At 64.9% G+C, this 109,460-nt stretch carries 102 protein-coding genes (1 of these 102 running past the window's edge); 48 read left to right on the top strand and 54 right to left on the bottom strand.

The genetic code is table 11. The features are described from left to right. Both DBR47_RS01510 and DBR47_RS01515 read right to left on the bottom strand, forming a co-directional pair. On the bottom strand, window positions 1-499 hold the 5' portion of the coding sequence (locus tag DBR47_RS01510) for a 2-dehydropantoate 2-reductase (RefSeq protein ID WP_370454851.1). 566 nt of this gene lie to the left of the window's left edge; only the first 499 of its 1,065 coding nucleotides appear in the window; its start codon is at window positions 497-499; its stop codon lies off the left edge, out of view. Beyond that, on the bottom strand, window positions 496-1,044 hold the full coding sequence (locus DBR47_RS01515) for a DUF962 domain-containing protein (protein ID WP_124446221.1): 549 nt from the start codon (window positions 1,042-1,044) through the stop codon (window positions 496-498). Before DBR47_RS01515 ends, DBR47_RS01510 begins: the two co-directional genes overlap by 4 nt. Window positions 1,045-1,191: 147 nt before the next feature. On the opposite strand from DBR47_RS01515, the gene DBR47_RS01520 reads away from it, so the two are divergent. From DBR47_RS01520 to DBR47_RS01555, 8 genes are all read left to right on the top strand, one after another. Then, entirely contained in the window at window positions 1,192-2,016 is an 825-nt protein-coding gene (locus DBR47_RS01520; RefSeq protein ID WP_124446222.1) for a hypothetical protein, read from the top strand. A gap of 229 nt (window positions 2,017-2,245) precedes the next feature. Continuing rightward, window positions 2,246-3,517, top strand: a complete 1,272-nt coding sequence (locus tag DBR47_RS01525) for an efflux RND transporter periplasmic adaptor subunit (protein ID WP_124446223.1) — start codon at window positions 2,246-2,248, stop codon at window positions 3,515-3,517. A 26-nt stretch (window positions 3,518-3,543) separates the two neighbouring features. Further along, window positions 3,544-4,245: an ABC transporter ATP-binding protein gene (locus tag DBR47_RS01530; RefSeq protein ID WP_124446224.1), complete on the top strand. Its 702-nt coding sequence runs from the start codon at window positions 3,544-3,546 to the stop codon at window positions 4,243-4,245. Next, on the top strand, window positions 4,245-5,609 hold the full coding sequence (locus DBR47_RS01535) for a TolC family outer membrane protein (RefSeq protein WP_124446225.1): 1,365 nt from the start codon (window positions 4,245-4,247) through the stop codon (window positions 5,607-5,609). The genes DBR47_RS01530 and DBR47_RS01535 overlap by 1 nt, the downstream gene beginning before the upstream one ends. After that, a complete protein-coding gene (locus tag DBR47_RS01540; RefSeq protein ID WP_197046806.1) occupies window positions 5,609-6,928 on the top strand; it encodes an ABC transporter permease in 1,320 nt (439 codons plus the stop codon). The genes DBR47_RS01535 and DBR47_RS01540 overlap by 1 nt, the downstream gene beginning before the upstream one ends. A gap of 22 nt (window positions 6,929-6,950) precedes the next feature. Beyond that, entirely contained in the window at window positions 6,951-8,171 is a 1,221-nt protein-coding gene (locus DBR47_RS01545) for an ABC transporter permease (RefSeq protein ID WP_124446226.1), read from the top strand. Window positions 8,172-8,226: 55 nt separating this feature from the next. Then, the gene (locus tag DBR47_RS01550; protein ID WP_124446227.1) at window positions 8,227-9,594 is read left to right on the top strand and encodes a sigma-54 dependent transcriptional regulator; all 1,368 of its coding nucleotides are present in this window, start codon (window positions 8,227-8,229) and stop codon (window positions 9,592-9,594) included. Further along, window positions 9,587-11,023, top strand: a complete 1,437-nt coding sequence (locus DBR47_RS01555; RefSeq protein WP_124446228.1) for a PAS domain-containing sensor histidine kinase — start codon at window positions 9,587-9,589, stop codon at window positions 11,021-11,023. Before DBR47_RS01550 ends, DBR47_RS01555 begins: the two co-directional genes overlap by 8 nt. On the opposite strand, the gene DBR47_RS01560 is transcribed toward DBR47_RS01555, so the two are convergent. Next, a complete protein-coding gene (locus DBR47_RS01560; protein WP_124446229.1) occupies window positions 10,995-11,564 on the bottom strand; it encodes a DUF1697 domain-containing protein in 570 nt (189 codons plus the stop codon). The genes DBR47_RS01555 and DBR47_RS01560 overlap by 29 nt on opposite strands. A gap of 139 nt (window positions 11,565-11,703) precedes the next feature. Here DBR47_RS01560 and DBR47_RS01565 point away from each other — a divergent pair, with 139 nt between their 5' ends. The 3 genes from DBR47_RS01565 to DBR47_RS01575 all read left to right on the top strand — a co-directional run bounded on the left by DBR47_RS01565 (window position 11,704) and on the right by DBR47_RS01575 (window position 13,206). Then, a complete protein-coding gene (locus DBR47_RS01565; protein WP_124446230.1) occupies window positions 11,704-12,171 on the top strand; it encodes a hypothetical protein in 468 nt (155 codons plus the stop codon). A gap of 21 nt (window positions 12,172-12,192) precedes the next feature. After that, the gene (locus DBR47_RS01570) at window positions 12,193-12,489 is read left to right on the top strand and encodes a hypothetical protein (RefSeq protein ID WP_124446231.1); all 297 of its coding nucleotides are present in this window, start codon (window positions 12,193-12,195) and stop codon (window positions 12,487-12,489) included. Between the two features lie 228 nt (window positions 12,490-12,717). After that, complete coding sequence (locus tag DBR47_RS01575) at window positions 12,718-13,206, top strand: hypothetical protein (RefSeq protein WP_197046807.1); 489 nt, start codon at window positions 12,718-12,720, stop codon at window positions 13,204-13,206. 146 nt (window positions 13,207-13,352) lie between these two features. On the opposite strand, the gene glp (DBR47_RS01580) is transcribed toward DBR47_RS01575, so the two are convergent. The 6 genes from glp (DBR47_RS01580) to DBR47_RS01605 form a co-directional block, all read right to left on the bottom strand. After that, entirely contained in the window at window positions 13,353-14,657 is a 1,305-nt protein-coding gene (gene glp / locus DBR47_RS01580; protein ID WP_124446232.1) for a gephyrin-like molybdotransferase Glp, read from the bottom strand. A gap of 14 nt (window positions 14,658-14,671) precedes the next feature. Continuing rightward, complete coding sequence (locus DBR47_RS01585; RefSeq protein ID WP_197046808.1) at window positions 14,672-15,232, bottom strand: GNAT family N-acetyltransferase; 561 nt, start codon at window positions 15,230-15,232, stop codon at window positions 14,672-14,674. Between the two features lie 7 nt (window positions 15,233-15,239). Further along, window positions 15,240-15,902: a molybdenum cofactor guanylyltransferase MobA gene (gene mobA, locus DBR47_RS01590; protein ID WP_124446233.1), complete on the bottom strand. Its 663-nt coding sequence runs from the start codon at window positions 15,900-15,902 to the stop codon at window positions 15,240-15,242. A 4-nt stretch (window positions 15,903-15,906) separates the two neighbouring features. Continuing rightward, window positions 15,907-17,022 (bottom strand): GTP 3',8-cyclase MoaA, encoded by a 1,116-nt coding sequence (gene moaA / locus DBR47_RS01595; RefSeq protein ID WP_124446234.1) that lies wholly within the window; start codon window positions 17,020-17,022, stop codon window positions 15,907-15,909. A gap of 126 nt (window positions 17,023-17,148) precedes the next feature. Further along, window positions 17,149-18,957: a hybrid sensor histidine kinase/response regulator gene (locus DBR47_RS01600; protein ID WP_124446235.1), complete on the bottom strand. Its 1,809-nt coding sequence runs from the start codon at window positions 18,955-18,957 to the stop codon at window positions 17,149-17,151. A 179-nt stretch (window positions 18,958-19,136) separates the two neighbouring features. After that, window positions 19,137-19,739: a phenylacetic acid degradation protein PaaY gene (locus DBR47_RS01605; protein ID WP_124446236.1), complete on the bottom strand. Its 603-nt coding sequence runs from the start codon at window positions 19,737-19,739 to the stop codon at window positions 19,137-19,139. A 210-nt stretch (window positions 19,740-19,949) separates the two neighbouring features. Here DBR47_RS01605 and DBR47_RS01610 point away from each other — a divergent pair, with 210 nt between their 5' ends. The 12 genes from DBR47_RS01610 (at window position 19,950) to DBR47_RS01665 (ending at window position 31,103) form a co-directional block, all read left to right on the top strand. Further along, on the top strand, window positions 19,950-20,759 hold the full coding sequence (locus DBR47_RS01610) for an enoyl-CoA hydratase-related protein (protein ID WP_124446237.1): 810 nt from the start codon (window positions 19,950-19,952) through the stop codon (window positions 20,757-20,759). 17 nt (window positions 20,760-20,776) lie between these two features. Further along, on the top strand, window positions 20,777-21,244 hold the full coding sequence (gene paaI, locus DBR47_RS01615) for a hydroxyphenylacetyl-CoA thioesterase PaaI (RefSeq protein WP_124446238.1): 468 nt from the start codon (window positions 20,777-20,779) through the stop codon (window positions 21,242-21,244). A gap of 2 nt (window positions 21,245-21,246) precedes the next feature. Then, window positions 21,247-22,557 (top strand): phenylacetate--CoA ligase PaaK, encoded by a 1,311-nt coding sequence (paaK, locus tag DBR47_RS01620; protein WP_124446239.1) that lies wholly within the window; start codon window positions 21,247-21,249, stop codon window positions 22,555-22,557. A gap of 23 nt (window positions 22,558-22,580) precedes the next feature. Beyond that, complete coding sequence (gene paaA / locus DBR47_RS01625) at window positions 22,581-23,582, top strand: 1,2-phenylacetyl-CoA epoxidase subunit PaaA (RefSeq protein ID WP_124446240.1); 1,002 nt, start codon at window positions 22,581-22,583, stop codon at window positions 23,580-23,582. Between the two features lie 36 nt (window positions 23,583-23,618). Beyond that, window positions 23,619-23,933 carry a 1,2-phenylacetyl-CoA epoxidase subunit PaaB gene (gene paaB / locus DBR47_RS01630; protein WP_124446241.1) on the top strand — a complete coding sequence of 105 codons (315 nt, stop codon included), beginning with the start codon at window positions 23,619-23,621 and terminating at the stop codon, window positions 23,931-23,933. A 14-nt stretch (window positions 23,934-23,947) separates the two neighbouring features. Further along, window positions 23,948-24,748 (top strand): 1,2-phenylacetyl-CoA epoxidase subunit PaaC, encoded by an 801-nt coding sequence (paaC, locus tag DBR47_RS01635; protein ID WP_124446242.1) that lies wholly within the window; start codon window positions 23,948-23,950, stop codon window positions 24,746-24,748. Between the two features lie 2 nt (window positions 24,749-24,750). Beyond that, entirely contained in the window at window positions 24,751-25,269 is a 519-nt protein-coding gene (gene paaD / locus DBR47_RS01640; protein ID WP_124446243.1) for a 1,2-phenylacetyl-CoA epoxidase subunit PaaD, read from the top strand. 5 nt (window positions 25,270-25,274) lie between these two features. Next, entirely contained in the window at window positions 25,275-26,357 is a 1,083-nt protein-coding gene (paaE, locus tag DBR47_RS01645) for a 1,2-phenylacetyl-CoA epoxidase subunit PaaE (RefSeq protein WP_124446244.1), read from the top strand. Window positions 26,358-26,406: 49 nt separating this feature from the next. Beyond that, window positions 26,407-27,063: a TetR/AcrR family transcriptional regulator gene (locus DBR47_RS01650; RefSeq protein WP_124446245.1), complete on the top strand. Its 657-nt coding sequence runs from the start codon at window positions 26,407-26,409 to the stop codon at window positions 27,061-27,063. Between the two features lie 85 nt (window positions 27,064-27,148). Next, window positions 27,149-28,309 (top strand): ABC transporter substrate-binding protein, encoded by a 1,161-nt coding sequence (locus DBR47_RS01655; protein WP_124446246.1) that lies wholly within the window; start codon window positions 27,149-27,151, stop codon window positions 28,307-28,309. A 183-nt stretch (window positions 28,310-28,492) separates the two neighbouring features. Then, on the top strand, window positions 28,493-30,547 hold the full coding sequence (gene paaZ / locus DBR47_RS01660; RefSeq protein ID WP_124446247.1) for a phenylacetic acid degradation bifunctional protein PaaZ: 2,055 nt from the start codon (window positions 28,493-28,495) through the stop codon (window positions 30,545-30,547). 40 nt (window positions 30,548-30,587) lie between these two features. Next, window positions 30,588-31,103: a hypothetical protein gene (locus tag DBR47_RS01665; protein ID WP_124446248.1), complete on the top strand. Its 516-nt coding sequence runs from the start codon at window positions 30,588-30,590 to the stop codon at window positions 31,101-31,103. 50 nt (window positions 31,104-31,153) lie between these two features. Here DBR47_RS01665 and DBR47_RS01670 read toward each other — a convergent pair whose 3' ends face one another. Beyond that, a complete protein-coding gene (locus DBR47_RS01670; protein WP_124446249.1) occupies window positions 31,154-32,761 on the bottom strand; it encodes a hybrid sensor histidine kinase/response regulator in 1,608 nt (535 codons plus the stop codon). 616 nt (window positions 32,762-33,377) lie between these two features. Beyond that, entirely contained in the window at window positions 33,378-34,196 is an 819-nt protein-coding gene (locus DBR47_RS01675; RefSeq protein ID WP_370454853.1) for a C40 family peptidase, read from the bottom strand. Window positions 34,197-34,655: 459 nt separating this feature from the next. Between DBR47_RS01675 and DBR47_RS01680 the strand changes: the two genes are divergently transcribed. Both DBR47_RS01680 and DBR47_RS01685 read left to right on the top strand, forming a co-directional pair. Next, complete coding sequence (locus DBR47_RS01680; RefSeq protein WP_124446250.1) at window positions 34,656-35,096, top strand: YidB family protein; 441 nt, start codon at window positions 34,656-34,658, stop codon at window positions 35,094-35,096. A gap of 315 nt (window positions 35,097-35,411) precedes the next feature. Beyond that, complete coding sequence (locus tag DBR47_RS01685) at window positions 35,412-35,618, top strand: hypothetical protein (RefSeq protein ID WP_124446251.1); 207 nt, start codon at window positions 35,412-35,414, stop codon at window positions 35,616-35,618. Between the two features lie 198 nt (window positions 35,619-35,816). Here the strand turns inward: DBR47_RS01685 and DBR47_RS01690 are convergent, their stop codons facing one another. From DBR47_RS01690 to DBR47_RS01705, 4 genes are all read right to left on the bottom strand, one after another. Continuing rightward, window positions 35,817-36,665: an HAD family hydrolase gene (locus DBR47_RS01690; RefSeq protein ID WP_197046809.1), complete on the bottom strand. Its 849-nt coding sequence runs from the start codon at window positions 36,663-36,665 to the stop codon at window positions 35,817-35,819. Between the two features lie 100 nt (window positions 36,666-36,765). Further along, window positions 36,766-38,490 carry a PhoH family protein gene (locus DBR47_RS01695; RefSeq protein ID WP_124446253.1) on the bottom strand — a complete coding sequence of 575 codons (1,725 nt, stop codon included), beginning with the start codon at window positions 38,488-38,490 and terminating at the stop codon, window positions 36,766-36,768. 300 nt (window positions 38,491-38,790) lie between these two features. After that, window positions 38,791-39,273 carry a peroxiredoxin gene (locus DBR47_RS01700; protein ID WP_124446254.1) on the bottom strand — a complete coding sequence of 161 codons (483 nt, stop codon included), beginning with the start codon at window positions 39,271-39,273 and terminating at the stop codon, window positions 38,791-38,793. Window positions 39,274-39,436: 163 nt separating this feature from the next. Further along, window positions 39,437-39,823 carry an Mth938-like domain-containing protein gene (locus DBR47_RS01705; RefSeq protein ID WP_124446255.1) on the bottom strand — a complete coding sequence of 129 codons (387 nt, stop codon included), beginning with the start codon at window positions 39,821-39,823 and terminating at the stop codon, window positions 39,437-39,439. Between the two features lie 228 nt (window positions 39,824-40,051). On the opposite strand from DBR47_RS01705, the gene DBR47_RS01710 reads away from it, so the two are divergent. The 6 genes from DBR47_RS01710 to speD are packed head-to-tail and all read left to right on the top strand — an operon-like array spanning window position 40,052 to window position 45,952. After that, window positions 40,052-41,278 (top strand): pyridoxal phosphate-dependent aminotransferase, encoded by a 1,227-nt coding sequence (locus DBR47_RS01710; RefSeq protein WP_124446256.1) that lies wholly within the window; start codon window positions 40,052-40,054, stop codon window positions 41,276-41,278. A gap of 52 nt (window positions 41,279-41,330) precedes the next feature. Continuing rightward, entirely contained in the window at window positions 41,331-42,641 is a 1,311-nt protein-coding gene (locus tag DBR47_RS01715; protein WP_124446257.1) for a homoserine dehydrogenase, read from the top strand. Further along, window positions 42,638-44,044 carry a threonine synthase gene (thrC, locus tag DBR47_RS01720; protein WP_124446258.1) on the top strand — a complete coding sequence of 469 codons (1,407 nt, stop codon included), beginning with the start codon at window positions 42,638-42,640 and terminating at the stop codon, window positions 44,042-44,044. Before DBR47_RS01715 ends, thrC begins: the two co-directional genes overlap by 4 nt. Beyond that, the gene (gene glp, locus DBR47_RS01725) at window positions 44,037-45,287 is read left to right on the top strand and encodes a gephyrin-like molybdotransferase Glp (RefSeq protein WP_124446259.1); all 1,251 of its coding nucleotides are present in this window, start codon (window positions 44,037-44,039) and stop codon (window positions 45,285-45,287) included. Before thrC ends, glp (DBR47_RS01725) begins: the two co-directional genes overlap by 8 nt. A 5-nt stretch (window positions 45,288-45,292) precedes the next feature. After that, window positions 45,293-45,544 carry a MoaD/ThiS family protein gene (locus DBR47_RS01730; protein ID WP_124446961.1) on the top strand — a complete coding sequence of 84 codons (252 nt, stop codon included), beginning with the start codon at window positions 45,293-45,295 and terminating at the stop codon, window positions 45,542-45,544. A gap of 18 nt (window positions 45,545-45,562) precedes the next feature. Beyond that, entirely contained in the window at window positions 45,563-45,952 is a 390-nt protein-coding gene (gene speD / locus DBR47_RS01735; RefSeq protein ID WP_124446260.1) for an adenosylmethionine decarboxylase, read from the top strand. Here the strand turns inward: speD and soxR are convergent. Further along, entirely contained in the window at window positions 45,924-46,448 is a 525-nt protein-coding gene (gene soxR / locus DBR47_RS01740) for a redox-sensitive transcriptional activator SoxR (protein WP_124446261.1), read from the bottom strand. The genes speD and soxR overlap by 29 nt on opposite strands. Window positions 46,449-46,544: 96 nt before the next feature. On the opposite strand from soxR, the gene DBR47_RS01745 reads away from it, so the two are divergent. After that, the gene (locus DBR47_RS01745; protein WP_124446262.1) at window positions 46,545-47,648 is read left to right on the top strand and encodes a questin oxidase family protein; all 1,104 of its coding nucleotides are present in this window, start codon (window positions 46,545-46,547) and stop codon (window positions 47,646-47,648) included. Between the two features lie 107 nt (window positions 47,649-47,755). On the opposite strand, the gene DBR47_RS01750 is transcribed toward DBR47_RS01745, so the two are convergent. From DBR47_RS01750 to DBR47_RS01795, 10 genes are all read right to left on the bottom strand, one after another. Beyond that, window positions 47,756-48,286: a porin family protein gene (locus DBR47_RS01750; protein WP_197046810.1), complete on the bottom strand. Its 531-nt coding sequence runs from the start codon at window positions 48,284-48,286 to the stop codon at window positions 47,756-47,758. Window positions 48,287-48,439: 153 nt separating this feature from the next. Then, window positions 48,440-50,029 (bottom strand): FAD-dependent oxidoreductase, encoded by a 1,590-nt coding sequence (locus DBR47_RS01755; RefSeq protein WP_124446264.1) that lies wholly within the window; start codon window positions 50,027-50,029, stop codon window positions 48,440-48,442. 1 nt (window position 50,030) lies between these two features. Beyond that, window positions 50,031-51,641, bottom strand: a complete 1,611-nt coding sequence (locus DBR47_RS01760; RefSeq protein ID WP_124446265.1) for a polyamine aminopropyltransferase — start codon at window positions 51,639-51,641, stop codon at window positions 50,031-50,033. A 37-nt stretch (window positions 51,642-51,678) separates the two neighbouring features. Further along, the gene (locus DBR47_RS01765) at window positions 51,679-52,002 is read right to left on the bottom strand and encodes a YkgJ family cysteine cluster protein (RefSeq protein ID WP_124446266.1); all 324 of its coding nucleotides are present in this window, start codon (window positions 52,000-52,002) and stop codon (window positions 51,679-51,681) included. 63 nt (window positions 52,003-52,065) lie between these two features. After that, window positions 52,066-53,001, bottom strand: a complete 936-nt coding sequence (locus DBR47_RS01770) for a PA2778 family cysteine peptidase (RefSeq protein ID WP_197046811.1) — start codon at window positions 52,999-53,001, stop codon at window positions 52,066-52,068. Between the two features lie 27 nt (window positions 53,002-53,028). Next, window positions 53,029-53,436: a PA2779 family protein gene (locus DBR47_RS01775; protein WP_124446268.1), complete on the bottom strand. Its 408-nt coding sequence runs from the start codon at window positions 53,434-53,436 to the stop codon at window positions 53,029-53,031. A gap of 124 nt (window positions 53,437-53,560) precedes the next feature. Further along, on the bottom strand, window positions 53,561-53,785 hold the full coding sequence (locus DBR47_RS01780; RefSeq protein ID WP_124446269.1) for a DUF350 domain-containing protein: 225 nt from the start codon (window positions 53,783-53,785) through the stop codon (window positions 53,561-53,563). Window positions 53,786-53,789: 4 nt separating this feature from the next. After that, window positions 53,790-54,110: a hypothetical protein gene (locus tag DBR47_RS01785; RefSeq protein ID WP_124446270.1), complete on the bottom strand. Its 321-nt coding sequence runs from the start codon at window positions 54,108-54,110 to the stop codon at window positions 53,790-53,792. A gap of 35 nt (window positions 54,111-54,145) precedes the next feature. Further along, window positions 54,146-55,825: a DUF4178 domain-containing protein gene (locus DBR47_RS01790; RefSeq protein WP_231512074.1), complete on the bottom strand. Its 1,680-nt coding sequence runs from the start codon at window positions 55,823-55,825 to the stop codon at window positions 54,146-54,148. Then, entirely contained in the window at window positions 55,826-56,884 is a 1,059-nt protein-coding gene (locus DBR47_RS01795; protein WP_124446271.1) for an SPFH domain-containing protein, read from the bottom strand. It lies immediately after the preceding gene. Between the two features lie 200 nt (window positions 56,885-57,084). Here DBR47_RS01795 and DBR47_RS01800 point away from each other — a divergent pair, with 200 nt between their 5' ends. Next, the gene (locus tag DBR47_RS01800; RefSeq protein WP_124446272.1) at window positions 57,085-57,588 is read left to right on the top strand and encodes a molybdenum cofactor biosynthesis protein MoaE; all 504 of its coding nucleotides are present in this window, start codon (window positions 57,085-57,087) and stop codon (window positions 57,586-57,588) included. Further along, window positions 57,585-57,971 carry a fluoride efflux transporter CrcB gene (gene crcB, locus DBR47_RS01805; RefSeq protein ID WP_124446273.1) on the top strand — a complete coding sequence of 129 codons (387 nt, stop codon included), beginning with the start codon at window positions 57,585-57,587 and terminating at the stop codon, window positions 57,969-57,971. The genes DBR47_RS01800 and crcB overlap by 4 nt, the downstream gene beginning before the upstream one ends. Window positions 57,972-57,994: 23 nt before the next feature. On the opposite strand, the gene DBR47_RS01810 is transcribed toward crcB, so the two are convergent. Genes DBR47_RS01810 through DBR47_RS01820 form a run of 3 tightly spaced genes read right to left on the bottom strand, consistent with a single transcriptional unit; the run spans window position 57,995 to window position 61,521 of the window. Further along, entirely contained in the window at window positions 57,995-59,725 is a 1,731-nt protein-coding gene (locus DBR47_RS01810) for a sensor domain-containing diguanylate cyclase (protein WP_124446274.1), read from the bottom strand. Further along, complete coding sequence (locus tag DBR47_RS01815; RefSeq protein WP_231512075.1) at window positions 59,726-60,175, bottom strand: hypothetical protein; 450 nt, start codon at window positions 60,173-60,175, stop codon at window positions 59,726-59,728. Between the two features lie 2 nt (window positions 60,176-60,177). Continuing rightward, on the bottom strand, window positions 60,178-61,521 hold the full coding sequence (locus DBR47_RS01820; RefSeq protein WP_124446275.1) for a hypothetical protein: 1,344 nt from the start codon (window positions 61,519-61,521) through the stop codon (window positions 60,178-60,180). Between the two features lie 232 nt (window positions 61,522-61,753). On the opposite strand from DBR47_RS01820, the gene clpB reads away from it, so the two are divergent. Then, on the top strand, window positions 61,754-64,348 hold the full coding sequence (clpB, locus tag DBR47_RS01825; protein WP_124446276.1) for an ATP-dependent chaperone ClpB: 2,595 nt from the start codon (window positions 61,754-61,756) through the stop codon (window positions 64,346-64,348). 46 nt (window positions 64,349-64,394) lie between these two features. Here clpB and DBR47_RS01830 read toward each other — a convergent pair whose 3' ends face one another. Both DBR47_RS01830 and DBR47_RS01835 read right to left on the bottom strand, forming a co-directional pair. Further along, complete coding sequence (locus tag DBR47_RS01830; RefSeq protein ID WP_197046812.1) at window positions 64,395-65,702, bottom strand: murein L,D-transpeptidase family protein; 1,308 nt, start codon at window positions 65,700-65,702, stop codon at window positions 64,395-64,397. Window positions 65,703-65,828: 126 nt separating this feature from the next. Beyond that, on the bottom strand, window positions 65,829-67,001 hold the full coding sequence (locus DBR47_RS01835; protein WP_231512076.1) for a tetratricopeptide repeat protein: 1,173 nt from the start codon (window positions 66,999-67,001) through the stop codon (window positions 65,829-65,831). 290 nt (window positions 67,002-67,291) lie between these two features. Between DBR47_RS01835 and DBR47_RS01840 the strand changes: the two genes are divergently transcribed. Together DBR47_RS01840 and nadB are read left to right on the top strand one after the other, a co-directional pair. Beyond that, window positions 67,292-68,254, top strand: coding sequence for a hypothetical protein (locus tag DBR47_RS01840; RefSeq protein WP_124446279.1), 963 nt, complete (start codon window positions 67,292-67,294; stop codon window positions 68,252-68,254). A 102-nt stretch (window positions 68,255-68,356) separates the two neighbouring features. Next, window positions 68,357-70,033, top strand: coding sequence for an L-aspartate oxidase (nadB, locus tag DBR47_RS01845; RefSeq protein WP_124446280.1), 1,677 nt, complete (start codon window positions 68,357-68,359; stop codon window positions 70,031-70,033). A 9-nt stretch (window positions 70,034-70,042) separates the two neighbouring features. On the opposite strand, the gene DBR47_RS01850 is transcribed toward nadB, so the two are convergent. The 3 genes from DBR47_RS01850 to DBR47_RS01860 form a co-directional block, all read right to left on the bottom strand. Continuing rightward, window positions 70,043-70,333 carry a late competence development ComFB family protein gene (locus tag DBR47_RS01850; RefSeq protein ID WP_124446281.1) on the bottom strand — a complete coding sequence of 97 codons (291 nt, stop codon included), beginning with the start codon at window positions 70,331-70,333 and terminating at the stop codon, window positions 70,043-70,045. Window positions 70,334-70,451: 118 nt separating this feature from the next. Next, window positions 70,452-71,552, bottom strand: coding sequence for a quinolinate synthase NadA (gene nadA / locus DBR47_RS01855; RefSeq protein WP_124446282.1), 1,101 nt, complete (start codon window positions 71,550-71,552; stop codon window positions 70,452-70,454). A 57-nt stretch (window positions 71,553-71,609) separates the two neighbouring features. Further along, window positions 71,610-72,452, bottom strand: a complete 843-nt coding sequence (locus DBR47_RS01860) for a helix-turn-helix domain-containing protein (protein ID WP_124446283.1) — start codon at window positions 72,450-72,452, stop codon at window positions 71,610-71,612. A 152-nt stretch (window positions 72,453-72,604) separates the two neighbouring features. Between DBR47_RS01860 and DBR47_RS01865 the strand changes: the two genes are divergently transcribed. Both DBR47_RS01865 and DBR47_RS01870 read left to right on the top strand, forming a co-directional pair. Then, window positions 72,605-73,843, top strand: coding sequence for an MFS transporter (locus DBR47_RS01865; protein WP_124446284.1), 1,239 nt, complete (start codon window positions 72,605-72,607; stop codon window positions 73,841-73,843). Between the two features lie 47 nt (window positions 73,844-73,890). After that, window positions 73,891-75,636 carry a thiamine pyrophosphate-binding protein gene (locus DBR47_RS01870; protein ID WP_124446285.1) on the top strand — a complete coding sequence of 582 codons (1,746 nt, stop codon included), beginning with the start codon at window positions 73,891-73,893 and terminating at the stop codon, window positions 75,634-75,636. On the opposite strand, the gene rraA is transcribed toward DBR47_RS01870, so the two are convergent. From rraA to DBR47_RS01915, 9 genes are all read right to left on the bottom strand, one after another. Next, the gene (rraA, locus tag DBR47_RS01875) at window positions 75,624-76,124 is read right to left on the bottom strand and encodes a ribonuclease E activity regulator RraA (protein ID WP_124446286.1); all 501 of its coding nucleotides are present in this window, start codon (window positions 76,122-76,124) and stop codon (window positions 75,624-75,626) included. The two genes, DBR47_RS01870 and rraA, sit on opposite strands and share 13 nt — an antisense overlap. Before the next feature lie 42 nt (window positions 76,125-76,166). Beyond that, entirely contained in the window at window positions 76,167-76,397 is a 231-nt protein-coding gene (locus DBR47_RS01880) for an RNA-binding S4 domain-containing protein (protein WP_124446287.1), read from the bottom strand. Window positions 76,398-76,455: 58 nt separating this feature from the next. Then, on the bottom strand, window positions 76,456-78,006 hold the full coding sequence (locus tag DBR47_RS01885) for a PAS domain-containing methyl-accepting chemotaxis protein (protein ID WP_124446288.1): 1,551 nt from the start codon (window positions 78,004-78,006) through the stop codon (window positions 76,456-76,458). Between the two features lie 451 nt (window positions 78,007-78,457). Continuing rightward, a complete protein-coding gene (gene serB / locus DBR47_RS01890; protein ID WP_124446289.1) occupies window positions 78,458-79,150 on the bottom strand; it encodes a phosphoserine phosphatase SerB in 693 nt (230 codons plus the stop codon). A 9-nt stretch (window positions 79,151-79,159) separates the two neighbouring features. Next, complete coding sequence (gene mfd, locus DBR47_RS01895) at window positions 79,160-82,624, bottom strand: transcription-repair coupling factor (protein ID WP_124446290.1); 3,465 nt, start codon at window positions 82,622-82,624, stop codon at window positions 79,160-79,162. A 192-nt stretch (window positions 82,625-82,816) separates the two neighbouring features. Further along, the gene (locus DBR47_RS01900) at window positions 82,817-83,479 is read right to left on the bottom strand and encodes a PEP-CTERM sorting domain-containing protein (RefSeq protein ID WP_197046813.1); all 663 of its coding nucleotides are present in this window, start codon (window positions 83,477-83,479) and stop codon (window positions 82,817-82,819) included. 241 nt (window positions 83,480-83,720) lie between these two features. Further along, window positions 83,721-83,972: a GlsB/YeaQ/YmgE family stress response membrane protein gene (locus DBR47_RS01905; protein WP_197046814.1), complete on the bottom strand. Its 252-nt coding sequence runs from the start codon at window positions 83,970-83,972 to the stop codon at window positions 83,721-83,723. A 228-nt stretch (window positions 83,973-84,200) separates the two neighbouring features. Beyond that, a complete protein-coding gene (locus DBR47_RS01910) occupies window positions 84,201-84,854 on the bottom strand; it encodes a CCXG family PEP-CTERM protein (RefSeq protein WP_124446294.1) in 654 nt (217 codons plus the stop codon). Between the two features lie 195 nt (window positions 84,855-85,049). Then, window positions 85,050-86,090: an RNA methyltransferase gene (locus tag DBR47_RS01915; RefSeq protein WP_124446296.1), complete on the bottom strand. Its 1,041-nt coding sequence runs from the start codon at window positions 86,088-86,090 to the stop codon at window positions 85,050-85,052. Window positions 86,091-86,268: 178 nt separating this feature from the next. On the opposite strand from DBR47_RS01915, the gene DBR47_RS01920 reads away from it, so the two are divergent. The 3 genes from DBR47_RS01920 to ispD are packed head-to-tail and all read left to right on the top strand — an operon-like array spanning window position 86,269 to window position 89,522. Beyond that, window positions 86,269-87,786, top strand: coding sequence for an acetyl-CoA hydrolase/transferase family protein (locus DBR47_RS01920; protein WP_124446298.1), 1,518 nt, complete (start codon window positions 86,269-86,271; stop codon window positions 87,784-87,786). Window positions 87,787-87,816: 30 nt separating this feature from the next. Next, entirely contained in the window at window positions 87,817-88,761 is a 945-nt protein-coding gene (locus tag DBR47_RS01925) for a bestrophin family protein (protein WP_124446300.1), read from the top strand. Between the two features lie 41 nt (window positions 88,762-88,802). Continuing rightward, a complete protein-coding gene (ispD, locus tag DBR47_RS01930; protein WP_231512077.1) occupies window positions 88,803-89,522 on the top strand; it encodes a 2-C-methyl-D-erythritol 4-phosphate cytidylyltransferase in 720 nt (239 codons plus the stop codon). Here the strand turns inward: ispD and DBR47_RS01935 are convergent. From DBR47_RS01935 to DBR47_RS01960, 6 genes are all read right to left on the bottom strand, one after another. After that, complete coding sequence (locus DBR47_RS01935) at window positions 89,506-90,270, bottom strand: PEP-CTERM sorting domain-containing protein (RefSeq protein WP_124446302.1); 765 nt, start codon at window positions 90,268-90,270, stop codon at window positions 89,506-89,508. The genes ispD and DBR47_RS01935 overlap by 17 nt on opposite strands. A gap of 63 nt (window positions 90,271-90,333) precedes the next feature. Continuing rightward, window positions 90,334-91,410, bottom strand: a complete 1,077-nt coding sequence (locus DBR47_RS01940) for a PEP-CTERM sorting domain-containing protein (protein WP_124446304.1) — start codon at window positions 91,408-91,410, stop codon at window positions 90,334-90,336. Window positions 91,411-91,557: 147 nt separating this feature from the next. After that, on the bottom strand, window positions 91,558-94,479 hold the full coding sequence (locus DBR47_RS01945; RefSeq protein ID WP_124446306.1) for a protein kinase: 2,922 nt from the start codon (window positions 94,477-94,479) through the stop codon (window positions 91,558-91,560). 146 nt (window positions 94,480-94,625) lie between these two features. Then, on the bottom strand, window positions 94,626-95,375 hold the full coding sequence (locus tag DBR47_RS01950) for a PEP-CTERM sorting domain-containing protein (protein WP_124446308.1): 750 nt from the start codon (window positions 95,373-95,375) through the stop codon (window positions 94,626-94,628). Between the two features lie 81 nt (window positions 95,376-95,456). Beyond that, window positions 95,457-96,014 (bottom strand): ECF-type sigma factor, encoded by a 558-nt coding sequence (locus DBR47_RS01955; protein WP_124446310.1) that lies wholly within the window; start codon window positions 96,012-96,014, stop codon window positions 95,457-95,459. A gap of 99 nt (window positions 96,015-96,113) precedes the next feature. Further along, window positions 96,114-96,740, bottom strand: a complete 627-nt coding sequence (locus DBR47_RS01960) for a porin family protein (protein ID WP_197046815.1) — start codon at window positions 96,738-96,740, stop codon at window positions 96,114-96,116. Window positions 96,741-96,954: 214 nt separating this feature from the next. Between DBR47_RS01960 and DBR47_RS01965 the strand changes: the two genes are divergently transcribed. Both DBR47_RS01965 and DBR47_RS01970 read left to right on the top strand, forming a co-directional pair. Further along, on the top strand, window positions 96,955-97,692 hold the full coding sequence (locus DBR47_RS01965) for a helix-turn-helix domain-containing protein (RefSeq protein WP_124446314.1): 738 nt from the start codon (window positions 96,955-96,957) through the stop codon (window positions 97,690-97,692). A gap of 120 nt (window positions 97,693-97,812) precedes the next feature. After that, complete coding sequence (locus tag DBR47_RS01970; RefSeq protein ID WP_124446316.1) at window positions 97,813-98,538, top strand: hypothetical protein; 726 nt, start codon at window positions 97,813-97,815, stop codon at window positions 98,536-98,538. A gap of 53 nt (window positions 98,539-98,591) precedes the next feature. Here the strand turns inward: DBR47_RS01970 and DBR47_RS01975 are convergent, their stop codons facing one another. Both DBR47_RS01975 and DBR47_RS01980 read right to left on the bottom strand, forming a co-directional pair. Beyond that, on the bottom strand, window positions 98,592-99,062 hold the full coding sequence (locus DBR47_RS01975; protein ID WP_124446318.1) for a GNAT family N-acetyltransferase: 471 nt from the start codon (window positions 99,060-99,062) through the stop codon (window positions 98,592-98,594). 17 nt (window positions 99,063-99,079) lie between these two features. Beyond that, window positions 99,080-101,302, bottom strand: coding sequence for a patatin-like phospholipase family protein (locus DBR47_RS01980; RefSeq protein ID WP_124446320.1), 2,223 nt, complete (start codon window positions 101,300-101,302; stop codon window positions 99,080-99,082). Between the two features lie 132 nt (window positions 101,303-101,434). On the opposite strand from DBR47_RS01980, the gene ispF reads away from it, so the two are divergent. Next, window positions 101,435-101,983 carry a 2-C-methyl-D-erythritol 2,4-cyclodiphosphate synthase gene (gene ispF, locus DBR47_RS01985; protein WP_124446322.1) on the top strand — a complete coding sequence of 183 codons (549 nt, stop codon included), beginning with the start codon at window positions 101,435-101,437 and terminating at the stop codon, window positions 101,981-101,983. Between the two features lie 20 nt (window positions 101,984-102,003). Here ispF and DBR47_RS01990 read toward each other — a convergent pair whose 3' ends face one another. Both DBR47_RS01990 and ompR read right to left on the bottom strand, forming a co-directional pair. Continuing rightward, window positions 102,004-103,338, bottom strand: a complete 1,335-nt coding sequence (locus DBR47_RS01990; RefSeq protein WP_124446325.1) for an ATP-binding protein — start codon at window positions 103,336-103,338, stop codon at window positions 102,004-102,006. Window positions 103,339-103,358: 20 nt separating this feature from the next. After that, a complete protein-coding gene (gene ompR, locus DBR47_RS01995) occupies window positions 103,359-104,099 on the bottom strand; it encodes a two-component system response regulator OmpR (protein WP_124446327.1) in 741 nt (246 codons plus the stop codon). Window positions 104,100-104,356: 257 nt separating this feature from the next. On the opposite strand from ompR, the gene DBR47_RS02000 reads away from it, so the two are divergent. Further along, window positions 104,357-105,115 carry an SIMPL domain-containing protein gene (locus tag DBR47_RS02000; protein ID WP_231512078.1) on the top strand — a complete coding sequence of 253 codons (759 nt, stop codon included), beginning with the start codon at window positions 104,357-104,359 and terminating at the stop codon, window positions 105,113-105,115. Window positions 105,116-105,228: 113 nt separating this feature from the next. On the opposite strand, the gene DBR47_RS02005 is transcribed toward DBR47_RS02000, so the two are convergent. After that, entirely contained in the window at window positions 105,229-106,011 is a 783-nt protein-coding gene (locus tag DBR47_RS02005) for a 3-hydroxybutyrate dehydrogenase (protein ID WP_124446329.1), read from the bottom strand. A gap of 100 nt (window positions 106,012-106,111) precedes the next feature. Between DBR47_RS02005 and DBR47_RS02010 the strand changes: the two genes are divergently transcribed. Both DBR47_RS02010 and DBR47_RS02015 read left to right on the top strand, forming a co-directional pair. Further along, on the top strand, window positions 106,112-106,999 hold the full coding sequence (locus tag DBR47_RS02010) for an alpha/beta fold hydrolase (RefSeq protein WP_124446973.1): 888 nt from the start codon (window positions 106,112-106,114) through the stop codon (window positions 106,997-106,999). Between the two features lie 42 nt (window positions 107,000-107,041). Then, complete coding sequence (locus DBR47_RS02015; RefSeq protein ID WP_124446331.1) at window positions 107,042-109,393, top strand: bifunctional (p)ppGpp synthetase/guanosine-3',5'-bis(diphosphate) 3'-pyrophosphohydrolase; 2,352 nt, start codon at window positions 107,042-107,044, stop codon at window positions 109,391-109,393. Window positions 109,394-109,460: the final 67 nt, after the last annotated feature.

The raw sequence follows: 109,460 nt of genomic DNA on the forward strand, positions 1-109,460 counted from the left end.
CTTGCACGCGCAAATCACCGCCCGTGCCGCGGTGAAAGTGCCCAGGCGAAAGCTCGGCCACATTGAAGGGCACCATGCCGGCGCGCCAGTCCAGCGCGGGTGCGGCCGCTTGCGCCAGGGCCGCGTTGCCCACGCCGTTTTGCATGGACAAGACCAAGCTGCCCGCGGGCAGGGCGCTCTGCAAAAGGGCGGCCGCCTCGGCGGTGGCGCCGCTCTTCACGCACAGCAGGGTGAGATCGGGGCGCAAACCGGCGGGAGGGTGTTCGTGCAGTCGCTCAGCCAGGGCGGCGGCCGCCAAGCGCTGGCTGGCTTGCCCCAGGCCGCTCAGGGCCAGGCCTCTTTCGCGCAAGGCCTGCAAAACGCGTGGCCGCCCGACAAAGTCCACCTGCCAGCCGGCGGCGGCCAGCAGGCCGCCCAGATAACAGCCTATGCTGCCGGCGCCCATGATCAGGGCGCTGGGTCTGGGGCTGTGCGGTGCTGACTTGGCTTCGGCGTTCAAGCGATGGGCCTGGCCAGGTCGCGCAGATGGGTGGGCCCGGCGCGGCGCTCGATCTCGCCCAGCATCTCGCGCCCCCAGCCCAGGGCAAACAAGGCCTCGCCGACGATGAACATGGGGCCCACCAACAGGCCGACCAGATCATCGACAAAAGCCGGCTTCTTGCCCTCGTAGTAATGACCGATGAACTGGATGATCCAGCCCAGCACAAAGCAGCCCAGGCCCCAGGCCAACCAAGCGCCCTGGCTGCCGGCGGCCAGGGGTTCGGCCAGGGCGAAGAGCAGGCCGTTGACCAAGCTGGTGCTCAGGCCCAGCACCCAGTTGCCACGGGTCAAATACCACAGCGTGCTGGCGATCCACAGCAGGGCGGCCGGGGTAAAGGTCAAGCCTCCCGGCAGGCCCAAGCTCAGGCGCGAGAGCAGCACGCCGATGGCGAAGACGATCAGCGGAATGCCGACGAAATGGGTGGCGATATTGCGCTGGTCGCGGTGGTAGCTGGCGTATTGAGCCATCAGGTCCAGAGCCGGTCGGAATGCGGTGGTGGCCATAGCGATGTCCCTTTCTTGCGCGCTGCTTGCGCTCACTTCAGGCGCTTTGTTCTCTTTGCAAGCGCTGCCTCCATGCTATGCCATGCCGGCCCTTTTGCACTGTCAGCACTGTCAGAATCGAGACACTTTGTCAGCAAGCAGGCCTTCATGAAGCAAGATTTCCACAAACAGCGTCGATTCCTCGCAGCACCGGGCCGGCGCCTGGGCTCGGGCTTGCTGCTGGCTCTGCTGCTAGGCCTGGCGGCTTGCAGCAGCCCTGGCCCCGGCCCGGCGACGGCCGCCCTCGCTGCGCTGCCGGTGGACCAAGCCCTGTCTGCCCTGGGCCCGCGTTATGCCCAGCTCAAGGCGAGTCAGGCGGGCAGTCATTTGTATCGCCTGGACGCGGCGGCCTCACGCCTGCACATCCATGTGTTTCGCGCCGGCCGGGTGGCGGGCCTGGGGCATAACCATGTTTTGAGTGCGCCGCGCTTGCAGGGCTTTGTCTGGCTGCCTGCGGCGGCCTTGCCGGGCGGGGCCCAGGCTCTGGCGCCTAGCCAGGCCGACTTCTTCTTGCGCCTGGACGAGCTGCAGCTGGACGATCCGGCCCTGCGCGCCAGTCTGGGCCCGGGCTGGGCCAGCACGCTCTCGGCCGAGGCGGTGGCGGCCACCCGGGCCAATATGCTGGGCCAGGCAGGCTTGCAAGCCCAGGCCTTTCCCTGGGTGCGCTTGCGTGCCCTGCGCGTGGTGGGCGAGGCGCCCAAGCTGGCGCTGGAGCTGGAGATCCAGCTGCATGGACAAAGCCGCAGCCAGTGGCTGGCCGTGAATGCGCAAGTAGACGCGGCGCAACTGCGCTTGCGCGGCGCCCTGGTCTTGCGGCAGAGCGACTTTGGCCTGCAGCCCTTCTCGGTCGGCGCCGGCCTGCTGGCGGTGGCGGACGAGCTGCTGCTGGACTTTGATCTGCTGGCCAGGGCCTCATCCGAAGGATCCGACTGATCCCGAGCCGGTCTGCCGCGGGGCAGGGCAATGTCCGGCCCCTGTCCGGCTCCTGTCCGGCCCATGTCCGTTCTGTCCGCGGACACTTTGGCCGCCACGGTCGCCGGTGTTAAGTGCTTGATAGGCCTAGGGAAATGCCGCCGGCCAGGCCTGGCACGCGGTTTGCAATGAAGAGAGCAGCCCCGCTCGACCTTGGGTCTTGCGGGTGATCAGCAAACTCTTCATCGCCATGATTCGAGACACTTCCGCACAAGACCAAGTCCTTCAGCCTGCCGCCAAGCCGCTGAAGAAATGGGCCGGCTGGGCGGCCGCCCTGGCGGCCCTGGCCATGCTGGCCTGGGCCGCGCCCTCGCTGCGCCAGCAACTCGGCGCGACGGATAGCTTCAAGCGCGAGCGCCTGACCCTGGCCACGGTGGAGCAGGGCACGCTGATCCGCGATGTGGCGGGCGAGGGCAAGGTGGTGGCGGCCGTCAGCCCCACGCTGTATGCGGCCAATGCCGGCACGGTGAGTCTGGCCGTGCAAGCCGGAGATTCGGTCAAAAAGGGTCAGGTCTTGCTGACCCTGGCCAGCCCCGACCTGCAGGCCAAGCTGGCCCAGGAGCGCTCCAACGCCGATGGCCTGCAGAGCGAGTCCCTGCGCGCCGAGGCCGCCGTGCGGCAAAGCCAGGCCCAGGCGCAAAGCGCGCTGGACACGGCCGCCATCGCCTACAAATCGGCCCAGAACGATCTGGCCCGTCAGGCCCAGGCCTTTGCCGCCGGGGCCACGGCCAAGTCGCAGGTGGACCAGGCGAGTGATGCGCTCGCCCGTGCCGAGGTGGCTTTGAAGCAAGCCCAATCCTTGCAAGGCCTGCAACTGGATGCCACCCGCTTTGAGCTGCAGGCCAAGCGCCAGGCCTTTGAGCGCCAGCAGCTGGTGGTCAAGGACCTGGAGCGCCAGCTCGATGAGCTGCAGCTGCGCTCGCCGGTGGACGGCCAGGTCGGCCAGCTCTTTGTGAGCGAGCGCATGAGCGTGGCCAAGGACGGCAAGCTGCTCTCCGTCATCGATCTTTCCGCCCTGGAGGTGCAGATGCAGGTGGCCGAGAGTTTTGCGCGTGAGCTGCAGGCCGGCATGCCCGGTGAGATCACCGGCAATGGCAAGCAATGGGCCGGCAAGGTCAGCTCCATCTCGCCCGAGGTGGTGAACAACGAGGTGGCGGCCCGTCTGCGCTTTGATGGCGCGCTGCCGGAGCAGCTGCGCCAGAACCAGCGCTTGTCGGTGCGGGTGCTGCTGGATCGCCGCGAGGGCGTGCTGACCGTGGCGCGCGGCAGCTTTATCGAGGAGGGCGGCGGCCACAGCGCCTATGTGCTGCAAGACGGCCAGGCGGTCAAACGCGCCATTCGCCTGGGCGCACAAAGCCTGAGCAAGGTCGAGGTGCTGGAAGGGCTCAAGCCCGGCGAGCAGGTGGTGGTGTCGGGGGCAGATGCCTTCCGTGGCGCCGAGCGCGTGACGATTACGAACTAACTAAACATTTGGACGGAGCAAAGAACATGCTGAAGATGACATCCCTGGCCAAGGTCTACCGCACCGAGATGGTGGAAACCTATGCCTTGCGCGACTTCAACCTCACGGTCAAGGCCGGCGAGTTCGTCGCCGTCACCGGCCCCTCGGGCTCGGGCAAGACCACTTTTCTGACGATTGCCGGCCTGCTGGAAGCCTTCAGCGGCGGCAGCTATTGGCTGGACGGGGTGGACGTCAGCCAGATGGACGACGACCGCCGATCGCGCATCCGCAACGAGAAGATTGGCTTCATCTTCCAGGCCTTCAATCTGATCCCGGATCTGAACGTGCTGGACAATATCGAGGTGCCGCTGAGGTATCGCGGCATGGCCGCGGCGGAGCGCAAAAAGCGCGCCGCCGAGGCCCTGGCCCGGGTCGGCCTGTCGGCTCGTGCCAAGCATTACCCGGCCGAGTTGTCGGGCGGCCAGCAGCAGCGCGTGGCCATTGCCCGCGCCCTGGCTGGCAGCCCGAAGCTGCTGCTGGCGGACGAGCCCACCGGCAATCTGGACAGCCAGATGGCCCGCAGCGTGATGGACCTGCTGGAGGAGTTGCACCGCGAGGGCGCCACCATCGTGATGGTGACCCACGACCCCCAGCTGGCCGCCCGCGCCCAGCGCAATGTGCATGTGATCGACGGCCAGGTGGTGGACATGGCCGCCGAGCTGCCCGGTTTCAAGCTGGAGGCCGCTTGATGCGAAAGCTAGGCTTTGTCTTGGCGCTGAGCCTGGCCTGGCCCCAGCTCGGCGCTGCAGAAGACTTGCTGCAGGTCTATGCCCGCGCCCGCCTCAGCGACCCCGTGCTGGGCCAGGTCATGGCCGCGCGCGGTGTGCAGCAAGAGCAGGCCCTGCAAGCCAGAGCCGGCCTCTTGCCGCAGTGGAAGGCTGAGGCCACGCAAAGCCGCTTGGGCAGCGACGGCAGCCGCCGCAGCGATCTGGCCAGTCGTCTGAGCCAGGTCTTGCTGGACCTGGGCCAGCTGCGCAGCTGGGACGCGGCGCAGACGCTTTTGTCGGCCCAGGAGGCGCGTCTGCGTGCGGCCGAACAGGCTTTGTGCGCCCGTGTGGCCACGGCCTACTTCGGCGTGCTGACGGCGCAAGCCAGCTTGAATACCGCCCAAGCCAATGAGGCCGCTTTCGCCGAGCAGGTCAGGCAGGCGCAGAGCCGGTTCGAGGCCGGCTTGTCGGCCCAGGTGGATGTGGACCAGGCACGCACTTATCACGCCCTGGCCCAGGGCAGCAGCCTGGAATCGCGCGAAGCCCTGGCCGATGCGCGGCAGGCTTTGCGCCAAGTCAGCGGTGAAAGTACTGAGGGCGGCGCTGCAGCCGAGCTGGCGCCGCTGGCCGCCGAGCTCAAGCTGGCCGCAGAGCAAGCCGGCGATGAAGGCGCCCAGGCATGGGTCGAGCAAGCCTTGCAGAACAACCCCGGCTTGCAGGCCTTCAGCCTTGGGCTGAGAGCAGGCGAGCAAAGAGTGGCGGCGGCCCGCGCCGCTCACCTGCCCACGCTGAGCTTGGGCCTGGACAGCGAGCGCTACAGCAACAAGCCCAGCCAGATCGGCGATATCAACGAAGGGCGCTGGGTCAACACCTTGGCCCTGCGTCTGAGCATCCCGCTGTTTGCCGGCGGGGCGACCGAGTCGATCAAGCGGCAGGCGCTTTACCAGCGCGATGCCGCCCGCGAGGAGCTGGAAGCCGCCCGCCGCGCCCTGGTGCGCGAGACCCAGGCTCAGTACCAGGCGCGGCAAACCAGCCGGGCCCAGCTGCAGAGCTCTGCCCGGGCCGTGGCTGCCGCCGTCCAAGGCCTGGCGGCCACCCGTGCCGGCCAGGCTCTGGGCACCCGCACGATGACCGATCTCTTGCTGGCCATTCAAAGCCAGTCGGCCGCGCAAATGGCGTACCAGCAAGCCCGTCATCGCTATGTGTTGTCCACCTTGCTGCTGCAGCAGGCGGCCGGCCATTTGGGCGAGGCGGAGCTAGCCTCCGTCAATCAATTGCTCAGCCCCGCGGATGCCACGGTGGCCGTGAACGAGAGCAGAAACAAGAACGAGAAGGGAGCCTTCTGATGTTGTCCTCGATGTTGCCTTACTACCTCGATCTGGCCCGCCGCAGCTTTCGGCGCAGCCCCGGTCTGAGCGTGTTGATGGTCCTGGCCCTGGGCCTGGGCATCGGCGCTTGCATGACCACGCTGAGCGTCTACCACGGGCTCGCGGCCGACCCCATTCCCAGCAAAAGCGCGCGCCTGCTCAATGTGCAGCTGGATGCCGAACGGCGCGACGGCGACTACCGCCCCGGTGCCGAGCCAACCCTGCAGTTGACCCGTTATGACGCCGAGGCCTTGCTGCGTGAGAAACGCGGCGCGCGCCAGGTGATGATGACGGCAGGCTATGTGCCCTTGCAGCCGGATGACGCCAAGATCAAGCCCTTCTTCAGCTCGGCCCGCTATGCCTCGGCGGACTTCTTCCCCATGTTTGAAGCGCCCTTCGCCTTCGGTGGCGCCTGGGACGCGCAGACCGATGCCGAGGCGGCCCGGGTGGTGGTGATCTCGCACAGCCTGAATGAACGCCTGTTCGGCGGCGGCGACAGCCGTGGCCGCATGGTCACGGCCAAGGGCGCGCCCCTGCGGGTGATCGGTGTGTTGAAGCCCTGGCGGCCCACGCCCCATTACTTTGACCTGACCCAGGGCAAGTACAACAAGGCGGCCGATCTCTACCTGCCGTTTCAAACCGCCATGCAACTCAAGCTCGGCAGTTCCGGCAATATGAATTGCTGGTCTGACGGCAATGTGCCCGATCGGCGTGGCGTCAACGCGCCTTGCGCCTGGCTGCAGTACTGGGTGGAGCTGGCCAGCCCGGCCGAAGTGCCGGCCTATCGCGACTATCTGCGCGACTACTCCAAGGCTCAGCTGGAGGCTGGCCGCTTCCAGCGCCCGCCCAATGCCCGCGCCCGCCCGGTGATGGACTGGTTGAGCCAGCAAGAAGTCTTGCCCGAGGACGTCAAGCTGCAGGTCTGGCTGGCCTTCGGTTTCCTGCTGGTCTGCCTGACCAATACCGTGGGCCTGCTCCTGGCCACGGCCTTGCGGCGCTCGGGGGAGATCGGTGTACGCCGCGCCCTGGGGGCGACCCGCAAGGACATCTTTGTGCAGTTCCTGGTGGAGGCCGGTGCGCTGGGCGTGGCTGGTGGCGTTCTGGGTTTGTTGCTGGCTTGGGGCGGCCTGTGGCTGGTGCGACTGAGCCCCAACAACTATGCCGAGGTGGTGCAGATGGACTGGCCCATGCTGGGCCTGAGCCTGGCCCTGTCTTTGGCCGCCAGCTTGGCCGCTGGGCTGTTGCCGGCTTGGCGTGCTGCGGGTGTCACGCCGGCCCTGCAGCTGAAAACTCAATAAGTAAAAGACCAGGAAACAGATCATGGACTTGATGCCTATTCTCTCCACCCTGCGCCGCCACAAGACGGCCGCAGCCCTGATCGTGCTGGAGATCGCGCTGAGCTGCGCCATCGTCAGCAATGCCTTGCACCTGATTTCGCAGCGGGTGGATTCCATGTCCAGGCAAAGCGGCCTGGCGGAGTCCGAGCTGCTGGTGCTGGACGTTGCTGGCATCAGCCGCAGCGAGGACCAGGACGCCGTCAGTGCGCGCGATCTGCAAGCCCTGCGGGCGCTGCCCGGCGTGCGCGGGGCGATGCTCTTGAATCAGGTGCCTTATGGCAATAACAGCAGCAATAGCGGGGTGGCGCTGGAGCCCGGCGATGGGGTGAACAAGGAGAGCGTCTCCACCTATATCGTGGGCGAGTCGGCCTTGGAGGTGATGGGCCTGCGTCTGCTGGCGGGGCGGGACTTCACGCCGCAGGAATTTCAGCTGCAGTCCAAGGCCGAGTTCGACCCGGAGGTGGCCATCCCCAGCGTCATCCTGAACCGTGCGGCAGCGGAGAAACTTTTTCCCGGCCAGTCGGCCCTGGGCAAACTGGTTTACATCTTTGGTGAAAAGCCCCAGACCGTGGTCGGCGTGGTGGAGAAGTTGCAGCCCCCGCACCCCAAGGGCGGCAGCTTTCTGATCGAGGATGCCGCCTTGCTGCTGCCGGTGCGGCCCAGCTTTGGCACGGGCAGCTATCTGCTGCGGGTGGACCCGGCTCGGCGGGCGGACTTGCTCAAGCAGGCCGTCAGCGCCATCGAGAAAGTGGACAGCCGCCGCATCATCAATCGCCAACAGACGCTGAGCGAAATGCGCGATGAGTACTTTGCGCCCGACCGTGCCATGGTGGGCTTGCTGAGCGGTGTCTGCCTTGCCTTGCTGGTGGTGACGGCTTTTGGCATCGTGGGTCTGGCCAGCTTCTGGGTGCAGCAGCGCAGTCGCATGATTGGTACGCGCCGCGCCCTGGGTGCGACCCGTGGGCAGATCCTGCGTTACTTCCAGCTTGAGAACCTGCTGCTGTCCGGGCTGGGCATCGTCATCGGCATGGTGGGGGCTTATGCCTTGAGCCTGCTCCTGATGCAGAACTACGAGATGCCTCGCCTGCCCTGGAGCTATCTGCCCATAGGCGCCGCGCTACTCGTCCTTCTGGGGCAGCTGGCGGTGCTGGCGCCAGCGCGGCGCGCCGCGGCCCTGCCCCCGGTGGCGGCCCTGCGCATGTGAGGAGGCTTGGGGCCATGAAAAATATCGTTATGCTCGCCCCCACTTTTGAGGTTCTATGCGCAGCGTTCTGATCATCGATGACAACCCCGGCGTGGGCGAGGCCTTGAGCCTGCTGCTGTCCTTGCAAGACATCAGCACCCTCTACGCCGCCAGCCCGGAGGCCGGTTTGGCCCTGCTGGCCCGCGAGCCGGTGGATCTGGTGATTCAGGACATGAACTTCACGGCGGACACCACCTCGGGCGAAGAAGGCGTGGCCCTGTTCCGTGCCTTGCGCGCGCGCTGCCCCGATCTGCCGGTGATTCTGCTGACCGCCTGGACGCGGCTGGAGAGCGCGGTCGAGCTGGTCAAGGCCGGGGCGGCCGACTATCTGGCCAAGCCCTGGGATGACCGCAAGCTGCTGGCCACGGTGGAGAACCTGTTGGAGTTGGCGCAGAGCAATCGCGATTTGCAAAATCAGCGCCAGGAGCGCCAGGCGCGGCGTGAGGCCCTGGCCGCCCGCATCGATCTGGACGGCCTGGTGTTTGCATCCGACGCCATGCTGGCCACCCTGGAACTGGCGGCCCAGGTGGCGCGCACCGAGTTGCCGGTCTTGGTCAGCGGGCCCAATGGCAGCGGCAAGGAAAAGGTAGCGGCCATCGTGCATGCCAACTCGGCGCGGCGCGGCGGCCCTTTTGTTGCGCTGAACTGCGGGGCCTTGCCGGCCGATCTGATCGAGGCCGAACTCTTTGGCGCCGAGAGCGGCGCCTTCACCGGCGCGCACAAGGCTCGCGAAGGGCGCTTCGAGGCGGCCAACGGCGGCACCTTGTTTCTGGACGAGATCGGTACCTTGCCCCTGGCCGGTCAGGTCAAGCTCTTGCGGGTGCTGGAAACGGGGCGCTTTGAGCGCCTCGGCTCCAGCCGCACCCGCGAATCGAATCTGCGCATCATTAGCGCCACCAATGCCGACCTCAAAGCCATGGTGGCGCAAGGATCCTTCCGCGAGGACCTGTACTACCGCCTGAATGTGTTTGAGTTGCGCCTACCGGCCTTGGCCCAGCGCCGCGACGACATCCTGGCCCTGGCCCGGCATTTCCTGGCGGGCGCCAAGGCGCAGCTGAGCGACGCCGCCACCGACGCCTTGCTGGCCCACGCCTGGCCGGGCAATGTGCGTGAACTCAAGAACGTGATGGCCCGCGCCGCCTTGCTGGTGGGCGAGGGCCCCTGGATCACGCCCGCGCATCTGGGCCTGCAAGCGCCCAGCGCAGATGCGGCGGCCCCGCCCCGCAGTCTGGATGAGCCCAGCCGCGAGGCCGTGCTCGCGGCACTCAGCCAGCAGGGCGGCGTGGTCAGCCGCGCGGCCCAGCAGCTGGGCTTGTCGCGCCAGGCCTTGTACCGGCGCATGGAGCGTTATGGGCTGAGCGATGGGCTGGGAAAGGATGCCTGATCTGTTCAGCCTCAGCCTGCGGCAGCGGCTGTTTTTGCTGCTGATGCTGACGGCCGCCCTGACTCTGGCCACGCATGCGGCCATCGCCGTGTGGCCCTTGCCGCCGGCGCTGCGCTGGGCGCAAGCGCACTGGGGCTGGGCCTGGGCTGCGCCCGCGCCCTGGAGCCTGGCCTCGCTGGCCTTGAGCCTTGTGTTTGTTCTGCCCTTGCTGCTGATTTTGGCCGCCCGGGTGATGGCGCCGCTCTTGCGCTTGCTGCGGGCTCTGGAGGGCGCGGTGCTGAGTTACCGGGACGGTGATTTCAGCCTCTCCATCAACGCCACCGGCCCCGAGGCCCGCGGCGAGCTGGGTGATTTGCTGCGCTTGCATAACGAGTTAGGCATTGCCTTGCGCGAGCAACGCCAGCAGCTGGCCCAGCGCGAGCTGCTGCTGGACACGGTGGTGCAGAACACACCGCTGGCCCTGCTGCTCTGCGACGAGCAAGGCCGCGTCGCCTATGCCAATATCGCCGCTCGCGCCCTGCTGGCCGGGGGGCGCAGCCTGGGTGGGCTGGCTTTGCAGGAGCTGCTGGCCGATGCGCCCGAGGCCATGCGCAGCGCCTTGAGCGGGCGACAGGATCAGCTCTTCTCGGTGGAGGAGGAAGGCGGCTTGGAAGAGCGCTTTCATCTCTCGCAGCGCGAGATCGCCCTGCAGGGCCGGCCGCACCGCCTGCTCTTGCTGCGCCGCATGACGCATGAGCTGTCGCGCCAGGAGGTGGCCAGCTGGAAGCGGGTGATACGCGTCATCAGCCATGAGCTCAATAACTCGCTGGCGCCGATTTCCTCGCTGGCCCACAGCGGGGCGGAGCTGCTGCGACGCGGCCAAGCTGAGCGAGTGCCCCAAGTCTTGCAAAGCATTGGGGCGCGGGCCGCCCATCTGCACCAGTTCTTGTCCGGCTACGCCCAGTTTGCCAAGCTGCCTTTGCCGCAACTGGAGGCGGTGGATTGGCCGGTGTTTCTGGAGGCGCTGGCGGCGCACCAGCGCTTTGTTCTGGAGGGTGAGCCCCCCACACGCGGTGCGCGCTTCGACGCGGGCCAGATCGAGCAGGCCTTGATCAATCTGATCAAGAACGCTCATGAGGCCGGAGGCCCGGCCGAAGCGGTGAGTTTGCGGGTGGAATGCCCCAGCCCACAGCACCCTCAGCAGCTGCGCCTGGTCGTCTCCGACCGCGGGCCCGGCATGAGCGAGACGGTGTTGGCCCAGGCCTTGCTGCCGTTCTATTCCACCAAGCGCAGCGGCGTCGGCAAGGAGGGCCAAGGCAGTACGGGCGGCAGCGGCCTGGGCCTGGCCCTGAGCCGCGAAATCGTCGAAGCCCACGGCGGCCGCATCGCCCTGGCCAAGCGGGAGGGCGGCGGCATGCAGGTCAGCCTGGTGTTGCCGCTGCTGGATTGACCAGCTCGAGCAGCTTGCTCAGCGTGGCCCAGTTGCGGGTGGTGCAAGTCCCCTGGCGCAAGAGCTCCTTGGCCAGGCGGCTTTCCAGAATTCCGTCGCTGCAGCAGAGGTAGGCGGCCTGCTCGCCCAGGGCGAATTGATCGGGTGACCAGTCCTGGGCCTGCAAGGGGGCCAGGGCCGAGAGACTGGCCGCGTCCGGCGCGAAGGCGAGCAAGAACTGCGAGGCCTGCTCCGTCGCCGCCGGAAAAGGGTTGGCCTGCAGCGCCGCGCGCAAGGCCTCGCCGCTGATGACGATGACCTCGGCATGAAAGCCGGCGTGGGCTTGCACGGCCGCGGCGATTTCATCGGCGATGCGGCGCAACTCGCTGGCTTCGCTCCTGCCTTTTCTGAACCCGGCTTCAAACACGATATTGCCGCTGTTCAGCAAGGTCTTGACCCGGCTGTGGCCCAGGCCCTCTAGCAAGGCGCGCAGATCGGCCATGGCGATGCGCTTGGCTTTGCCAACATTGATTCCGCGTAGCAGGGCGATGCAGATAGGCATTTTCTTGATGGCTTTGATTGACTTTGCAGTGCCTGCCTTGTCGCCTCAAACATCGGCGCCGCCGAAGCGGGCGAGACAGGATTTGCCGCTATTCTGCGGCCCAGAACCATTCTCAAAGCCCAACAGGCTTTTCATCACCATGCAAGTCCACCACAGCTTCAAGTCCTTGGCCCTGGCCGCAGCATTGGCACTTCCCTTGTTCAGCGCGCCGGCCTCGGCCCCCAGCCTGGTCGAGAATGCCAGCACCTGCTTGGCCGACAACACCAATGGCAAGGACCGCAAGGATCTGGCCCGCTGGATCTTTCTGGCCATGGCCTCGCATCCCGATATCAAGAGCCTTTCCGCGGCCACGCCCGAAGCGGCGGACCAGGCCTCGCGTACTGCTGGCGCCTTGTTCACCCGCTTGCTGGCCGAAAACTGTGCCAACGAGCTGCGCGCCCTGGCCAAGGCCGAAGGCCCGGGTGCGATGAAGAAGGCCTTTGAGTTTCTGGGCCAGCTCGCCATGCAAGAACTGATGAGCAACCGCGAGGTCGCGGGCAATCTGACTGCCTTCGAGCGCTATGTGGACGTCAACCGTATCACTCAGGCGCTGACGCCGGAGAAGTGAGGCGGGGAGGGTTGGACCGCAATGCCGTTCACTCAAAAGCTCGTCCTGCATTGTCCGAACGGAATGCCGGCGGGGATGCCCGAGCTGGCGGCGCAGTTCGTCGCAGACGGCGTCGTGTTTGTCGCCGTGCTCGGTCCTGCATGTCGCGAGATCGAGGAATTGGTGGACGCTGCCTCGATCGCTGCGGGTTCGCCGCAGCGAAACTTCATCTTGACCTCGTCTCACCCGGACGAGTCGGTTGAGGACGTCCTTGAGTTCGCGGAAAGTCTCAGTGGCGAGTACGCCGGGCCGGTCCAAGTCTTGGAAATCAAGCAGTGAGGACTCTGCTTGGGTTCAAGCCCTGGGCGCGTCCGCTCTTCTCTAGGCGCATCGCTTCACGATGTCAGCCCTCCCTCGGTAGGGCTGTGTGAATGCGCCCAAGCCGGGGCAGCTTGTCAATAATCGAGAGACGCCCGATTGGCTCGGCAAGGCTGAAGGCATTGCTTGTCTTGCCACTCACTTTGCTTGGCTAGCTCGTTCGCTTCGCCCAAGGAAAGGAATCTCCTGATGAAGACCATCGCTATCGCTCTCAGCCTTTTGCTCTCTTGTTCCGGCCCGGTTCTGGCGGGGACGGACGCGGCGGCGAGCAAGCCGCCCTTGATCGGAGTTTGGGCGGTGGATACGGCAAGGCTGCCCATGCCACCGGCGGCTCGGCCCAAGAGCGTCACCATCAGTTTTTCTGAGGCGGAGGGTGGTCGATTGAAGGCCTTGGTGGAGGTCATCGACCCCTCGGGCGCTCCACTGCGGGCCGAAGGCGTCACGCCGCTCGACGGCTCGGCCACCGCGGTCAGCTCGAACTTCGAGGCCGATATGTCGGCAACGACGATGCCGCGCCCCGAGGTGCTGATCATGCAATTGGCCAAGGGTGGGGTTCCGGCCTCCACGCGGATCTACACCGTTCTGGAGGATGGCAATTCGATGCTGGAGACGGTGGCCTTCTTCAGCGCCGATGGCAAGCCGGTCTTTCGTAAAAACTATTTCTCACGCCTTCGCTGAGAGCCGGGTAGGTCGGGTTAGCAAAGCGTAACCCGACATTGTTGGACCGGTGCGAGTGAGCAAATTTGCTGCGTTACAAGGGCTTGATACGTCGGGTTACGCTGCGCTAACCCGACCTACACCTACGCCTACGCCTACGCCTACGCCTACGCCAGCCCCTCAAACGGCCACACCTCCACCAGCTCCCCCGCCGCCAAGTCGCCTTGTTCATGGCCCAGCACCACCAGGCCATTGGCTTGACTCATGCTGGACAAAATGCCCGAGCCCTGGTTGCCGGTGATGTCGACCTGCCAGCGGCCATCCGAGCGCCGGCTGACGATGCCGCGCTGGTACTCCGTGCGGCCGGGCTTCTTGCGCAGGGCCTGGCTGCTGATGGCTTGTAGCGTTAGCAGGGGTTCGGGTGTGGCGCCGCTCATGGCCAGCAAGGCCTCGCGCACAAAAGCGTAAAACGTGACCATCACCGCCACCGGGTTGCCGGGCAGGCCGAACATCAGGCAGCTGCGGCCCTCTGTGTTGCTGATGCGGCCAATGGCCAGCGGGCGGCCGGGCCGCATGGCCACGCGCCAGAACAAGACATCGCCCAGTTCGGCCATCACGGCCTTGGTGTGATCGGCCTCGCCCACGCTGACGCCGCCGGAGCTGATCACCGCGTCGGCCTCCGCCGCGGCGTGGGCAAAGGCGGCGCGCAGGGCCGCGGGTTCATCGCGCACCAGGCCCAGGTCCAGCACCTCCACGCCCAGTTGCTCCAGCAAGGCGCACAAGGTGTAGCGATTGCTGTCGTAAAGGCCGCCGGCCCGTGGCGATTGACCCAGCTCGCAAAGCTCGTTGCCAGTGGACAAGACCGCTACCTTGAGGCGGCGCCAGACCTGCACCTGGGCCAGGCCCAGGGAGGCCAGCAGGCCGATGTCGGCGGGCTTCAAACGTCGGCCCGCGCTCAGGGCCACCTCGCCCTGGCGCAGGTCTTCACCGGCGCAGCGGCGGTTGTCGCCGGCCTGCAGCAGACCGGGTGGAATTTCGATCTGGCCATCAATCAGCGCGCGGGTGAATTCTTGCGGCACGACGGTGTCCAGGCCCGCGGGCATGAGGGCCCCGGTCATGATGCGCTGGCAGCTGCCTGGCGCCAACTCAGGCGCGGCGGCCTGGCCGGCCAGGCTGGTGCCCGCAACATGCAGCTGGGTGGGGCCATCGCTGCGCAGATCGCTGGCGCGCAGGGCGTAGCCGTCCATGGCGGAGTTGTCATGGGCCGGCACATTCAGCGGCGAAATGACATCGGCCGCCAGCACCCGGCCGCGCGCTTGCCGCAGGCCCACGGTCTCCATGGTCTGGGGTCGCTGGAGCAGGGACTGAATGAATTGCTGGGCGAGTTCCACCCGCAAGGCCTTGGGGTCATAAGCCGCCAGACGAGCGGCAATATCGGCGAAGGATTCTTGGGCGTGTGCGGGGCTGGGCATGAGGGCGGGGGCGGTCAAGAGTGCAGACGCAGACTCATCAAGTCTTTGTCGAGGATGCGGCCGTCGGCCAGGCGGATGGCGCCGGGCAGGCGGCCATGACGCTGGAAGCCACAGCGCTCGTAAAGCCTGACGGCGGCGGTGTTGCTGGCGGTCACGCTCAGCGTGACCAGCTCCAGCACCGGTTCGCCGCGCAGCAGGGTGAGGGTGCGGCTGAGCAACTGCCGGCCCAGGCCCTGGCCGTGTAAATCGTCGCGCACCATCATGCCGACGATATGGGCGACATGCCTGACCTTGAGCCTGGCCTCGTGTTCGCAGCTGATGGCGCCCACCAACTCGGGCCCCACCCAGGCCAGCAGGGTGAACAGGCAGTGGCCGCCATTGCCCCCGCTCAGACGGCCTCTGTAGCTGTCGGCGTCGCGTTGCAACTCGGTCTCGTAGTCGGAGGTGAAGGCCTCCGGGTGGCGCGCCAACATGGCGTCGCGCAGGCCCTTGTAGGCGGGCAGGTCGGCCGTGTGCATGGGCCGAATTTGAGCGTCGGGTTTGGGTGACCAGGCGGGGGTGACAGGGCTGCTCATGCGGGGCTCAGCTGGGGTGGTCTGAGGCGGGCAAGAGGCTTTGCAAGGCCTGCAACTCGCTCAGATGGTTGGCGTTGAAAAAGGCTTGCTCATCACCCGCTGCGTCAAAGGGCAGGAGCACATGGTTCTGGGCACGCAGCCAGGTTTCGATCTTGCGGCCGCCGCCTTGCAGATAGGCGGCCAAGCTGCTCTTGAGCGAGGCGCGCAGCAGGCAAAAAACCGGCTGGATCTGCGGCCGTGGCGGCTCGCCCGGCACTGCATCCTGGGCATTGATGCTGATGGGCACGGCCAGATCGGCGTTGGCCGCCACTGCCGCGGCGGCCAGGCGTTCGGCCAAGTCCGTGGGCAGCAAGGGCGTGTCGCAGGGCGCGCTGAGCAGCCATTCGGTCTCGCAGGCTTGCAGGCCGGCGAGCAGGCCCGCGAGCGGGCCGGCAAAGCTGTCATCGGCATCGCTGACGACCCGCAGGCCCTGGGCGGCATAGGTCTTGAGATTGCGGTTGGCATTGATCAGCAGCGGGCCGACCTGGGGCTGCAGGCGCGCCAGCACCCATTCAAAAAGAGGCCGGCCCTGCAGCGGCTGCAGGCCTTTGTCCACGCCACCCATGCGGCTGCCGCGGCCACCGGCCAGCAGCAGGCCGGTGATGTCCTCAGGGGCGATGGTTCTGGGCATGGGTTCAGCCGCCGATGTAATGCATCTCGACCCGTCGCTGGGCCGGCGTGCCTTCGGTCTGGCCACTTGAGCGCAGCTGGGAGTAGCGGTCGGTGCGCTGGCTCCACAGCCCGCGCAAGGCCTGGCCCAGGGCACTGTCGTCGGCGCTGCCGCGTAGCAAACCGCGCAGATCAGCGCCCTGGTGTGCGAACAAGCACATAAAGAGCCGGCCTTCGGTAGACAGGCGGGCGCGGTTGCAGTCGCCGCAAAAAGCCTTGCTGACGCTGGAGATCAGGCCGATCTCGCCGCCCCCGTCGGCATAGGTCCAGCGCTCGGCCGTTTCGCCGGGGGCGCTGGCCTCCAGGGCCTGCATGGGGAACTCGCTTTGCAGCAAGGCCAAGACCTCGCGTGAGGGCAGAACCTCGGCCATCTGCCAGCCATTGCTGGCGCCCACATCCATGTACTCGATGAAGCGCAGGATGATGCCGGTGCCGCGGAAGTGGCGGGCCATGGGCAGGATCTGGTCCTCATTCGTGCCGCGCTTGACCACCATATTCACTTTGATGGGGCCTAAGCCCACGGCCTGGGCGGCGGCAATGCCGTCCAGCACCTCGCCTACGGGGAAGCCCACATCGTTCATGCGCTGAAACTGGGCGTCATCCAGACCGTCCAGGCTGACGGTGATGCGCTGCAGGCCGGCGTCCTTCAGGGCCTGCGCCTTTTTCTTCAGCAAGGAGCCATTGGTGGTCAACGTCAGGTCCAGGGGCAGGCCCTCGGGCGTGCGGAGCTGGGCCAGCATCTCAATCAGCGTTTCGATATGCCGGCGCAAAAGCGGTTCGCCCCCGGTCAGGCGCAGCTTTTGCACGCCTTGGGCCGCGAAGACACGGGCCAGGCGGGTGATCTCCTCAAAGCTCAGCAGATCGGCATGGGGCAGGAATTCGTAGTGCTTGTCGAACACCTCTTTGGGCATGCAGTAGCTGCAGCGGAAGTTGCAGCGGTCGGTGACCGAGATGCGCAGATCGCGCAGCGGCCGCCCCAGGGCGTCCAGCAAGGGGCCGTGCTCCGGCGTCGGGCCCGCAGCGGAGGGAATGGCCAGCAAACCGCGCTGGTCGGCGATGGGGATGACTTTGGCGTCGGACATGGGCTTGATTGTGCCTTGGCGCAAGCCGCAGCTCAGGCAAAGCGGGCGGGGGAGGTGGGGGCTTTGAGTTCGGCAGGCGCGGCGCCAAGGCAACTGGGTGGGCGGCTCGTGGAAAGGCCGACGGGATCAGTGCAGGGAGGGGCCTAGCCATTGCTTGAGCAGGAGCAAAAGCTGCGACGCATCCAGAGGCTTGCGCAGCACCAGGAATCCGTCGCGTTCGGCCTGCTGCAATTCGGGCGAGGAAAACTCGCCGCTGATTATGGCGCCGCTGGCGTCGGGGCAGCGCGCGAACAGGGCTTTCAAGACCTCGACACCGCTATCGCCAGAGCGTAGGCGTTGGTCACACAAAATGGCTTGAGGTGCAAAGCCTTGCTCCAGCAAGGCGAAAGCCTCCTGCGCCGAACTGGCGCAGCGAGCTTCTATGCCCCAAGCCTGCATCAGACTCAGCCAGGCGGATGAGACCTGGGGGTCGTCCTCGACGATCAGGCAGTGCCCCTGCAGTGTCGGCGGTGTCAGCGCCTCGCCGATGGCCGGGGACAGGGTTTGGAGCGGCGCTGGTCGGCTCGCTGCTGGCAGTTGTATCCAGAAGCAGGAGCCACGCTTCTCTCGGGACTCCAGCCCATAGCTCGCGCCCATCAGCTTGGCACAACGCGCCACCACCGCCAGCCCCAGGCCATGGCCGGCACTGTCGAAATGCCAAGCCTGTTCGTGCCTGTAAAAAGGTGAGTAGACCTTGCTTTTGTCGTCGTCGGAGACGCCCATGCCGGTGTCCCAAACCTCCAACCGCCATTGATCGCCCCGACGCCGCGGCCCAAGCAGCACCCCGCCCTTGGTGGTGTAGCGCAAGGCGTTGTGGACCAGATTCACCAGGGATTGTTTGAGCAAAAGAGGATCAGCGGCCACTAGGCAGGGGGCTTTTGGAATGGCGGCGCGCAGGACCAGATGGCGGCTTTTTGCTTCTTCCCCGAAAAGGGTGGTCACTTCCTGCAGCAGGGGTTTGATGTTGACCGTTTGCAGTTGGACGTTGAGGGCGCCGCCTTCGATTCTGGACAAATCGAGCAGGGCGCTGAACATGCGGGTGATGGAGCGCACGCTGTAGCGCAGGTCCTTGAGTGGGGGCACCAGGCTGGGGTCTTGATTGCGGTGCGCGATGGATTCGATCAAAAAGCCCATGGCATGCACGGGTTGGCGGAGGTCGTGGCTGGCCGTGGAGAGGAATTGGTTCTTGGACTGCAGGGCCGACTCTGCCTCCTCCTTGGCCATGCGGTAGCGCTCGGCCAGCTGCTTGCTGTCTTCCTCAAGCTGCATGTACTTTACGAAGAACTGATGCGAGCTGATGGTGTGACGGTGGATGGTGACGACGTAGATCAGGCTGAGAAATAGCGTGGCCGGCCACTCCGAGCCGAAGACCCAAGGCGTGGCCAAAAGGCAAACGCCCCATGACATCAGAAAGAATCGATTGAAGGTGCCAATCTCGGGCGATTGATGGGTCGCATTGCCTGCAATCATGGCGGCTTGCGTGGTCAGCAACAGGTAGGCAAAGGCGCTTGGCACGCGTCCAGCGGTGAGGATGGACAGCAGGCTGACGCCAAGCCCGTGCAATAGCGCCAGGCGGTGAATAATCGGCAGCCATTTTTCCAGCGCCTGGCTGGCGGGCATTTGAATACCGTCTCTTTGAAAGGCTTGGGTCAGCGCAAGAACCCAGGCATTGCCGAGGGCGTAGGCCAGCAGCCAGACCCACATGGTCCTGAGATCGAGTTTGAGGACTCCCATCCAGATCAGGAAGGGGGCGCCCACAAAAGGCATGGCATGAACGCTGAAGGCCAGGCGCTTGAAGGCCATGCCCAGCAGCTGTAGGCGCGCTTGCTCGGGCAGCGTGTGCCGGGGCGCATTCCACAGCCTCTGTACGTGGCCGCGCCAGCGATCAAAATTCATGGGCCGGGCTTTGATTCAGCTTGCGGGTTGGGTCATGTCATTGAGTTGGGCTGTTCTCGCGCCGCGAAGTTAACAGGGCAGCGCCGCCCCCTCTGATCGGAGGCTAGCACTTTGTTTGCGGCGCTTGGAACCCTCCCGAAGTAGGGTTGGCCATGAAGGGGTTTAGCCTGTCAGCAAACTCAGGATCTCTTGCTCGCCACCAGGGTCTTGGGGCCTTGCACCTGCAGGCGCGGGCGATTGGCCTCTTCTTCCGTCAGCGGCTGAACTTCAACCAAGCTGGCTTGGCAGCGCAGGGTCAGGTCTTGATAGGTCTGCGTGCCCTGCAGCTTCCAACGGATTTCGTTTTCGGTGAGCTCGCGCATCACCTTGGCGGGCAGGCCGGCGATCAGGGACTTTTCGGGCAGCTTGAGCCCGGCGCGCACAAAGGCGCAGGCGGCCACGATGCTGTAGGCCCCCACCTCGGCCTCGTCCATCACCACCGCATTCATGCCGACCAAGGCGTCGTGGCGGATCACGCAGCCATGCAGCACGGCGCCGTGGCCGATATGGCCATTCGTTTCCACCAGCGTTTCCGAGTCCGGAAATCCGTGGATCACGCATGTGTCTTGAACATTGACACCTTCTTGCAGCACGATGCGTCCGAAGTCCGCACGCAAGGAGGCGCAGGGCCCGATATAGCAGCCGGGGCCGACGATCACATCGCCGATCAACACGGCTGTAGGGTGCACATAGCTACTTGGGTGAACCACGGGGGTGACGCCGTCGATGGCATAGCTGGGCATGGCAAAACTCGCTAATTTAGGGTTATCACTGAGGCGCCTGACTTGCGCTAAATCAAACACAAGCCTACGATCTACCGACCGGTCGGTCAAGAGTGTTGACATTTGCCGGTCCCCTGGATTGAAAACGGCATCACCGCTTGCAGCCAAGCGGCAGTGCATGAATTTGATCCCAAACCCCTCAGATTCCTAGCCAGAAGCAAGCCCCTAGCCATGCAAGAAACGCATATCCTGTCCAGCCAAGAAGGCGCGGTGCTGACCCTGACGCTGAACCGCCCGCAGGCCTTGAATGCCTTCACTTCCAGCATGCTGAGCGAATTGCGCCAGGCCCTGGATGCGGCGGCTGGTGATGCGGCGGTGCGCTGTGTGGTCATCACCGGCGCGGGGCGAGGCTTTTGCGCCGGCCAGGATTTGTCTGACCCCATGGTCAAGCCGCCCGAGGCCGCTGACGCGGATCAGTCGGCCAAGGACATCGGCCTCTTGCTGGACGGCTTCTACATTCCTCTGGCCCAGCGCGTGCGCAGCATGCCGGTGCCGGTGATCGCGGCGGTGAATGGTGTGGCAGCCGGTGCCGGTGCCAATTTCGCCCTGGGCTGCGATCTGGTGCTGGCCGGCAAGTCGGCCAGTTTCATCCAGGCTTTTTCCAAGATTGGCCTGGTGCCTGACTGCGGCGGCACCTGGTTGCTGCCCCGCCTAGTGGGCCGTGCCCGTGCCCTGCAACTGGCCTTGCTGGGTGAAAAGCTGTCGGCCGAGGCCGCGCAGTCCATGGGTCTGATCTACCAGTGCCTGCCCGATGAAGAATTGGCGAGCGCCGCTCAGGCCCTGGCTCAGCGCATGAGCCAGATGCCGGTGCGCGCCCTGGCCGAGACCCGCCGCGCCATCGACGCAGCTGGCTTGCTGGACTTTGACGATGCCTTGAAGCTGGAGGCCAAGTTGCAGAGCCAACAAGGCTTCAGCGCCGACTACAAGGAAGGCGTGCAGGCCTTTATGCAAAAGCGCGCACCCAAGTTCACCGACCGCTGAACGAGGCAAAAAAAGCCATGAATGCACAACAAATCGCTGAAGCGGTCAGGGATGGCATGTTTGCCAACGACCGCGCGTCCAAGGGTCTGGGCATGGAGATTCTGGCGATCGCGCCGGGCTCGGCCACCCTGGCCATGACGGTGACAGAGTCCATGCTCAATGGCTTTGACATCTGCCACGGCGGCTTCATCACCACATTGGCCGACTCGGCCTTTGCCTTCGCCTGCAACTCCTACAACGAGTTGACGGTGGCCTCGGGCTTTGCCATCGACATCGTGGCACCGTCCCGTCTGGGAGATCGGCTCAAAGCCGTTGCCCACGAGGTGTCGCTGGCCGGTCGTACCGGCGTTTACGACATCACCATCACCAATCAAATGGACGAACTGGTGGCCGTGTTCCGAGGCAAGTCCTATCGCATCAAGGGCAAGCCCGTGGTGCTCTTGCCCGTGCCACCCGTGCCCCCCGCGTCCGAGGAGACTGCTTGACCATGAGCGCGAAGATTCCTGCCCCCGGTGAGCTTGAGGCCATCGAGACCGCCAGCCGTGATGAATTGCAAGCCCTGCAGCTGCAGCGCCTGCGCTGGACCCTGAGCCATGCCTACGAAAACGTGCCGCATTACAAGGCAGCGTTCGACGCCAAAGGCGTGCACCCCAGTGATTTGAAGACCTTGGCTGATCTTGCCAAGTTCCCCTTCACCGGCAAGAAAGACCTGCGCGACAACTACCCCTTCGGCCTCTTCGCCGTGCCGCAAAACCAGGTCTCGCGCATCCATGCGTCCTCGGGCACCACCGGCAAGCCGACCGTGGTGGGCTATACCGCAAGGGACATCGACACCTGGGCGAATCTGGTCGCGCGCTCCATCCGCGCCGCCGGTGGCCGCGCGGGCGACATCATCCACATCGCCTATGGCTACGGCCTCTTTACCGGCGGTCTGGGCGCGCATTACGGCGCCGAGCGCCTGGGTTGCACCGTCATCCCCATGTCGGGCGGCCAGACCGAGAAGCAGGTTCAGCTGATCCAGGACTTCAAGCCCAAGATCATCATGGTCACGCCCAGCTATATGCAGGTGATCATCGAGGAGTTTGCTCGCCAAGGCCTGGATGCGAAAGAGTCCAGCTTGGAAGTAGGCATCTTCGGCGCCGAGCCCTGGACCGAGGCCATGCGCCGTGAGATCGAGGGCAAGGCCGGCATCGACGCGGTGGACATCTACGGCCTCTCCGAGGTGATGGGGCCAGGTGTTGCCAGCGAATGCGTGGAGAGCAAGGACGGCCCGGTGATCTGGGAAGACCATTTCTACCCCGAGATCATCGACCCCGAGACCGGCGAGGTGCTGCCCGACGGCGAGGAGGGCGAGCTGGTCTTCACCTCGCTGAGCAAGGAAGCCCTGCCCATCATCCGCTATCGCACCCGCGACCTGACCCGTTTGCTGCCGCCCACTTCACGCAGCATGCGCCGCATGGGCAAGATCGTCGGCCGCAGCGACGACATGCTGATCATCCGCGGCGTCAATATGTTCCCCACCCAGATCGAGGAGTTGGTGCTGCAAGAGCCCCAGCTCTCGGGCCAGTACCAGATCGTGGTCTCGCGCGAAGGCCCGCTGGACGCGGTGATCGTGCGCTGCGAGCTGCAACAAGCGGCCGTGGGTCAGGCTGATGTGTCGGCCATTGCCAAGTCTTTGCAACACCGCATCAAGACCTTGGTGGGCGTGTCCACCCGGGTCGAGATCGGCGCGCCCGACTCCATCGAGCGCACCCTGGTGGGCAAGGCCCGCCGTGTCGTGGATCAGCGTCCACGCTAAGAAAGAGATTTCAGGAGTAAGTCATGTACACCCAAGCCATGAGCGTCGGCCCTCAAGATGTGGCCGCCAAGGTCAAGAGCGCCGAGGAAGCCCAAAAGGAAGCCGCGTTCGAAGCCCGCATTGATGCGGGAGACTTCATCGAAGCCAAAGACTGGATGCCCGAGCATTACCGCAAGACCTTGGTGCGCCAGATCAGCCAGCACGCGCACTCCGAGATCGTCGGCATGCTGCCCGAGGGCAACTGGATCACCCGCGCGCCCACGCTCAAGCGCAAGGCGATTCTCTTGGCCAAGGTGCAAGACGAGGGCGGCCACGGCCTCTATCTTTACTCCGCCGCCGAGACCTTAGGGACAAGCCGCGACCAGATGCTGGACGCTTTGCATTCCGGCAAGGCCAAGTACAGCTCCATCTTCAACTACCCCACGCTGAGCTGGGCTGATATCGGCGTGATCGGCTGGCTGGTGGATGGCGCGGCCATCATGAACCAGGTGCCGCTGTGCCGCTGCTCTTTCGCGCCTTACGCTCGCGCCATGATTCGCGTTTGCCGCGAAGAAAGCTTCCACCAACGCCAGGGTTATGAGTCCCTGCTGGTGATGATGCGCGATGGCACGCCCGAGCAAAAAGCCATGGTGCAGGATGCGGTGAACCGCTGGTGGTGGCCTTCGCTGATGATGTTCGGCCCGGCCGACAAAGACTCGCCCAACTCCGAGCAATCCATGCGCTGGGGCATCAAGCGCATCTCCAACGACGATCTGCGCCAGAAGTTTGTGGACGCCACCATCCCTCAGGCCGAGGTGCTAGGCGTGACCGTGCCCGACGCCGATCTGAAGTGGAATGCCGAGACGGAGCACTACGACTTTGGCGCCATCGATTGGGCGGAGTTCTGGCGTGTGGTGGGCGGCGACGGCCCCTGCAACCGTGAGCGCCTGGCCGCCCGCGTCAAGGCCTGGGACGAAGGCGCTTGGGTGCGTGAAGCAGCCCTGGCCCATGCGAAGAAACAGTCACTCAAAGCCAAGGCCGCCTGAGCCTGCGCCCAGCAACAAGATCAAGGATTTAGCATCATGAGCGAAGCCCCTAAAACCCAGCCCAGCAGCCAGAACGAATGGCCTTTGTGGGAAGTCTTTGTCCGCAGCAAGGCCGGCCTGGACCACAAGCATTGCGGCAGCCTGCACGCCCCGGACGCCAAGATGGCGGTGCAGATGGCGCGTGAGGTCTACACCCGCCGCCAGGAAGGCACCAGCATCTGGGTGGTGCTGTCCAGCCAGATCGTGGCCTCGGACCCGGGCGAGAAGGGCATGTACTTCGACCCCATGGAAGACAAGGTTTACCGCCACCCCACGTTCTACGAACTCCCCGAGTCCGTGAACCATATGTGATCGAAAGTCCGTTTATGTCTACCGCTTCGATCCAAGTCGGCAACAAGGCCGATGTTCACTACCTGCTGCGCCTGGCCGATGCCTGCCTGATCCTCTCCCAGCGTCTGGGCGAGTGGTGCGGTCATGCGCCTATTCTTGAAGAAGACCTGGCCCTGTCCAATATGGCCCTGGACCTGGTGGGCCAGGCCCGCGGCCTGCTGACCCGTGCGGGCCAGCTCGACGGCCAAGGCCATGACGAAGACCAGCTCGCCTTTTTGCGCGACGAGCGCCAGTACTTCAACCCGGTCTTGATGGAGTTGCCCAATAGCGCCAGCGGCAATCAACAGCCGGGCGACTTCGCCTTTACCCAGCTGCGCAACTTCGCCGTGGCGACCTGGTTGCAGCTGCTGTGGCATGAACTGCAAAGCTCCAGCGACGCCGAGGTGGCTGCGATTGCCGCCAAGGCCGTCAAGGAAGCGCGTTACCAGCAGCAGCATGCGGCCGATTGGGTCGTTCGCCTGGGCGACGGCACCGACGAGTCCGCCGCCAAGATGCGTGCGGCCCTGGCCGTGCTCTGGCCTTACTTCAACGAGCTGTTTGCCGACGACGCCATCAGCGCGGCCGCCGCGGCCCAAGGCCTGGGCCCGCAATGGTCCAGCTTGCAGCCCCAGTGGCAGGCGCAGATGAACGAGATCCTGGCCGAGGCCGGTTTGGCCCACCCCAAACCCAGCGCCTACGTCCCCTCGGGCATTCTCGGCATCCATAGCGAGCATATGGGCCATCTGCTGGCCGAGATGCAGTATCTGCAGCGCGCCTACCCCGGCGGCAAGTGGTAATCATGCAAGAAGTGCAATCCTCCTCCTGTGGCCGCCTGGAAGCGGCCTGGGAGGTCTTGCGCCAGATCCCCGACCCCGAGGTGCCGGTGATCTCGCTGTGGGAGCTGGGCATTGTGCGGGACCTGCGCGAAACCGCTGGCGGCCTGGAGGTGGTGCTGACGCCCACTTACAGCGGCTGCCCGGCCACCGAATTGATTCAGGACGATGTGCGCGCCGCCCTGGCGCGCTTTGGTACGGTCGAGATCATTTTGCAAAGAGCCCCGGCCTGGACGACGGACTGGATCAGCGAGGCCGGGCGCGAGAAGCTGCGCGCCTATGGCATCGCGCCTCCCGGCCGTGTGCTGGACGCTGGCGAGCAGCCGATACGCCTGGTACATCGCGCCTCGCTGACGCAACTGGCCTGCCCGCGCTGTGGCAGCGCGAACACCGAGAAGCTCTCGGCCTTTGGCTCCACGGCCTGCAAGGCGCTGTACCGCTGCCTGGCCTGCCGCGAGCCCTTTGAATACTTCAAACCCATTTAAAAACCATGAGCTTGCATTTTCATCCCCTGAAAGTTCGTGCGGTAACGGCTGACACGGACGAGAGCGTCGTCGTCAGCTTCGAGGTCCCGGCCGATCAGCGCGAGACCTTTCGCTTCACCCAGGGGCAATACCTGACCCTGCGCCATGACGTGAACGGCCAGGACCTGCGCCGCTCCTACTCCATCTGCGCGGGCGTGGATGACGACGAGCTGCGCGTGGGTGTGCGCAAGGTCGAAGGCGGCGCCTTCTCGACCTGGGTGCATGACTCGCTCAAGGCCGGCGATGTGCTGGAGAGCTACCCACCCCAAGGCCGTTTCTGCCCGGTGGCCTTGGAGCCCACGAGCGAGCGTCACTATGTGGGCATCGCCGCGGGTTCGGGCATCACGCCGATTCTGTCCATCATGAAGTCGGTGCTGGCGCGTGAGCCCAAGAGCCGCTTTACCCTGATCTACGGCAATCGCCGTCCGGCCTCGACCATGTTCAAGGAAGAGATCGAGGACTTGAAGAACCAGTACATGACGCGGTTGTCCCTGCATCATGTGTTCTCGCGCGAGCTGGTGGATTCGCCCCTCTTGGCCGGCCGCCTGGACCAGGCCAAGATTGGCGAGTTTTTGCAAAGCGTTTTGCCTGTGGCCAGCATCGACCATGTCTTCGTCTGCGGCCCCTTCGAGATGAATGAGGCGGTGGAGCAGGCCTTGCGCACTGCCGGCCTGGCCGAGGAGCGCATCCATATCGAACGCTTTGGCACGCCCGAGACGCAGGCCGGCAAGCCTGCACCTCATGCGGTCTTGGCCGGAGACGCCGATGCGGCCAAGGTGCTGGTGATTCGCGACGGCATCAGCCGCGAGATCGAGTTCGCCAAGACCGACGCCAGCCTGCTGGACGCCGCAGCCCGCGCCGGCATGGACGTGCCTTTTTCCTGCAAGAGCGGGGTCTGCTCGACCTGCCGCTGCAAGCTGCTGGAAGGCGAGGTGCGCATGGACAAGAACTTCGCCCTGGACAAGCATGAGGTGGCAGCCGGCTTCATCCTCAGCTGCCAAGCTCATGCGCTGACCCCGCGTGTCGTCATCTCTTTCGACGAACGCTGAGCCTGGGGCACACTGGCGGCCCATCAGCAAACGACGAGAAAAAAACAGCATGGCCAGAGGACGCGCCCCGGGTTTTGAGAATCAGCGAGAAGAAATTCTGGCCGCCGCGGCGCGCCTGTTTGCCCACCATGGCTATGCCGGTACCTCGATGAATGCGGTGGCCGAGGCCTGCGAGGTCTCCAAGCCGACGCTGTACCACTATGTGAAGGACAAGCAGGAGTTGTTGGGCCAGATCTGCGAGACCCATGTGCAAGGCCTGGCCCGCCTGGTGGACGAGGTGAAGGCGCAGCAGTTGGCGCCCGAGGCCCATCTGCGCGCCCTGATCGCACGTTTTGTGCAAAGCTATGGCGAGGCACAAAACCAGCACCGGGTCTTGACCGAGGATGTGAAGTTCCTGGGCGAGGCCGATCAAGAGCGCCTGCTGCTGATCGAGCGCCAGGTGGTGGGCGCTTTTGCCGATGCGGTGGCGGCCCTGCGGCCCGAGCTGCAGGCGGCGAAGCTGCACAAGCCCCTGACCATGCTTTTGTTCGGCATGATCAACTGGACCTTCACCTGGCTCAAGCCCGATGGCGATTTGAGTTACGAGGATATGGCCCCCATGGTGGCCGATCTGTTCTTTGGTGGCCTGGGCGCGGTGCAGGCGCAGCCCGCCGCGGCGCCAAGCAAGGTGGTGCGCAAGCCTCGCAAGAGTTTGCAAGCCTCCTGAAGGCTTGGCCCCTCAGTATTCGTTTTGGTCTTTATTCGTTCATTCGGTCCGTTAGTCAATCAAACCTAGACAGGAGACAAGCACAATGAAACTCAAGAACTTGACGAAGAAGTCTTTGCTGGCCTTGAGCCTCGGCGCCGGCTTGGTCAGCGCCGCCCTGGCCGACATCAATGTGGGCGTGACCGTCTCGGCCACCGGCCCGGCCGCCTCGCTGGGCATCCCAGAGAAGAACACCATCAGCCTGATGCCCACCACCATCGGCGGGCAGAAGATCAACTACATCGTGCTGGACGACGCCTCGGACACCACGGCCGCCGTGTCCAACACCCGCAAGCTGATCAGCGAGCACAAAGTCGATGTGGTGATCGGCTCCACCGTGACGCCCAATTCACTCGCCATGATCGACGCGGTGGTGGAGGGCAGCACGCCCATGATCTCCATGGCCGCCTCGGCCCGCATCGTCGAGCCGGTCGACAATAAAAAGCGCTGGGTTTTCAAGACCCCGCAGAACGACATCATGATGGCCCTGGCCATCGTCCAGCACATGGCCGCGGCCGGTGTGAAGACGGCCGGCTATATCGGTTTTGCCGATGCCTACGGCGAAGGCTGGTTCAATGAGTTCAGCAAGATTGCCGCCATCAAGGGTGTGCAGATCGTGGCCTCCGAGCGCTACAACCGCACCGACACCTCGGTCACCGGCCAGGTGCTCAAGGTCTTGGCCGCCAAGCCCGATGCGGTGCTGATCGGTGGCTCCGGCACGCCGGCCGTGCTGCCGCAAAAGACGCTGAAGGAACGCGGCTACACCGGCAAGTTTTATCAAACCCACGGTGTGGCCAATAACGACTTCCTGCGGGTAGGTGGCAAGGATGTGGAAGGCACCTTCCTGCCCTCCGGCCCGGTGCTGGTGGCGGCGCAGCTGCCGGCCGATCATCCGGTCAAGAAGAGCGCGCTGGACTACATCGCCAAGTACGAGGGCGCGTTTGGCAAGGGCAATGTGTCGACCTTTGGTGGCCATGCCTGGGATGCCGGCCTGCTGCTGCAAGCCGCCGTGCCTGCGGCCTTGAAGAAAGCCCAGCCCGGCACGCCCGCCTTCCGCGCCGCCCTGCGTGATGCGCTGGAAAGCGTCAAGGAAATGCCCGGTGCCCACGGCGTGTTCACCATGTCGCCCACCGACCATCTGGGTCTGGACCAGCGCGCGCGCGTGATGGTCAAGATTGAGAAGGGCACCTGGAAATACCAACCCTAATCGCGCCGCCGCTGGGCTAAGCTCAAGCCGATCTTGGGCCTTGCAGTGCTCGCCGTACAGGAAGTACGGCTGCGCGCTTCAGACCCAATCTCGGCTCGCTCGCGACGCCCCTCGGCGGCCCGATCCGTTTGTCAATGACGGCCTCTGCGATTCGTAGAGCCAATACTTAGTTTGAGATCCGCCATGAGCGTCACCCCTCCCATTCTTCAAAGCCTGATTGCCAATCGTTGGGTTGGCAGCCAAGCGGCGCGTGCGCTGCACAGCGCCATCAACGGTCATGCGGTGGCGCTCACCCATGCGGACGAAATCGACTTTGGCGAGAGCCTGGCATTCGCCCGTGGCCAGGCCTTGCCCGCGCTGCTGAAGCTGGACTTTCAGCAGCGCGCTGCTTTGCTCAAAGCCCTGGCCACTTATCTGCTGGAGCGCAAAGAGGGGCTGTACGCCATCTCGGCCCATACCGGCGGCACTCGCAGCGATAACTGGATCGATATCGAGGGCGGCATCGGCACCTTGTTCGCCTACGCCAGCATGGGCCGCCGCGAGCTGCCCTCCAGCAATGTGTTTCACGAAGGCCCGGCCATCCCGCTGAGCAAGGAAGGCCAGTTCATCGGCTCCCACATCCTCGCGCCTAAGCGCGGCGTGGCGGTGCACATCAATGCCTTCAACTTCCCCATGTGGGGCATGTTGGAAAAGTTCGCGCCCAGCTTCCTGGCCGGCATGCCTTGCATCGTCAAGCCCGCCACCGCCACCTCTTTTGTGGCCGAGGCCTGCGTGCGCCTGATTCATGAGAGCGGCCTCCTGCCGGCGGGCAGCTTGCAGCTGATCGTGGGCGGCTCCGGCGATCTGCTGGACCGTTTGGAAGAGACCGATGTGGTCACTTTCACCGGCTCGGCCGACACCGCCGCCATGCTGCGGGTCAACAAGAATTTGATTGCCCGCTCCATCCCCTTCAACGGCGAAGCGGACAGCCTGAACTGCGCCATCCTGGCCCCCGATGTGGAGGCCGGTGACCCCGAGTTCGAGCTCTTCATCAAGGAAGTGGCGCGCGAGATGACGGCCAAGACCGGCCAGAAGTGCACGGCCATCCGCCGCGCCTTTGTGCCCGCTCGCCATATCGACGCCGTCGCCGACGCCCTGCGCGCGCGCCTGGCCAAGATCAAGGTCGGCGACCCGTCCGTGGAAGGCGTGCGCATGGGCGCCCTGGCTTCCCTGGCCCAGCAGGCCGACGTCGTCGAGCGCGTGGCCCTGCTGAGCGCTGGCAATGAAGTGGTTTTTGGTGCCAAGGACGGCTTCGCCCCGGTGGGTGAGGGCGTGAGTGGCGGTGCCTTCTTCTCGCCCACCTTGCTGCTGTGCCGCGATCCTTTCGCCAACCAGCAGGTGCACAACTTGGAAGCCTTCGGCCCCGTCTCAACTTTGATGCCTTATCAAGAGCTGGACGAAGCCTTGAGCCTGGCGGCCAAGGGACGTGGCAGCCTGGTCGGTTCGGTGGTTACCAAGACCCCGGCCATCGCGGCGCAGGCGGTCTATCACGCGGCGGCTTTCCATGGCCGCATCCTGGTGCTGGACCGCGATGCCGCCAAGGAATCGACCGGTCACGGCTCACCCCTGCCTCAGCTCAAGCATGGCGGCCCAGGCCGCGCGGGTGGTGGCGAGGAGTTGGGCGGCATCCGTTCGGTCAAGCACTATCTGCAGCGCTGCGCGGTGCAGGGCAGCCCCACCATGATCAGCGCCATCACCGGCGAGTACCAGCGCGGCGCCAAGGTGCAGGAAGACGCCGTCCATCCCTTCCGTAAGTACTTTGAAGAGATCCAGATTGGTGACTCGCTGCTGACGCATCGCCGCACGGTCAGCGAGGCCGATATCGTCAACTTCGGTGGCGTCTCGGGCGACTACTTCTATATGCACTTCGACGAAGTGGCGGCCAAGGACACGCAGTTCGGCCAGCGCATCGCGCACGGCTACTTTGTGCTGTCGGCCGCCGCCGGCTTGTTCGTCTCACCCGCGCCCGGCCCAGTCTTGGCCAACTACGGCTTGGACACCTTGCGCTTTGTGAACCCGGTGGCGATTGGCGACACCATCCAGGCCCGTCTGACCTGCAAGCGGCGCATTGACCGAGGCAATCGCCCCGATCAACCCCCGCAAGGCGTGGTGGCCTGGGACGTGCAGGTGATGAACCAGCGCGGCGAGTTGGTGGCCAGCTATGACATCCTGACTCTGGTGGCCAAGAAGCCCGCCTGACTGGTCTGGGAGGGCAGATGTTCGTGATACCTTCAGGCGCATGAGTACCGAACAAATCACCGACATCTGCCTCAACGACGAAGACACCTGGGTGCAGGAACCCCGCCTCTGGCGCGACGAGCGCTGGACCGCCCAGATCATCAAGAACGAAGACGACGAGGGCTGGGCCGTGGCCATGACTCTGGCCGGCGAGCAAGAGCCCGCCTTGGTCGGCCCCTGGACCATGGGGCGCGACAAAAAGAACCCCAAGCCCCTGGATGTGAACGCCTTTCACACCCTGGTCAAAACCGCCTCCGAGGTCCTGCGCCGCCACGAGCAGCAGCTGCATGCGCGCCTGCACAAGAGCTTGAAGCTGGATGTGGAGCAGGGGCGGGTGCAGGTCTTGTTCGACATCGTGCCCGATGAAGACAACCCCTATGCCACGCTGAGCGCCAAGAATGAGGCGGGCGAATTGCTGGCCCAGCTGCGCGTGGGCGCGGGCTTCAAGTTCACCGAAAGCTCGGCCCGTCAGTGGGTGGAGAGCGATTTTTCCCGGCCCGACTCGGGCGGAGACTGAGGCCGGCCCATCCGCCCGTCGGCTTCGTCCCGCCTCCTTCGTCTTCTCTACTAGGTAGCGCCTCTGCGCTGCGCGCCCTGTTGTGCCGCACGCAGCAGGGCTTGCATCAGCAGTTCCGACGACATGGGTTTGCGCAAGGTCGGCACGCCGGCCAGCGCGTCGAGCAAGGACAGATCGGCCGTCTCCCCGGAGAACACCACCATGGCCGAATCCAGGCCATGGTCTATCAAAGCCTGGCGCACATCGACGGCGGTGCGGCCGTTGGGCAGGCGGTAGTCGCTCAGCACCACCTCGGGCACACGTTCCAAGGCGTCCAGCGCCGCTTCAAAGCACTCATAACTGGCGAAGGCCTCGCAGCAGATGTGCAAGGACTGCAGCAGACGCAAGGTGGTCATGCGCACCAGCTCATCGTCTTCGACCAGCAGGGTGTAGAGGCCGCTGGGCCCGAGCTCGGGGCTCAGGCTGGCGCTGGGGTGGGCCTCATCGCCGGTCGGCAATGCGAGTTGCTCACTCGTCGCTGAGCAGGGCAAAAGCAGGGAGAAGCAGCTGCCTTGATCTGGTTCCGACTGCACTTGCAGGCGGTGACCGGGCAGCAAGGCCGTCAGCGCCCGCACAATGGTCAAACCCAGGCCCACGCCTTTGTCGCCCTGGGCCAGGTGGTTGTTGGCCTGGAAGAAGGGCTGGAAGATGCTGCCTTGCTCCAGCAGCTTGGGCGTGATGCCCAGGCCATTGTCCTGCACCGAGATGCGGTAGTCCTCACCCTCACGCGCCACGCTCAGTCGCACAAAGGCCGCCACCTCGTCCGAGCCGCGCCGGTATTTGGCGCCGTTGCTGATCAGATTGACCAGGATGCGGCGCAGGAACAAGGGGTCGCTGCGCACCCAGAGTTCGCGCTGCTCTGACCCATCGGCCAAGGGCAGGCGGAGTTGGAAGTCGACCTTGAATTGCTCGGCCAGGCCTTGGACCTCGGCGGCGATTTGGCTCAATTCTTGGCGCAAGTCCACTTGTTTCAGGACAGGCTGCACCCGACCGGACTCCAGCTGCGAGATGTCGAGAATGGCCGACAGCTGCTCCTGCATGGACAAAATGGCGCGGCGTGAGAGGTCCAGCAGCTCCAGCGCGTCGGCACGCTCATTGTTCTTGATGGCGATGGTGACCGGCACCAGGGCGTTGACGATGGCCTGCACCGGCTGGCGCAAATCATGCACCGCGTTGGCGATGAATTGCGATTTCTCGCTGCTGCGCTGTTCGGCATCGTGGCGCAAGCGTTCCTTCAACTCGATCACCGCTTCCAGCCGCGCCTGGGCTTCGCGGCTGGAGGCGGCCAGGGCCTCGTTGAGCACTTGCAGATCGGCCCCATGTTTGGCCGCCGCCTGGTTGCGCAACTCCAGCATATGGTGGGTGGCGAAGGTGCGGCGGGCCATGATTTCAATCAGTTGGCAGACCGCGCAGCCAATCAACATACTGGCCACGATATAGACCGAAAAACCGATGGGGTAGGGCAGCAAGGCCTTGGTGTCGATCGGGCCTTGGCTGGGGTGGCGGTACAGCCAGACCATGGTGGCAAAACACATCAAGGTCTGCACCGCTGTCATCAAGATGGCGGCCTTGACCCGAATGCAGTACAGCCCCGAGCAGGCGGCCACGATCACCAGCATGCCGGCAACGAAATAGTCCTGCCCATGGGGNNNNGGGGCCGGGCGCCATCAGGGTTAAGAGGCATTGGCCGCCAAAAGTCAGGCAGCCACCCAACACCACAAAGTGGTCGGAGTATTTGGAGCCCTGCATGGGGCTGGAAGCGGAGAAGTGCAGCCAGTGCAAAAAACACTGCAGGCCGAAGATGGCGATGCGCAAGGCATTCATCGGGCCGGCCACCTCGGCATAGCCGGGGCTGTTGTGCAGCAGCAGATAGTCCCAGAGCAGAAAAGACAGCCACAGCAAGAAGCCGGTCCAGCTGATGGTCCGCCGCAAAGGCATCACCCGGGCATCGAACTCGGCGTGAAATGCTTGCTCAAGAACAGGGGGAAAAGGCTTTTGGAACCTCAGCGCCGCCAATGCGGGGTAGTCCACATTGCTTGCGGCTGCCGCCATCGTCTGCGTGTCAGAGGCTTCAGACATGGGGCTTGGAGCGGCGTTTGGGCGAGTGCGCGCGAGCGCAGGGCAGGAATGGGCTTGGCCCAGTAAAGCACGGGGCTGGACGCGGAGTCCAGGGTGGCATTTGAGGCTCCCCCTAGCTTGCGGGGGGGGGGGGGGGGGGGGAGGGTAGGCGTGGGCCTACTCGGCCGCGGCCTTGGCCGCCGCGTTCTTCAGATCGGCCCGGCGGGCGCCGGTGAAGCGCTTGGACCAGTAGGCCTCGCGCATATCTTCCACCCGCACGGCACCGCCGACGCGGGGTGAGTGGATGAACTTGCCTTCGCCCACATAGATGCCCACGTGCGAGAAGGTCCGGCGCATGGTGTTGAAGAACACCAAGTCGCCCGGCTTGAGCTCTTCTTTCTTGACCTGCAAGAGGCTGGGCAGCTTGGCTTGCTCGTCGGCGCGGCGGGGCAGGATCAGGCCCACGCTGTTCTCAAAGATGTGGCGGGTGAAGCCGCTGCAATCGAAGCCGGTTTCGGCGCTATTGCCGCCACGGGTGTAGCGCACGCCCAGAAAGTTCATGGCCGACAGCACCATGTCCGAAGCGCCGTCCCGCACCTGGTTCAGGAGCTTGCTGGATTCACCCTGGGCTTGCGCCAGCAGGCCACGTTCTTGCAGAAAGCGGCTGACCGGGTCGTTGGCATTGGCCGCGGTCGGCCCGCCGTCCAGGCTGGCGAGGGGCGGCAGGTTGGCGTCCATCGCCTTGGCCTGGGCCGAGGGTGCCGGGCTGTCTGGCAAGGTCTGGGTGTTGGCCGTGCTTGGGTTGCTTGAATTCTTGGGCTTGTTGCCAGCAGTGGCGGCCACTCCTCCTTGCAAAAGGCTTTGCCCCCAGGCCCCGGTCATGGTGCCGGGCGGCGGGGTTTTGCTGGCGCTATTGCTTTGTTGGGCCAGCGCCGCCGTGCTCAGCAATCCCAGTGCACAAGCCAGCAAGACGGGCCGGGCGAAAGCTTTCCCCACGCGGCCCGTGGGCTTGCATGAAGAAGGGTTTGATTGAGGGAGCAGGTTGCGGGCGTCGAGCATAGGTTCGGCGCGCAGCTTAGGGGGCGGCTGTCGAGAGTGTCAAGCAATGTGGCGATGACCGAGGGAAAGTCCGAGAGGGATGCCAGGCCCCCGGTCGAGATCGCATCAAAAGTACAAGGATTGGCCCCGATTTGAACACAGGCCTTGCGCTGGGCCGCCGAGCGCCAGGCCCGAATTGCTGTGCTTTGTGTAATCCTTGGCCTGTTCTTGCCGCAGATCAAGCGCGAGTTCCGGTGTTTTGCCCGAATTTCCCGGGACTTGCCAGCAGCGAACCCTTGGGCCCCTGGGGGAGGGCGGATTTTGCTTGTCCCACCTTTTGTCACCGATGGGAACCATTGCTGACCCACAATGGCGGGCGGTGAATCGCACCGAATTTTGCTTTCAAGGGGTTTGATCATGGGTTTGATGGATTCTTTGCTGGGTGCTGCCGCGCAGGCGATGGCTGGTGGCCAGGGCGCTTCGGGGCAGGCGGGCGGCGTGGATTGGATCAGCCTGGCCTCAAGCCTGCTGGCCAACGGCTCGCAGCATGGGGGCTTGGCCGGTCTTTTGCAGCATTTGCAGGGTTCGGGTCTGGCCGAGCAGGTGAAAAGCTGGATCTCGACCGGCGCCAATCTGCCGGTGTCGGGCGATCAGCTCAGCTCTGCCCTGGGCTCCGATGTCATTGGCAAGCTGGCGGCGCAGGCCGGTGTGTCTCAAGGTGAGGTGGGAGCGCAGCTGGCTCAATGGCTGCCGCAAATCATCGACCATCTGACCCCCAACGGTCAGCTGCCACAGGCCGGTGCGGGCAATCTGGGTGATTTGGCCGGCATGCTGGGCGGTTTGCTCAAGCAAGTTTGAGGCGCTTTGGGGGCTCAAGGCCTTGTGTGGGGAGGCTGTTGCTGTCCCCGGATTCCGTGACGGGATGACCCTTGCTGGCGAGTTGCAGCAAGCCCGTTCTTGAAAGCCCTGGGGCGCGAGTCCGCAGGGCTTTTCTATTGGCTTTTCATAGGGGAAGCGCTGGTACTAGGCCCGCTTTTGTCGGACTCCTGGGCTGCTTGGCTGACGGGCATTTGGCGGCCGCCGCGTGGCGCGCGGCCCGGCATTCGCGGGGTTGCCGTCGCTTGCCAAGCGCCGAAGATGGGCGCCATAGCCTTCACGCATTTGGAGTGATCCATGAATTCCCAAAGCCCTGATGCCCAGCCCAAAGTGCAGTACGCCAGCGTCGTCGAGGGCTTGCATGCCTTGCGCGACAAACTGATGGAGATGTCGCTGCTTTTGCGTGACTACCAGTTCGAGATCGACGCCGCGGCCTGCAAGGCGGCGGTGGCGGAAAGCGATCAGCTCTTTGACCGAGTCAAGGCGCGCGGGCGGGACAATTAGCGCCTGCTCGGCCTAGGAGTCTGCGCGGCAGAAGAATCGTCGGCTACGAAGCGACCGCAGCGGTCCACTTTTGGCTTTGCCTCACTTCGTGTTCACCGGCTTTTTGCCCCATAGCCCCGCTATGGGGCTGCAAATCCGGCAAAAACTGGCCTCGCTGGGGCCACTTCTCGCTATCGACGCCTTCTGCCGCGCAGACTCCTAGCGCCGGCCGCGGGCCTGCCAGTCCTCGGTGATGAAGCGCAGCACGCTGTCCTCGTGGTGGTGGCCGATGACTTGATGGGCCTCGCGTTTGACCGCGGGAATGGCGTTCTCCACCGCAATGCCCCGGTGAGCGGCGCGCAGCATCTTGATATCGTTGACGTGGTCGCCGAAGACAACCACTTCCTTGTCCTCCAGCCCATAGCGTTGGGCCAGGGTCTTGATGCCCTGGTCCTTGGTGGCACGGCGGTCATGCACCGTCAGCCAAGGCCAGCCGGGTTTGTAGAGGTCTTCGGCCAGATGGGTTTCTACCTGCTCGCCGCACATCGCGTCGATCGCTGCTTGTAGCTCGGCCAAGGGGCCTTCCCGGTCCACCACCACCAGGGTCACCGCCGGGTCGCTCAGCACATCTTGCATGCGTGGACTGTGGCGCAGGCGCGGGTCTGAGTTGCGCAGGCGCTCGTCCACAAAACTCTGCTGCGCTTCGTTGTGCACCGATTGGTAAAAAAGCTGATCGCCTTGCGCGCCATGGGTGGAAACGAATGGCATCAGGCCGTGTTGGCGGATCAGGGCGAAGACGGCCTGGGCCAGGTCGGGCTCAATCGCATGGACGATCTCGTGCCGGGCGCTGGCCATATCGCTGATATAGGCGCCATTGGAGCCGATGACGGGCAGGCGCAGGGGCAGGTCGCCCAGAATCTGACGGATGGATGTCACATGACGGGCGCTGGCCACGGTGAACAGCAGACCCTCGTCCAGCAACCGGGTCAGGCCCAGGCGGGTGCTGTCCGCGAGGCGGCCTTGGGCGTCCAGCAAGGTGCCGTCGAGATCGGAGACGTAAAGCGTCATAGGCCTTGAGTGAATTGAAACTGGAATAGAAAAGGGCGGCTCGAAGCCGCCCTTGGCATTGTGCCCCGTGAGGCACGGGGCCAGGTGCTGGCTTAAGGCTTCAAAGGACTTCCGAGGCGAAGTCTGCCAAGCGCGAGCGCTCGCCGCGCGCCAGGGTGATGTGGCCGCTATGGGCCCAGCCCTTGAAACGGTCCACCGCATAAGTCAGGCCCGAGCTGCCTTCGGTCAGATAGGGCGTGTCGATCTGGGCCAGATTGCCCAGGCAGACGATCTTGGTGCCGGGGCCGGCGCGGGTGATCAAGGTCTTCATCTGCTTGGGCGTCAGGTTTTGCGCCTCGTCGATGATGACGTATTTGTTCAAGAAGGTGCGGCCGCGCATGAAGTTCAGGCTCTTGATCTTGATCTTGCTGCGCACCAGGTCGTTGGTGGCGGCACGGCCCCATTCACCGGCGGCATTGTCGCCACGCGCCAGCACCTCCAGGTTGTCGTCCAGCGCACCCATCCAGGGGCCCATCTTCTCTTCCTCGGTGCCGGGCAGGAAGCCGATGTCCTCGCCCACCGGCACGGTGACCCGGGTGACGATGATCTCGGAGTAGCGGCGTTCATCCAGCACCTGGCTGAGGCCCGCAGCCAAGGTCATCAAGGTCTTGCCGGTGCCGGCCGTGCCGGTCAGGGTGACGAAGTCGCAATCCGGGTCCAGCAGCAGATTGAGGGCAAAGTTCTGCTCGCGGTTGCGGGCGGTGACGCCCCAGACCGCATGCTTCTGATTGCCGTAGTCCTTCAGGGTGCGCAGCACGGCGGTTTTGCCGGTGATCTCCATCACCTTGGCGTAAAGCGGTGCGGCGCCGGGGGCTTCCAGATAAAGCAGCTCATTCACCAGCAGCGAGGGCACCAAGGGGCCGCTGATGCGGTAGAAGGTCAGGCCGCCTTGCTGCCAGCTTTCCATGGTCTTGCCATGGCGCTCCCAGAAGTCGGCGGGCAGGGCTTGCACGCCGGTGTAGAGCAGGTCGGAGTCTTCCAGGGTCTTGTCATTGCGGTAGTCTTCCGCCGCCAGACCCAGGGCGCGCGCCTTGATGCGCATATTGATGTCTTTGGACACCAGCACCACTTCGCGCTCGGGTTGCTGTAGCTTCAGGGCCTGGACCACGCCCAGAATCTGGTTGTCCGCCTTGCCCTGGGGCAAGCCGGCGGGCAGCGGGGTGTCGATCAGCTGGGTCTGGAAGAAGAGCTTTCCACCCGCCTCGCGGTGACCGGTGTGGTCCAGTGGCATGCCTTTGGCCATCTCGGCGATGCTGCTGCCTTGCAGACCGCCGGCCAAAGCGTCCAGCTCGCGACTGACCTGGCGCACATTGCGTGCGACCTCGGTCATGCCCTTTTTATGCCCGTCCAGCTCTTCCAGCGTGATCATGGGCAGGTAGATGTCGTGCTCCTCGAAGCGGAACAAGCTCATCGGATCGTGCATCAGCACATTGGTGTCCAGCACAAAGAGCTTGGGCTTGTCACCGGCGTGCGCATTCTTCTTGCGGGCCTTGGGCTTTTGCGCCGTGGCCGAAACCTCGGCTGGCTTGCGGGACACGAGTGCGGGCGCTGGCGCCGGAGCAAAAGTGGTTTGCACGGCGGGGCTGCTGTCTACGGCGGCACGCGCTGCGGCGCTGGCCTTGGTCGGGGTGGCCGAGGCGCTTGTTTTGCTGGAGATCGTCTTGCTGGCCACCTTGGCCAGCGGGGTCTGGCGCTGGGTGCCGGGCTTGCTGACCGCCGGCGTGGTTTCAAAAGCGGAGGTCTCGAGGCGGGCAGCGCGTTTGGTCGGAGCTTTGGGCAGAGGCATGGTGGGCTGTGGTTCGGGTCAGCGGAGGCCAACCTGGAGGTCTACAGAAGGAAACCCGCGTGCAAAAAGACAAAAGCCGCACAGGCAGCTGTACGGCTTTTTGGTTTCTTTGGCTTCGCGGCGCTCGGGCATGGACCCATTATGCACAAAGCGCCGAGAGGCCCAACCGACTCGCCTGGGCGAGTCATTCAAGCAACAGAGGCCGGCTTGAGTGCATAAAAAAGCCGATCACGGCCATGAACCGGATCGGCTTTTGCTAAGTTCCGAGTTTGGATCGGACTTGCCGACCCTGGGCCGTGATTAAGCGGCTTCTTTCTTGGACAGGGATTTGACGGCCTTCAGGACTTCGTCCACATGGCCGGCGACCTTGATGCCGCGCCATTCGGCACGCAGCACGCCCGAGGCGTCGATCAGGAAGGTGGAGCGTTCGATGCCCTTGACCTTCTTGCCGTACATGATCTTGTTCTTGACCACGCCAAACATATGGCAGAGCTTTTCTTCCGTGTCGGCAATCAGCTCGAAGGGCAGTTCCAGCGTTTGCTTGAACTTTTCGTGCGAGACCATATTGTCACGGGAGACTCCCAACACAACCGCACCGGCTTTGACGAAGTCCTTGTGGCGATCACGAAACTGCATCGCCTCCGTGGTACATCCTGGCGTGTTGTCCTTTGGGTAGAAGTACAACACCACGGCTTGACCTGAATAGGTATGTGGTGTGAACTTCACGCCTCCGGTGGCGAGGGCTTCAATTTCCGGGAGAGGTTTGTTGAGCGCTGGCGTCATGTGGCGTTATGGGTATGATGCGCCCGGGTAGGCATAGCCGTAGATTATACGTTGAACTGCAGAGCCCTCCGAATTCGCCGCTTAGCGCACGGTCTTGGCGTGAACTGGCGCCAACACACAGCCCTTTTAGGTGATTGACTTTGGCCCGGGACGGGCTCTCACTTCAAACTGCGGCGTCCGATTCGATCAAAAGTGCGGCCAAGACGGTGCGACCCTCGCTGGCCAGTACGTTGTATGTGCGACAGGCGGCCGCTAAATCCATGGTTTCAACGCCGATGCGCGCCTGAATCAGGCTTTGATACAGCGCCGGCTTGGCAAAACGGATGCGGCTGCCGCTGCCAAAGATGACCAACTCCGGCTTGCAGGCCAAGACTTGTTCGAAGTGGGCCTCGGTCAAATCCTCGAAGCGGGTCAGCGCCCAAGCTTGCGCCTCGCCGCGCCAGGGCACCAGCAGGCTGGCGCTGTGCTGAACCCCGTTGACCCAGACATTGCGCCCGTCGTGGCGGGAGATGCTATTGCCGCCTTGCGGCTCATCGAGTTGAAATTTCATGGCTGAAGCGCGCCTGTGGGCGTTCTCTTCTAGAGGCTGTGGGAGGGCTGAGGGCAGGGCTCAAGCCGATAGGGGCGGCTCAGCCGGGGTCTGGGCCCGCGCTGGGGCCTGCTACCCTGTGATTAAATTGTATGTTTTGCAGCGCAGCATTGCCGCGTCCCGGTCTTTCTTGCCCCCCAACGTCTGCCTGAAAACCGCCTCTTCAGCCCCCGCCCAGGAGTCCATGCTTTGAAACCGATAGCCAAGTCCGCCAAGCTTGCCAATGTCAGCTACGACATTCGTGGACCCGTTCTGGACAAGGCCAGGCAGATGGAGGAAGAGGGTCAGAAGATCATCAAGCTCAATATCGGCAATGTCGCCGCCTTTGGCCTGGAGCCGCCCGACGAGATCGTGCAGGACATGATCCGCAATCTGCCCGCGGCCGCCGGCTACACCGACTCCAAGGGCTTGTTTGCCCCGCGCAAGGCGGTGGTGCATTACTGCCAGGAGAAGCAGATTCGCGGAGTCACGATTGATGACGTCTATTTAGGTAACGGCGCCTCCGAGCTGATCCAGATGAGCATGCAAGCTTTGCTCAACGACGGCGACGAAATGCTGATTCCCTCGCCCGATTTCCCGCTCTACACCGCGGTGGTGGGCCTGAGCGGCGGCCGGCCGGTGCATTACGCCTGCGATGAGCAAGCGGGCTGGACGCCGGATATCGAGGACATTCGTTCCAAGATCACCCCGCGCACCCGCGGCATCATCGTTTGCAACCCCAACAACCCGACTGGCGCTCTGTACCCGACCCAGGTCTTGTTGGACATCATCGAGTTGGCCCGTCAGCATCAGCTGATCGTGTTTGCCGACGAGATCTACGACAAGACCTTGTACGACGGCAATATTCACGTCTCCATGGCCAGCCTGGCCGATGATGTTTTGTTCGTCACCTTCAACGGCCTGTCCAAAAACTACCGCTCCTGCGGCTACCGCGCCGGCTGGATGGTGGTCTCGGGCGAGAAACGCCACGCCAAAGACTATATCGACGGCCTCAATATGCTGGCCAGCCTGCGCCTGTGCTCCAACACGCCGGGGCAATTGGCCATCCAGACCGCCTTGGGCGGCTATCAAAGCATCAAGGACCTGGTGGCCCCCACGGGCCGCCTGTGCCGCCAGCGCGACCTGGCCTATGACTTGCTGAACCAGATTCCGGGTGTCAGCGTCGTCAAACCTAAGGCCGCGCTCTATATGTTCCCGCGCCTGGACCCCAAGATCTATCCGATCGAGGACGACCAGCAATTTGCTTACGAGTTGCTGGCCGAGGAAAAGGTGTTGATCGTCCAAGGGACGGGCTTCAACTGGACAGCCCCCGATCACTTCCGACTGGTGTTCTTGCCCAATGTGGACGATTTGCGTGAAGCGATCGGCCGCATCGAACGCTTTCTGGCGCATTACCGCAAGCGCCACGGCACTTGAAGACGCCAGCTGCACCGAATCCACCCGAAATAAACGTTAGAGAAGACTTTCCATGAACGCGATCAAAGTTGGCTTGTTGGGCATTGGCACCGTGGGCAGCGGCACCTTCCATGTGCTGCAGCGCAATCAGGCCGAGATCCGGGGCCGCGCCGGCCGTGGCATCGAGGTGAGCATGGTGTGCCGCCGCGATGTGGCGGCGGCCAAGGCCGTGGTTGGTGATACGGCCATCGTCACCGCCGACCCCTACGCCATCATCAACAACCCCGAAATCGATATCGTCGTCGAGACCATTGGTGGTTGCGATCTGGCCCGCGAATTGGTGCTGGCCGCGATTGCCCAGGGCAAGCATGTGGTGACGGCCAACAAGGCCTTGCTGGCCGTGCATGGCACCGAGATTTTTGAAGCTGCACGCGCCAAGGGCGTGATGGTGGCTTTTGAGGCGGCGGTGGCCGGGGGCATCCCCATCATCAAGGCCTTGCGCGAAGGCCTGACGGCCAACCGCATCGAGTGGATCGCCGGCATCATCAACGGCACCACCAATTTCATCTTGTCCGAGATGCGCAGCAAGGGTCTGGACTTTGGCGTCGTGCTCAAGGAAGCCCAACGCCTGGGCTATGCCGAGGCCGACCCCACCTTCGACATCGAAGGCGTGGACGCTGCTCACAAGCTGACCTTGATGAGTGCGATTGCTTTTGGCGTGCCTGTGCAGTTCGACAAAGCCTATGTGGAAGGCATCACCCAGCTGCAAGCGGCTGACATCAAGTACGCCGAACAACTGGGTTATCGCATCAAGCTCCTGGGTCACACGCGTCGACGCGAGAACGGCATCGAGCTGCGGGTGCACCCGACCCTAGTGCCGGCCAATCGCTTGATCGCCAATGTGGAAGGCGCCATGAATGCGGTGCTGGTGCAGGGCGATGCCGTGGGCACCACGCTTTACTACGGCAAGGGCGCGGGCGCCGAGCCCACCGCCTCGGCCGTCGTGGCCGATTTGGTGGACATCACCCGCCTGGCTACGGCCGACCCGGACCACCGCGTGCCCCATTTGGCCTTCCAGCCCGATGCCATGAGCAACACCCCCATCCTGCCTATGGAAGAGGTGATCTCGGGCTACTACCTGCGCATGCGCGTGGCGGACGAAGCGGGCGTGCTCTCGCGCATCACCACCATCTTGGCCGAACACAATATTTCGATCGACGGCATGCTGCAGCGCGAGTCGGCCGACGGTGAGAAGCAGACCGACCTCATCATCCTGACCCACGAAACCGTGGAAGGCCGCATGAACAAGGCCCTGGCCCAGATGCAAGGCCTGCCGACGGTGCTGGCGCCCATCGTGCGCATCCGCAAGGAAGACTTGGCATGAAGTATTTGAGCACCCGCGGCGACAAGACCGAACGCCGCTTTTGCGAGATCCTGCTGGAGGGCCTGGCCCCCGATGGCGGCCTCTATTTGCCGGTCAGCTATCCCAAGATCGATGCCGCCACCCTGACGCGCTGGCGCGGTCTGGCCTACGCCGACCTGGCCTTCGAGATTTTGTCGCTGTACATCGACGACATCCCGGCCGAAGACCTGCGCGCCATCACCCGCCGCACCTATACCGCCGAGGTGTTTGGCACGACCGAGATCACCCCGCTCAAGCCCCTGGCGCCCGGCCTGGCCCTGCAAGCCCTGTCCAATGGCCCGACCCTGGCCTTCAAAGACATGGCCATGCAGCTGCTGGGTCAGCTGTTTGAGTACGAGCTGGGGCGGCGCGGCGAGACCCTCAACATCCTGGGTGCCACCTCGGGCGACACCGGCAGCGCGGCCGAATACGCCATGCGCGGCAAGGCTGGGGTGAAGGTCTTCATGCTCAGCCCGCATGGCCGCATGAGCCCCTTCCAGCAGGCGCAGATGTTCAGCCTGCAAGACGCGAACATCCACAACATCGCCATCGAGGGCGTGTTTGACGACTGCCAGGACATCGTCAAGGCAGTCAGCAATGACCTCGAATTCAAGCGCAAGTACCGCATCGGCACGGTCAACTCCATCAACTGGGCGCGCTTGCTGGCCCAGGTGGTTTACTACTTTGCGGGCTACTTCCAGGCCACTCGCTCGAACGAGGAAAAGCTCAGCTTCACCGTGCCCTCGGGCAATTTCGGCAATGTCTGCGCCGGCCATGTGGCCCGCATGATGGGTTTGCCGATTGCGCATCTGGTGGTGGCCACCAACGAGAACGATGTGCTGGACGAGTTCTTCCGCACGGGCGTGTATCGCGTGCGCGGCAGTGCGGAAACGCATGAGACCTCCAGCCCCTCGATGGACATCTCCAAGGCCAGCAATTTCGAACGCTTTGTCTTCGATCTGCTCGGCCGCGACGGCGCGCAGCTCAAGCAGATGTTTGGCGCGGGCCTGGCCGAGAAGGGCCGCTTCGAGCTGAATGCCGAGCAGTTTGCCGCCATTCAAGGCTATGGCTTTGTGTCCGGCTCCAGCAGCCATGCCGACCGCCTGGCCACGATTCGTCAGGCCTACAAGGACTACGGCCTCATCATCGACACCCACACGGCCGACGGCCTGAAGGTGGCCTTGCAAAACCTGCAGCCTGGCATTCCCATGTTGGTGCTGGAGACCGCCTTGCCCGCCAAATTCGCTGCCACCATCGTGGAAGCGATTGGCGTCGAGCCCTCGCGCCCCGCGGGCCTGGAGGCCATCGAGGCCTTGCCCAAGCGCGTGACCGTGATGCCTGTGGATGTGGCCGCCGTGAAGGCTTTTGTGCAAGCCCATGTCTGATCCGCGCCCACCTCTGCAGAGTTTGGATGAGGCCTTGGGCCGGCTGCTGGACGCCGTTCAGCCGCTGGCTCATACCCAGACCTTGCCCACGCAAGAAGCCCTGGGTCGGGTGCTGGCGCAAGAAGTGCGTTCCCTGCTCGATGTGCCGCCGGCTGACAACACCAGCATGGATGGCTATGCCCTGCGTGCCGCTGATGTGAGCACGCTCGGCACGATATTGCCGGTCTCGCAGCGGGTACCAGCCGGTGTCGTGGGGCTGGAGCTGGCGCTAGGCACGGCCGCCCGCATCTTCACCGGCGCGCAAATCCCCCTGGGTGCTGACGCCGTCGTGATGCAAGAGCAATGCGAGGCATTGCCAGCGGCCGAGGGCCTGGGGCAGGTTCGCGTCAATGCATCGGTCACGGCCGGGCAATGGATACGTCGTCGTGGCGAGGATGTGGCGCAGGGCGCCGTCGTCCTGCCCGCCGGCACACGCTTGGACGCTGCGGCCCTGGGGCTGGCGGCGACGGTGGGTGCTGCGCAATTGACCGTTAGGTCTCGCCCTCGTGTGGCCCTGTTCTCCACCGGCGACGAACTGGTGATGCCGGGCGAGCCGCTCAAGCCCGGCGCTATCTACAACTCCAATCGCTTCACCCTGCGGGCCTTGCTGCAAGGCCTGGGCTGCGAGGTCATCGACCTGGGCATAGTCCCCGACCGGCTGGACGCCACCCGCGCCGCCTTGCGCGATGCGGCCGCCCAGGCCGATCTCATCATCACCTCGGGCGGTGTCTCGGTGGGCGAGGAAGATCATCTGCGTCCCGCCGTGCAGGCCGAAGGGCGCTTGGACCTTTGGCAGATCGCCATCAAGCCGGGCAAGCCCCTGGCGTTTGGCGAAGTGCGCCGTCCGGCGTCGGCGGACGAGAAGGCCTGGTTCATTGGCCTGCCGGGCAATCCGGTCTCCAGCCTGGTGACTTTCATGCTGCTGGTGCGACCGGTGATTCTGCGCCTGCAGGGTGCGCGTCAACTAACGCCGCGTGCCTATCAGCTGCGCGCCGATTTCGACTGGCCCCGGGCCGACCGCCGCCGTGAGTTCCTGCGGGTGCGCCTGAACGAGCAGGGCGGTTTGGACTTGTTCGCCAATCAAAGCTCGGGCGTGCTCAGCTCGGCTGTGTGGGCCGATGGCTTGCTGGACAACCCGGCGGGCCAAACCTTCAGCCAGGGCCAGAGCGTGCGTTTCATTCCTTTCAGCGAGTTGCTGTCCTGATGGCTATTCAGATTCAGCTGCGCTACTTCGCCTCGCTGCGCGAGCAACTGGGCGCGGGCGAAAACCTGGTGCTGGAGAGCGCTCGGACCGTGGGCCAGGTGCGCGATCTGCTGTTGCAGCGCTCCGACGCCCATGGCCAAGCGCTGGCCCGCACGCGGGCCTTGCGTTGCGCGCTCAATCAGACCTTGTGCGCTGAAGATGCGCTGATCTCGGCCGATGCCGAGTTGGCCTTCTTTCCGCCGGTGACCGGCGGCTGATCCCCCGCCCGAGAGCACGTGCAAGGCCTGCATCTCACCGCCGATCTGCGCGGCTGCGCGGCGCATAGCCGCGCCTTGCTGCTCGCGCCCGAGGCCTTGCGTGGGCTGTGCTTGGCGGCGGTGGAGCGCGCGGGCTTGAGCCCTGTGGGCGAGTTGTTCCACCGATTTTTCCCGGCGCCTGGCGAGAGCCAGAGCGGCGTCACCGGCGTGGTCTTGCTGGCCGAATCGCATCTGGCGGTCCACACCTGGCCCGAACTGGGCGGTGTGACTCTGGACGTCTACGTTTGCAATCTGGGCCAGGACAATAGCGCCAGGGCCGAGGCCTTGATGGAAGTCTTGATCGCGGCCTTCGCGCCCGAGCAGGCCCTTCGTCAGCGCCTCATGCGCGGTGGCGAGGCGGCGCCTTGAGGCTTGTCTTGGCCTGGGGTTTTTCCAGCGCCGCCAACACCTCTTTGGACGAATCCCCCAGCAGATAGCGCGCCCCCGTGCCGCGCAGGGCCGCCGCATCCGCCGGGTTGTAAAGCGCGCACTTGCTCAAGGACAGGCAGCCGCAGCCTATGCAGGCGCTGAGTTGGTCGCGCAGCCGCGTTAGCTCGGCGATGCGCGCATCCAGCAAGGGTCGCCAGCCGCGCGAGAGGCGCTCCCAGTCCGCCGGGGTGGGCGTGCGCGCATCGGGCAGGGTCTGCAGGGCGCTGCGGATCTGTTCCAGGCTCAAGCCCACGTTCTGCGCCGCCCGCAAAAACGCCACGCGGCGCAGATCGCTGCGCAGATAGTGGCGCCGACCCGATTCACTACGCTTGCTTTGCAAAAGCCCTTGCTCCTCGTAAAAGCGCAGGGCGCTGGCCGCCACGCCGCTGCGGCGGGCCAGCTCACCGATCGGAATCACAACATCAGGTTTTGTCATGGCGAGATCCAGGAATTCTTGTGTGCGGGTATTGACATCAAGTTCACTTTAACTTTGAGTATAGAGGCCTCACCACCCACGAGGCCGGACAACATCATGCAGATCGAACTCATGTCTTCCCGCAAATTTGCAGCTTCTCATGCGCCAAGCTCGGCCGCGCCGGAGCCGGCTTCCTTGCAGGCCTTGCACCGCTTGTTGGCCCAGGGCCTGGCCCTCCCGCCCGAGTACCGGCAAGGCTTGAGCAATCATCTGCCCATGGTCTTGCAAGCCCTGCACGGCCTGGGGGCGAGCGAAGCGCAGATGGCACGCTTCTTTGCCAGCTACCGCAGCCACTTTGACGCCGAGGCTGAGCACCCAATCGCCGTGGATGGGGGCCAGGAGGCCGAGCAGGATTGGCTCAGCCTGCGTGGGCGGGATGGGGCCTACCCGGTCTTGCTCGCCTATTTTCAGCAAGCTCTGCGCGCGCAAGGCCTGGACGCCGTGATGCGAGAGGCTGTGCCGCATCTGCTCCCGGGCATCTCGGGCGCCGCTTTTCACGGCCTGATTCGTGTCGCCCACGCCTTGGCCTCTGGCTACGAGCCCGAGCTGGCTGCGGGTCTGGCCTACTGGGCTTGGCGCTGGCAGCGCCTGGAGGCGGCCCCGGCAATGCCGGCAAGTGAGCGTCTGCCCTTTGACAGCTGGGCCCTGGCAATCCAGCTTGAAGCTCGGCACTGGCGCAGCCAGCCCGGTCTGATCTCGGCGCGCATGCTGGAGGCCAGCCGAACGTCGATCTATCGAGGTTTGGCGGGTCGCTTGCTGGCGGCCGATAGCGCGCAGGAACGACTTGATCAGTTCGCGCGCCTGGCGGTGCAGAGCTATGTCGGCAGTGCCAACTTCACCGTGCTGCACATGATTACCGGCCTGCGCGCCTTGCGTGCGCTGCTGCCTTGGCTGCCAGCGTCGCTGGACTTGCAGCTCTTGCTGACCGAACACTTCACGGCTGCTTATCTGGCCGCCAATCTGACGCCCTTGCGTAGCGATGCGCGTGAAAGGCAAACGGAGAACTGGGCCTGGCCCGACTTGATTGCGCAGACCCTGGAGTCCAAGGACGACCATTTGATCAAGCTGGTCTACGCCTGCCAGCAAGAGGCTTTGCGCGCAGGCGATGCCTCGGTTTATCTGCAGGCGGTGCGCTTGGCTTGTGCCAGGGCGCAGGACTGAAGTCGATTGGTTGGCCGCAGGCACAAAAAAAGCCCCGCCGGAGCGGGGCTGGGTTTGAAGCGGTCGGCGCCTCGGGGCAGCCGGGCCGGCTTCAATTGCGCATGCGATCAGAACGCGTAGTTCAGGCCCACGTTGAACTGGTTGATCTTGACCTTGGTCGAGAAGTTACCGGCTTCGATTTTGTTATTGCCCAGATCGGCGTACTCGGCGCGAACGCTGAAGTTGTTGTTGATCTGGTAAGCGGCGCCCAGGCCAAACACGGCCTCGGTCGAGCTGACGGAGGCAGTCACGTTCTGGTAGCTGGCATCCAGGGAGTTGCGGCTGGCGCCCAGGCGGCCGTACAGCGAGAAGCCATTGCCCAGGGGCAGAATGCCCAGCACCGAGACTTGCAGGGCATTGGCGCTGGTGTCGACGCTGTCGACGTCCCAGGAACCCAGGCGACGCACGGTGGCTTCAAAAGCCACGTTTTCGCTCAGGCTGTAGCCCACCAGAGCGCCGAAGCCGGTCTTGGTGATCGTTTCGCCTTCGTTCTTGAACTTGGTCGAGCCCACGTCAGCACCCACGTACCAGCCGTTACCAGCGGCGGAAGCGCTAGCGGCGATCAGGCTCAGGGCGGCGGCGGCAAAAATCTTCTTCATTGTTGACTGCTTTCTTCTATGGAATGAGAGAGTTCCCGTTGCCGGGAAGGCGCGCATCCTAGCAAAGCAATTAAGCGGTTTCGGACCGGGCTGTTGTGCCTAGCCATCACCCGCTTGAAGGTAAAAGTTACCTCCAAATGCAAGCGACTCGACTCAGCCCCGCCGCAAGCGGCCCGCCAGCTTGACCCCGTGGGTGTAGGCCTCTTCAAACACCGAGTAGGCGGAAAGATCCGCATGCGCGAAATGCAGGCCTGGCTGGCCTGTTTGTGAGCTGGCCAAGGCCCGCAAGGCGGGCGCGCCGCGGGTGCCGGGGCGCGGGATGCTCATGGCATGGCCCCAGCGCATCAGGGCCACGGCCTGCAATTGCTCACTCAGATCCGGGTGGACGCTGGCGAGTTCTTGCAGAACGCGCTGAGTCCATTGCTGCCAGCTGTCCTTCAGCAAGGCTGGGCGCTGCCCCTGGGGCAAGGCCCAGTAAGCCGTCAAAACCGTGGCCCCAGGGTCGGGGCGCAGGCTTTGGTGTGAGGCGTCCACATAGCCCAGAGCTGCGCTGCCGTAGATCACATTGTCCCAGCTGGGCGGGGCACCCACACGTTGCATCAGCGGTCCACGGGTTTGCAGATTGGCCACCAGCCAGGGTGCGTAACTCATCAACCGGGCGGCATCATCCAGAGCGGCGGACTGGCCGCGCCCAAGCAATTTTTGCGCGATGAACAAAGGTGTGGCCAGGACCAGCTGGCGGGCCTGCCAGCGCTCGGGCACTTGGCGGGCCTCATCCCAGGCCCAGACCTCATAGCCTTGCTTGCTGCTGCCGCTGCCATCGATCTTCAAGACACTGCGGCCGCAGTGCAGCTGGGGGCCGATTTCGGCCGCCATCTGCTGGGTCAAGAAGGCATTGCCTTGCGGCCAGGTCAGCACGGCCTCGCGCTCCTGAGTCTCGTCGCCTGGCGGATGGAAGCCGTGCCGGCTGGCGAAGTAGTGCAGGCCGGCCCAGGCGGAAACTTCGCTGGCTGCGGCGCCAAAGTCGTCCCGGCAGCAATAGTCCAGATACCAGCGCAGTTGGGCGTCGTTCAGGCCTTGGCCGTCCAGCCAGCTCGCAAATGTCTGTGCATCCAGAGCCTGATGGCCCGCCGTCCAGGGCGCACGGTGGGTGGGCATGGCAAAGCCCAGCTCCTTCTGCGCCCGCGCTACGGCCGCAGCAAAGCCCAGGTATTGGCTGCGCGTCTCGGGCCTGAGGGCAGGGGGCAGCAGGCCTTCATGCCACTGCCCCTCGAAGAACAAGCGCTCCTGCGGGCTGTGGCAGAGATTGCGTTCATCAAACACCGCCCGCCCCAGCTCCTGCCTCACCAGGCCCAAATCCTCCAGTAGTTGATAGACCTCGGGCGAGTCCTTGCCCGGCAAGGGCAGGTAGTGGGCGCCCAGCGGGCAGGCCATGCCGGCCATCTGGTGGCCTCGGCTATTGCCGCCGGCCTGGTCCTCCAGCTCCAGCAGGGCGAAGTCGTCCATGCCCGAACGCTTGAGTGCCCGGGCACAGGCAAGACCTGACACCCCGCCGCCGATGATGAGGGTGTGGGTACGCTTGATCGGGCCGCCTGCCAGCCCTTGGGGCAGGGCTTGGCGCAGGCGGTGACCGCGCGCATGGCTGGCGCCGACCCAGCCCCCTTGCAAGCCAGATGCCCCCGAATCGCAGGCGCTGAGCAGGGCGCTTGCCGCGCCCAGGGCGAGAAGTTCGCGTCGTTTCAACTCAGTGCACCTTGCCCCATTCGGTCTCGAACTCGTGGACCAGGGCCTGGTTGGAGAGGCGGTTGATCTCGGTGGGCAGGCGGGCCATATCGGGCGGGAAATTGAGCAAGGCAGGCACGCCATCCAGGGTCAAGAAACGCAGCCCCGTCGGCAAGCTGCGCGGCGGCGCCCAGGGCCGGCGCGAGGCCAAGACAAAACCCCATTCGCCAAAGCTGGGCACATGGGCGTGATAGGGCGTGGTCGAGAGGCCCACGGCTTCGACGGTGCTGACCACGGTCCAGAAGCTGCGCCGGGCGATCAGGGGTGAGGTGGTTTGCACGACGGCATAGCCGCCCGCACTCAGGTGCTGGTCCACCAGCTGATAAAAACTGGTGGTGTAGAGCTTGCCGAGAGAGAAATTGCTGGGATCTGGGAAGTCGATGATGATGACGTCAAAGACCTCGCTGCTTTGCTCCAGCCAGCCAAAGGCATCGGCGTTGACGATCTTGAGCTTGGGGCTGAGCAAGGCGTCTTGGTTGAGTCGACGCAGCAAGGGCAGGGTAGAGAACAAGCGCGTCATATGCGGGTCCAGCTCCACCAGGGTGACGCTCTCCACGCTGGCATAGCGCAGCACCTCGCGCACGGCCATGCCGTCGCCGCCGCCCAGCACCAGGACTTTTTTGGGCGCACCGTGGCCGGCCATGGCGGGGTGAACCAGGGCCTCGTGATAGCGGTATTCGTCCTTGGAATGGAACTGCAGATTGCCGTTCAGAAATAGGCGCACGCCCGCATTGCCCGAGGTCACGACCACGCGTTGGTAGTCCGAGCTTTCGCGCAACACGATGTGCTCACCGTAGAAGCGGTCCTCGGCCCAGCTCGTCAGATGGTCGGCGTAGAACATGGCCACGGACAGGGTGGCGATGGTCAGGGCGCAGGCCAGCGCATGGCTCTTGAGCGCGCGCAACTCATAGCGAAACAGGTAGAGCGCCCACACCGCCACAAAGGCGTTCAACAGGCCGAAGAACAGGCCGGTACGCACCAGTCCCAGATGCGGCACCAGCAGCAAAGGGAAGGCCAGGGCCACGACTAATGCACCGAGGTAATCAAACGTTAGCACCTGGGACACCAGATCGCGCAAGGCATAGCGCTGCTTGAAGTACTTCTTCAGTATGCGCATCACCAGGGGGATCTCCAGGCCCACCAGGGCGCCAACCAGCAGCACCAGGGCGTAGAGCAGCACCCGGAAGGTGGTTTGCTGGCCCGGTGGCAGGAGGCTGTGGGCGGCGAAGAGGGCGGCGGGCATCAGGCCGCCGATCAGGCCCACCAGCAGCTCTATCTTGAGGAACTGCGCGATCAGCTGCCGCTCCAGATAGCGACTCAGCCAGGAACCCAGGCCCATGGCGAAAAGATAGGTGCCGATGATGGTGGAGAACTGCAGGATGGAGTCGCCCAGCAGATAGCTGGCCAGGGCTCCGGCCGCCAATTCATAGACCAGGCCGCAGGCCGCCACCACGAAGACGCTGGCCAAGAGCAGCAGCTCGTGCAGCGAGATGCGCGCGCTTTGGGCGGCTGAAGAATCGGCGGGACTTGCGGGCTCAGGCAAGAAGTTTTCGGGCGGCGTCGTGAGGCTCATGCCGGCAGGTTAACGCAGCTTGAGGCTGCCCCGAGCATCAGCCAAGGCCGAGTGCGGGCAGACTGTGGGCCGCGCGGGCCTTGATGCACTTCTCGTCACCCGCTTGCACCTCTTTGCAGGGGCTGGGGCGTTGCGCATAGACCGTGCAAGCGACCTGCTCGCCGATCGCCCCGCTCAGGGCTTGGCAGCGCGGGCGGGCCTGGTTGCTGCCTCGCATGCAGCCGAGGTGTGGCGTTAGTTTTTCAATCAACTGTGGCGCCAGATCGGGGGCATCGGCCCAGTAAAAGGAAACTCTGAAGTGGGCGCAGCAGGCGCCGCATTGCTGGCAGGGGTTGAGGTCCAGGGGCCGAGGCAGTGTCATGAGAAAAAACGTAGCAGCTGCAAAAATTCGGCCGATATTTTTGCAAAAAATGAGCCGCGTTTTTCAGTCGTCTTTGATTTGCAGTGCCAGGGCTTGGTAGCTCGCCAATCTGGGGCCGCCCAGCAGTATGGCCTGGGCGATGGCCTGGGCGGCGGCCGCTTTTTTGCCCTGCTCCCACAGGACTTGAGCCAGATTGTTCCAAGCGTCGGCGGCCTGCGGGTGAGTCTGGCTGGCGGCCCGGTAGGCCGTCTCGGCAGCGGCCAAATCACCCAGGGCGTAGGCGCTATTGCCCGCGCCCATTTGCAGCAGCAGATCGCCGGGCCAGCGGCGCAAAGCGCTGGCATAGGCGATTGCCGCAGGCCGGGGCTGCAGGCGCTCCAGGGCGGCGACGGCGCGGCCTGCGCTGGCCGCGTCGGCGCTGGCGGGCAGGCGCTCGGGCGCAAGCGCCACCATGGCCCAGTGCTCGCCGCGCGCCCAGGTGCGCTCAAAGGCCGAGAGCGACATCTCCATGGCGGCCGTCGTGCCCGAATGCAGGGTCACCGTGCCGCGCTCACGGTCATAGCCGATCAGCACGGCGTAGTGCCAGACCGGGTAGACGGGCAGGGAGAGGTTTTGAAACACCAGCACCGGATGGCCTGCGGCCACCTCTTGCAAGACGGCCTCCAGCTTGGGCGCCAAAAGGTAGGCCGGCAGGCCTTGGCGACGCGCGGCCACCAGCATCTCGACCTGTAGCGAGCCTTGGCGGCCGGGCACAAAAACCTGGGGTGCGAGCTGCTGTGCCTCGATCTTCAGGCCCGCGGCCTGCATCAGCATGGCCAGGGCGGCCGGGCCGCATTCAAATTCTTGCTGCGCGACAAAAGGCGTTTGGCTTAGCAAGGCGCGGCTGGGCAGCTGGGCGGGCCATTGGCTTTGCAGCTCTTGCACCGGCAGGGCCACGCAGCCCGCCAGGCCCAAGCAGGCGGCCAAAATGAGCAAGCCCGCCGAGGCGGGCTTGCGCAAGCGTTTCAATCCTTGTTGCAAGGCGGCTCAGCGCAGCGAACGGGTGAAGGGGAAGACCTTGGTCAGTCCCAGGATGTCGGTGACCAGCAGCACGATGAAGACGGTGAAGACCAGGCCCAGAACGTCGCCCCCCGCGGGAGCTTGGTCGATGCGACCGGCCAGTTGCGCGACCTCTGCATCCGACATGGCGGCCACGCGGCTCAGCGCGGCCTCGGTGTCCACGCCTTGTTGGATCAGGGACTGGCGCACATCTTCACGGCCAAAAAAGCTCTGCACGCGCTCGCGGGCCGCGGCCGCGTCGGGGGCTGCGCTCAGAGGCGCGGGGGCCAGCAAGGCCTCCGTGGGGACGATGGCGGCCTGGGCTTGCTGGGGCAAGCTCATCAGGGTGCAGGAAACGATCAGGGTGGAGGCGACGAGGCGTTGCAGAGCGGCCATGGTTGTTCTTTGAGGGTCAGCAGGGCTGCAGAGTGTAGAAAGCCTGCTCGCCGCACCCAAGCACTCTTACATGCGGAGACAAAAGCGCTCGCTTCGTTTCAAACGCCGCTGCTTTTGCCCGCGCTCAGCCGTGAATCGCCGCCGCCACGATCTGGCCGATGGAGATGCACATGGCCGCCACGACGACGGCCAGGGCCATGTTCTTGCGCTCGACGATTTCTTCCCACAGCTTGTAGGGCGTCAGCTTGTCGATGACGATAAAGCTGATCCAGAACACCAGCACGCCGATCAAGGCATACAGGATGGAGCCCAGCACGATGGCGGGCTTGAGCCATTCAAATCCAGTCATGTTCTCAGTCCTCTTTCATAGATGGATCGACGGTCGGTACTTCAAGGCCGCGGTGCTCTGAACTAAGTTTCTTCATGGGTTTCCCGACAAGAAGATCTTCAAAGCTCAGTGCTGGAATATGGAGTTTGCGAGCCCATTTTTTTGACACAGTGTGCAAGCTCATGGCTAGTCTGAGAGTTGGATTGGGATCCTTCTTTCCCGCGACTTGATAGAGATAGGCAATGTCGCTTCCTACCTCGTTAGCAAACGCTGTCTTGTCCTCCGTCGGAATCGCTGCGATGAAATTTCCCAAGGGCGATCTTGATGCCGCACTCTTTTTGTTCATATCTTTTCTCTAGGAATCCCTGTTGCATTTCTTTGCTACTTGTGACCGCCCCCACCGCTGCCGAAGCCGCCGTAAGAGCCCCCGCCGCTGCCGCCCGAGCTGATGCGCGTGCCACCGCTGCGCTTGCACTGCGCGTACTCGGCGCTGTTCTCGCCATAGGTGTTGCGATAGCTGTCGCAATCATCCTCGTTCATGGCCTTGATCATCAGAATCAGCAGGAAAAAGATGAACAGGCCGATGACGAGATTGCGCAACCAGTTGCTGGAGCCGCCGCTGCCCAAGCTGCTGGCGTCGGAGCGTAGGCCCGCGTGGGCCGAGAGCGGCAGACCAAAGGCGCGCGCCACCTCGCTGGCGTCCATGCTGCGGCCCCAGCTCCAGCTGATCTCGCGGCCGGTCTGTTCGCGGCTGAGCATTTCCCGTTTGCCGCTGCCGCGGTACTCGTAGTCGCTGACCAGGGCGCGTTCCTCGCGCTTGAGCTGCCAGTAAAACTCGCCCAGCACATAGGTGGTCTTGGCGGTGTAGCTTTGTGCGTAGCGGCGGCGGAAGGTCTTGCCTTGCCATTCGATGCTGGCGCCCAGGCTGCGCGTCTGGGTGGGCGCGCCGGTCAGCGGGCGTACCAGGCTCCAGCCGTCTTCGCTATCGACCAGAAAGACAAAGCCTTCCTTCTGGTTGAAGAGCAGGTATTCGCGCCAGAAGGTCTGCTCGGCGTCCTCGTCATTCGGGTCGGGCAGATCGCAACGCTCTTGATAGCCGACGACCTGCCAAGGCAGCCTGGGCCCATCGGCAAAGGCCAAGGAGCCCATGCTGCCTAGCTTGAGCTGGGGCTCCATGCCATTGACCTGCTCGTAATGCGGCAGTTCGGCGGCGTTCGTCTTGGCGATGTCCACCACCGCATGGCATTGCGCGCAGACGATGGACAGGCTGCTGCCCAATTTGGGCGTCAGCGCGGCGCCGCAGCTGGGGCATTCCAGGGACTTGGCTTGCAAGGTCTTGCTGCTGTCCTCGCGCAGACCGCGCATGGCTAAGTCAGCGATGCGAACGGCCCGGCCCACGGACCAGAGCGGCGGCTTGCCGGCCAGCGCCGGGCTGTAGTCCAGCGTGCCGACCTCGTCTGTGGCGCTGCGCAGCTCGGCCACCAAATACTCGCGCGCCAATTCCGGCGGGCGCGGCAGCTCGCCTTGGGCGGCCAGTAGGGTGGTTGGGGTCAGGGCGGCAATCTGCCAGTTCTGGCCCGCGACGATCTGGCTGGCACCCAGCACCAGCTCATGCGCTTGGGGCGGCGCCAGCTGCAGCGCGGCATCGAAGCTGAGCACAAAGCTGCCGTTGTCCTCAGACAGCCAGGCGCTGCGGGTTTTCGCCGCGTCGGGCTCCCCGTCAAACAGCAGATGCCACTCGTTCCATTGCCCATCGGCATAGCCCAGCTGCAGCCGCCCCACGACGGTGAAGCCCGCGCCCATATAGCGGCCCGAGGCACCTAGCTGCAGGGGGGAGTAGTCCTCGATCATCTCGGCGCTCTGGCCGATCTTGCGCAGGGCATCGCCCTCGCGCAGCAGGCTGCTGCGGCAATAGCTGCAAACGGCGCTGGCCGAGGCGGCGGAGGCGAACTCCAGCGGTGCCCCGCAATTGGGGCAGGCGGCTTGCCAGCGGCGCTGGCTGGGCAGGGGGGCTTGGGAGGAAGGCGGCGGGCCGCCGCCGCCCTCATTCGACGGGGTCAATTAAGTAATTTTCTTCAGCAGCTCCGCCTTTTTGGCGGCGAATTCTTCGTCCGTCAGTATGCCTTTGGAAACCAGGCCGCCCAGCTTTTCCAGCATGGCGAAGACCTCGTCGCTGCTGGCTGCTGTTGGGGCTGTTGCCGGGGCCGCGGCAGCGGCAGCAGGTGCAGCAGCATTGGCTCCAGTCAGGCCGGCGCTCATCTGTTGCGCCAGCACCTGGCCCATGGCAAGACCTGCCCCCAGGCCCATGGCGTCGCCCGCCACGCCACCACCGCCCGAGCCCACGCCTTCAGCGAGCTTGGGGATGGCTTGCGCCGTCTGGTACTGCATGAACTTGCCCATGTCTTGGCCGATCATGCCCATCCCGATCTTTTGATCGAGGATTTTTTGCAGCTCTTCCGGCAGGGAGACGCTTTGCAGGGTCACGTTCTCCAGCTTCAGGCCCAGGCGTTCGAACTCGGGCGCGGTGGCGGTTTGCAGCTGCTTGGCGAACTCGATCTGATTGGCCGCCAGGTCCAGGAAGGGGATGCCGCTCTGCGCCACGGCGTCGCTGATGTGTTGCAGCATCAGGCCGCGCAGTTGGCCGTCCAGATCGGCCACGGTGTAACGCTCGCGGGTGCCGGAGATCTCGGTGTGGAAGAGCTTGGCGTCGGCCACGCGGTAGGCGAAATTGCCGAAGGCGCGCAGGCGGATAGCACCGAAGTCTTTGTCGCGAATGGTCACCGGCTGGGTCGTGCCCCAGCGCTGGTCGATCTGCTGGCGGGTGCTGAAGAAGTAGACATCGCTCTTGAAGGGCGACTGGAACAGCTTGTCCCAGTTCTTCAGATAGGTCAGCACCGGCAAGGTCTGGGTGGTGAGCTTGTACATGCCGGGGCCGAAGACGTCGGCCACCTTGCCTTCGTTGACGAAGACGGCGACCTGCGATTCGCGCACGGTCAGCGAGCCGCCGTACTGAATTTCCATGTCCGCGATGGGGAAGCGCCATGCCAAGGTGCCGTCGCCGTCTTCGGTCCATTGAATGATGTCAATGAACTGTTTCTTGATGAAGTCCATCAAACTCATGGCGTGCTCCTCGTGTACTGATGCTGTGTTCAAAGGCCTGCTCGGGCCGCGAGCGGGAGTATCCGCCAGCTCAGGCCTGCTTTCGTCGGGCGGATTGAGGACCCGGGGGTGAATCTTTCCCGCCAGCATGAGCGCGAAACTCGTTTAGGGCCTCCTTCCGGCCGAGCTGGGCACAGGGCAGGGGATGCCACAATTCCACCATGAAATCCAATCCGCGCGTTTCGATCCGGCATGCAGACTTTGATCTCAGCGCCGAAACTCTGGCCCTGCGCCAAGCCGACGGTGGTGTGGGCGCCGTCGTCTCCTTTGTGGGCACGGTGCGTGAATCCAGCCATGGCGAGAGTGTCAGCCAGATGGAGCTGGAGCATTACCCCGGCATGACCGAGGCCGCCATCGAGGCCATGATTGACAGCGCCCATGCGCGTTTTGATATCCGCGCCGCGCGGGTGATCCATCGTGTGGGTGTGTTGCAGGCGCGCGAGCAAATCGTGCTGGTGCTGGTGGCCTCGGCCCATCGGGGTGAGGCCTTTGCCGCCTGCGAGTTCCTGATGGACTATCTCAAGACCCAGGCCCCGTTCTGGAAGAAAGAGACCACGCCCCATGGCGCACACTGGGTCGATGCCCGCAGCAGCGACGACGCGGCCCTGGCGCGATGGGGCATTGCTTCGGGCAACTCCGCCGACAGTGCTCAGCCCCGGCCATGAGCGGCGCTCTGTGGCTGAAGATCCTGGCCGTGGCCAGCGGCGCCTCCTTGGGTGCCTTGCTGCGCTGGGGCGTCGGCCTGTGGCTCAATAGTTCTTGGATGGGCTTCCCGCTCGGCACCTTGCTGGTGAACTTGGTCGGTGGCCTCTTGATCGGCATGTCGCTGGAATGGTTTGGCCGCACACCCGATGAGTTGCTGCGCCTGCTGCTGGTGACCGGCTTGCTGGGCGGGCTGACCACCTTCTCCAGCTTTTCGGGTGAGTCCCTGGTGATGTTGCAAAGAGGCGAGTTCGGCCTGGCCCTGGCCCACACGGCCGCCCATGTGTTGGGGGCCTTGGCCGCCGCAGCGCTGGGCCTGCGATTGATGCAGTGGCTGCTGCCTTGATGCGGCCCTGGGCAGCACCGCAGCTATTGGCCTGAATCTGGCGCCCCGTCGGGCTCCAGCGGGGCCGCGATGCGGTAGCCATTCTTGCCCTGGCGCTTGACCTCGTACATGGCGGCATCGGCTGCGCTCAGCAAGGCGGCCCGATGCAGGGCATGGCGCGGGAAGCTGGCGATTCCTATGCTGGCGCCCACCCGGGCCACGCCGCCCTGGCTCAAGCCGATCGATTGCTGAATGGTTTGCAAGGCCCGGCGTGCCAGGTCTTGCGCGTAGACCGAATCGGCATCGATCTTCTCCAGCACCATCACCATCTCATCGCCGCCCAGGCGGCCCACCAGATCGCTGCCGCGGCGCGCCAGGGTGCTCAGGCGGCGCCCGCATTCGATCAAGACCTCGTCGCCGGCCTCATGGCCCAGCTCATCGTTGATGCGTTTGAAGCCATCCAGGTCGATGAAGAACAGGGTCAGGGCATGGCCGCTGTCATGGGCTTGCTGCAGCATGCGGTCCAGGGCCCGGGTGATGCCCACCCGGTTCTTCAGGCCGGTCAAGGCATCGTGTTCGGCCTGGTGGCTGGCGGCGGATTCCTGGCTCTTGCGCAGGGTCACGTCGTAGATCACGCCCTCGACCATGCGGTCGGCCTGGGCCATATTCGGCGTCTGCACCGAGATCAGGCAATGCACCCAGCGCGGCTCGGCGTCGGCGCTGCGCAGTTCCAGATCGGCCGACATGGTCTGGCCCAGGGTGGCCGAGTCGGCAATCATCTGGTGCACATGGGCCGGGTCGGCAAACACCTTCTGGATGAAGTCCTCGCCGCGCAGTGCGGCCAGATGGGCATAGTCCGAGCCGATGACGCGCATCACCGTCGGGTTGCCATTGATCAGGCGGCCATTGGCGCTCAGCACAAAAATGCCGGCGCTGGTGTGGTCAAAGATCTGCCGGTACTGGGCCTCCATGGCCGCGATCTCGGCGCGCAGGCCGCGCTCGGCGATCAGGGCCGATTCGGTCGCCGCCAGCATGCGGTTGGCCGCGCCTATCACCGTGCCGACCTCGTCGTAGCGGTGGCGCTTGGCCATGGTGAGGCGCTGCGAGCTGCCCACCTCCATCTGCGCCAGTTTGCGGGCCAGCATCTTCATCGGCAGGGAGAGCATGCGCAAGACCACGAAGTTCAGCACCAGGGCCAGCAGCGTGATCAGGCAGGCCAAGGCCGCCCCCAGCCAGCGCGCCTGTTGCAAGGCCTGGGCGGAGGCGCGCACGCCGTCGCCCTGCACCACCAACAGGCCCAAGGCCTCGCTGCTGTCAAAAGGCGAGCGCAGGGGCTTCTCGATGCGCAGGCTGGGCGCGTTCTCGGCCGCGGCCTGTTCGGCCCCGGCATATTTGTTGGCGCTGCGCACCAGGATCTCGCCCGCGCTGTTCTGCACCCAGACGATGGCGGCATTGGGGTCACGGGCCACGCCATCCACCAACTCCTTCAGCAGCACGCGGTCGTCGGCGTAGGCGCCCACGGCGACGGTTTTCTCGATGGCGCTGGCCATGGAGTCCAGGGTCAAGCGGGTCGACTCCTGTGCCTTCTGGTAGGCCAGCTGAAAGCCCAGCAAGGCCGCGATCAAGCCCAGCAGGCTGGCCGTGCCCAGCAGAATCAGGGTGAACTTGCCATGTAGGCTGTGGCGGTACTTGCGCGAGGCGGCCAGCGGGCCTGTAAGCATGCTGGCCGCGCTGGCCGGGCCGGCTTCGGGGGCGGGAGAGGTGGGGCGGTCCATTCAGCCCGCGCGCCCCAGCACCATCACCACCCGCAGATCGCTGTCTGTGGGTTCATGACTCAGATAGGCGATGGCCCGCCGATTGCGTTTGATCTCGGCCTGCAAGGCCGCATCATCGGCCAGGGCCTGCGGAGGCTGGACCCGACCGGTGAACAACAGGCGTGCCCAGTAGCTATTGATCTGCGCCAGATCCATGCCAGTCAGGGCCGCGTAAAAAGCCTCACGTACCGCGCTCTCGCGTGGGTGATCAAAGGGTTCGGCCAGGCTGTCGTCCGGGAAGTGGCGACTGCGGCCGGTGTAGAGCGCGATCAGCTCTTTCTTGCTGATGCTGCGCAAGGCGTTGGTGCTGTTGACGACGACGAAAAGCTCGCCCTCCTTGGCCAGGCCGCTCGTGGGCAGGGCCAGGGGCAGCAGGGCCAGCAGGGGGCGGAAGAGGTGGCGGCGGCGCATGGTCAGAACACAAAGTCCAGCACGGCCGAGAGCACGGTGGCGCTGCCCGCCTCGGCGCTGCTGTGCCGCCAGGCGGCGCTGCCATTGGCATGGCTATGCACCTGCTCGAGTTGTAGCTTGAGGGCCAGGCGCTGGGGGAAGTCATAGCGCAGGCCCAGACCCAAGGAGCTTTGATCGAAACGTGAGGCGTTGGCCGCCTCGGCTGCGCCTGCGCCCAGGGCAGCCGCCTGGGCGGCGGTTTGCGGCCCCAAGACCGGGTTCAGCTGTGCGGCCCAGTCGGTCGGCGCCTGCACAGCGCTGCGCTCGGCCAAGCTGCGGCCGGCGATGACAAAGCCGGTCAGGTGCTGCCAGCGCCGACCCAGGGAGGCATAGCCCCGCCAGCCGCCCGACATGCCGGTGGCCAGTTGCACCCGGCTCAGCTCCGCCGTGGCCTGCCAGGGCGAGCCGTTGTACTGCAGGCCCAGGGAGAAATACTGCGCCAGGCCCTGGCTGTAGAGGTCTTGGTCCAGCGCCTTTGCCTGGGCGGCCAAGGGGGCCAGCGAGGGAATGGGCAGGCCCGCCAGTGCCTGCAGGCCTTGCTGCAGCTGAACCAGCGAAGCCGTGGGCTTGACGGCCAGATCGGTGCGCAGATAGCTAAGCTTGAGCAGCAGGTTCTGGGTCTCGCGGCTGAGGCTGAGCACCAGCATCTTGCGTGCATCCACCCGCACGGAATCGTCGCTGCGCAAGGCCTCCACGGTGCTGCTGCTTTGGCCTAGCGAGAGCTTGAGGCGCCAATCGGCCTGGGGTTCTTGCCAGGCAAAGCTGAGGTCGGCCCCGTCCAGAACGTTGATGGGCATCCAGCCATAGAACTCCACATTGGGCCGGGCCCAGGGCAGGGCGTAGCCGACATTGCGCACATCGGCCTGCAGGAAGACATCGGGACTGGTGCGGCCCAGGCGCAGATGCCAGTCGGGGGCCGGGTGGTAGCCGATGAAGGCCCATTCCACCGATTCACCCAGGCTGGCCTGCTTGGCGCGTTGACGAAGCACCAGCTGGGTGACCAGCTCCCAGCGCTCCGCCGGCGTCCAGTTGGCCTGCAGGCCCAGGCGCGAGTCCACCAGGGCGCTGAGCTGGCCGTCGGCGCCGACCTGGGTTTGCTCGCGGGCCAGCAGCCAGTCTTTGTCGCTGCGAGTGTGGCTGAGGCCAATCGTGCCAAAGCCGCTCAGGCGCAGGGCGCTGCTGGGGCTTTCTTGGGCCTGGACCAGGCCAGGTACAAAGGCGCTCAAGGCCGCCAGCAGCAGCAAGCGGGCCCCCAGGCGGGGCCTGGGTCGGCTGGCTGGGGCGGACTTGTTCAAGACATCGAACATGGCGGACCTTCGCTCGGACTGCGGGCATGGCACCCGGGTCAAAGCAGCCGGGTGAGTTCACTATACGTCGTGGCCTTGCGTTAGCAATCAGGTCGTGATGCACTGTGTTTCTGGTCCTTTTTTAGTGAACGTGGCCGCCAGACTTTGCCAAGACCTTGCGTCAGATCAAAGTAGATGGGGCTTGAAATGAGCGGCCGCGCACCCACTTGCCAGCCATTGGAGGATTTAAGCCATGCGTGCAGACAAGTTCACAAGTCGTTTTCAGGAAGCTCTGGCCGAGGCCCAAAGTCTGGCCGTGGTCCGCGACAACCCCTATATCGAGCCGGCCCATGTGCTGGCCGCGATGTTGGTGCAGGACGATGGCCCGCGCGCGCTTTTGGAGCGCGCCGGCGTCAATATCAACGGCCTCAAGACGGCCGTCGAAACCATCGTGGCCGGCCTGCCCCAGGTCAAGGGCGAAGGCCAGCAGGTCACGGCCGGACGCGAGCTGATCTCGTTGCTGCAAGGTGCCGAGAAAGAGGCCGCCAAGCGAGAGGACCAATTCATTGCCAGTGAGATGTTCTTGCTGGCCCTGGCCGATGCCAAGACGGACCTGGCCGGCGCCGTGCGCGGCCACGGCCTGACTCGCAAGGCCTTGGAGGCCGCCATTGACGCGGTGCGCGGCGGCCAGAAGGTCGACAGCGCCGACGCCGAAGGCCAGCGCGAAGCCCTGAAGAAATACACCCTGGATCTGACCGAGCGTGCCCGCAAAGGCAAGCTGGACCCGGTGATCGGCCGCGACGATGAAATCCGCCGCGCCATTCAGGTGCTGCAGCGTCGCAGCAAGAACAACCCGGTGCTGATCGGCGAGCCCGGCGTCGGTAAGACCGCCATCGTCGAGGGCCTAGCCCAGCGCATCGTCAACGGCGAAGTGCCGGACAGCCTGCGCAACAAGCGCATCCTGGTGCTGGACATGGCCTTGTTGCTGGCCGGTGCCAAGTACCGTGGTGACTTTGAGGAACGCCTGAAGGGCGTGCTGAAAGAAGTCGCCCAGGACGAAGGCCAGACCATTCTCTTCATCGACGAGATCCACACCATGGTGGGCGCCGGCAAGGCCGAAGGCGCCATCGACGCCGGCAATATGCTCAAGCCCGCCCTGGCGCGCGGCGAGCTGCATTGCATCGGTGCCACCACCCTGGACGAGTACCGCAAGTATGTGGAGAAGGACGCTGCGCTGGAGCGCCGCTTCCAGAAGGTGCTGGTGGACGAGCCCACGGTGGAGTCCACCATCGCCATCCTGCGTGGCCTGAAGGAGAAGTACGAGCTGCACCACGGCGTCGACATCACCGACCCGGCCATCATCGCTGCGGCCGAGCTGAGCCATCGCTACATCACCGACCGCTTCCTGCCCGACAAGGCCATCGACTTGATCGATGAGGCAGCGGCCAAGATCAAGATCGAGCAAGACTCCCGCCCCGAGGTGATGGACAAGCTGGACCGCCGCATGATCCAGCTGAAGATCGAGCGCGAGGCGGTCAAGCGCGAGAAGGACGAGGGCTCGATCAAGCGCTTCGAGCTGATCGAGGAAGAGCTGCTCAAGCTGCAGCGCGAGTACGCCGAGCTGGAAGAAATCTGGACGGCCGAAAAAGCCCAGGCCCAGGGCTCCGCCCATGTGAAGGAAGAGATCGACAAGATTCGCTTCCAGATCGAGGAGCTGACCCGCAAGGGCGACTTCAACAAGGTGGCCGAGCTGCAATACGGCCAGCTGCCCGAGCTGGAGAAAAAGCTCAAGGCCGCGCAGGCCACTGAGGCTGGCAAGAAGGGCCCGGATGCCAAGCCGCGCCTGCTGCGCACCCTGGTGGGCGCCGAGGAAATCGCCGAGGTCGTGGCGCGTGCCACCGGCATCCCGGTGTCCAAGCTGATGCAGGGCGAGCGTGACAAGCTCTTGCAGATGGAGACCAAGCTGCACCAGCGCGTGGTGGGTCAGGACGAGGCGATTCAAGCGGTGGCGGACGCCATCCGCCGCTCGCGTGCGGGCCTCTCGGACCCGAATCGCCCGACCGGCAGCTTCCTCTTCCTGGGCCCCACGGGCGTGGGCAAGACCGAGCTGTGCAAGGCCTTGGCCGGCTTCTTGTTCGACAGTGAGGAGCATCTGGTGCGCATGGACATGAGCGAGTTCATGGAGAAGCACTCGGTGTCTCGCCTGATCGGCGCGCCTCCGGGCTATGTGGGTTACGAAGAAGGCGGTGCCTTGACCGAGGCCGTGCGCCGCAAGCCCTATTCGGTGCTCTTGCTGGACGAGGTGGAGAAGGCCCACCCGGACGTTTTCAACGTCTTGCTGCAGGTCTTGGACGATGGCCGTCTGACCGATGGACAGGGCCGCACGGTGGACTTCAAGAACACCGTGATCGTGATGACCAGTAACCTGGGCTCTCAGCAGATCATGGCCTTGGCGGGCGAGTCCTCCGAGGTGATCCGTGAGGCGGTGTGGGGCGAGGTGAAGGCGCATTTCCGCCCCGAATTCCTCAACCGCATCGACGAGACCGTGGTCTTCCATGCCCTGGATGCCAAGCACATCGAAGAGATCGCCAAGATCCAGTTGAAGATCCTGGAGCAGCGCCTGGAGAAGATGGAGATGACGCTGGACCTCAGCCCCGTCGCCGTGGCGGAGCTGGCCAAGGTGGGCTTCGATCCGGTATTTGGTGCCCGCCCGCTCAAGCGCGCCATCCAGCAGCGCATCGAGAACCCGCTCTCCAAGCTGATTCTGCAGGGCAGGTTTGGGCCCAAGGATGTGATCCCGGTGGACTTTGCCGAGGGCGAGTTCCAGTTCGGGCGCACGGTGCACTGAAGGCGCTGCACAAGCAGCAAAAAGGGCAGCCTAGGCTGCCCTTTTTTTAACTCACGACGCCATCAAAAATGATGCGCCAGCGACCCTCTTGCTGGCGCCAGTACTGGCGTTTGAGTGCGGGTGTGGGGTTGAGGGCGCTGAGCTCTCGGTAGGTGACGATCATCACCGGCTCCAGGTCCTGGCTGGGCAGCACGCTCAGGCGCTCCAGGCTTTGCACCGGCAACTCGTGGGCTTGCATGCGGGCCAGATTTTGGGCCAGGCGTTGGGCCTCGCTGTCAGAGCCGCGCTGCAGGCCAGGCTCATACAGCGGGAGCAAGGCCTTCGCGTCCTGCTTCAGCCGCGCCTCCTGCCATTGGCTGAAGGCACTCTCGAATTGCGCATCGACCAAGGGCTTGCCGTCCTTTTTGGCGACCCAGTCCACCTGTTCAAAAATCAGCACGGGCGTCTCGCGGGCCTTGACCGTGTCGGCCAGGGCCTGCATATCGTCGTTGCTGAGCACGATGCAGCCGTCGGTGGACTGCGGCCCGCGCGCGTAGCTGCCGGCCCGCTCGCCATGCAACCAGATGCTGCTGCCGCCGCGGCCCACCATGCGGTCGTATTCGTTGGGATAGTTCAGGGGCAGGGCGGCCGCACCGTAACGGGCCGCGGCTTCGTCGCGCCGCATGCCTACCTGGTAGACGCCAAGCGGCGTGCGCTGGTCGCCTTCCATCTGCTTGGAGACGCCGGCCTTGCCCAGGGAGACATAGCTGTCCTTGACCAACTCCATTCCCTGGCCGCGATTCTGAAACAGATAGAGCCGGGCTTTGTGGGTGTCCACCACGATGGCGTGCTGCACCGTGCTGGGCAGGCCGATCAACTCTTTGGGCAGGGCGTCTTTGGGCGGCCGCTCCACCAGGGCGGCCAGGCGCAGGCGGGCTTCTTGGCGCAGGGCTTCGCTGCGCGCGCGTTGCTCTTCGGTCGCGCCGATCAAGGCCTGGGCCGCCGCCTCGGGTGAGGTGCGTGCCAGCAGCAGATCGGAGTAAACCAGCTGGGCCAGGGAGAAATCGGGTTGGCGCTTGACCAGATGCTCGATGGTCTCGAAGGCCTTGGACTCCTCGCCCTTGGCCAGCATCTGGTAGGCCGAAATCAGCTGGCCCTCGGGCGTCTGGGTGTTCAGCTGGGCCGTCAACAAACTGGGCTGGGCGGCGCTGGCGGCCGTGTCCGCGCGCTGCGGGGCATAGGCCTCGACCCGCGAGGACAGAAAGTTCATGCCGCTCAAGCCCACGATGGCCGTGCCACCGACGCAGGCCAGCAGCAGGATGGCACGTAGCAGCGCATGCTTGGCCGGCTTGGGCCGAGCGGGGCGCCGCTTCAAGGCTGAGGGCGCCGGGGAGTCTGGCGCCTGTTGGGGGTCCTGCATATCAGCCCGGGAGAAATGAGAGAAGAAATAGAGAAGAAAGAGGCTTGCGCGGGGCCTTGTCGGGCGCGGCAAGGGCCGGGCTTAGCCGGCCGACTCTTGCGTGATCAGCCAGGCACCGGACTTGGACTTGATCAGCTGCAAGGTCTTGCTGCTCTTCACGTCCAGCGAATCGGAGTTGTAGTCCTGGCGGAAGCTGACGCTGGCCTTGTCGCCGTTCAGCTTGATTCTCACATTGGAGAGCTCGACCTTGATCTTCTTCTTGCCCATGATGCGGACGCGGCGGTCTTCTTCCCAGGCCTTGCGGCTGCCGGACTTGCCCTTGAATTCGGGGGCATAGGCCTTGTAATAGTCCTTCATATCGCGATCGCTCCAGGCCTGGGCCCAGGCTAGCACGGCCTTGTTGACCGCCTTTTCCTGAGCCTGAGCTTCAAGGGCTGCGCTGTTGTCGGGCTTGGGCGCTGGCGCCGGAGCCGCGGCCACGGCAACGGGCTTGGTCGCTGCGGGGGCCGGGGCAGGTGTTGCGGCAGCGGCGGGCGCAGGCGCGGGTTTGGCGGCTGCAGGTGACGGTGCCGCTGCGGGGCTGGCCGCCGCGACCTGGGTGGGTTTGGCGCTTGTGGCCGAAGTTGCGGCCGGGGTCGCCGCTGCAGGGGCGGCAGCGACCTGCGGCGCCGAGGCCGGCTTGGCCGCGGCGGCCTGCACGGCGGCCTTGGCCACGCGCGGATCCACGCTGGCTTCAAACACGTTTTGCACCACGGCCAGCTTCAGCGGCAGATTGCTGTCGCCCTTGTCCAGCGCCAGGGCCTTTTTATAGGCCTGGCCGGCCAGGCGAGCATAGACATCGCCCAGATTCTGGAAGGCGGTGGCATAGCTGGGGTTGGTGCGAATCGCCAGCTCCAGGGCCTGGCGGGCCTTCTCGTAATCGCCCTGGCTGCCATACATGACGGCCAGATTGTTGTAGGGGCCGGGCAGGTCGGGGTTGGTCTCGATCAGCTTTTGGAAGACGGCGATGGCCTCGGCCTGCCGGTTCAGCTGCGAGAGCGCGATGCCGCGCTGCAGGCGCAGGCGCGCATCATTGGGCTTGGCTTGCAGCAGGGTGTCGATCTTTTTCAGTCCGTCCGTGGCCTTGCCTTGGGACAGCAGGGCTTGCACCTCGCTCACATCGTCGGCACGGGCCGCAGCGCTGAACAGGCTCAAACCCAGGGCGAGGCCGAGGCTGAGTTGCAGGACGAGAGGGCGCAGGGGAAATCGTGTCACGGACTGATAGGAGAGCATGGTCGCGGCTAGATTTTGAGTGGGCGGATTGTAGCGGCGGCCTTGCGGCCAAGCCCACCCGCTTGCTTGAGGCTTGCCCCTAGGTGCGGAAGGCCTCACGAGCAGGGCGAGGCCGTGCCTGCGCAGGCTCAAATTTGCCTGCTTTCCCTGAGCTGTGGGCGGACGGGCGCATGCTAGAGTCCGTTGCGAAATCAAGGCCTTGGCCCGCTTTGTGGCGGCCGCCAAACGGCCAAATTCCTTGGACCCCTCTCCTACGAGAAAGACGCCTTCCCGTGCTCATTCAACGCCGTGCTCGTTTTTGTCAGGCCTTGGGCTCGGCGGCACTGCTTGGCGGCTTGCTGTTCAGCCCTCTGAACAGCTCGGCCATGGAATTGGGGCGGCCGCAGACCCTGTCGGGACTGGGCGAGGCCTTGTCGCTGAAGCTACCCATGCGGCTCAGCCCGGGCGAGACCCTCAATGCCGATTGCATCAAGGTCACGATAGAAACGGCCGATCAGGTCTTGCCCGCGCATCAGGTCCATAAAACGGTGGACTACCAGGCCGAGTCTCACAGCGGCTGGGTCTGGGTCAAAACCACGGTCGCCATCGAGGAGCCGGTGGTCAAGCTGTCGCTGGGTTGCCCGACCCAGCAGCTGACCGCCTTTGTGGACCCGGCCCCGGCTGCCGCTGCCAAGGCGCAGACGGCGGCGGCTGTTTCTTCAAGTTCAAATGCCATGGCAATCAAGGCTGCGGCGACCCAAGCCAAGCTGCCCGCCACGGCCGCCACGGCCAACCCAGCCGCGCCAGTTGCCAAGGCGCCTGCGCGTGTGACCGTGCTGATTCTCGGCCCGGACAGGCTGCGCTTCGATCTCGACGGCGGCTCGGCCGGCCGGCCTGGCAAGAGCGCGGGGGCTTGGCAAAAAGATGGCTTGGACCCAGCGCGTGCCGGCTTTGGCCTGCTGATGAGCCTGGACCCTGGTCGTGCCCCGGCTGCGGCGGCCGCCGCGCCCAGCGCCTCGGGCGCTGGCCTGGGTCAGCGTGTGCAGGCGGCCGAGAGCGAGTTCCAGAGTCTGCAGAACGAACACGCCAGCCTCAGCCAGGAACTCGACAAGCTGACCCGGTCCTTGGCCGAGCGGCGCACCCAGTCCTCGCCCGGCCCGGCCGCCTTGCTGGCGCTGGCGGCAGCTTTGCTGGGCCTAGCGGGCTTGAGCTATTTCGTGCTCTGGCCGCGCTGGCGCCTGCGTTCGCGGGCCTGAATCCTCGGGGTCCAAAGCCCTGTCGCGCGCGGGCGTCCGCCGTCTTCGTAGAATGCCCCATTCCTATTGATGGCGCCTTGCAACAAGGCGCGAGGCTCTTGCATGAGTGCTGCTGCCGCTGCTGCGTCCCCCAAACCCTTCCCATCCACTGACTCGTCCGCCGCAAAAAGCGCTGGAGAAGCGGGTGCGCCCCTGCCCATCGTCATCGTCGGCGCCGGCCTGGCCGGCTTGACCGTGGCCCTGCATCTGGCCGATCGCCAGCCCGTCATCGTGCTGGCCAAGCGCGAGTTGAATGAGGGCGCCACGGCCTGGGCTCAGGGCGGCATCGTCGGCGTGCTGGGGCCGGACGACAGCATCGCCAGCCATGTGCGCGACACGCAGGACGCCGGTGCCGGCCTGGTGGACGAGGCCACCGCCCGCTTCATCGCCGAGCGCAGCGCCCAGGCGGTGGAATGGTTGGTACGCCAGGGCGTGCCCTTTACGCCCGATAGCGAGGGCCCGCTGGGCCTGCACCTGACCCGCGAAGGTGGCCATGCCGTGCGCCGCATTGCCCATGCGGCCGATGCCACCGGCAAAGCGATTCACGACCAGTTGCTGGCCGCTGCTGCCGCGCATCCGAATATCGATTTACGGCAACGCTGGATGGCGCTGGACTTGATCACCTCCCGCCATGTGCAGCGCGAGGAAGAACCTCGTTGCTATGGCATCTATGCCCTGGACATCGACGGCCAGCGCGTCGAAGCCTTGGCGGCCCAGGCCGTGGTGCTGGCCACCGGCGGGGCGGGCAAGGTCTACCGCTACACCACCAACCCCGACACCTCCACCGGTGACGGCATCGCCATGGCCTGGCGGGCGGGCTGCCGGGTGGCGAATATGGAGTTCATCCAGTTCCATCCCACCTGCTTGTACCACCCGCAGGAGCGCAGCTTTCTGATCACCGAGGCCTTGCGCGGCGAGGGTGGGCATTTGAAGCTGCCGGATGGCACGCGCTTTATGGCCGCGCATGACGAGCGCATGGAGCTGGCGCCGCGCGATATCGTCGCCCGCGCCATCGACTTCGAGATGAAAAAGCATGGCTTGGACCATGTGTGGCTGGACGCCACCCATCTGGGCGAGGCCTTTTTGAAAGAGCATTTCCCCACGGTTTATGCGCGCTGCCTGAGCCTGGGTATCGATATTGCCAAGCAGATGATCCCCGTCGTGCCGGCGGTGCACTTCACCTGCGGCGGGGTGGTGACCGACTTGAACGGCAGCTGCGATCTGCCCGGCCTCTATGCCGTGGGTGAAACCAGTTACACCGGCCTGCACGGCGCCAACCGCCTGGCCAGCAATTCCTTGCTGGAATGCGTGGTGCTGGGCCAGACCTGCGCCAGCCATATCGAGGCCATGCCTGCGCTCGCCCCGGCGCCGCTGCCGGCCTGGGACGAAAGCCAGGTGGAGGACGCCGACGAGCAGGTGGTGATCGCCCACAACTGGGACGAGTTGCGCCTCTTGATGTGGAACTATGTGGGCATTGTGCGCACCACCAAGCGTCTGGAGCGCGCGCTGCATCGCATCGCGCTGCTGCGTGGTGAGATCGACGACTACTACGCCAATTTCCGCGTCACCCGCGACCTGCTGGAGCTGCGCAATCTGCTCGATTGCGGCGAGTTGATCGTGCGCTCAGCCTTGCTGCGGCATGAGAGCCGCGGCCTGCATTTCAGCCGCGACTACCCGCGCACCTTGCCGGTGAGCTTCCCGACCGTGCTGATGGCCGAACGGGGTTTGAAAACCCGCTGAAGCGCAGCTTTAGGCATTGGCCCGTAAGGTGGTGCGGGCCTGCACAAAGATGAAGGCGTAGTTGACGGCGTCCAGGATGGCGTTGTCAATTTCGCTGCGCTCGTGCTCGGTCAGGTAGAAGAGAAAGTCCACCGCGTGGCGGATGTAGCGGGGCGGCAGGCGGTTCAGCGCCACGCAGGCCACATCGCACAACAGATCGCTGTCGGCCTTGATCTCGGGGTAGTCCTCGGCCGCTTTCATCACGGCCGTGAGCACCTCGCGCTCGTGATAGTTGAACAGCGAACTGAAGTCTTGATTCATCTGCGTCTCCCTTGGAATGGCGACTGACACGATAAACCCCAGGCGCGCCCTCAGCGGGCGGAAATGGAGGCCTTGAGGCGGCTTTTTCGCCCGCAGCTCAAGGCCCGGCCAGTATCCCTCAGGCCGCGCCTATGCCGGCGACCAGACCGCTTTGTTTGGCTTTGAGCGCCGCGGTGAAGTCCAGCATGCGGGCGATGCAGCCCAGCGCCTTGACACGGGTGGGCTCGTCGACCGTGATCTCGCCCTGGCCGGTCTTCAGGCAATCGATCAAGTTTTGCAAGCCGTTCATGGCCATCCAGGGGCAGTGGGCGCAGCTCTTGCAGGTGGCGCTGTTGCCGGCGGTGGGGGCTTCGATCAAGGTCTTGCCCGGTGCCAGCTGGCGCATGCGGTGCAGGATGCCGTTGTCGGTGGCGACGATGTATTCCTGGGCCTTGCCTTCCACCACGGCCTTGATCAGGGCCGAGGTGGAGCCCACCACATGGGCCATCTCGACCACGCTCTTGGGCGACTCGGGGTGGACGAGGATCATGGCGTCCGGGTGCTGCTCACGCAGCAGCTCCAGCTCCAAACCCTTGAATTCATCGTGCACGATGCAGGCACCGTTCCACATCAGCATATCGGCGCCGGTTTGTTCCTGGATGTAGCGGCCCAGATGGCGGTCGGGGGCCCAGAGGATCTTCTCGCCCTTGGCACGCAGGTCGGCCACGATCTCCAGCGCGCAGGAGCTGGTGACCATCCAGTCGGCCCGCGCCTTCACGGCGGCGCTGGTATTGGCGTAGACCACGACCTTGCGGTCGGGGTGGGCATCGCAGAAGGCGGCGAACTCATCGGCCGGGCAGCCCAGGTCCAGCGAGCAGGTGGCGTCTAGATCGGGCATCAGCACGCGTTTCTCGGGGCTGAGGATCTTGGCGCTTTCGCCCATGAAGCGCACGCCCGCCACCACCAAGGTTTGAGCGGCGTGGTCGCGGCCAAAGCGGGCCATCTCCAGCGAGTCGGAGACGATGCCGCCGGTCTCCAGGGCCAGGTCTTGCAGATCGCCGTCCACATAGTAGTGAGCGACCAGCACGGCGTTGTGCGCCTTGAGCAAGGCCGCAGCCTCCGCCTTCAGTGCCTGGCGTTGACTGGGGTTGAGAGGGGCGGGCACCTTGGCCCAGGCATGCGCCGTGCAGCTTTGGCCGGCGGCGTCCTGGCGGGTGTAGTCGAAGAGAACTTGATCCATGGGGGCAGATTTTAGTGGGGCGCGTTCTTGACCCTGCTGGACGGGGCCATTGCCCGTTTAGGCTTCCGCGAAGAAGCGGCTGGGTGGCATGCCCACCGTGCGTGTCACCATGGCGGAAAAGGCGCTGGCGCTGGCATAGCCCAGCTCGGCGGCGATCAGATTCATCGGTTGCTTGCGGGCCGCGAGGGTGAGGGCGCGGGCCAGCAAGACCTGCTGGCGCCACTGGGCATAGCTGCTGTCCAGCTCCTGCCTGAACAAGCGGGAGAGGGTGCGGGTGCTGGCGCCCACCTCGGCGGCCCAGGCGTCCAGATCGGCGTGGCGTTGCGGCTCCAGCAGCATGACTTCGCACAGCCGGCGCAAGCGCTTGTCCTGCGGCAAGTCGACGCCTAGCCGCAGGCTGCGTGCTCGCTGCAACTCGTCTTGCACCAGGCTGATGATGCATTGCTCCCGCGCTGTGGGAGCCTCTTCGGCCAAGGCGTCTTGGTGAGCCGCATTGGGATCGGTAGCCAGTTGCAGCACGAGTTCCCGCAGCAACGGGGTCACTTCGATGACCCGGCACTCTTTCCAGGCCTGGGCTTGTTCGATGGGCAGGCCGGGGCCTTGGCATTGGTCCGACTGGTGCAAATACAGGGAGCGCAGATCAGCCCGCTCGACCGCAGTCACCGCATGTTCGATATGCGGCGGAATCCAGACGGCGCGCGAGGGGGGCAGCAAATAGGTTGCTCGCTCGGTATTGATGCGTACCGCCCCGCCAATGCTGAAGGTGACTTGGCCCCAGGCATGGCTGTGGGCGTGAATGTCCTCGTCATGCTCCAGCACATGGGCCTTGGCCCTGATGGGGCGTTGTGCATGAGGGCGATACAGCTGAGGCTCCCGAGGCGGCATGCTTTTGCGCCGCATGCGCGCAGCGGCTTTCGGCTTTGCGGCCGCGACTTCGGGCCGTGAAAACGCTTTGCTTGGCGTGTGCATAGGGGCTCGTGATGGCTGAAACTCGATAGAAATTGGCGAACTATCGTAACTGAGCCGGTATCGCCCCACATAGAGTCAGGGCCATGACGACGCAAACTGCAACCATAAGTGTTTCGCCCAGCGACCAGGCCCGGCGTGACTTCTCCACCATAGGCCTGATCGGCCTGGCCCACGGCACCTCGCATTTCTTCCATATGCTGCTGCCGCCGCTGTTCCCGGTCTTCATCCGGGAGTTCGGGCTTAACTACTCCGAGCTGGGCCTGCTGGTCACCACCTTCTTCGTCATCTCGGCCCTGGGCCAGGCGATGGCGGGGTTCTTGGTCGACCGGACCGGCGCGCGGCCGGTGCTGTTTGCGGCCCTGAGTTGCTTTGTGCTGGCCAGCATTGCGGCCGGCTTGGCCACCGGCTTTGGCGGCCTGATGTTGGCCGCGGCGCTGGCGGGCCTGGGGAATTCGCCCTTCCATCCGGTGGACTTCACCATCCTCAACAAGCGGGTCTCGCAGCCGCGTCTGGGCCATGCGTTCTCGATCCACGGCATCACCGGCAATCTGGGCTGGGCCTTTGCGCCGGTGTTCTTGATCGGGGTTGCTGAGGCCAGCGGGAACTGGCGCCACGCCTATGTCGGCACGGCGCTGATCGCCCTCGCGGTGATGGCCTTGCTGGCTCTCATGCGTGAGGCCATCGATGACAGCCAGGGCGCCTGGTTGCATGAAAAAGCCGGGGCCGCTGCCGTCAAGGACGAGCACCCCATGGCCTTTTTGCGCCTGCCCTCGGTGTGGCTGTGCTTTTCCTTTTTCTTTTTCGGCACGGCGGCCTTGACGGCCATCCAGAGCTTCGCCAGCCCGGCCCTGACCAGCCTCTACGGTCTGGATCCGCATGCCACCGCCTTTGTGGTGACGGGCTATATGTTGTGTGGCGCGGTCGGTATGTTGATCGGCGGGTTTTGGGTCGCCAAGAGCAGCAGCCTGGAGCGCAATATCGCCATCGCCCTGGCGATTGCCGCGGCCTTGCTTGCCCTGGCGGCCACCGCCTGGCTGCCGCCATTGCTGGCGGCCGGCGTGGTGGCCCTGGCCGGTTTTGGCACTGGTCTGGCCGGCCCCTCGCGCGATATGTTGATCAAGCGCGCAGCACCTCCCGGCGCCACTGGCCGGGTTTACGGCACGGTGTACTCGGGCCTGGACCTGGGTTTTGCGGTCGCCGCGCCTATTTTTGGCGCGCTGATGGACCATGGCCGCCCGGGCGGCGTCTTCCTCGGCGCGGCCTTTGCCTTGTTGCTGGCCATTGGGGCGGCCAATCTGGTGAACATCTCTCGCAAACCCTAGGTTGGCAAGACCTGACCCTGCCCATCCCCACAGCTACAGTGCAAGCCATGACGACGAACACTTCTCGCCCCCAGGGCAACACATCTTCATCACCCCGCCTGGCGGGCCATTTGCTGGTGGAAGCCTTGGTCGAACAGGGCGTCACGGACGTCTTTGGCGTGCCGGGTGAGAGCTATTTGGCGGTGCTGGACGGGTTTCACGAGCATGCCGACAAGATCCGCTTCATCGCCTGCCGGCAAGAGGGCGGCGCCGCCTTTATGGCCGAGGCACAAGGCAAGTTGAGCGGCCGCCCCGGCATCTGCTTTGTGACCCGCGGCCCGGGCGCCACCAATGCCAGCATCGGTCTGCACACGGCGTTTCAAGACTCCACGCCGATGATTCTTTTCATCGGCCAGGTGGCCAGCGATCAACGTGACCGCGAGGCGTTTCAGGAAGTGGACTACCGTCAGATGTTTGGCCCGGGCACCCTGGGTTTTGCCAAATGGGTGGGCGAGGTGCAGGACGCCGACCGCCTGCCCGAGTATGTGGCGAGGGCCTTCCACACCGCGCTGCAGGGTCGGCCCGGCCCGGTGGTGCTGGTGCTGCCCGAAGACATGTTGACCGAGCTCAGCAGCGCGCCCGTCTTGCCCCGTGTGCAGCCGGCCCAGGCCTGGCCCACTCCAGCCGCCTTGGCCGAATTGCACGAGCGCCTGCGGGCCGCCAAGAAGCCGCTGGTGATTGCCGGGGGCGGCGGCTGGACGCCCGAGAGCTGTGCCGCCCTGCAGCGCTTTGCCGAGAATTGGCGGCTGCCCGTGGGCTGCGCCTTCCGCTTCCAAGACCTGTTCGACAACCGCCACCCGCAGTACGCCGGGGACGTGGGCATCGCCATCAATCCCAAGCTGGCCGCGCGGGTGCGCGAGGCCGATCTGATCCTGGCCGTCGGCCCCCGTCTGGGCGAAATGACCACCGGCGGCTACACCTTGTTGCAGGCCCCGCGCCCGCAGCAAACCCTGGTGCATATCCATGCCGGGGCGGAGGAGTTGGGCCGGGTTTATGCGGCCGATTTGATGATCAATGCCAGCATGTCTTGCGCCGCCCAGGCGCTGGAGACGCTGGCCGCACCGGCGCAAGTCGCTTGGGCCGACTGGACGGCTCAGGCCCATGCCGACTATCTGGGCAATCTGCAGCCGCAAGCCGTTAGCCCCTTGGACATGGCCGAGGTGGTCAAGTGCTTGGGTCGCCTCTGCCCCGAGGGCACGGTGTTCACCAATGGCGCGGGCAATTACAGCGGTTGGCTGCATCGCTTCCATCAATACCCGGGCTTGCAGCAGCATGGCCGTACCCAGCTAGCACCGACCAGCGGCGCCATGGGTTATGGCCTGCCGGCTGCCGTGGCGGCCAGCCTGCTGGAACCCGAGCGTTGGGTGGTCAATATCGCTGGGGATGGGGACTTTTTGATGAATGGCCAGGAGCTGGCCACGGCCACCGGCTACGGCGCCAAGAAGCTGATCTCGGTGGTGGTGGACAACGGCACTTACGGCACCATACGCATGCACCAGGAGCGCGAGTACCCGGGCCGCGTTTCAGGCAGTGATTTGTTCAACCCCGATTTCGCCATGCTGGCTCGGGCCCATGGCTGGAGTGCTCAGCGCATCGAGCGTACCGAGGACTTTGAGCCCGCCTTGCGTGAGGCCCTAGCCGCGGGCAGGCCTTGCTTGCTGCATCTGCGCTTGTCCAGCGATGTGTCGACCAGCCGCAGCACGCTCAGCGCGATTCGCGAGGCGGCGCAGCAGCGTTTGAATCAGCCCAGGTGAAGTGGCTGGGTGCTGATGACGACGCCGTCTTCGTCGGCGTAAAGCCAGTCCCCCGGGCGCAACCAGTGACCCTGAATCTGCACGGCGACATCGGCCAGGCCTTGGTTCTTGCGTTCGGTCGGCATGGGGCAGTGGCTCAGGGCCAGGATGCCGGTTTGCGCCTGGGCTAACTCCGCCACATCGCGCACACAGCCTTCAATCAAAAGCCCGGCCCAGCCATTCCTGGCCGCGGCTGCAGCCAGATTGCCGCCCAGCAGGGCGCGGCGTAGCGAGCCACCGCCATCCACCACCAGCACCCGGCCTTGGCCCGGGCTTTCCACCGCCTCCTTGACGCGGCTGTTGTCCTCGAAACAGCGTACGGTGGCAATCGGGCCGGCAAAGCGTTTGAGCCCGCCGTAGCTGCGGTGCACGCCGGGCAGGGCGATGAAATCGCCGCTGTCGGTGGCTTTGTGTAGATCGCAGAAATCGCAGGTGGAAAAGCTGATCATGGCGGTTCGAGCGAGTGCCGAGCTTGAGGTGGGTGTGGGGGCTCAGGCCAAGCTGGGGTCGGCCTTGACCAAGATCTTGGCGCCTTCGGCCAGGACGATTTGGCCGGGGCGGATCTTGGCGGTTTTACGCAGCTCGGTCTGTCCATCCACCTGGATTTGACCCTCGGTGATGAGGCTGCGGGCGCGGCCGCCGCTCTCTACCAGGCCGGTGGCCTTGAGCAGTTTGTCCAGGGCGATGAACTCGCCGCGCAATTCAAAGTCGATATTTTGCATACCGATATTGTCCCAGTTCCGCGGGCAAGCCTTGCCGAGCGGGACCGGCGGCCGGGTTTTAGCGTCCGCTGAAGACGTCGACGGCCCCGACCAGGATGCCGGCTTGCTCCTTCAAACGGTCGGCCGCCGAGGCCGATTGCTGCACCAGGGCGGCGTTTTGCTGCGTCATCTGGTCGAGTTGGGAGACGGCGATATTGACCTGGCCGATGCCGCTGGATTGTTCGCGGGTGGCGGCGCTGATCTCGCTAATCAAGTCGTTGACGCGATTGACCTGATGGACGATTTCGCCCATGGCCTGGCCGGCGCGCTCCACCAGATGGGCGCCGGTCTCGACCTTTTCCACGCTATCGCTGATCAGGCCCTTGATCTCCTTGGCCGCAGCCGCGCTGCGTTGCGCCAAGCTACGCACCTCGCCGGCCACCACGGCAAAGCCGCGACCCTGCTCACCGGCCCGGGCCGCCTCGACGGCGGCATTGAGGGCCAGGATATTGGTCTGGAAGGCGATGCCATCGATCACGCCGATGATGTCGGAGATGCGTTTGCTGGAGGCGGTGATGGCGTTCATGGTGTCCACCACCTGGCCCACGACCACGCCACCACGGGCCGCCGATTCGCTGGCCGAGCCGGCCAGTTGCGCGGCTTGTTGGGCGGTGTCTGCATTGTTCTTGACGGTGGCGGTCATCTCCTCCATGGAGGCGGCGGTTTGCTCCAGGCTGGAGGCGGCCTCCTCGGTGCGCGAGCTCAAATCCATATTGCCGTTGGCGATCTCGGTGCTGGCGTTGTTGACGCCGTTGACCTGGCCCGCGACATCGTCCACCAGGGAGCGAAGATTCAAGCCGCTTTGATTGACGGCACGCATGATCATGCCGATCTCGTCGACCCGGTTCAGCGCGGTCTGCTCGCCGGGTTGACCGGAGGCCACGCACTGAGCCTGCCGCTTGACCGCTTGCAAGGGCGTCGCGATCTGTGCGTCCAGCCACAGAGATAGCAGCCAGGCGGCGATCAGACTGGTGGCGGCAAAGCCGGCCAGGCTCGTCGATCCCAAGCCCAGTCCAGCGGCCGCCGCGATCGTGGTGGCGGCGAAAACAAGCATCGCCCAGCGCATGCGCCAGGCCACCGACATGGTTTGCATGGCCGAGGTCCAGCCCATCAGGCCGGTGCGCACGATCAGCCCCCGGTGAAAGGCGCGATTGCCCGCCCGGTTCTCGCGGAAATCGGCGTAGAGCTTTTCGGCCGCGTTGATCTCGGCGCGGCTGGGCTTGGTGCGCACCGACATATAGCCGGTGACCTTGCCGCCGCGCACCACGGGGGCTGCATTGGCGCGCACCCAGTAGTGGTCACCATTCTTGCGGCGATTTTTGACCAGGGCGGTCCAGGACTGGCCGGCCTTCAAGGTGGCCCACATATCGGCAAAGGCCTGGGTGGGCATATCGGGGTGGCGCACCATATTGTGGGGCTGGCCCATGATCTCTTCGCGCTCAAAGCCGCTGACGGCGACGAAGGCCGCGTTGGCATAGGCAATATGGCTTTGCAGATCGGTGGTCGACATCAAAGTGGCGTCGGCCGGAAAGTCGTACTCGCGTTGCGTTATCGGAAGATTGCTTTTCATCGCCAGCCTTTTCTTTGTTCGGTTGCCAAGCAAGAAATTCGTGACAGGCAGCAACTCAGCATTGAGATGGCTACCCGGGACTTTTGACCGCACTTTTTCGAGACGCCCGACTCAAGCTCGCATGCCCTCGCATGCGCTTGGCGACCATCCGCGTTTGGAGTTCTCGCGATCCACCCTGGCTTCATTCCCGCATTTGGCGCTTCGATTCTGAACCTGAATGCCGGATAAGTGCGTTATTCGCCCGATAGTTCTGCGGTCTTGAGTCTGCGGTGACGGGTGAATGTGAACAAATGCCGGGTCATGTGCGCGAAACAAACAGCCATCGGCCCCTAACGCAGGATTGCGTGGGGATGGTTGGCTGTTCTGGATGGGCAAGACTGGCCTGGCCGCGCCGATTCGGCGGCCTTGCGGCTGAAGCTTTTGTTGTGGGGGGCTGTGAGCCCCCTGGGGGTCAGACCAGGCAGTTCAGCAACTGCTCCAGGCCGCCCTGGTTGATGGCGACCATGGCTTGCTCGCGCACCCGGGGCTTGGCGTGAAAGGCCACCGACAGGCCGGCCACGCTCATCATGGGCATGTCATTGGCACCGTCGCCCACGGCCATGGCCTGGCTGGGCAGGCAGCCGATATCGGCACAGCATTGCAGCAGCATGCGGCGTTTTTCTTCGCCGTCGCAAATCTCCCCCCAGGCCTGCATTACTAGGCCGCCGGTCAAGCGGCCGTCCTTCAGCTCCAACTCGTTGGAGCGGACAAAGTCCATGCCCAATTGAGCAGCCACATAGGCCGTGAAGTAGGTGAAGCCGCCCGAGACCAGCAAGAGCTTGAGCCCGGCCGCCTTGAGTGCGGCACAGAGCTCGCGCGCGCCGGGGTTGAATTGCAAGCGGGTCTGCAACACTTGCTCCAGCACCGATTCGGGCACGCCTTGCAGCAGAGCTAAGCGGCGGCGCAGGCTGTCCTTGAAGTCGCTGATCTCACCGCGCATGGCGGCCTCGGTGATGGCCGCCACCTCGGCGCCTCGGCCGGCCACGGCGGCGATTTCATCGATGCATTCGATGGAGATCAGGGTGGAGTCCATATCGAAAGCGGCGAGGCGGAAGTCCGCCAGGCGCAGCGGCGGGGTGAAACCTTGGATGACCAGTTCGCTCATGAATCGTGCTCAGTCTTGTTTGATCGGCTGGCCCAAGAGGCGCAGCACTTCGCGGATGGCCTGCGCCCGGTCCTTGGGGTCGGAGAGCGCCTTGTCGATGCGCAGCTTGTCATTGCCCACCAGCTTGATATTGCGGTTTTTCTGCACCAGCTCGATCACCCGCATCGCGTCGATCGGTGGGTTGGGGCGGAAGTTGATATTCATCACCGAGGGCGCGGCGTCGATCTTGAGCACGCCGTAAGGCTTGGCCAACACGCGCAGGCGGTGGGTGTCGAACAGGGTCTGGCCCTGGGCAGGCAGCTTGCCGAAGCGGTCGGTGACTTCTTCAAGCAACTTGTCGATCTGCTCGCTCTTCTCGGCCGTGGCCAGGCGTTTGTAGAGCGAGAGGCGCTGGTGCACATCGCCGCAGTAGGCGTCCGGCAAGAGGGCCGGGGCATGCAGATTGATCTCGGTCGTGGCACCCAGGGGTGAGAGCAAATCGGGCTCCTTGCCGGCCTTGAGTGAGCGCACCGCCTCGGACAGCATCTCGTTATAGAGCTGGAAGCCGATCTCCATCATATTGCCGCTCTGGTGCTCGCCCAGCATCTCGCCGGCCCCGCGAATCTCCAGATCGTGCATGGCCAGATAAAAGCCCGAGCCCAGCTCTTCCATGGCTTGAATCGCGTCCAGGCGCTGGGCGGCCTGCTTGGTCAGGCCTTGCAGATCGGGCACCATCAGATAGGCATAGGCCTGGTGGTGGGAGCGGCCGACACGGCCGCGCAGCTGATGCAGCTGGGCCAGGCCGAATTTGTCGGCGCGGGCGATGATGATGGTGTTGGCGCTGGGCACATCGATGCCGGTCTCGATGATGGTCGAGCACAAGAGCACATTGTGTTTGCCGCTGACGAACTCGCGCATCACCCGTTCCAGCTCGCGCTCCGGCATCTGACCATGGGCGATGATGATGCGGGCCTCGGGCACCAACTCTTCGAGCTTCTGGCGCCGGTTCTCAATCGTCTCGACCTCGTTGTGCAGGAAGTAGACCTGGCCGCCGCGCTTCAACTCCCGCAGAACAGCCTCGCGTATGGTGCCGCTGGTCTCGCTGCGCACAAAGGTCTTGATGGCCAGGCGGCGCTGGGGTGCCGTGGCAATCACGCTCAAATCACGAAGGCCTTCCAGTGCCATGCCCAAGGTGCGCGGGATGGGGGTGGCGGTGAGCGTGAGCACATCGACCTCGGCCCGAATGGCCTTCATCGCCTCCTTGTGGCGCACGCCAAAGCGGTGCTCTTCGTCGATCACCAAGAGGCCCAGCCGCGCGAACTTGCAGTCGGCCGACAAGAGCTTGTGGGTGCCCACCACGATGTCGATGGTGCCGTCTGCCAGGCCTTCCATGGCCGCCTTGATTTCCTTGGTCGAGCGGAAACGGCTCATCTCCGCCACCTTGACCGGCCAGCGGCCGAAGCGGTCGGCGATGTTTTGGTAATGCTGCTCGGCCAGCAAGGTGGTGGGTGCGAGTATGGCGACCTGCTTGCCACCCATCACGGCGACGAAGGCCGCGCGCAGGGCCACCTCGGTCTTGCCAAAGCCCACATCGCCGCAGACCAGGCGGTCCATGGGTTTGGGGGAGATCATGTCCTGGATCACCGCGTGGATGGCGGCGCGCTGGTCGGCGGTTTCCTCAAAGCCGAAGCTGGCGGCAAAAGCCTCGTAGTCTGGCCCTGAGTAGCGGAAGGCATGGCCCTCGCGGGCGGCGCGGCGGGCGTAGAGATTGAGCAACTCGGCGGCGGTGTCGCGCACCTGCTCGGCGGCCTTGCGCTTGGCCTTTTCCCATTGGCCGGAGCCCAGGCGGTGCAAGGGCGCTTCTTCGGCCGAAACGCCGGTGTAGCGGCTGATCAGATGCAGCTGGGCCACCGGCACATAGAGCGTGGCCTTGTCGGCATATTCCAGGTGCAGGAACTCCGAGGCACCGTCGCCGATATCGATATTGATCAGGCCTTGGTAACGCCCGATGCCGTGGTTGTTGTGCACCACCGGGTCGCCGACCTTGAGCTCGGAGAGGTCCTTGATCAGGGCGTTGACGTCCGAGACCTGTTCCTGCTTGCGCCGACGCCTTGTGGTGGGCGTGGTGGCGAAGAGTTCGGTCTCGGTGATGATCTGGAACTGGCGGCCCAGATCGGGCTCGTTCCAGAAAAATCCCGAGGCCAGGGGGGCCGCGGTGATGGCGAACTTCTCGGGGCTGCTGACGAAGTCCTCCAGCCCGCTGACCGAGGGCGGGTCGATCTTGTTGTCGCGCAGCAGCTCTAACAGGCTTTCTCGACGGCCTTCGCTCTCGGCCAAGAGCAGCACGCGGTGCGGCGTGCTCTTCAGATGGGCGGCCAGGCGGGCTAGCGGCTCTTGCGCGCCGCGCTCCACGCTGACATCGGGCAGGGGGCGGGCAAAGTCCACCGCCTCATTGCCGCGCAGGGCCAGCACCGCGTGGCCGTGGGTGATGCTGAAGAACTCTTCGACCTTGAGGTAAATCTCTTCCGGCGGCAGGATGGGCCGCTCGGGGTCGTGCTGCAAAAAGCGGTGGCGCTCGCGGGTGTCGGTCCAGAAGCGTTGCAAGGCCTCGTCGATCTCACCATGCAGGGCCAGGGCCGCGCCCTCGCCCAGGAAGTCGAAGATGGTGGCCGTCTGCTCAAAGAAGACGGGCAGGAAGTACTCGATGCCGCCGGTGGCGATGCCACTGGCCATGTCTTTGTAGATGCGCGAACGGGTCGGGTCGCCGTCCATTTTCTCGCGCCAACGGGCGCGGAAGGCCTGGCGAGCGGCCTCGTCCATGGGGAACTCACGGCCGGGCAGCAAGCGGACTTCGGGCACAGGGTAGAGGCTGCGCTGGGTGTCGGGGTCGAAGGTGCGGATCGAGTCCACCTCATCGCCAAACAAGTCCACCCGGTAAGGCACGAGCGAGCCCATGGGGAAGAGATCGATCAAGCCGCCGCGCACCGCGTACTCGCCCGGCGAGACAACCTGGGCCACATGGCTGTAGCCGCCCAGGGTCAGCTGGGCCTTGAGGCTGGCCTCGTCCAGGCGCTGCTTGGTCTTGAAGTTGAAGGTGGTGGCCGCCAGGAAGGAGGGCGGGGCGAGTCGGGTGAGGGCGGTGGTGGCGGGCAGCAAGACCACATCGGCTTCGCGCTGCTCGGCCGGCAAACCGCGCGACTGCAGCAAGCGCCACAAGGTGGCCAGGCGTTCGGAGATCAGGTCCTGGTGCGGCGAGAAGGTGTCATAGGGCAGGGTCTCCCAGTCGGGGAAGACGGCCACGCGCAGCTCGGGCGCAAAAAACTTCAGCTCGTCTTCCAGCCGCTGCGTATCACCGGGCTCGGCCGTGATGATGGCGGTGATGCGTCCGGCCGCCATCTGGCTGCAAGCAAAGCGGGCCAGCAGCATGGCATCGGCGGAGCCGGTGGGGCGGGCGAGGGTGAACTTCTTACCGGGGGCGATCAGGGGCAACTGCATGGGAGGGGGTGTCTTCGAGGTCTGGATGGGAGAGGGCAGGCCTCGAATCAGAAATCTGAAATGGCGCCCATGAAGCGAGCTGGGCCCAGGGGAATGGATTGCGTTTGATTGTAGGGAATCGCCACCGCCTTGCCCTGCGCGGCCATAAAAAACGGCGCCCGCAGGCGCCGTTCTGAGTCAGAGCAAAGTCGCTCAGGCCTTGCGGCGGCGGGCCATCCAGCCCAGCAGGCCCAGGCCGCCCAACATCAGGGCATAGGTCTGAGGTTCTGGCACGGCGGCCACGCTGCCCAGGGTCAGGTCGTTGATGGTGGGCCACACGCCGGCCTCGCCTGTGCCCTGGTTACCCACCCACAGCTTCAGCGAGCTCAGGCCGCCGGTGGACACAAAGCCCAGGAAACTGCCGGTATTGGGGTTCAGCAATTGCTGGGTGATGCTGCCGCTGGCGTCGGTCACCTGAATGCTCAGGGCGGTAGCCGCGGTGGAGTAGCCGGCGATATTGGTGCCGAAGAAGAAACCGCCCACTGCCTGCACGTCGGCCGAGAAGCCGTTGAAGGTGACCGTGTCGGTGCGGTTGTTAGTGGCCAGCCAGACGTCTTGGCCATCGTCGGAGGCTGGGAAGAACACGCTGGTCGGGCCCACGCTGGCGGTGTAGCTGTGGCTGCCGGCCGTGCGCGCCTGGGGCGTGCCCAGGGTGGTGGTGTAGTCGAGGTCGTCGAAGCTGTCGACGCCGGCATGGGTGATGGCCGCCAGATAGGCCGCTTGGCTGGTGTAGACCGTCACGGCGGCTTGCGCGCCCCCCGAGACCGCGACAAAAGCGGCCAAGGCGATCGGTGCCAAAAGAGTCTTGAATTTCATGTGCATCAACCTTTTCATGAGACTTTGAGGGTCCGGGCGGGAGCTTGTGGGGTCTTTACTGCGGGACCCAGTCTCAGGCTTGGTCTTGCTGGCGTCGATCCTTTAAGTTAGGGTTCGGGCTAACCCTTGATTTGCAGGTAAACAGGGCTTGACGCGCAGGAATTTGCCGAATTGAAACAGCCCTGCGAGAGGGCTGTTTCGGGGGGAGCGGGGACGGCAGGCGCTGTCCCTTGTTTCAGGGTCAGGCGTTCAACTTGCTCCAGATGAAGAGCAAGAGAACGGCACCGGCTACCGACATCAGCAAGCCAGCTGGGTGCAGCAGATTGCCGTCGGCCGAGCCGCTGATCAAGCGGCCGATAAATCCGCCGACAAAGGAACCGGCCACGCCCAGCACGCCGGTCATGAGCAGACCGATGTTCTGCGAGCCAGGGAAGATCAGGCGGGCGATGGCGCCCACCACGATGCCAATCAAAAACATCCAGAGGTAGTGCAAGAGGAGCTCCTGTTGAGGGGATGGAATGAGGGACGTGGCCAAGAGAGTTGAGGCCACGCGACATTGGGTACCCGGATTCAACGCCTCAGCGTCTCGCCCGGTCGACCGGCAAACTAGGGGTGTACTTGCCTGCGCCTGGCCAGTGGACATGAAAAACGGCCCTGTGACGGGCCGTTGACTTGGATGATGCAGCGCCTGCTGCAGGCTGAACCGAGGGGGGAGAGGGGCTCAGCGCTTGGCCGTGCGGCGGCGCGCCACCCAGGCCATGCCGGCCAGACCCGTCAACATCAGGGCGTAGCTGGAGGGTTCGGGGACGGCGTTGAGCAGGCCGTCGGTTTTGGCAAAGCTTTGGAAAGCGGCGCCATTGGACGAGAACTGCGCTTGCTGGCCCCCGTCGCAGCAGCCTTCCAGGCCAAAGATCTGCAGTCGGTGCTGACCGGCAGCGATATTCAGATTGCTGAAGGAGAAGGACTGGCTCGGGTCGGCGTAGCTGCCGGCCCACCACATATCGTTGGTCTTGAAGCCCAGGGCCACGCCGTCCAGGACGACCGCACCGCCCTTGCCGAAGTCCACACCCGCACGCAGGCTCCAGCTGCCGGCCTGGTTGGCGGCGACGCCGAAGTCGATGGTGGAGCGGAAGGCGATATTGCTGCTGGAGCCGCCGAAGACGGAGGTATTGCTGATGCCGTCGTAGAGGGCGATATCGGCCAGCTTGGCACCTGGCTGGGCCAGGGCGGCGTTGACCACGCTGCGATAGTCGGCGGCGCTGGCCTGAGCACCGGCGCTGGAACTGGCGGTTTCAAACGTGATCACACTGGCTTGGGCGGCCAGACCGGCCAGGCCAAGAGTGCTCAGAACAAGGGCTTGGGACAGAGTTTTCATGCGGGACTTTCTTGTTGCCAAAGGCATCGGGGATGCGATGAGCACCAATGTAGTCAGGGCCTCGCCTGCGTGCCGCCCCCCATTCCAATGGCCAGCGCAAAGCGCGCCAAAGTGCCGTGAGCTATTACCGGATTCACGCGACTCGCTGCGGCGAAAGACCCACAGTGCCGCGGGTGGCGGGCGCGGCGTCTTGGCTCAGGCGCTGGGTTTGCGCCGGATCTGTATAGGCTGGGAGGGGTCGGCCAAGGCGCGTGCGCGCAGCTGACCGCAGCCGCCGTCCACGTCCTGGCCGGCCGAGTCGCGCAGCTTGGTGAGAATGCCGCGCTGGTGCAGATGGCGGGCGATCTCGCGGGCCTTGTCCCAGCTGGGGCGCTGGAAGGGCAGGTCGGGGATGCTGTTGTAGGGGATCATGTTCAAGAGCGCGTACTTGCCTTTGAGCAAGCGCACGATGCCGTCCATTTCCTCGGGCCCGTCGTTGACGCCTTCCAGCAGGGTCCATTGGTATTGGATGGGGTAGGCGCTGGCGCGGGCGTATTGCTCGCCCAACTCCACCAACTCCTCGGGTGTCAGGCGCGGCGCGCGCGGCAGCAGGCGTTCGCGCAGCTCGGCCCGGCTGGTGTGCAGGGACAAGGCCAGGGCCGGTTTGACCGGCCCCAGGGGCAGGCGCTCGAACACGCGCGGGTCGCCCACGGTGGAGAAGACCAAATTCTTGTGGCCGATATTGCCTTGCAGGCCCAGCAGCTCGATGGCCTCCATCACATTGTCGAGGTTGTGGGCGGGCTCGCCCATGCCCATGAACACCACCTTCTTGACCGGCCGCAGCGTGCGGGCCAAGGCCACCTGGGTGATGATCTCGGCGCTGCTGACTTGGCGGATCAGGCCCTCACGGCCCGTCATGCAGAACTGGCAGCCGACGGCGCAGCCGACCTGGGAGGACACGCAGACGCCCTCGCGTGGCAGCAGCACGCTTTCCACCGTCATGCCGTCTTGCAAGGCGATCAAGAGGCGGGCCGAACCGTCTTCGCCCGGATGTTGGGACTGGATGCGACCCAGGGCCTGCAATTGCTGCTCCAGGGCCGGCAAGGCCTCGCGCACGGCCAGGGGCAAAAAGTCTTCGGGGCGGCGGCGGCCCGCAGTCAGGGGTAGGGCCCGCACCCATTGGCGCAGCACCCGCTGCACATGCAAGGGCTTGGCGCCCAGATCGCTGAGCTGTTGTTGGAGGTCTTGGATGCGCATCGTGTGGCGGGCGGGGAACAGGAGAGCGGGGGCGGGCGAAAAAGATCGGACATTGTCCGTGTAAACCCTAGGTTGAACGTGTCCATGGGATAAGCTGCAAGCCCATTTGCCGTGTGGGCTGAGCGTCAGCCGGCCACGGCCTACTTTTCCGCTGATCTCAAATCCTGGATTCTCTCTGATGCTTCTTGATGCGAAGAACCGTGTGCAAAACGAGCGCCTGCGCCAGCGCCTGATGTCGGCCCGAGAAGCCGCCGACCTGATCCCCGCGGGTGCCAATGTGGGCATGAGCGGTTTCACCGGGGCGGGCTACCCCAAGCTGATCCCGCAAGCCCTGGCCGCCCGAATCTCGGAAGAGAACGCCGCCGGCCGGCCCTTCCGCATCGGCCTGTGGACGGGCGCTTCCACCGCGCCCGAGCTGGACGGTGCTCTGGCCCGCGTCAACGGGGTGGAGATGCGCCTGCCCTATCAGTCCGACCCGACCAGTCGCAAGCTGATCAATGCCGGTCAGATGGAGTACACCGATATTCACCTGAGCCATGTGGCCCAGTACGTCTGGTTCGGCTTTCTGGGCAAGCTGGATGTGGCGGTGATCGAGGTGGCGGGCATCCTGCCCGATGGGCGACTGGTGCCGTCCACCTCGGTGGGCAATAACAAAACCTGGCTGGAGCAGGCCGACAAGATCATTCTGGAGGTCAACAGCCTGCAGAACCCCGGCCTGGAGGGCATGCACGACATTTATTACGGCACCCAGCTGCCGCCCAAGCGCGTACCCATCCCCTTGGTGCAGGTCAGCGACCATATCGGCGAGCCCTATCTGCACTGCGATCTGAACAAGGTCATCGCGGTGGTGGAGACGCACCAGCCCGATCGCAACAGCGCTTTTGCCGAGCCCGACGCGGTCTCGCAGGCGATTGCCGGTCATCTGATCGAGTTCTTGCAAAACGAGGTCAAGCTGGGCCGCCTGGGCCCGGATCTGCTGCCCCTGCAGTCCGGCGTTGGCAATATCGCCAACGCGGTGCTGGCAGGGCTGGACCAAGGCCCTTTTGAGAATCTGACCGCCTTTACCGAAGTCTTGCAGGACGGCATGCTGCATATGCTCAAGTCTGGCAAGCTGGCCTATGCCTCGGCCACCGCGCTGTCGCTGAGCCCGGCGGCGGCGGAGATGTTTGAGCGCGAGATCGAGTTCTTCCGTCAGCGCATCGTCTTGCGCCCACAGGAGATCAGCAATCACCCCGAGCTGATCCGTCGCCTGGGCCTGATCGCGATGAACGCCATGATTGAGGCCGATATCTACGGCAACGTCAACTCCACCCATGTGATGGGCAGCAGCATCATGAACGGCATCGGCGGCTCGGGCGACTTTGCCCGCAACGCTTATATGTCCATCTTCATGACGCCTTCCACCGCCAAGGGCGGCGCCATCTCCTGCATCGTGCCCATGGTCTCGCATGTGGACCATACCGAGCATGATGTGCAGATCATCGTCACCGAGCGCGGTCTGGCGGACTTGCGCGGTCTCTCGCCCAAGGAGCGCGCCAAGCTGGTGATCGAAAAATGTGCCCACCCCGACTTCCAGCCCGCGCTGCGCGACTATGTGCGGCGCGCGGCCGAGGGCGCACCCGGCCAGCACACCCCGCATCTGCTGGACCAGGCCTTCAGCTGGCACACCCGCTATCTGCGTGATGGCCGCATGTAAGTTGCGTCATTTGCCTATCCCCGCACCGCCATGATCGTTCGTGACCGCCCCTCCGGCCTGCGCCTGTTTCTGATCGTGCGCGGCTCCATCCTGCGCCAGATTCGCGGCGCTCTGTGCGCCAACATCCTGGTGGCGGTGGCGGTGACCTTGTCACATGGGGCCTTGTTCAGCCAGAAGATCACGCTGACCACGATTCCCTTCACCCTGATCGGCCTGCCCCTGGCCATCTTCCTGGGCTTTCGCAACACCGCGTCTTATGACCGTTACTGGGAGGCGCGCAAGCTCTGGGGGGAACTGCTCTTGCGCAGCCGCAATCTGGCCCGCCAGGTGCTGAGCCTGGTGGAGGGCGAGGGGCCGGTGCGCTGGGGTCTGGGGCCCGCCGATGTGCGGGTGCGCATGGTGCAGCGCAGCCTGGCTTTTGTGCAGGCACTGAAGCATCAGCTGCGCGGCACGCAAGACCTCAAGGGCGAGGTGCAGGCCTGGCTGCAGGCGGCCGAATGGCAAGACCTGGCACGCCAGCCCAACAAAGCCGCGGCCTTGATGATGAAGATGGGCGAGGATTTGCAGCTGTGCCGACGCGAGGGAAGGCTGGACAGCGTGTTGACGGCGCAGATCGACAACACCTTGTCGGCCCTGACCGCGGCGGCCGCCTCTTGCGAGCGCATCAAAAGCTCGCCCCTGCCTTTCTCCTACACCTTGCTGCTGCACCGCACGGCTTACCTCTACTGTTTTTTGCTGCCCTTCGGCCTGGTGGACAGCATCGGCTTCATGACGCCTTTTGTCGTCGCCATCGTGGCCTACACCTTCTTCGGTCTGGACGCCCTGGGCGATGAGATTGAGGAACCCTTTGGCCTCTTGCCCAATGATCTGCCCCTGGACGCCATCTGCCGCACGATAGAGATAGACCTGCGCACGGCCTTGGGTGACCCGGCACCACCGGCGCCGCTGCAGCCGGTGGACTTCTGCCTGATGTAGTGATCGCCGAGCTGGCGGGGGCCGGCTCCTAAAATGCGGCCATGACTTCTTCTTCCTATGCCATGGGCTTGCAGCCCCGTTGCTTTGCCCTGGTTCCGGCCGCGGGTGTGGGCGCTCGTTCGGGCGCCAGCATGCCCAAGCAATACGTCAGCCTGGCCGGCAAGGCCATGATGGCCCATACCTTGGCGGCCCTGGCCCAGGTGCCGCAACTGGCCGCAACCCTGGTCGTGCTGTCGCCGCAGGACGATCAGTTCGAGGCCGCCGTGCCCGAGTTCCAGGGCGAGCGCGCCTGGGTGGCACGGGTGGGGGGAGAGAGCCGCGCCGCCAGCGTGGCCCAGGGCCTGGACGAGTTGCTGGCGCGCGGCGCCCAAGCCCATGACTGGGTGCTGGTGCATGACGCGGCGCGCTGCCTGCTGCGCCCCGAGTGGGTGCAGCGCCTGATCGAGGCCTGCTGGGAGGATGAGGTGGGCGGCTTGCTGGCGCTGCCGGTGGCCGACACCCTCAAGTCCTCGCTTTGCGGGCGGGTGCAGGCCACGGTGGACCGGCGCGAGAAATGGGCGGCCCAGACGCCGCAGATGTTCCGCCTCGGGCTGTTGCGCCCGGCCCTGGCGCAGTTGGGCGAGGCCATCACCGATGAGGCCAGCGCCGTCGAAGCCCTGGGTCATGCGCCCTTGCTGGTCGAGAGCCCGATGGAGAACTTCAAGGTCACCTGGCCCTCAGACTTCGCCATGGCCGAGGCCTTGCTCAAGAGCCGCGTTTGAGCTTGCCTGCTCGCATTGCCAGCAAGCTCAGCAAGCCCAGGCTGAGCAAGACATAGCTGGCGGGCTCGGGCACGCTATTGACCACGTCCAGCCCGATCTTGATGCCGCCGTAGCCAATGCTGCTGAAGCCGCTGCTGGCGTAGTTATAGGCCTTGCCATTGAGGGCAAAGTACTGGACGCCGCCAAACAGGGGCGGATCGACGGGGCTATGGGCCACGGCGACCATGCTGCCGTCGGCAGCGATATAGGCGGACTGGCCATTCAAGGTTGCGGTGGCATAGCTCCCCGCGTTCGGGTCCATATTCATGCTGAAGGGGCTGATCATGCCGACGGAGTAGCCCGCCAGCCCTCTTGTGGCCGTGCTGTGGACCTTGAGATAGGCGAGCTCGAAATCAACAAAGCCATAGCCTTGAGAGTACAAGGCCAGGCCGAGCGAGAAGCTGGGGTGGTCTGGGTTGCTGGTGTCGGTGCTGAAGATGATGTCGCTGGCGGCCGGCGCCAGCTTGGTGTCGCCGGCAAAGGGGCCGGGGTAGTAGGGGTAGCCGTTCAGGTGCGGCTCGGTGAAGTCCAGGGTCAGATCGCCCAAGGTGCAAGTGCCCTGGCTGATGATGCTGGCCAGGCTGGCGCCATTGACGCAGACGCCGGTGGCGTGGGCCTGGCCGCTCAGAGCGCTCAGCCCCACGAGCGCACCAGCGAGACCGATGGCCGCCAGGCGGTTGCGGGGGGAAGAATGGACAGGGGTGGGCATAGGGAACTCCGGTGAGGCGTAAGGCTGCCCGCCAAGGCGGGCAGTGTGTGGCGTGATGCGCGCTCAATCCCGGCGGCGGCGCGAGCTGATAAAGCCCAATGCGCCCAGGCCGGCCAAGAGCAGGGCGGCGCTGGCGGGCTCGGGCACCGGTGGCGGGTTGAAGCCGCCGCCGTTATTGCCGAAGTCCCAGTTGGTGTTGGGGTCGTCCACCGTCGTGGCATTGAACACATTGCCGTAGAGCGCGCTGACCGAGCCCAGGCCGGCCTGCTCGGCGCCGGACTCCAGCGTGGCGCCCAGGGGTAACTCGATGGTGCTGATGCGGCCGGTGTTGAAGAAGTCGGCGCTGCCGTTGTTATAGCTGTTGACGTATTGGTAGGCGTTCAGACTGAAGGCCGTGCCGTACTGGAATAGCAGCTTTTTGTACTGGGTGGTGGCACCCGTCCAAGAGGCGTCACCGCTATAGCTGCCGACCGAGAAGGAGCTTTGATAGTTCACCCCGGCCAGGTCGGTGAAGCTGCTACTGATCTGGGCCGAGGCCGAGCCCGAGCTGCCGATATTGGGGTCCAGGGCGGGCGGGAAATTGCCGTCCATGGTGAAGGCCACCAGGATGGCGCCATAGCTGCCCTTGGCCCGGTTGGCTGTGGGTGCGATATAGAACTGCTGGCTCCAGCCGGCTTGCGAATAGGCGCTGACGCTGGTGCTGGGTGCGTTGGCGACCGGGCTGCCGTTGACGTCCACCACGCTGCTGCTGATCTGGGTGCGCAGCTTGAGTTTGAAGGTCTCTGCCTGGCCGGAGTAGGCGAAGCCGTACTGGCCTGAATCGGTAATGACGTCGTAGATCGGGTCCAGGCCGCTGGGGCCGGTGGGGATGCTGTAGTTGACCGAGGCCACGCCGGTGCTGAGTTGGCCCAGGCCGCTGTAGTTGTAGCGGTAGTCGCTGGCTCCGTTGAGGGTGAAGTTGCCGCTGCCCAGCATGGGGCTGGTGAAGTTGGTGTAGGTGTAGCCCGAGACCTGGGCGTAGGAAGAAAAGCTCAAGGCCGGCCCGGCCTGGGCTTGCGTGGCCAGGCCCAGCAGGGACAGGCAGAGGGGCAGCCAAGGCGACTTGGCGAGGGGGAGTTTGCGAAGGCTTGTGCGCGACATGAAAAGCTCCTATCGATGAATGGCAGGGGCCCTGCTCTGCCGCCGATTTAGTGGCGTGCAGCAGGGCTTGCTTGTCAGACGGCAAAAGCCAGGCTCAGGGGACGTGCGCTTGGCGCCGCCCCTCATTCAAGTTAGGGATCGCTTGATTCAGGGGAGCCCCAAGCGCTGCTGGAGCTGGGCCAGTGCTTGGCCGTAGTAGGGCGACAGGCCTTGCTGGCTCTGCAAGGCCTCGCGGGCCTGCGAGAGCAGGCTTTGGGCCTGCGCCCTTTGGCCAGCGGCCAGGGCGCAAAGCCCGGCCTTGGCGCGCCAATCGGCCAGGCCGGGGTGGAGGGGCGAAAGCTCGCCGCTGACGCGCTCCAACTGCGCCAACATCAGGGGCAGACCTTGGGCCGGCTGCCGGTTCAGGCACAGCGCCGCGCCGCGCAGCAGGCGGCGGTCCTGCATCACCAGATCATCGGACTTGGGGTCCTCGGCCGGCAGCAGTTGCAAGGCTTGTGCGGCCTCGCCCCGGGCCAGGGCAAGGTGGGCGCCGGCCAGCTGGATTTGCTGGGCCGGGCCTTGCGGGGGGTGCTCGCTGCCACGCACGGCTTGCAGGGGAGGGACGCGGCTCAGCAGGGCTTGGGCCTCATCAAAACGCGCCTGCATGCGCAGGTTCTCGGCCGCGGCCACATAGCCGTCCGCCAGCCAAGGCGAGTCGGCGCCGACCACGGCTTGCCCCTGGCTCAAGGCCTGAGCCAGCAGGCGGGTCGCCAGTGCATGCTGGCCGGTGTGGGCAGCCGCCTGGCCTAGATTGAGCTGGATCATGTAGCGGCCCCAGGCCTGCTCGACCTGCGCTTGGGTGATCTTGGCCGAGGCCTCCAGCAAGGCGTAGGCGCGCGGCATTTCGCCGCCCTCCAGCAACAGGCTGCCCAGCTGATAGTCCAGATTGGCCAGGGTCAGGCTGGGCGGGGAGCGCGGCTCGCGATCGAACAGCTTGCGCAGGTCCTCGATGCCTTGCTTGGCCTGGGCATAGGGCATCTGCCGCGTCACATAAAGCCATTTGAGGGAGTTGGCCTCCAGGCGGGCGGCGGCCAGATCGTTGGCGCCGCCCAGGGCGCGCTGGCTTTGCAGGGCCGCTTCCAGCAGGGGTTTGGCCTCGGGCCAGCGGTGGCGGTTGATCAGCGAGAACACCAGGTCGGCGCGGATGCCAAAGCTGCTGGCGGCGCGGCCGCCGGGGTCTTCGGACTGGCTTTGCAAGAGTGCAATGGCCTGCTTGTAGAGCGGCAAGGCCTGATCGAATTGGTTGTTGAGATAGTTCAGGCGGTTGGCCTGCAGGCGCAGCAGCTCGGCCTGCAGGGCGGGCGCGGCCTGGGGCTGGCCTTGCAGCTGAGCCTGCGCTTGGTCGAGTTCGACTTTCGCTTCGCCGTCCTTGCCCTGGGCCAGCAGGCTGCGGGCGGCCAATAGACGAGCTTGCAGGGCTTGCTTGGGGCTGGCACCGGGCTGGGCCAGCAAGGCGCGGGCCTGGGTCAGGCCTTCTTGCAATTGCTCGGCATCGAGCAGGGCGTGGATCAACAGCAGCTGAGCCTGGGCTTGATCCTGCATGGGCGCAGCCATGCCCGCCAGCGTCTGGCGCTGCAGCAAGGCGTGTTGGGCGGCGAGCTGGGGGCTGGCCATGTCCAGAAAGATATCGCCCACCACCCCGTGCAGCTCCGCACGCAAGCCGGGTTCGCTGGCGAATTTTTGTTCGATCAAGCCGGCACCGCGTTCCAGCAGGGCCTGGGCGGGCAGGGCGCGCAGCTCGGTCTTGGCCGGGTTGTCGCGGGCATTGATGCGGAAGATGTCCAGCAAAAAATCCTTCACCACCCCGGTGCGGCGGGCTGCCTCCTCGGCGCGCTGGGCCTGGGTGTGGGCCATCCAGGTGCTGGCGCTGAGGGCGGCCAGGGCCAGCGCCGTCAGGCCAAATCCCCAGGCATGGCGTTGCACTCGTTTGCGCAGGCTGTAGAGCCGGCTGCTGCCCATGGCGGCCAGGGGCATGCGGTCCAGATAGCGCTGCACATCGTCGGCCAGGGCGTCGGCGCTGCCATAGCGCTGCTGGGGCTGTTCGGCCAAGGCCTTGCTGAGCAAGGCGTCCAGCTCACCCCGCAGCGCCGCTGAGCAGGCCGCCGGTTTGCCCAGCTGGCGTGCGCGCTGGCTGGCCAGCGGCGCCGGGCCTCGACCGGCTTGGCCGCTGCTCAGGCTCGCTGGCGCGCTGTCCCAGGGCAGGCCGCCGATCAGCAGTTGGTAGAGCAGCAGGCCCAGTGAGTAAATATCGCAGGCCACGCTCAGCGCTGCGCCCTGCAATTGCTCGGGCGCGGCATAGGCGGGGGTCAGGCCTTGCCTCATCTGCGTCTGCACGCTCAGAGGGCCGATCAGGCGGGCGATGCCGAAGTCCAGCAAAAAGGGCTGGGCCTGGGCCGTGACCAGCACATTGGAGGGTTTGAGATCCCCGTGAACCACCAGGCGACCATGGGCGTGGGCGACGGCCCGCACCACCACCAGAAAGAGCCGCAGGATCTCGGCCTGGCCCAGGGCCTGCTCGTGGCAAAAGCGGTCAATGGCAAGCCCTTCTACATATTGCATGGCCAGGTAAGGCCGCCCCTGGGCATCGCGGCCGGCGTCGTAGAGGCGGGCGATATGGGCATGCTCCAGGCGCGCTGCAATCTCGCATTCATGGGCCAGGCGGGCGTCCAGCGTGGGCTCCCAACTCAGGCGCGGCAGCTTCAGGGCCAGCTGGCGTTGGTAGGCGCCGTCGGCCCGCTCCGCCAGCCAGACAACGCCCATGCCGCCCCTGCCCAGTTCGCGCAAAAGCCGGTAGGGGCCGACGCGCTCGCCCGGCCGATCGGGGCGCCCCTCTTGCAAGGGGGCCAGCGAGGGCAGGGAGTCCAGGGTTTGCTTCGGATGGTCGTGCTCGGCCAGCAGGCGACGCAGGGTCTCGCGCCAGCGCTCTTGGCCCGCGTCCAGCCGCGCCAGCCAGGGCTCACGCTCGGTGGCGGGCAGGTCCAGGGCCTGATCCAGCAACTGGCTTAGGCTGACGAGGTCACTGGCTTGCATGGCGAGTCTGGACGCATGTGTACGCAGCTTTCAAGCTCAGACCGATGGCCCCGAGCCCGGGCCATGGTAGCCAAAGCTGCTGGGTTTGCGGGCGCTCAAGCCCCGATGAACCGCGCCCACCCCTAGCTTGATCGTGCCGCCTCGGCTCAGGCTGGCTGGCGGGTCTTGCGCAGCCGGGTCAGGCAGAGCAGGCCCAGGGCCAGCAAACCCGCGCTGGCGGGCTCGGGCACGGCGTTGACGCTCACGATCAGATTGTCCATGGCCCAGGATTCATCGGACAGAGGCTGTATGCCCTGGCCCTCGATCAAGAAGCTGAAGGTGGCGGTCGATGCGCTGTGGGCGATGTGCATGAAGCGTGGGTCGGCCGCCAGGTTGTAGGCACTGTCGGTGTAAAAGCCGCCGGGGCCGCCAAAGCCCAGGTCCTGATGGCGGGCCAACTCCACGCCCGGGGGCGGGACATAGCTCTGGACCTGGTTGGGGTCGGCATTGGCAAAGGACTCGCGAAACAGGGTCTGGCCGTCCAAGGTGATGTGGAGGTAGTCGCCACTGGGGAAGCTGCCGCTTCCGTCCAAGGAGTCGATGGCGGCGAACAGAAAGCCAAGATTCAACTCGGTATGGTTGGGCAGGCCTTGCAGCGTCAGGGTGACGGTGTTGCCGGTGGCGCTGCGCAGAAAGCTGCCGCCGAATTGATAGCCCACCGGCCCCAGGCCGGCGAAGCCTTGCACGCCGGTAAGCGCGGCATCGCTGCCCGGATTGATCTGGCTGGGCAGGCTGGCGCCGTCGAAATTGCTGCTGAAGACCACCGTCTGCGCCGGGCTGGCGTTGGCAAACAGCAGGCTGGTGAGCAGCAGCGAGAGTGAGGCCAAGCGCGTGGCCTTGGGGGTGGTGTTCTGCATGGCGGATCTCCTTGTACGAGATCAGACGCAGACGGCGAGCCAAACAGGACAAATCGATTTCAGTCGGAAGACAAGCCCCCCTCAGCCCTGCATCAAGGCGATCAAAAGCAGCCGGGCCTTTTCCCAGTCGCGCCGCACGGTGCGCACATGCAGATCCAGGGCCTGGGCAATTTCCGCTTCCTCGTAGCCACCAAAGTAGCGCATCTCCACCACCTGGGCGAGACGGGGTTCGCTGCTGGCCAGGGCGGCCAGGGCTTCGTGGACTTGCAGGATCTCGCTCTCGCCTTGAGCCGCGGGCAGACCCAGCTGGCTGTCCAGGGTCTCGTGCTGCACATCGCCGCCGCGGCGCTGGGCATGTTGCTCACGCACCAGATCGACGATGACGGAGCGCATCACCTGCGATGCATAGGCGAAGAAGGCGCGGCGGTCGACCGCTCGCAACTCGCCGGCGCGCAGAAAGCGTAGATAAGACTCATGCACCAGGGCGGTGGTGCTAAAGCCCTCGTGGCGGCCGCCATCGCGCAGGCGGGCCCGCGCCAGATGGCGCAGATCGGCATAGGCGCTGCTGAACAGATCGGAGCGCGCTTGGGTATCCCCCTCGCGCACCCGCTGTATCAAGGCCGTCAGATCTTCTTCCATCGAACTCCCATCGCGGTCAGCTTCCGCGCGATGGTAGCCAATGATGGAGGTTTTCCGCCCCCCATGATTCACAGGGCATCGGGGAGCGGACGCTGCGGCTTAGAAACGGTAGCTCAAACCGGTCGAGAACATGCCCACGCGTGTGCTGCCCGCGCCGTATTTGGCGCCCACATTGTCATAGTCCAGGTTCAGCGAGATCTGCTTGTTGATGGCATAGCTCACACCCAGGCCGTACATGCCTTGGAAGCTCCATTTGGAGTCGCTGCCGCCTGCCGCGTAAGTGGCCTTGCCCTGCGCATAACTTGCACCCAACTTGCCCTTGAAGCTGAAGTCGCCATAGCTCAGCGGCAGCACGGCGTAGACGCCCAGGCCGGCTTGCTTGACCCAGCCGGCTTCCTCGCCGCTGCCGCGCTTGATCGTGCCTTGGCCACTGCTGATGCCGTAGGCCATGGCTTCCAGGCCCAGGCCTGCCAGGTACTCGAACTGCTGGCCGATGAAGACCTTGCCACCGGCGCGTGCGGTCAGATCGCAGGGGGCGCCGTTTTTGCAGTCCAGCGAGTACTTGTTGTAGAGGCCGATATTGGCGCCGATATAGGGCGTTTCTTGGTCTTTGGTCTGAGCCTGTGCCTGCGTGGGCAGGGCTGCGCCAATGACCAGGGCCAGGCCGGTCAGGGCGATGGCACTCAGGCCTTGATGAGCGTGGATGGCTTTGATGACTTTCGGCATTGCCGACTCCTGAAGTGATGATGATTGAACACGTGCTGCCAGAGGGCTGAAGCCGCTCTTGTTTGACGTGGCGAAGCGGAGTGTTAAGCCTTTGCCCGCTGGGCGCCACGCCTTCATGGAAGGCAGCACAATGCGCCTCCATTGGTAGCGTGAATCGGTACTCCAGACCCCGTCTGGGTGCTGTGGGTGAGCTGAGTAAGAGGAGAGTTTTGAGATGAGCACCCCTGAAGTCTTGATGCAGGTGCTGCGCTCGGAGATGCGTGCGGCCGGCCTGACCTACAAAGGCCTGGGCGACAAGCTGGAGCTGAGCGAGTCCAGCATCAAGCGCATGTTCTCGCAGGGCGATATGTCGCTGACCCGCATGGCCCAGATCTGCAAGGCCGTGGGCGTGGCGATGGAAGATGTGCTGCGCCAGGCCGCCGACGCCGCGCCGCATGCCGACACGCTGACGCTGGAGCAGGAGAAGAGCCTGGTCAGCGACCCCAAGCTCTTGCTGGTGGCCATCAGTTGCCTGGGCCACTGGACCATGGAGCAGATCGTCGAGACCTATGAGATCAGCGAGACCGAATGCATCGGCTATCTGGTCAAGCTGGACCGTCTGGCCCTGATCGAACTCAAGCCCGGCAACCGCTACCGCATGCGGGTTTCACTGGCCTTCCGCTGGCTGCCCGATGGCCCGGTGCAGCATTTCTTTCGCCGCGCCGTGGTGGACGATTACTTCGCCGGGCGCTTTGATGGCCCCGGCGAGGCCTTGCTCTGCGTGCACGCCCGTTTGGCAGACCCCAGCGCGATGGAACTGGTCCACAAGATCCGCCAACTCGCGGGCGAGCTGGCTCGCTTGCACCAAGACGACCAGCGCCTGCCGCTGAAAGACCGCGACGGCTACACCTTGATGCTGGGCTTCCGCTCCTGGGAGTTCAAGCAGCTGACGGCGATGCGCAGAAAGGGCTGAGCGCGGGGTGGGAGGTTTGTGCGCTGCTCAGCCTTTGCGAGCCGCCCGATGTGACTAGTACCGCGTAAATTTTGAGTTGGCAAAAAAGAATGTCCCTTTCTTTTTTGTCAAACCTCAAACATGAGCAAGCTCACGACATTTCTGGCGGGATGCACCACGACGGCCACGGCACTGATTGCCCTCAGCCTGTTGACGGGGGCCAAGGCGCCCACGCCCAAGTTCGACGAGATTGATGTCGGGCGCATCAATGTGCGCGAGCCCGATGGCACTTTGCGTCTGGTGATTTCCAACCGAGCGCAGTTTCCTGGCGCCCCCTTCAAGGGGGTCGAAGTCCCACGCCCCGAGCGCCGTGAGTTTGCCGGCATGATTTTTGTTAACGATGAAGGGACCGAGAACGGAGGCTTGATTCAAAAAGGAAGTATTGCTGCCGACGGCAAACCGAATGCGGGTCTGAGCCTGACTTTTGATCGATTCCGTCAAGACCAGGTCATTCAACTCTTGCATTCGGAGCAAGGGGGGCGCCACACAAGCAGCTTGGCCATCAACGATGAGGTGGATGGCCTGCAGCAGGACGTGTTTGTGCGGGGCGAACGCTTGAAAGAGATTGGCAAACTTGAGCCGGAGGCTAGGCGCGCTGCGATGAAGGAAATGCGCGAGGCAGGTCAGCTCAGTGCCAACCGGGTGCGCCTGGGTACTACCCACGACAAAGCCTCGGCATTGACCTTGTCCGATGCCCAGGGCAAGCCGCGCATGCTTTTGATGGTGAGCGCAGATGGCCAACCCAGCATACGCATGCTGGACGAGAAGGGTCAGGTCGCCAAGACCATCGATCTGAAAAGCAATTGAGGCGAGGGGTTTGACAGCCCGCCGGGGCTGTCGTCCTCGGCGGTCTCGGGACCTTAGAGTTTCTTTTGAAAGATGGCCACTGCTTGCGCGCCGAGTGATGAGTGGCCGACGTTCAAATAACCGGCCCGCTCCAACAGGGCTTGCGCCGTGGCGGTGGCACAAAACAAAGCCTCATGTCCCAGGCGTCTGGCCTGCACTTCCAATGCCCTCAGCAATTCCAGCCCCAGGCCTTGGCCGCGCAGAGGGGGTAGCACATAGCCTGCGCCCAACCAGGGCCCTCTATCCTCAAAGCCTGGCACGGTGTCGCGTTTGAGCGCGCCAAAAGCGCAGGCTTGGTCATCCATGAATCCCAGCAGCCCAAGAGGCACTTCTGTCGCCTGGGCGTAGCGCCGCACATTGCCTTGGGCATCACCTGGGCCGCCGCAGCCATACCAGGCCGGCCATTCCTCGCGCAGCCATTGCGAGACTTGGGCATGGAGTTCAGGGTGTTCGGCCAGCAGGGCAAAGCGAAGTTTTGATCTCATCGGATCCCTGCCTGCTTCTACCAACTCGGACCCAGGAACAAGTACACCGCGCTGTCCACCCCACGGGTGGCGCCGGCGGCGAGGAAGAAGGGGCCTAGGCGGGTGTCCACCGCGATGAAGAGGCTGCCGGCCAGCTTGAGGTCGCTGGGTTGCAGGCGCTGACCATTGGGCACGGCGCCACCTAGTTCCAGCGAGAAGCCGCCGCGCACCGTTTCACCCAGGCCCACCGGCATGGTGCCGATGCGCTTGGCCGAGACCAGGCGCAGCAGGCCCACGTTCTGGTCACTCAGCGAGCTCTTGGGGCTGCCGGACAGACGTAGGAAGCCGCCCAGGGAGGTGGCCGCGCCAAAGCTGGCGTGGGACAACTCGCCCCAGACATGGCCGGCCCAGCTGTCGGCTCGGTAAGCGGCCAAACCAGCGAACGACACATCGGTGCTGGACTCTCCGGTGTTGAAGATCTGGGTGTGGGAGGCGGTCAGATCCAGCAGATAGCCCCGGGTGGGGAAGGCGAGCGAGTCCAGGGTATCGGCGCGCAGGCGCAGAAAGCCTTGGCGGCCGCTTTGCTGGACGGGCGATTTGTCGGATTGCTCCGGGATTTGCACCACGGCTTCACCGCTGAAACGGCTGTAACCCAACTGGACATCCCCCCATTGGCCCAAGCGCCGCCCCAGGGTGAGGTTGGCAACACCGTAGTTGGTGTTGTAGCGCGCGACGCGCTTGCCCGCCACATAGCTGTCCAAGACCTCGCCATTCACGGCCAGGCCTGGCTCCACATACCAAGGCGAGCCGGCCCCCAGGGGTTGGTAGAGGGCGCTGGCCAGCTTGCGCTGGCTGCCCAGGCTGGCTTGGGTGCGCAACTCGCCGCCCCAGGCGTTGAGCCAGCTGAGTCGGTGCAGGCCGACGACCTTGAAGCTGTTGTCGTCGGCGAAATTGCTGCTCAGCTCCAGGCCCAGGCGCAGGCGGCTGCGCGCCCATTCGGCCTCGCTGACGTGGATGGTGACATGGCGCTCGCCGTCGCGGTCCAGCACCTGGGTGTCCAGGCGGTCGAAGTCACCACGGCCATAGAGCTGGCTGGTCGCGGCATTGATTTGGGCCTGGCTGGCGGGCTGGCCCAGGGCGAGGTCGATTTCCTTTTTCAGGACCTCGGGGTTGGTCAGCTTGGCCCCCTCGATTTCCAGCGAGGCCAGGGGCAGGGCCTGGGGCGCGAGCACCGGCGGCCGCTGACGCCGCTGTTCGTGCAAGGCGTATTCCTCGGCCGAAAGGGCGAGGGGGCGCAGGCGTTCTTGTGCCGCACGCGCCGCGCGCTGGCCGGTGGCCACGGCCTCGTCGCGGCGGCCGAAGTCGAGAAAACTCAGATTGCCAAGATCGGGGTCGATCAGCACGTCCTCGGGCTTGAGTGTGCGGATGGAGCGGGCCACGTTTTGCGTGGTCAGAATGGCCAGCATCTGGCGGCTCACGCCCAGGGCACTGCCCAGCTCTTTCTCCTCGGCCAAGGGCGTGCCCACATCGACGGCGATGATGAGGTCGGCGCCCATGGCGCGGGCGGTCTCCACGCCCATATTGCGCACCAGGCCGCCGTCCACCATCAGGCGACCCTTGACCCGCACGGGCGAGAAGAAGCCAGGGATGGCCATGGAGGCACGCATGGCCAGGAAGAGTGGGGTGTCGGCCAGATCGGCCAGCTCGCCGGTCAGCAGATCGGTGGCGATGGCGCGGAAGGGCAGGGGCAGCTGGCCGGTGCTCAGGTCGGCGTATTGGCTGGCGATCAAGCGTTCCAGCGCGAACTCCAGGCCGCTATTGCCGGCGGCGGCTGGGGGCAGGCTGACTTCGCCCAGGCCCAGGCCCACTTCAATGCGTGAGGGCACCAGCTGATCGTCCTCGCGGCGGCGGTAACTCAGCTCCTGGCGCGGCGGGCGGTCGGCCAGGATGGCCGTCCAGTCGGCACTGTTCACAAAGGCCTCCAACTCGTCCACGCGGCGGCCCGAGGCAAAGGCCCCGCCCACCAGCGCGCCCATGCTGGTGCCCACCACCATGTCCACCGGCACGCGCAGCTCCTGCAAGACCCGCAGCACGCCGATATGCGCCAGGCCGCGCGCGCCGCCGCCCGACAGCACCAGGGCAATGCGGGGGCGGGGTTTGCCTGCGACTTGCTCGGCCTGACTTGGGGCTGCCGCCTGGGCAAGCGCGGGCCCAGCAGCGAGGCCAAGCAGCAGGGCGATCAAGCAGGGAAGGAGGCGCATCGGCGGACGGGTGGCATGATGAGAGGGCGTGACGATAGCCTACAAAGCGCAAGATCTGAGGAATGCGCTAAGCTGCGCGCCCGCTTTTCCTCGTCCGCCACCTCCTCCTGCAACATCCTCTGCTTTGCGTTCATGACTTCTGCCACTTCCTCTGCCTCGCCTGTCTTGTCCGTTTCGCCTGCTTCGACTGTGTTGCCCGCTCTGCGCATCGGTGAAGGCTGGGACACCCATGCCCTGGTCGAGGGCCGGCCGCTGGTGTTGGGCGGGGTGACGATTCCGCACAGCCACGGCCTGCTGGGGCATTCGGATGCCGATGCCTTGGCCCATGCCATCACCGATGCCTTGCTGGGTGCGGCCTGCCTGGGGGATATCGGCAAGCTCTTTCCCGACACCGCCGCCCAGTTCAAGGGCGCGGACTCCATGGTCTTGCTGGCCGAGGCCTATCGCAAGGTGCAGGAGGCGGGCTGGCTGATCGTCAATCTCGACAGCACCATCATCGCCCAGGCGCCCAAGATGGCACCCCATATCGTCGCCATGCGGGAGCGCCTGGCCGAGGTCTTGGGTATTGCGCCCAGCCAGGTCAATGTGAAGGCCAAGACGGCCGAGAAAATGGGCCCGGTGGGCGAGGGCAAGGCCATCGAGGCGCGGGCCGTCTGCCTGCTTTGTGCTGGCAAGGCCTGAGCCCGGCGGCCGCAGCCGAGCTACTGCGCTTTTTGCAATCGGATGACGGTGAGCAGGCCGCCACCCTGCGCATTGCTGATCTCCAGCTGACCGCCCAGGCGTTGCACCGATTTCTCCACGATGGCCAGGCCCAGGCCGGCGCCGGTGGCGGCGGTGCGGGCCGCGTCGCCGCGGAAGAAGGGCGTGGTCAGGCGATTCATCTTATCGGCCGGCACACCGGGGCCGAAGTCGCGCACCTGCAGATCCACCCAGGGCCCGGCGACTTGTTGGGTGACCATGACCAGGGTGGCCTCGTCCGGCGCATGGCCGTAGCGGCGCGCGTTCTCAAACAGATTGAGCAGCACCCGGCCCAGCTCGGTTTCATCGGCCCAGACGCGTAAATCGGCCGGCAGCTGCACCTGGATGCGGATCTGCTCGGGCTTGCGAAAGCCTTGAGCCTCGCGTTCCACCACCTCGGCCAGGGGGATGGGCTGCAGCTGCAGCTCCGAGGGCCGGGCGTAGTCCATGAACTTGTTGATGATGCCGTCCAGCTGATCGATGTCCTGAGCCATGAAGAGCCTTGCCTGCTCGTCCGGCACGCTCATCTCGGCCTCCAGGCGCAGGCGGGCCAGCGGGGTGCGCAAATCATGTGAGATGCCGGCCAGCATCACCGTGCGGTCTTCTTCCATCTTGGCCAGCTCGCGGGCCATGCGGTTGAAACCCATATTCACCTCGCGGATCTCGCTGGTGCGGGTGCTCTCATCCAGCCGCGAGTCGTACTCGCCCTCGCGGATGCGGTGCGCCGCAAAGCTCAGCTCGCGCAAGGGCTGGTTGATCAGCCGGGTGATCAGGGCCGAGCCCAGGGCCGTGGCGATCAGGGCAATGCCCAGCCACCAGGCATTGCTGGACAAGGTAACGGACAGTGGCGCCGCGCTGGTCTGCAGCCAGTAGGCGTCCTCACCGATGCTGAAGCGCACCCACAGGCCGGGCTCCTGGTTGACGCTGCGGGCCACCACGGTGTCCGGTCCCAAGCGCCCGCGCAGCTCAGACGCGAGGCGGGTGGCAAAGGCGTTGGTGTCGTAGGCCTGCCAGCGATCGTGCTGCTCGGCCACGCGCACCTGCACCGCGTCGCTGCGCGCCAGGGTGGAGAGCACGGAGACGCGGTTGATGCTGTCGGTATTGGCCAGGGCCACCCGGCTTAGATTGACCAGGCCGGCCAATTGCTGGGCCGATTCCAGCGCCCGCGGCTCAGCCTCCAGCACCTTGAAGGTTTGCTGCCAGGCCAGCACCCCGCCCGATAGCAGCAAGGCCAGCAGGGCAAAAGTGCGCCAGAAGAGATTGAGCGCCAGCCGGGGCTTGGCGAGGTCGGAGAACACGCGCGCTTGTGGCTAGAGTCTCAGGCCGCGGCGGCCTCGTCGGGCACAAACACATAACCCACACCCCAGACGGTCTGGATATAGCGTGGCTGGGTCGGGTCGGTTTCCAGCAACTTGCGCAGGCGTGAGACCTGCACGTCCAGGCTGCGGTCAAAGGGCTCGAACTCGCGGCCACGGGCCAGCTGGGCCAGCTTGTCGCGCGACAGGGGCTGGCGCGGGTGACGCACCAGGGCCTTGAGCATGGAGAACTCGCCGGTGGTCAGGGGCAGGGGCTCGCCGTCCTTGGACAGGCGGCGCAGGGCCAGATCAAACTCGAAGGGGCCGAACGTGACGGTCATGGGCTCCAGCGAGGGCGCGCCGGGTGCCTCCATGGCCGGGCGGCGGCGCAGCACGGCGTTGATGCGGGCCAGCAGCTCGCGCGGGTTGAAGGGCTTGGAGAGGTAGTCGTCCGCGCCCACCTCCAGGCCGACGATGCGGTCCACTTCCTCGACCTTGGCGGTCAGCATGATGATGGGGGTGTTGTCATTGCCGGCGCGCAGGCGGCGGCAGATGGTCAGGCCGTCTTCGCCGGGCAGCATCAGATCGAGCACGATCAGGTCCACCGTCTCGCGGGTGAGTTGGCGGTTGAGGGCGCGGCCGTCTTCGGCCAGCAGCACCTCAAAGCCTTCCTGCGTCAGGTAGCGACGCAGAAGATCACGGATGCGGGCATCGTCGTCGACGACCAGGATGCGATTGGCACGTGTGCTGCTGGGACTGTTCATGGTCTGAAGAAAGAGGGCTTCTTGAATTTGTAACAGCGGCATTGTGAAGCGATTTCGCCCGTTTTTGCGCATGCTGGCCCCGCCGTTACAGGCCCGTAACAATTGTGTGAGCTCTGTGTACCTTGTGCATGGACTGGGTCAAGCATGCTGGTTCCAGTCAACGTTTTCAGCCCAAGCGCGCTTAAGCTGAGGGCCTTGAACATTCAACCCGGATCGCGGGCCCAAGAACTCAGTCCTAGGACCAAGGAGAACAAGACATGCAAAAGACCGACAAGAACCTGAGCAAGAACAAGACCCTGCGCAGCCTGCTGGTGTTGATGAGTGCCGCCACAGCCGCCGGCCTGGCCGTGGCCGCGCCCGGCAACCAGAATCAGGACAGCCAGCCGCGTGATCGCCTGAACCTGAATGCATCGGCCAGTGTCGAAGTGACCCGTGATGTGCTGGGCGTGAGCTTCTCCACCACCAAGGAGGGCAGCGACGCTGCCGCCGTGCAGACGGCCTTGAAGCAGGCTCTGGATGCCGCCTTGGCCGAGGCGCGCAAGGCCGCCAAGCCGGGTCAGATCGAGGTGCAAACCGGCAACTTCTCGCTCTACCCGCGCTACGCCCCCAAGGGCGGCATCAATGGCTGGCAGGGCACGGCCGAGCTGCTGGTGGAAGGCAAGGATGCCGCTGGCATCGCCCAACTCAGCGGGCGCATCAACAGCATGAATATCTCGCGCGTGAGCTATAGCCTGTCCAAGGAACAGCGTCAGAAGGTGGAGGGAGATGTGGTCAAGCAGGCCATCGCCAACTTCAAGGCGCGTGCGGCCGACTATGCCCAGCAGTTCGGCTACGGCGGCTACAGCATCGGCGAGGTGAGCGTGAACACGCAGGACTCCGGCCCCATGCCCATGGCCGCCCCGCAGATGCGCTTCAAGGCCATGGCGGCCTCGGCCGATGAGGCCCTGCCGACCGAAGCCGGCAAGGCCACGGTCACGGTGAATGTGAGCGGCACGGTGGTGATGACCGTGCGCTAAATCGGATGCGGGGCCCTGGTGGCTCCGCTTGCCTTGAATCTATGAGACCTCCCTTTGGGTCGACGAGGCTTGGTGGCCGAGTCGACCCCTTTTTTTGCGGGAGTCGGGAGGCCTTACTGTGCCGTCCAGCCGCCGTCCAGGCTCCAGGCTTGGCCACGCACATTGCTGGCCGCGTCTGAGCAGAGGAAGACCGTCAACTCGCCCAGCTGCTCGGGCGTGGTGAATTGCAGCGAGGGCTGCTTCTCGGCCAAGAGGCGGCGCTTGGCTTCTTCGCCATCCACCTTGTCGGCCAGGGCGCGGGCATCCACTTGTTTTTGCACCAGCGGCGTCAGCACCCAGCCGGGGCAGATGGCATTGACCGTCACCGGGCTGGTGGCCGTCTCCAGGGCCACGGCCTTGGTGAAGCCCACCAGGCCATGCTTGGCCGCCACGTAGGCCGATTTTTGCGCCGAGGCCACCAGGCCATGCACCGAGGCCAGATTGATGATGCGACCCCAGCCGCGCTGCTTCATGCCGGGCAGGGCGAGGCGGGTGGTGTGGAAGGCCGAGCTGAGGTTGATGGCGATGATGGCGTCCCAACGCTCGACCGGGAACTCCTCCACCGGCGCCACGAACTGGATGCCGGCGTTGTTGACCAGGATGTCGCAGCCGCCGAACTCCGCATCGGTATAGGCCATCAAGGCCTCGATCTCGGCGGGCTTGCTCATATCGGCGCCGTGGTAGCCGACCTTGATGCCATGGGCCTGGCCGGCGGCCGCGACCTCGGCCTTCGGTCCCTCGACCTCACCGAAGCCGTTCAACACGATATTCACCCCCTGGCGAGCCAGGGACAGGGCGACGCCCAGTCCGATGCCGCTGGTGGATCCGGTCACGATGGCAGTCTTGCCTTTCAACATAGTGCGTCCTTTAAAAGAATCGATCTGAGTGAACAGCTGTGTGGCTCATGCACACTATACGGACCTGACAAAACAAACCGTAAGGACGCGATTCATGGCCTTGCTTGAGCCTCAGTTGAATTTTGTGCAATGCCTAGGCGCGGCCGGGCTGCACCGCATGGCTTTCTGGGAATGGGCTTATCGCGGCCCCGCGCTGGCCGAAGGCCAGGCGCCGCCGGTGCTTGTCTGTGTGCACGGTCTGTCTCGCCAGGGGCGCGACTTCGACACCCTGGCGCGCGCCATGCAGGATCGCTACCGGGTGATCTGCCCCGATGTGGTGGGGCGCGGTCGATCCGACTGGCTGGCCAACCCGGCCGGCTACCAATTGCCGGCCTATGTGGCCGATATGGTGAGCTTGCTGGCCCGGCTGAACGCGCCGACGCTGGACTGGGTGGGCACCTCCATGGGCGGCCTGATCGGCATGGGTTTGGCGGCCCTGCCCAAGAACCCCATCCGCCGCCTGGTGCTCAACGATGTGGGTCCGACCATTGCCTTCGAAGCGCTGCAGCGCATTGGAAGTTATCTGGGCCAGCCCAAGCGCTTTGCCTCCGAGGCCGAGGGTGCCGCGTATTTGGCCAGCATCTCGGCCGGCTTCGGTCCGCACAGCCAAGCGCAATGGGCGGCGCTGTCCGCTCCCATGCTGCGTGAGGAGGGCGGGCAGTTCAAGCTGCATTACGACCCGGCGATTGCCCAGCCCTTTGCCAGCTTTACCAAGGAGTTGGCCGAGTACGGCTCTGCAGCGATGTGGAAGGGCTATGAGGCCATCACCTGCCCGACCCTGCTGCTGCGCGGCGAGGACTCCGATCTGCTCAGCGCCGAGACGGCCCAGCGGATGACGGCCTGTGGGCCGCGCGCGCGTTTGCAGAGCTTTGCTGGCGTGGGCCATGCCCCCACCTTGGTCCAGCCCGATCAGATCGCCGCCGTGAGGAGTTTTTTGAACGAGGCATGATGGCGGCCTGATGTTGTTTGGCAGGGTGTTTGAAAAGAAGAAATGAAGACGGGATTGAATAAGAACCTGGCAGGTGAGTCCTGGTCCGGGAATGCCGCCCAGGAGGCCGCGCCCATCGTGGCCTTGGTCGATGTGGACTTGCCGGGCAGTGGCGCCGACCTTGCGCCCCATGCCTTGAGCGCGCAGGCGCGTGAGGCAAATCCGATCGCGCGGGCGCGTGCCTTTGCCGAACCTCTGCTAAGCACCCAATTGCTGGACACCGGCGAAGAGGCCTTGGTGCATGCCGATGGTGTGGCCGCCATCTTGGCCGGCATTGGTGCTGCGCCTTCCATGCAGGCGGCCGCCTATCTGGTTTACGCGGGCGACTTCCTGGCCAAGCCCGAAGAAATGGTGAGCAAGGCTTTTGGCGAGTCCTATGCCAGCCTGGTGATGCATACCCGGCGCCTGGTGCAGATCCAGCGCGCCGCGCGCGAGGCCAAAGTGGAGGCCGAGCAGCGCGGTGAGCAGACCGAGCGGGTGCGCAAGATGCTGTTGGCCTTCTCGCGCGATTTGCGGGTGGTGCTCTTGCGCCTGGCTTCACGCCTGCAGACCCTGCGTTATTTCGCGCTGAGCAAGAAGCCTTGCCCCGTCAACCTGGCCACCGAATCGCAGCAGGTCTTTGCGCCCCTGGCCAATCGCTTGGGCATCTGGCAGATCAAGTGGGAGATCGAGGATCTGTCCTTCCGCTTTCTGCAGCCCGAAGCCTATAAAGATTTGGCCAAGGCCTTGCATGAAACCCGGGTGCGTCGCGAGCAGGCGGTGGAAGATGCGCGCGAGGCCTTGCAGCAAGGCCTGGCGGCCCAAGGCATCCATGCCCAAGTGCAGGGGCGGCCCAAGCATCTCTACAGCATCTTCAAGAAGATGCAGGGCAAGGGCTTGGATCTCTCCCGGGTGTTTGATCTGCGTGCGCTGCGCATCATCGTGCCCGATCTGAGTAACTGTTATGCCGCTCTGAGCTGGTTGCACGAGACCTACACGCCGGTGGCCGGTGAGTTCGACGACTACATCGCCAGGCCCAAGCCAAACGGCTATCAATCCCTGCACACGGTGGTGCTGGGCGCGGACGGTCGGGCCATGGAGGTGCAGATCCGCACCCAGGCCATGCACGACCATGCCGAGCACGGCGTGGCTGCTCACTGGGCCTACAAGGAGGCGGGCACCAAGGGCTATGCAGGTGTCAGCGCCGCTGGTGATTTTGAGGAGCAGGTGGCGCAGGCCCGCAAGGCCGTGCTGCGTCAGCTGCTGGCTTGGGAGCGCGATCTGGTGGAAGGGCAGGCCCATGCTCACCCGCCCGGTGATGCCGCCGCTTCGGATGCAGCCGTGTTTGACGAGCGCATCTACGTCTTCACCCCGCAGGCCTCGATTGTGGAGCTGAGCGCAGGTGCCACGCCCATCGACTTCGCCTACGCGGTCCATACCGATCTGGGGCACCGCTGCCGTGGTGCCAAGGTCGATGGCGTGATGGTGCAGCTGAACACCCCGCTGCAAAGTGGGCAGACGGTGGAGATCACGGCGGCCAAGGAGGGCGGGCCCTCGCTGGATTGGTTGAACGCCGAGGCTGGCTATCTGCGCAGCCAGCGCTCGCGCGCCAAGGTGCGAGCCTGGTTCAATGTCCTGGCCCAGGCGCAGACGATTGCGCGCGGCCGCGAGGCGGTGGAAAAACTCTTGCAGCGCGAGGGCAAGACCGTCATCAAGCTGGAAGACCTGGCCAGCCGACTCGGCTTCAAGAATGCCGATGCCTTGTTCGAGGTGGTGGGCAAGGACGAGTATTCGCTGCGCAATATCGAACAGCTGCTGCGGCCCACCGTGCAAGAACCCTTGTCCGACGAGGCCCTGGCTCAGCGGGTCAGCAAGGGCGGCAGCAGCGCGACACCGCGGGGTGGCGTGCTGGTGGTGGGCGTGGACTCCTTGCTCACCAATCTGGCGCGCTGCTGCCGGCCGGCGCCACCCGACGCAATTGGTGGCTACGTCACCCGCGGCAAGGGCGTGGCCATCCACCGCGTCGATTGCATCAACTTCCGCCAGATGGCCCAGCGGGCCGGCGAGCGCGTCATCGATGTGACCTGGGGCGGTGCGGCGGATGGCTCGGGCCCGGTGGGTAAGGGTGCGCCGCTTTATCCGGTGGACGTGATTGTTGAATCCTCCGACCGCCAGGGCCTGCTGCGCGATGTGCTGGAGGTGCTGGCCAAGGAGAAGATGAATGTCACCGCCGTCAACACCCAATCGGTCAAACAGGCGCGAGGCGAAACGGCCTGGATGAACTTCACCGTCGAGGTGGCGGATTCGGGGCGCTTGGCCCAGGTGCTGCGCAGCGTTTCCCAGGTGCCAGGGGTCCGCAGCGCGCGGCGAAAGTAATTTGAAAAACCTGCTGATATTTGCCAGAGCAGCAAAAACCGTGCTACACTGCAAAGCTCTTGAGGCG

This window comes from Paucibacter sp. KBW04, assembly GCF_003852425.1.
GTDB lineage: Bacteria > Pseudomonadota > Gammaproteobacteria > Burkholderiales > Burkholderiaceae_C > Paucibacter_A.

What these genes read in the sequence shown, in the direction of transcription:
- DBR47_RS01750 (WP_197046810.1), bottom strand. Translation starts at nt 48,286, where the DNA reads ATGAAGAAGATTTTTGCCGCCGCCGCCCTGAGCCTGATCGCCGCTAGC.
- DBR47_RS01515 (WP_124446221.1), bottom strand. Translation starts at nt 1,044, where the DNA reads ATGGCCACCACCGCATTCCGACCGGCTCTGGACCTGATGGCTCAATAC.
- mfd (WP_124446290.1), bottom strand. Translation starts at nt 82,624, where the DNA reads ATGCAGTTGCCCCTGATCGCCCCCGGTAAGAAGTTCACCCTCGCCCGC.
- DBR47_RS01965 (WP_124446314.1), top strand. Translation starts at nt 96,955, where the DNA reads ATGAGCACCCCTGAAGTCTTGATGCAGGTGCTGCGCTCGGAGATGCGT.
- DBR47_RS01700 (WP_124446254.1), bottom strand. Translation starts at nt 39,273, where the DNA reads ATGACGCCAGCGCTCAACAAACCTCTCCCGGAAATTGAAGCCCTCGCC.
- DBR47_RS01520 (WP_124446222.1), top strand. Translation starts at nt 1,192, where the DNA reads ATGAAGCAAGATTTCCACAAACAGCGTCGATTCCTCGCAGCACCGGGC.
- DBR47_RS01780 (WP_124446269.1), bottom strand. Translation starts at nt 53,785, where the DNA reads ATGACTGGATTTGAATGGCTCAAGCCCGCCATCGTGCTGGGCTCCATC.
- DBR47_RS02005 (WP_124446329.1), bottom strand. Translation starts at nt 106,011, where the DNA reads ATGTTGAAAGGCAAGACTGCCATCGTGACCGGATCCACCAGCGGCATC.
- DBR47_RS01865 (WP_124446284.1), top strand. Translation starts at nt 72,605, where the DNA reads ATGACGACGCAAACTGCAACCATAAGTGTTTCGCCCAGCGACCAGGCC.
- DBR47_RS01815 (WP_231512075.1), bottom strand. Translation starts at nt 60,175, where the DNA reads ATGCGCCGCCGCCACCTCTTCCGCCCCCTGCTGGCCCTGCTGCCCCTG.
- ompR (WP_124446327.1), bottom strand. Translation starts at nt 104,099, where the DNA reads ATGAACAGTCCCAGCAGCACACGTGCCAATCGCATCCTGGTCGTCGAC.
- DBR47_RS01565 (WP_124446230.1), top strand. Translation starts at nt 11,704, where the DNA reads ATGCAAGTCCACCACAGCTTCAAGTCCTTGGCCCTGGCCGCAGCATTG.
- DBR47_RS02015 (WP_124446331.1), top strand. Translation starts at nt 107,042, where the DNA reads ATGAAGACGGGATTGAATAAGAACCTGGCAGGTGAGTCCTGGTCCGGG.
- DBR47_RS01885 (WP_124446288.1), bottom strand. Translation starts at nt 78,006, where the DNA reads ATGAAAAGCAATCTTCCGATAACGCAACGCGAGTACGACTTTCCGGCC.
- DBR47_RS02000 (WP_231512078.1), top strand. Translation starts at nt 104,357, where the DNA reads ATGCAAAAGACCGACAAGAACCTGAGCAAGAACAAGACCCTGCGCAGC.
- DBR47_RS01705 (WP_124446255.1), bottom strand. Translation starts at nt 39,823, where the DNA reads ATGAAATTTCAACTCGATGAGCCGCAAGGCGGCAATAGCATCTCCCGC.
- DBR47_RS01955 (WP_124446310.1), bottom strand. Translation starts at nt 96,014, where the DNA reads ATGGAAGAAGATCTGACGGCCTTGATACAGCGGGTGCGCGAGGGGGAT.
- DBR47_RS01820 (WP_124446275.1), bottom strand. Translation starts at nt 61,521, where the DNA reads ATGTTCGATGTCTTGAACAAGTCCGCCCCAGCCAGCCGACCCAGGCCC.
- DBR47_RS01910 (WP_124446294.1), bottom strand. Translation starts at nt 84,854, where the DNA reads ATGAAAACTCTGTCCCAAGCCCTTGTTCTGAGCACTCTTGGCCTGGCC.
- DBR47_RS01775 (WP_124446268.1), bottom strand. Translation starts at nt 53,436, where the DNA reads ATGGCCGCTCTGCAACGCCTCGTCGCCTCCACCCTGATCGTTTCCTGC.
- DBR47_RS01540 (WP_197046806.1), top strand. Translation starts at nt 5,609, where the DNA reads ATGTTGTCCTCGATGTTGCCTTACTACCTCGATCTGGCCCGCCGCAGC.
- DBR47_RS01530 (WP_124446224.1), top strand. Translation starts at nt 3,544, where the DNA reads ATGCTGAAGATGACATCCCTGGCCAAGGTCTACCGCACCGAGATGGTG.
- DBR47_RS01570 (WP_124446231.1), top strand. Translation starts at nt 12,193, where the DNA reads ATGCCGTTCACTCAAAAGCTCGTCCTGCATTGTCCGAACGGAATGCCG.
- DBR47_RS01535 (WP_124446225.1), top strand. Translation starts at nt 4,245, where the DNA reads ATGCGAAAGCTAGGCTTTGTCTTGGCGCTGAGCCTGGCCTGGCCCCAG.
- nadA (WP_124446282.1), bottom strand. Translation starts at nt 71,552, where the DNA reads ATGGATCAAGTTCTCTTCGACTACACCCGCCAGGACGCCGCCGGCCAA.
- paaZ (WP_124446247.1), top strand. Translation starts at nt 28,493, where the DNA reads ATGAGCGTCACCCCTCCCATTCTTCAAAGCCTGATTGCCAATCGTTGG.
- DBR47_RS01745 (WP_124446262.1), top strand. Translation starts at nt 46,545, where the DNA reads ATGCAGATCGAACTCATGTCTTCCCGCAAATTTGCAGCTTCTCATGCG.
- DBR47_RS01785 (WP_124446270.1), bottom strand. Translation starts at nt 54,110, where the DNA reads ATGAACAAAAAGAGTGCGGCATCAAGATCGCCCTTGGGAAATTTCATC.
- DBR47_RS01945 (WP_124446306.1), bottom strand. Translation starts at nt 94,479, where the DNA reads ATGCAAGCCAGTGACCTCGTCAGCCTAAGCCAGTTGCTGGATCAGGCC.
- DBR47_RS01915 (WP_124446296.1), bottom strand. Translation starts at nt 86,090, where the DNA reads ATGCGCATCCAAGACCTCCAACAACAGCTCAGCGATCTGGGCGCCAAG.
- DBR47_RS01970 (WP_124446316.1), top strand. Translation starts at nt 97,813, where the DNA reads ATGAGCAAGCTCACGACATTTCTGGCGGGATGCACCACGACGGCCACG.
- glp (WP_124446232.1), bottom strand. Translation starts at nt 14,657, where the DNA reads ATGCCCAGCCCCGCACACGCCCAAGAATCCTTCGCCGATATTGCCGCT.
- DBR47_RS01925 (WP_124446300.1), top strand. Translation starts at nt 87,817, where the DNA reads ATGATCGTTCGTGACCGCCCCTCCGGCCTGCGCCTGTTTCTGATCGTG.
- DBR47_RS01860 (WP_124446283.1), bottom strand. Translation starts at nt 72,452, where the DNA reads ATGCGGCGCAAAAGCATGCCGCCTCGGGAGCCTCAGCTGTATCGCCCT.
- DBR47_RS01950 (WP_124446308.1), bottom strand. Translation starts at nt 95,375, where the DNA reads ATGCAGAACACCACCCCCAAGGCCACGCGCTTGGCCTCACTCTCGCTG.
- DBR47_RS01870 (WP_124446285.1), top strand. Translation starts at nt 73,891, where the DNA reads ATGACGACGAACACTTCTCGCCCCCAGGGCAACACATCTTCATCACCC.
- DBR47_RS01715 (WP_124446257.1), top strand. Translation starts at nt 41,331, where the DNA reads ATGAACGCGATCAAAGTTGGCTTGTTGGGCATTGGCACCGTGGGCAGC.
- paaE (WP_124446244.1), top strand. Translation starts at nt 25,275, where the DNA reads ATGAGCTTGCATTTTCATCCCCTGAAAGTTCGTGCGGTAACGGCTGAC.
- DBR47_RS01525 (WP_124446223.1), top strand. Translation starts at nt 2,246, where the DNA reads ATGATTCGAGACACTTCCGCACAAGACCAAGTCCTTCAGCCTGCCGCC.
- rraA (WP_124446286.1), bottom strand. Translation starts at nt 76,124, where the DNA reads ATGATCAGCTTTTCCACCTGCGATTTCTGCGATCTACACAAAGCCACC.
- DBR47_RS01685 (WP_124446251.1), top strand. Translation starts at nt 35,412, where the DNA reads ATGAATTCCCAAAGCCCTGATGCCCAGCCCAAAGTGCAGTACGCCAGC.
- DBR47_RS01800 (WP_124446272.1), top strand. Translation starts at nt 57,085, where the DNA reads ATGAAATCCAATCCGCGCGTTTCGATCCGGCATGCAGACTTTGATCTC.
- paaB (WP_124446241.1), top strand. Translation starts at nt 23,619, where the DNA reads ATGAGCGAAGCCCCTAAAACCCAGCCCAGCAGCCAGAACGAATGGCCT.
- DBR47_RS01560 (WP_124446229.1), bottom strand. Translation starts at nt 11,564, where the DNA reads ATGCCTATCTGCATCGCCCTGCTACGCGGAATCAATGTTGGCAAAGCC.
- thrC (WP_124446258.1), top strand. Translation starts at nt 42,638, where the DNA reads ATGAAGTATTTGAGCACCCGCGGCGACAAGACCGAACGCCGCTTTTGC.
- DBR47_RS01760 (WP_124446265.1), bottom strand. Translation starts at nt 51,641, where the DNA reads ATGAGCCTCACGACGCCGCCCGAAAACTTCTTGCCTGAGCCCGCAAGT.
- paaA (WP_124446240.1), top strand. Translation starts at nt 22,581, where the DNA reads ATGTACACCCAAGCCATGAGCGTCGGCCCTCAAGATGTGGCCGCCAAG.
- DBR47_RS01920 (WP_124446298.1), top strand. Translation starts at nt 86,269, where the DNA reads ATGCTTCTTGATGCGAAGAACCGTGTGCAAAACGAGCGCCTGCGCCAG.
- clpB (WP_124446276.1), top strand. Translation starts at nt 61,754, where the DNA reads ATGCGTGCAGACAAGTTCACAAGTCGTTTTCAGGAAGCTCTGGCCGAG.
- ispD (WP_231512077.1), top strand. Translation starts at nt 88,803, where the DNA reads ATGACTTCTTCTTCCTATGCCATGGGCTTGCAGCCCCGTTGCTTTGCC.
- DBR47_RS01545 (WP_124446226.1), top strand. Translation starts at nt 6,951, where the DNA reads ATGGACTTGATGCCTATTCTCTCCACCCTGCGCCGCCACAAGACGGCC.
- DBR47_RS01850 (WP_124446281.1), bottom strand. Translation starts at nt 70,333, where the DNA reads ATGAATCAAGACTTCAGTTCGCTGTTCAACTATCACGAGCGCGAGGTG.
- soxR (WP_124446261.1), bottom strand. Translation starts at nt 46,448, where the DNA reads ATGACAAAACCTGATGTTGTGATTCCGATCGGTGAGCTGGCCCGCCGC.
- mobA (WP_124446233.1), bottom strand. Translation starts at nt 15,902, where the DNA reads ATGCCCAGAACCATCGCCCCTGAGGACATCACCGGCCTGCTGCTGGCC.
- DBR47_RS01605 (WP_124446236.1), bottom strand. Translation starts at nt 19,739, where the DNA reads ATGCCCAGCTATGCCATCGACGGCGTCACCCCCGTGGTTCACCCAAGT.
- DBR47_RS01610 (WP_124446237.1), top strand. Translation starts at nt 19,950, where the DNA reads ATGCAAGAAACGCATATCCTGTCCAGCCAAGAAGGCGCGGTGCTGACC.
- DBR47_RS01880 (WP_124446287.1), bottom strand. Translation starts at nt 76,397, where the DNA reads ATGCAAAATATCGACTTTGAATTGCGCGGCGAGTTCATCGCCCTGGAC.
- paaI (WP_124446238.1), top strand. Translation starts at nt 20,777, where the DNA reads ATGAATGCACAACAAATCGCTGAAGCGGTCAGGGATGGCATGTTTGCC.
- crcB (WP_124446273.1), top strand. Translation starts at nt 57,585, where the DNA reads ATGAGCGGCGCTCTGTGGCTGAAGATCCTGGCCGTGGCCAGCGGCGCC.
- DBR47_RS01810 (WP_124446274.1), bottom strand. Translation starts at nt 59,725, where the DNA reads ATGGACCGCCCCACCTCTCCCGCCCCCGAAGCCGGCCCGGCCAGCGCG.
- DBR47_RS01695 (WP_124446253.1), bottom strand. Translation starts at nt 38,490, where the DNA reads ATGCCTCTGCCCAAAGCTCCGACCAAACGCGCTGCCCGCCTCGAGACC.
- DBR47_RS01555 (WP_124446228.1), top strand. Translation starts at nt 9,587, where the DNA reads ATGCCTGATCTGTTCAGCCTCAGCCTGCGGCAGCGGCTGTTTTTGCTG.
- paaC (WP_124446242.1), top strand. Translation starts at nt 23,948, where the DNA reads ATGTCTACCGCTTCGATCCAAGTCGGCAACAAGGCCGATGTTCACTAC.
- DBR47_RS01940 (WP_124446304.1), bottom strand. Translation starts at nt 91,410, where the DNA reads ATGTCGCGCACAAGCCTTCGCAAACTCCCCCTCGCCAAGTCGCCTTGG.
- DBR47_RS01550 (WP_124446227.1), top strand. Translation starts at nt 8,227, where the DNA reads ATGCGCAGCGTTCTGATCATCGATGACAACCCCGGCGTGGGCGAGGCC.
- DBR47_RS01600 (WP_124446235.1), bottom strand. Translation starts at nt 18,957, where the DNA reads ATGAATTTTGATCGCTGGCGCGGCCACGTACAGAGGCTGTGGAATGCG.
- serB (WP_124446289.1), bottom strand. Translation starts at nt 79,150, where the DNA reads ATGAGCGAACTGGTCATCCAAGGTTTCACCCCGCCGCTGCGCCTGGCG.
- moaA (WP_124446234.1), bottom strand. Translation starts at nt 17,022, where the DNA reads ATGTCCGACGCCAAAGTCATCCCCATCGCCGACCAGCGCGGTTTGCTG.
- ispF (WP_124446322.1), top strand. Translation starts at nt 101,435, where the DNA reads ATGACTTCTGCCACTTCCTCTGCCTCGCCTGTCTTGTCCGTTTCGCCT.
- DBR47_RS01575 (WP_197046807.1), top strand. Translation starts at nt 12,718, where the DNA reads ATGAAGACCATCGCTATCGCTCTCAGCCTTTTGCTCTCTTGTTCCGGC.
- DBR47_RS01655 (WP_124446246.1), top strand. Translation starts at nt 27,149, where the DNA reads ATGAAACTCAAGAACTTGACGAAGAAGTCTTTGCTGGCCTTGAGCCTC.
- DBR47_RS01980 (WP_124446320.1), bottom strand. Translation starts at nt 101,302, where the DNA reads ATGCGCCTCCTTCCCTGCTTGATCGCCCTGCTGCTTGGCCTCGCTGCT.
- nadB (WP_124446280.1), top strand. Translation starts at nt 68,357, where the DNA reads ATGAGTGCTGCTGCCGCTGCTGCGTCCCCCAAACCCTTCCCATCCACT.
- paaK (WP_124446239.1), top strand. Translation starts at nt 21,247, where the DNA reads ATGAGCGCGAAGATTCCTGCCCCCGGTGAGCTTGAGGCCATCGAGACC.
- DBR47_RS01795 (WP_124446271.1), bottom strand. Translation starts at nt 56,884, where the DNA reads ATGAGTTTGATGGACTTCATCAAGAAACAGTTCATTGACATCATTCAA.
- DBR47_RS01975 (WP_124446318.1), bottom strand. Translation starts at nt 99,062, where the DNA reads ATGAGATCAAAACTTCGCTTTGCCCTGCTGGCCGAACACCCTGAACTC.
- DBR47_RS01765 (WP_124446266.1), bottom strand. Translation starts at nt 52,002, where the DNA reads ATGACACTGCCTCGGCCCCTGGACCTCAACCCCTGCCAGCAATGCGGC.
- DBR47_RS01585 (WP_197046808.1), bottom strand. Translation starts at nt 15,232, where the DNA reads ATGAGCAGCCCTGTCACCCCCGCCTGGTCACCCAAACCCGACGCTCAA.
- glp (WP_124446259.1), top strand. Translation starts at nt 44,037, where the DNA reads ATGTCTGATCCGCGCCCACCTCTGCAGAGTTTGGATGAGGCCTTGGGC.
- DBR47_RS01670 (WP_124446249.1), bottom strand. Translation starts at nt 32,761, where the DNA reads ATGCTGGTGATCGTGGCCGCCTGCTCGGGGCTGTACTGCATTCGGGTC.
- DBR47_RS01935 (WP_124446302.1), bottom strand. Translation starts at nt 90,270, where the DNA reads ATGCCCACCCCTGTCCATTCTTCCCCCCGCAACCGCCTGGCGGCCATC.
- DBR47_RS01960 (WP_197046815.1), bottom strand. Translation starts at nt 96,740, where the DNA reads ATGCCGAAAGTCATCAAAGCCATCCACGCTCATCAAGGCCTGAGTGCC.
- DBR47_RS01680 (WP_124446250.1), top strand. Translation starts at nt 34,656, where the DNA reads ATGGGTTTGATGGATTCTTTGCTGGGTGCTGCCGCGCAGGCGATGGCT.
- paaD (WP_124446243.1), top strand. Translation starts at nt 24,751, where the DNA reads ATGCAAGAAGTGCAATCCTCCTCCTGTGGCCGCCTGGAAGCGGCCTGG.
- DBR47_RS01900 (WP_197046813.1), bottom strand. Translation starts at nt 83,479, where the DNA reads ATGAAATTCAAGACTCTTTTGGCACCGATCGCCTTGGCCGCTTTTGTC.
- DBR47_RS01650 (WP_124446245.1), top strand. Translation starts at nt 26,407, where the DNA reads ATGGCCAGAGGACGCGCCCCGGGTTTTGAGAATCAGCGAGAAGAAATT.
- DBR47_RS01690 (WP_197046809.1), bottom strand. Translation starts at nt 36,665, where the DNA reads ATGACGCTTTACGTCTCCGATCTCGACGGCACCTTGCTGGACGCCCAA.
- DBR47_RS01665 (WP_124446248.1), top strand. Translation starts at nt 30,588, where the DNA reads ATGAGTACCGAACAAATCACCGACATCTGCCTCAACGACGAAGACACC.